This window comes from Xenorhabdus sp. PB30.3 (assembly GCF_963895965.1).
GTDB classification, from domain to species: domain Bacteria; phylum Pseudomonadota; class Gammaproteobacteria; order Enterobacterales; family Enterobacteriaceae; genus Xenorhabdus; species Xenorhabdus stockiae.
Genome location: NZ_CAWQMW010000122.1, coordinates 1 through 115343, shown reverse-complemented (window position 1 = coordinate 115343; position 115343 = coordinate 1). Strand labels below are relative to the sequence as shown.

Annotated in this window: 111 protein-coding genes, 1 other RNA gene and 2 pseudogenes (1 of these 114 running past the window's edge); 65 read left to right on the top strand and 49 right to left on the bottom strand. The window is 44.8% G+C overall.

From position 1 onward, the window contains the following. On the bottom strand, window positions 1–1033 hold the start of the coding sequence (uca, locus tag AACX38_RS09670; protein ID WP_228862947.1) for an urea carboxylase. Its footprint begins 2615 nt before the window's first position; 1033 of the gene's 3648 nt are visible here — the first part of the coding sequence; it begins with the start codon at window positions 1031–1033; its stop codon lies beyond the left edge, outside the window. Further along, complete coding sequence (gene atzF, locus AACX38_RS09665; protein ID WP_228862946.1) at window positions 1026–2828, bottom strand: allophanate hydrolase; 1803 nt, start codon at window positions 2826–2828, stop codon at window positions 1026–1028. The genes uca and atzF overlap by 8 nt, the downstream gene beginning before the upstream one ends. A 579-nt stretch (window positions 2829–3407) precedes the next feature. Here atzF and AACX38_RS09660 point away from each other — a divergent pair. The 21 genes from AACX38_RS09660 to AACX38_RS09560 all read left to right on the top strand — a co-directional run bounded on the left by AACX38_RS09660 (window position 3408) and on the right by AACX38_RS09560 (window position 22333). Continuing rightward, a complete protein-coding gene (locus AACX38_RS09660; protein ID WP_339385670.1) occupies window positions 3408–3800 on the top strand; it encodes a hypothetical protein in 393 nt (130 codons plus the stop codon). Between the two features lie 100 nt (window positions 3801–3900). Next, window positions 3901–4974, top strand: coding sequence for a methyltransferase (locus AACX38_RS09655; RefSeq protein WP_228862944.1), 1074 nt, complete (start codon window positions 3901–3903; stop codon window positions 4972–4974). 13 nt (window positions 4975–4987) lie between these two features. Further along, window positions 4988–5716, top strand: a complete 729-nt coding sequence (locus AACX38_RS09650; RefSeq protein WP_228862943.1) for a beta-ketoacyl synthase chain length factor — start codon at window positions 4988–4990, stop codon at window positions 5714–5716. 16 nt (window positions 5717–5732) lie between these two features. After that, on the top strand, window positions 5733–6512 hold the full coding sequence (locus AACX38_RS09645) for a lysophospholipid acyltransferase family protein (protein ID WP_369800385.1): 780 nt from the start codon (window positions 5733–5735) through the stop codon (window positions 6510–6512). 30 nt (window positions 6513–6542) lie between these two features. Continuing rightward, entirely contained in the window at window positions 6543–6812 is a 270-nt protein-coding gene (locus AACX38_RS09640) for a phosphopantetheine-binding protein (protein WP_228862942.1), read from the top strand. A gap of 14 nt (window positions 6813–6826) precedes the next feature. Beyond that, window positions 6827–7075 (top strand): acyl carrier protein, encoded by a 249-nt coding sequence (locus AACX38_RS09635; RefSeq protein ID WP_099122344.1) that lies wholly within the window; start codon window positions 6827–6829, stop codon window positions 7073–7075. Between the two features lie 71 nt (window positions 7076–7146). After that, entirely contained in the window at window positions 7147–7755 is a 609-nt protein-coding gene (locus AACX38_RS09630) for a COG4648 family protein (RefSeq protein ID WP_228862941.1), read from the top strand. After that, window positions 7752–9119, top strand: coding sequence for an AMP-binding protein (locus tag AACX38_RS09625; RefSeq protein WP_228862940.1), 1368 nt, complete (start codon window positions 7752–7754; stop codon window positions 9117–9119). Before AACX38_RS09630 ends, AACX38_RS09625 begins: the two co-directional genes overlap by 4 nt. Next, entirely contained in the window at window positions 9106–9465 is a 360-nt protein-coding gene (locus tag AACX38_RS09620; RefSeq protein WP_228862939.1) for an ApeI family dehydratase, read from the top strand. The genes AACX38_RS09625 and AACX38_RS09620 overlap by 14 nt, the downstream gene beginning before the upstream one ends. Then, a complete protein-coding gene (locus tag AACX38_RS09615) occupies window positions 9456–11183 on the top strand; it encodes a glycosyltransferase family 2 protein (protein WP_228862938.1) in 1728 nt (575 codons plus the stop codon). Before AACX38_RS09620 ends, AACX38_RS09615 begins: the two co-directional genes overlap by 10 nt. Window positions 11184–11186: 3 nt before the next feature. Next, window positions 11187–11609 carry an acyl-CoA thioesterase gene (locus AACX38_RS09610; protein ID WP_228862937.1) on the top strand — a complete coding sequence of 141 codons (423 nt, stop codon included), beginning with the start codon at window positions 11187–11189 and terminating at the stop codon, window positions 11607–11609. Then, on the top strand, window positions 11606–12229 hold the full coding sequence (locus tag AACX38_RS09605; protein ID WP_228862936.1) for a LolA family protein: 624 nt from the start codon (window positions 11606–11608) through the stop codon (window positions 12227–12229). Before AACX38_RS09610 ends, AACX38_RS09605 begins: the two co-directional genes overlap by 4 nt. Then, complete coding sequence (locus AACX38_RS09600; protein ID WP_228862935.1) at window positions 12201–14525, top strand: MMPL family transporter; 2325 nt, start codon at window positions 12201–12203, stop codon at window positions 14523–14525. Before AACX38_RS09605 ends, AACX38_RS09600 begins: the two co-directional genes overlap by 29 nt. After that, window positions 14522–15085 carry a DUF3261 domain-containing protein gene (locus AACX38_RS09595; RefSeq protein WP_228862934.1) on the top strand — a complete coding sequence of 188 codons (564 nt, stop codon included), beginning with the start codon at window positions 14522–14524 and terminating at the stop codon, window positions 15083–15085. The genes AACX38_RS09600 and AACX38_RS09595 overlap by 4 nt, the downstream gene beginning before the upstream one ends. A 3-nt stretch (window positions 15086–15088) precedes the next feature. Then, window positions 15089–16255: a beta-ketoacyl-[acyl-carrier-protein] synthase family protein gene (locus AACX38_RS09590; protein ID WP_228862933.1), complete on the top strand. Its 1167-nt coding sequence runs from the start codon at window positions 15089–15091 to the stop codon at window positions 16253–16255. After that, a complete protein-coding gene (locus AACX38_RS09585; RefSeq protein WP_228862932.1) occupies window positions 16255–16749 on the top strand; it encodes a hotdog family protein in 495 nt (164 codons plus the stop codon). The genes AACX38_RS09590 and AACX38_RS09585 overlap by 1 nt, the downstream gene beginning before the upstream one ends. Beyond that, complete coding sequence (locus AACX38_RS09580; RefSeq protein ID WP_228862954.1) at window positions 16746–17477, top strand: 3-ketoacyl-ACP reductase FabG2; 732 nt, start codon at window positions 16746–16748, stop codon at window positions 17475–17477. Before AACX38_RS09585 ends, AACX38_RS09580 begins: the two co-directional genes overlap by 4 nt. After that, a complete protein-coding gene (locus AACX38_RS09575; protein ID WP_228862931.1) occupies window positions 17474–18703 on the top strand; it encodes a beta-ketoacyl-ACP synthase in 1230 nt (409 codons plus the stop codon). Before AACX38_RS09580 ends, AACX38_RS09575 begins: the two co-directional genes overlap by 4 nt. Before the next feature lie 604 nt (window positions 18704–19307). Beyond that, complete coding sequence (locus tag AACX38_RS09570; RefSeq protein WP_099122333.1) at window positions 19308–20492, top strand: MFS transporter; 1185 nt, start codon at window positions 19308–19310, stop codon at window positions 20490–20492. Between the two features lie 18 nt (window positions 20493–20510). Further along, complete coding sequence (locus tag AACX38_RS09565; RefSeq protein WP_099122332.1) at window positions 20511–20942, top strand: acetyltransferase; 432 nt, start codon at window positions 20511–20513, stop codon at window positions 20940–20942. Window positions 20943–21388: 446 nt separating this feature from the next. Continuing rightward, a complete protein-coding gene (locus AACX38_RS09560; RefSeq protein ID WP_228862930.1) occupies window positions 21389–22333 on the top strand; it encodes a VirK/YbjX family protein in 945 nt (314 codons plus the stop codon). Window positions 22334–22369: 36 nt separating this feature from the next. On the opposite strand, the gene AACX38_RS09555 is transcribed toward AACX38_RS09560, so the two are convergent. After that, entirely contained in the window at window positions 22370–22966 is a 597-nt protein-coding gene (locus AACX38_RS09555; RefSeq protein WP_228862929.1) for a GNAT family N-acetyltransferase, read from the bottom strand. A 382-nt stretch (window positions 22967–23348) separates the two neighbouring features. Between AACX38_RS09555 and AACX38_RS09550 the strand changes: the two genes are divergently transcribed. Continuing rightward, complete coding sequence (locus AACX38_RS09550) at window positions 23349–25370, top strand: NADPH-dependent 2,4-dienoyl-CoA reductase (protein ID WP_228862928.1); 2022 nt, start codon at window positions 23349–23351, stop codon at window positions 25368–25370. 90 nt (window positions 25371–25460) lie between these two features. On the opposite strand, the gene sstT is transcribed toward AACX38_RS09550, so the two are convergent. Continuing rightward, a complete protein-coding gene (gene sstT / locus AACX38_RS09545; RefSeq protein ID WP_228862927.1) occupies window positions 25461–26705 on the bottom strand; it encodes a serine/threonine transporter SstT in 1245 nt (414 codons plus the stop codon). A 683-nt stretch (window positions 26706–27388) separates the two neighbouring features. On the opposite strand from sstT, the gene AACX38_RS09540 reads away from it, so the two are divergent. The 5 genes from AACX38_RS09540 to AACX38_RS09520 all read left to right on the top strand — a co-directional run bounded on the left by AACX38_RS09540 (window position 27389) and on the right by AACX38_RS09520 (window position 29831). Next, window positions 27389–28057 carry a DedA family protein gene (locus tag AACX38_RS09540; RefSeq protein WP_228862926.1) on the top strand — a complete coding sequence of 223 codons (669 nt, stop codon included), beginning with the start codon at window positions 27389–27391 and terminating at the stop codon, window positions 28055–28057. Between the two features lie 190 nt (window positions 28058–28247). Further along, window positions 28248–28553: a DUF883 family protein gene (locus AACX38_RS09535; RefSeq protein ID WP_099122326.1), complete on the top strand. Its 306-nt coding sequence runs from the start codon at window positions 28248–28250 to the stop codon at window positions 28551–28553. Between the two features lies 1 nt (window position 28554). Beyond that, on the top strand, window positions 28555–28953 hold the full coding sequence (locus AACX38_RS09530) for a phage holin family protein (protein ID WP_099122325.1): 399 nt from the start codon (window positions 28555–28557) through the stop codon (window positions 28951–28953). Further along, entirely contained in the window at window positions 28946–29239 is a 294-nt protein-coding gene (locus AACX38_RS09525) for a YqjK-like family protein (protein ID WP_228862925.1), read from the top strand. Before AACX38_RS09530 ends, AACX38_RS09525 begins: the two co-directional genes overlap by 8 nt. Before the next feature lie 196 nt (window positions 29240–29435). Further along, window positions 29436–29831 (top strand): DoxX family protein, encoded by a 396-nt coding sequence (locus AACX38_RS09520; RefSeq protein ID WP_099109674.1) that lies wholly within the window; start codon window positions 29436–29438, stop codon window positions 29829–29831. 68 nt (window positions 29832–29899) lie between these two features. On the opposite strand, the gene AACX38_RS09515 is transcribed toward AACX38_RS09520, so the two are convergent. After that, window positions 29900–30790, bottom strand: coding sequence for a LysR family transcriptional regulator (locus AACX38_RS09515; protein WP_099122323.1), 891 nt, complete (start codon window positions 30788–30790; stop codon window positions 29900–29902). Window positions 30791–30917: 127 nt separating this feature from the next. Between AACX38_RS09515 and AACX38_RS09510 the strand changes: the two genes are divergently transcribed. Next, entirely contained in the window at window positions 30918–31640 is a 723-nt protein-coding gene (locus AACX38_RS09510; protein ID WP_228862924.1) for a pirin family protein, read from the top strand. Window positions 31641–31867: 227 nt separating this feature from the next. Continuing rightward, window positions 31868–32791, top strand: a complete 924-nt coding sequence (gene lpxP, locus AACX38_RS09505) for a kdo(2)-lipid IV(A) palmitoleoyltransferase (RefSeq protein WP_228862923.1) — start codon at window positions 31868–31870, stop codon at window positions 32789–32791. A gap of 401 nt (window positions 32792–33192) precedes the next feature. Here the strand turns inward: lpxP and rnpB are convergent. After that, window positions 33193–33578, bottom strand: an RNA gene (rnpB, locus tag AACX38_RS09500) — RNase P RNA component class A. A gap of 71 nt (window positions 33579–33649) precedes the next feature. Continuing rightward, window positions 33650–34522 carry a 16S rRNA (cytidine(1402)-2'-O)-methyltransferase gene (gene rsmI / locus AACX38_RS09495; RefSeq protein WP_099122320.1) on the bottom strand — a complete coding sequence of 291 codons (873 nt, stop codon included), beginning with the start codon at window positions 34520–34522 and terminating at the stop codon, window positions 33650–33652. 147 nt (window positions 34523–34669) lie between these two features. Between rsmI and AACX38_RS09490 the strand changes: the two genes are divergently transcribed. Genes AACX38_RS09490 through dolP form a run of 4 tightly spaced genes read left to right on the top strand, consistent with a single transcriptional unit; the run spans window position 34670 to window position 38123 of the window. Continuing rightward, on the top strand, window positions 34670–36457 hold the full coding sequence (locus tag AACX38_RS09490) for a penicillin-binding protein activator (RefSeq protein ID WP_370630588.1): 1788 nt from the start codon (window positions 34670–34672) through the stop codon (window positions 36455–36457). Window positions 36458–36517: 60 nt separating this feature from the next. Beyond that, entirely contained in the window at window positions 36518–36907 is a 390-nt protein-coding gene (locus tag AACX38_RS09485) for a YraN family protein (RefSeq protein WP_099122318.1), read from the top strand. 38 nt (window positions 36908–36945) lie between these two features. Beyond that, window positions 36946–37536 (top strand): DnaA initiator-associating protein DiaA, encoded by a 591-nt coding sequence (diaA, locus tag AACX38_RS09480; RefSeq protein ID WP_099122317.1) that lies wholly within the window; start codon window positions 36946–36948, stop codon window positions 37534–37536. A gap of 11 nt (window positions 37537–37547) precedes the next feature. Further along, window positions 37548–38123: a division/outer membrane stress-associated lipid-binding lipoprotein gene (gene dolP / locus AACX38_RS09475; protein ID WP_228862921.1), complete on the top strand. Its 576-nt coding sequence runs from the start codon at window positions 37548–37550 to the stop codon at window positions 38121–38123. 208 nt (window positions 38124–38331) lie between these two features. Here dolP and mtgA read toward each other — a convergent pair whose 3' ends face one another. The 3 genes and pseudogenes from mtgA to arcB form a co-directional block, all read right to left on the bottom strand. Continuing rightward, on the bottom strand, window positions 38332–39042 hold the full coding sequence (gene mtgA, locus AACX38_RS09470; protein WP_099122315.1) for a monofunctional biosynthetic peptidoglycan transglycosylase: 711 nt from the start codon (window positions 39040–39042) through the stop codon (window positions 38332–38334). 4 nt (window positions 39043–39046) lie between these two features. Beyond that, a complete protein-coding gene (gene elbB, locus AACX38_RS09465; RefSeq protein WP_228862920.1) occupies window positions 39047–39700 on the bottom strand; it encodes an isoprenoid biosynthesis glyoxalase ElbB in 654 nt (217 codons plus the stop codon). A 172-nt stretch (window positions 39701–39872) separates the two neighbouring features. Then, a pseudogene (arcB, locus tag AACX38_RS09460) lies at window positions 39873–42276 on the bottom strand (aerobic respiration two-component sensor histidine kinase ArcB). 666 nt (window positions 42277–42942) lie between these two features. On the opposite strand from arcB, the gene gltB reads away from it, so the two are divergent. The 4 genes from gltB (at window position 42943) to AACX38_RS09440 (ending at window position 50605) form a co-directional block, all read left to right on the top strand. Next, window positions 42943–47400 carry a glutamate synthase large subunit gene (gene gltB / locus AACX38_RS09455; protein ID WP_228862918.1) on the top strand — a complete coding sequence of 1486 codons (4458 nt, stop codon included), beginning with the start codon at window positions 42943–42945 and terminating at the stop codon, window positions 47398–47400. 9 nt (window positions 47401–47409) lie between these two features. Next, entirely contained in the window at window positions 47410–48828 is a 1419-nt protein-coding gene (locus AACX38_RS09450; RefSeq protein WP_228862917.1) for a glutamate synthase small subunit, read from the top strand. Between the two features lie 369 nt (window positions 48829–49197). Then, entirely contained in the window at window positions 49198–49707 is a 510-nt protein-coding gene (locus AACX38_RS09445; protein WP_228862916.1) for a hypothetical protein, read from the top strand. A gap of 388 nt (window positions 49708–50095) precedes the next feature. After that, window positions 50096–50605, top strand: a complete 510-nt coding sequence (locus tag AACX38_RS09440; RefSeq protein ID WP_228862915.1) for a hypothetical protein — start codon at window positions 50096–50098, stop codon at window positions 50603–50605. A 53-nt stretch (window positions 50606–50658) separates the two neighbouring features. Here the strand turns inward: AACX38_RS09440 and sspB are convergent, their stop codons facing one another. The 5 genes from sspB to zapE form a co-directional block, all read right to left on the bottom strand. After that, complete coding sequence (gene sspB, locus AACX38_RS09435) at window positions 50659–51141, bottom strand: ClpXP protease specificity-enhancing factor (RefSeq protein WP_099122309.1); 483 nt, start codon at window positions 51139–51141, stop codon at window positions 50659–50661. 3 nt (window positions 51142–51144) lie between these two features. Continuing rightward, window positions 51145–51786: a stringent starvation protein SspA gene (gene sspA / locus AACX38_RS09430; RefSeq protein WP_086954480.1), complete on the bottom strand. Its 642-nt coding sequence runs from the start codon at window positions 51784–51786 to the stop codon at window positions 51145–51147. A gap of 360 nt (window positions 51787–52146) precedes the next feature. Continuing rightward, entirely contained in the window at window positions 52147–52539 is a 393-nt protein-coding gene (gene rpsI, locus AACX38_RS09425) for a 30S ribosomal protein S9 (RefSeq protein WP_012990148.1), read from the bottom strand. Window positions 52540–52554: 15 nt separating this feature from the next. Beyond that, a complete protein-coding gene (gene rplM, locus AACX38_RS09420; RefSeq protein WP_086954482.1) occupies window positions 52555–52983 on the bottom strand; it encodes a 50S ribosomal protein L13 in 429 nt (142 codons plus the stop codon). A gap of 417 nt (window positions 52984–53400) precedes the next feature. Beyond that, window positions 53401–54537 (bottom strand): cell division protein ZapE, encoded by a 1137-nt coding sequence (gene zapE, locus AACX38_RS09415; RefSeq protein ID WP_228862914.1) that lies wholly within the window; start codon window positions 54535–54537, stop codon window positions 53401–53403. A 217-nt stretch (window positions 54538–54754) separates the two neighbouring features. On the opposite strand from zapE, the gene zapG reads away from it, so the two are divergent. The 3 genes from zapG (at window position 54755) to degS (ending at window position 57990) form a co-directional block, all read left to right on the top strand. Then, a complete protein-coding gene (gene zapG, locus AACX38_RS09410) occupies window positions 54755–55159 on the top strand; it encodes a Z-ring associated protein ZapG (RefSeq protein WP_099109658.1) in 405 nt (134 codons plus the stop codon). Between the two features lie 278 nt (window positions 55160–55437). Continuing rightward, entirely contained in the window at window positions 55438–56820 is a 1383-nt protein-coding gene (gene degQ / locus AACX38_RS09405; RefSeq protein WP_099122306.1) for a serine endoprotease DegQ, read from the top strand. 111 nt (window positions 56821–56931) lie between these two features. Then, a complete protein-coding gene (degS, locus tag AACX38_RS09400; protein WP_099109656.1) occupies window positions 56932–57990 on the top strand; it encodes an outer membrane-stress sensor serine endopeptidase DegS in 1059 nt (352 codons plus the stop codon). 156 nt (window positions 57991–58146) lie between these two features. Here the strand turns inward: degS and murA are convergent, their stop codons facing one another. The 7 genes from murA to mlaF form a co-directional block, all read right to left on the bottom strand. After that, window positions 58147–59403: a UDP-N-acetylglucosamine 1-carboxyvinyltransferase gene (murA, locus tag AACX38_RS09395; protein ID WP_099122305.1), complete on the bottom strand. Its 1257-nt coding sequence runs from the start codon at window positions 59401–59403 to the stop codon at window positions 58147–58149. 57 nt (window positions 59404–59460) lie between these two features. Continuing rightward, window positions 59461–59715 (bottom strand): BolA family iron metabolism protein IbaG, encoded by a 255-nt coding sequence (ibaG, locus tag AACX38_RS09390; protein ID WP_099109652.1) that lies wholly within the window; start codon window positions 59713–59715, stop codon window positions 59461–59463. A 192-nt stretch (window positions 59716–59907) separates the two neighbouring features. Then, window positions 59908–60273 carry a lipid asymmetry maintenance protein MlaB gene (gene mlaB / locus AACX38_RS09385; RefSeq protein ID WP_228862913.1) on the bottom strand — a complete coding sequence of 122 codons (366 nt, stop codon included), beginning with the start codon at window positions 60271–60273 and terminating at the stop codon, window positions 59908–59910. Between the two features lies 1 nt (window position 60274). Next, a complete protein-coding gene (mlaC, locus tag AACX38_RS09380; RefSeq protein WP_099122304.1) occupies window positions 60275–60904 on the bottom strand; it encodes a phospholipid-binding protein MlaC in 630 nt (209 codons plus the stop codon). Window positions 60905–60937: 33 nt separating this feature from the next. After that, a complete protein-coding gene (gene mlaD, locus AACX38_RS09375; RefSeq protein ID WP_228862912.1) occupies window positions 60938–61450 on the bottom strand; it encodes an outer membrane lipid asymmetry maintenance protein MlaD in 513 nt (170 codons plus the stop codon). Between the two features lie 4 nt (window positions 61451–61454). Then, a complete protein-coding gene (gene mlaE / locus AACX38_RS09370) occupies window positions 61455–62237 on the bottom strand; it encodes a lipid asymmetry maintenance ABC transporter permease subunit MlaE (protein WP_228862953.1) in 783 nt (260 codons plus the stop codon). 15 nt (window positions 62238–62252) lie between these two features. Then, window positions 62253–63071: a phospholipid ABC transporter ATP-binding protein MlaF gene (mlaF, locus tag AACX38_RS09365; protein ID WP_099109649.1), complete on the bottom strand. Its 819-nt coding sequence runs from the start codon at window positions 63069–63071 to the stop codon at window positions 62253–62255. Window positions 63072–63298: 227 nt separating this feature from the next. Between mlaF and AACX38_RS09360 the strand changes: the two genes are divergently transcribed. From AACX38_RS09360 to rnk, 13 genes are all read left to right on the top strand, one after another. Continuing rightward, window positions 63299–64267 carry a calcium/sodium antiporter gene (locus tag AACX38_RS09360; RefSeq protein WP_228862911.1) on the top strand — a complete coding sequence of 323 codons (969 nt, stop codon included), beginning with the start codon at window positions 63299–63301 and terminating at the stop codon, window positions 64265–64267. 116 nt (window positions 64268–64383) lie between these two features. Next, entirely contained in the window at window positions 64384–65352 is a 969-nt protein-coding gene (gene kdsD, locus AACX38_RS09355) for an arabinose-5-phosphate isomerase KdsD (RefSeq protein ID WP_228862910.1), read from the top strand. Between the two features lie 143 nt (window positions 65353–65495). Beyond that, window positions 65496–66059, top strand: a complete 564-nt coding sequence (kdsC, locus tag AACX38_RS09350) for a 3-deoxy-manno-octulosonate-8-phosphatase KdsC (protein ID WP_099109646.1) — start codon at window positions 65496–65498, stop codon at window positions 66057–66059. A gap of 19 nt (window positions 66060–66078) precedes the next feature. Beyond that, on the top strand, window positions 66079–66672 hold the full coding sequence (gene lptC / locus AACX38_RS09345) for an LPS export ABC transporter periplasmic protein LptC (protein ID WP_099122300.1): 594 nt from the start codon (window positions 66079–66081) through the stop codon (window positions 66670–66672). Next, window positions 66653–67216, top strand: a complete 564-nt coding sequence (gene lptA / locus AACX38_RS09340) for a lipopolysaccharide ABC transporter substrate-binding protein LptA (RefSeq protein WP_099109644.1) — start codon at window positions 66653–66655, stop codon at window positions 67214–67216. The genes lptC and lptA overlap by 20 nt, the downstream gene beginning before the upstream one ends. 6 nt (window positions 67217–67222) lie before the next feature. Next, on the top strand, window positions 67223–67948 hold the full coding sequence (gene lptB, locus AACX38_RS09335) for an LPS export ABC transporter ATP-binding protein (RefSeq protein ID WP_099109643.1): 726 nt from the start codon (window positions 67223–67225) through the stop codon (window positions 67946–67948). Window positions 67949–68250: 302 nt separating this feature from the next. Further along, the gene (gene rpoN / locus AACX38_RS09330; protein WP_228862909.1) at window positions 68251–69690 is read left to right on the top strand and encodes an RNA polymerase factor sigma-54; all 1440 of its coding nucleotides are present in this window, start codon (window positions 68251–68253) and stop codon (window positions 69688–69690) included. Between the two features lie 96 nt (window positions 69691–69786). After that, window positions 69787–70074, top strand: coding sequence for a ribosome hibernation promoting factor (gene hpf / locus AACX38_RS09325; protein ID WP_099109641.1), 288 nt, complete (start codon window positions 69787–69789; stop codon window positions 70072–70074). A 169-nt stretch (window positions 70075–70243) separates the two neighbouring features. Beyond that, window positions 70244–70711, top strand: a complete 468-nt coding sequence (gene ptsN / locus AACX38_RS09320) for a PTS IIA-like nitrogen regulatory protein PtsN (RefSeq protein WP_099122297.1) — start codon at window positions 70244–70246, stop codon at window positions 70709–70711. 106 nt (window positions 70712–70817) lie between these two features. Continuing rightward, entirely contained in the window at window positions 70818–71669 is an 852-nt protein-coding gene (gene rapZ, locus AACX38_RS09315) for an RNase adapter RapZ (RefSeq protein WP_038259562.1), read from the top strand. 18 nt (window positions 71670–71687) lie between these two features. Further along, window positions 71688–71960 (top strand): PTS phosphocarrier protein NPr, encoded by a 273-nt coding sequence (gene npr / locus AACX38_RS09310; RefSeq protein ID WP_099122296.1) that lies wholly within the window; start codon window positions 71688–71690, stop codon window positions 71958–71960. A 404-nt stretch (window positions 71961–72364) separates the two neighbouring features. Next, window positions 72365–73597 (top strand): alanine racemase, encoded by a 1233-nt coding sequence (alr, locus tag AACX38_RS09305; RefSeq protein WP_228862908.1) that lies wholly within the window; start codon window positions 72365–72367, stop codon window positions 73595–73597. Between the two features lie 184 nt (window positions 73598–73781). After that, complete coding sequence (gene rnk, locus AACX38_RS09300; protein WP_228862907.1) at window positions 73782–74192, top strand: nucleoside diphosphate kinase regulator; 411 nt, start codon at window positions 73782–73784, stop codon at window positions 74190–74192. A gap of 50 nt (window positions 74193–74242) precedes the next feature. Here the strand turns inward: rnk and pmbA are convergent, their stop codons facing one another. Beyond that, window positions 74243–75586: a metalloprotease PmbA gene (gene pmbA / locus AACX38_RS09295; RefSeq protein WP_228862906.1), complete on the bottom strand. Its 1344-nt coding sequence runs from the start codon at window positions 75584–75586 to the stop codon at window positions 74243–74245. Window positions 75587–75785: 199 nt separating this feature from the next. On the opposite strand from pmbA, the gene yjgA reads away from it, so the two are divergent. Then, a complete protein-coding gene (yjgA, locus tag AACX38_RS09290) occupies window positions 75786–76322 on the top strand; it encodes a ribosome biogenesis factor YjgA (RefSeq protein WP_099122292.1) in 537 nt (178 codons plus the stop codon). Window positions 76323–76392: 70 nt separating this feature from the next. Here the strand turns inward: yjgA and AACX38_RS09285 are convergent, their stop codons facing one another. Beyond that, window positions 76393–78099, bottom strand: a complete 1707-nt coding sequence (locus AACX38_RS09285) for a BBE domain-containing protein (protein WP_228862905.1) — start codon at window positions 78097–78099, stop codon at window positions 76393–76395. Between the two features lie 286 nt (window positions 78100–78385). Between AACX38_RS09285 and AACX38_RS09280 the strand changes: the two genes are divergently transcribed. Continuing rightward, window positions 78386–79339, top strand: coding sequence for a D-2-hydroxyacid dehydrogenase family protein (locus AACX38_RS09280; RefSeq protein WP_228862904.1), 954 nt, complete (start codon window positions 78386–78388; stop codon window positions 79337–79339). A gap of 67 nt (window positions 79340–79406) precedes the next feature. Here the strand turns inward: AACX38_RS09280 and AACX38_RS09275 are convergent, their stop codons facing one another. From AACX38_RS09275 to AACX38_RS09225, 11 genes are all read right to left on the bottom strand, one after another. Next, complete coding sequence (locus AACX38_RS09275) at window positions 79407–79676, bottom strand: barstar family protein (protein WP_099122289.1); 270 nt, start codon at window positions 79674–79676, stop codon at window positions 79407–79409. Between the two features lie 4 nt (window positions 79677–79680). Beyond that, window positions 79681–80151 carry a ribonuclease domain-containing protein gene (locus AACX38_RS09270; RefSeq protein WP_228862903.1) on the bottom strand — a complete coding sequence of 157 codons (471 nt, stop codon included), beginning with the start codon at window positions 80149–80151 and terminating at the stop codon, window positions 79681–79683. Between the two features lie 43 nt (window positions 80152–80194). After that, entirely contained in the window at window positions 80195–81640 is a 1446-nt protein-coding gene (gene tldD, locus AACX38_RS09265; RefSeq protein ID WP_099122287.1) for a metalloprotease TldD, read from the bottom strand. 5 nt (window positions 81641–81645) lie between these two features. Continuing rightward, entirely contained in the window at window positions 81646–82506 is an 861-nt protein-coding gene (gene nit1 / locus AACX38_RS09260; protein ID WP_228862902.1) for a deaminated glutathione amidase, read from the bottom strand. Beyond that, window positions 82503–86336 (bottom strand): AsmA2 domain-containing protein YhdP, encoded by a 3834-nt coding sequence (gene yhdP, locus AACX38_RS09255; protein WP_228862901.1) that lies wholly within the window; start codon window positions 86334–86336, stop codon window positions 82503–82505. The genes nit1 and yhdP overlap by 4 nt, the downstream gene beginning before the upstream one ends. A 244-nt stretch (window positions 86337–86580) precedes the next feature. Then, window positions 86581–88050 carry a ribonuclease G gene (gene rng, locus AACX38_RS09250; RefSeq protein WP_099122285.1) on the bottom strand — a complete coding sequence of 490 codons (1470 nt, stop codon included), beginning with the start codon at window positions 88048–88050 and terminating at the stop codon, window positions 86581–86583. After that, the gene (locus AACX38_RS09245) at window positions 88047–88634 is read right to left on the bottom strand and encodes a Maf family protein (protein ID WP_099122284.1); all 588 of its coding nucleotides are present in this window, start codon (window positions 88632–88634) and stop codon (window positions 88047–88049) included. The genes rng and AACX38_RS09245 overlap by 4 nt, the downstream gene beginning before the upstream one ends. An 80-nt stretch (window positions 88635–88714) precedes the next feature. Then, a complete protein-coding gene (mreD, locus tag AACX38_RS09240; protein WP_099122283.1) occupies window positions 88715–89203 on the bottom strand; it encodes a rod shape-determining protein MreD in 489 nt (162 codons plus the stop codon). Beyond that, on the bottom strand, window positions 89200–90258 hold the full coding sequence (mreC, locus tag AACX38_RS09235) for a rod shape-determining protein MreC (RefSeq protein WP_228862900.1): 1059 nt from the start codon (window positions 90256–90258) through the stop codon (window positions 89200–89202). The genes mreD and mreC overlap by 4 nt, the downstream gene beginning before the upstream one ends. A gap of 120 nt (window positions 90259–90378) precedes the next feature. After that, the gene (mreB, locus tag AACX38_RS09230) at window positions 90379–91422 is read right to left on the bottom strand and encodes a rod shape-determining protein MreB (RefSeq protein WP_086113213.1); all 1044 of its coding nucleotides are present in this window, start codon (window positions 91420–91422) and stop codon (window positions 90379–90381) included. A gap of 43 nt (window positions 91423–91465) precedes the next feature. Then, entirely contained in the window at window positions 91466–91606 is a 141-nt protein-coding gene (locus AACX38_RS09225) for a hypothetical protein (protein ID WP_169926627.1), read from the bottom strand. A 587-nt stretch (window positions 91607–92193) separates the two neighbouring features. Between AACX38_RS09225 and acuI the strand changes: the two genes are divergently transcribed. The 9 genes from acuI (at window position 92194) to fis (ending at window position 100162) form a co-directional block, all read left to right on the top strand. After that, window positions 92194–93168, top strand: coding sequence for an acrylyl-CoA reductase (NADPH) (acuI, locus tag AACX38_RS09220; protein ID WP_099122282.1), 975 nt, complete (start codon window positions 92194–92196; stop codon window positions 93166–93168). 204 nt (window positions 93169–93372) lie between these two features. Next, window positions 93373–93831 carry a type II 3-dehydroquinate dehydratase gene (aroQ, locus tag AACX38_RS09215; protein WP_099122281.1) on the top strand — a complete coding sequence of 153 codons (459 nt, stop codon included), beginning with the start codon at window positions 93373–93375 and terminating at the stop codon, window positions 93829–93831. A gap of 150 nt (window positions 93832–93981) precedes the next feature. Beyond that, window positions 93982–94440, top strand: a complete 459-nt coding sequence (gene accB, locus AACX38_RS09210; RefSeq protein ID WP_099122280.1) for an acetyl-CoA carboxylase biotin carboxyl carrier protein — start codon at window positions 93982–93984, stop codon at window positions 94438–94440. A 22-nt stretch (window positions 94441–94462) separates the two neighbouring features. Next, window positions 94463–95812: an acetyl-CoA carboxylase biotin carboxylase subunit gene (accC, locus tag AACX38_RS09205; protein ID WP_099122279.1), complete on the top strand. Its 1350-nt coding sequence runs from the start codon at window positions 94463–94465 to the stop codon at window positions 95810–95812. A 153-nt stretch (window positions 95813–95965) separates the two neighbouring features. Beyond that, window positions 95966–96208 (top strand): YhdT family protein, encoded by a 243-nt coding sequence (locus AACX38_RS09200; RefSeq protein WP_228862899.1) that lies wholly within the window; start codon window positions 95966–95968, stop codon window positions 96206–96208. Then, window positions 96198–97643 (top strand): sodium/pantothenate symporter, encoded by a 1446-nt coding sequence (gene panF / locus AACX38_RS09195; RefSeq protein WP_228862898.1) that lies wholly within the window; start codon window positions 96198–96200, stop codon window positions 97641–97643. Before AACX38_RS09200 ends, panF begins: the two co-directional genes overlap by 11 nt. 66 nt (window positions 97644–97709) lie before the next feature. After that, window positions 97710–98591, top strand: a complete 882-nt coding sequence (gene prmA, locus AACX38_RS09190) for a 50S ribosomal protein L11 methyltransferase (RefSeq protein WP_228862897.1) — start codon at window positions 97710–97712, stop codon at window positions 98589–98591. 283 nt (window positions 98592–98874) lie between these two features. Continuing rightward, on the top strand, window positions 98875–99858 hold the full coding sequence (gene dusB, locus AACX38_RS09185; RefSeq protein ID WP_099109617.1) for a tRNA dihydrouridine synthase DusB: 984 nt from the start codon (window positions 98875–98877) through the stop codon (window positions 99856–99858). A gap of 7 nt (window positions 99859–99865) precedes the next feature. After that, on the top strand, window positions 99866–100162 hold the full coding sequence (gene fis / locus AACX38_RS09180; protein ID WP_010847912.1) for a DNA-binding transcriptional regulator Fis: 297 nt from the start codon (window positions 99866–99868) through the stop codon (window positions 100160–100162). 314 nt (window positions 100163–100476) lie between these two features. Here fis and AACX38_RS09175 read toward each other — a convergent pair whose 3' ends face one another. Then, a complete protein-coding gene (locus tag AACX38_RS09175; protein WP_038223181.1) occupies window positions 100477–100734 on the bottom strand; it encodes a helix-turn-helix domain-containing protein in 258 nt (85 codons plus the stop codon). A gap of 446 nt (window positions 100735–101180) precedes the next feature. Between AACX38_RS09175 and AACX38_RS09170 the strand changes: the two genes are divergently transcribed. Then, the gene (locus AACX38_RS09170) at window positions 101181–102485 is read left to right on the top strand and encodes an SIR2 family protein (RefSeq protein WP_228862952.1); all 1305 of its coding nucleotides are present in this window, start codon (window positions 101181–101183) and stop codon (window positions 102483–102485) included. A gap of 466 nt (window positions 102486–102951) precedes the next feature. On the opposite strand, the gene AACX38_RS09165 is transcribed toward AACX38_RS09170, so the two are convergent. The 13 genes and pseudogenes from AACX38_RS09165 to AACX38_RS09105 all read right to left on the bottom strand — a co-directional run bounded on the left by AACX38_RS09165 (window position 102952) and on the right by AACX38_RS09105 (window position 115220). Continuing rightward, on the bottom strand, window positions 102952–103977 hold the full coding sequence (locus AACX38_RS09165; protein ID WP_228862896.1) for an IS110 family transposase: 1026 nt from the start codon (window positions 103975–103977) through the stop codon (window positions 102952–102954). Window positions 103978–104177: 200 nt separating this feature from the next. Then, window positions 104178–105809, bottom strand: a complete 1632-nt coding sequence (locus tag AACX38_RS09160) for a terminase large subunit (protein ID WP_228862951.1) — start codon at window positions 105807–105809, stop codon at window positions 104178–104180. 26 nt (window positions 105810–105835) lie between these two features. After that, complete coding sequence (locus AACX38_RS09155; protein WP_228862895.1) at window positions 105836–106189, bottom strand: phage terminase small subunit P27 family; 354 nt, start codon at window positions 106187–106189, stop codon at window positions 105836–105838. 119 nt (window positions 106190–106308) lie between these two features. Then, window positions 106309–106734, bottom strand: a pseudogene (locus AACX38_RS09150) (HNH endonuclease). Beyond that, complete coding sequence (locus tag AACX38_RS09145) at window positions 106734–107036, bottom strand: head-tail connector protein (protein WP_228862894.1); 303 nt, start codon at window positions 107034–107036, stop codon at window positions 106734–106736. The pseudogene AACX38_RS09150 and the gene AACX38_RS09145 overlap by 1 nt, the downstream one beginning before the upstream one ends. Then, window positions 107033–107368 carry a phage head closure protein gene (locus AACX38_RS09140; RefSeq protein ID WP_099115757.1) on the bottom strand — a complete coding sequence of 112 codons (336 nt, stop codon included), beginning with the start codon at window positions 107366–107368 and terminating at the stop codon, window positions 107033–107035. Before AACX38_RS09140 ends, AACX38_RS09145 begins: the two co-directional genes overlap by 4 nt. Beyond that, window positions 107365–108582: a phage portal protein gene (locus AACX38_RS09135; protein WP_228862893.1), complete on the bottom strand. Its 1218-nt coding sequence runs from the start codon at window positions 108580–108582 to the stop codon at window positions 107365–107367. The genes AACX38_RS09140 and AACX38_RS09135 overlap by 4 nt, the downstream gene beginning before the upstream one ends. 2 nt (window positions 108583–108584) lie before the next feature. Next, on the bottom strand, window positions 108585–109133 hold the full coding sequence (locus AACX38_RS09130) for an HK97 family phage prohead protease (protein ID WP_228862892.1): 549 nt from the start codon (window positions 109131–109133) through the stop codon (window positions 108585–108587). Between the two features lie 18 nt (window positions 109134–109151). After that, window positions 109152–110297, bottom strand: coding sequence for a phage major capsid protein (locus tag AACX38_RS09125; protein ID WP_228862891.1), 1146 nt, complete (start codon window positions 110295–110297; stop codon window positions 109152–109154). A 166-nt stretch (window positions 110298–110463) separates the two neighbouring features. Continuing rightward, entirely contained in the window at window positions 110464–110847 is a 384-nt protein-coding gene (locus tag AACX38_RS09120; RefSeq protein WP_228862890.1) for a hypothetical protein, read from the bottom strand. Between the two features lie 2 nt (window positions 110848–110849). Further along, complete coding sequence (locus tag AACX38_RS09115) at window positions 110850–112058, bottom strand: hypothetical protein (RefSeq protein ID WP_228862889.1); 1209 nt, start codon at window positions 112056–112058, stop codon at window positions 110850–110852. Between the two features lie 4 nt (window positions 112059–112062). Next, window positions 112063–112806, bottom strand: coding sequence for an Hcp family type VI secretion system effector (gene tssD, locus AACX38_RS09110; RefSeq protein WP_228862888.1), 744 nt, complete (start codon window positions 112804–112806; stop codon window positions 112063–112065). A gap of 485 nt (window positions 112807–113291) precedes the next feature. Further along, window positions 113292–115220, bottom strand: coding sequence for a primase-like DNA-binding domain-containing protein (locus tag AACX38_RS09105; RefSeq protein ID WP_228862887.1), 1929 nt, complete (start codon window positions 115218–115220; stop codon window positions 113292–113294). Window positions 115221–115343: the final 123 nt, after the last annotated feature.

The following is a 115343-nucleotide window of genomic DNA, read 5'->3' as shown; positions in this document are numbered from 1 at the left end:
GTGGGTTTTCTGCATACAGGCGCACTTCAATTGCTGCTCCGACCGGTGTCCGCTTTAAATCCGCCCAGTCAATGGGTAGCCCAGCCGCAACCCGCAGCATATATTCCACTAAATCAAGCCCGGTCACGCATTCCGTCACGGGGTGTTCGACTTGCAGACGGGTATTAACTTCAAGAAAGTAAAACTCATCCTGCTCGACATCGTAAATGTACTCTACCGTACCTGCGCTGCGATAATTCACCAACCGACCCAATTGTACTGCGGAATCCAGCAACGCCGATCGGGTCTGTTCCGGCAAATTAGGCGCCGGAGCTTCTTCTACGACTTTTTGATTCCGGCGCTGCAAAGAGCAATCACGCTCTCCCAGCGCCACAACATTCCCTTTACCGTCACCGAAAATCTGCACTTCAAGATGGCGGGCCTGCCTGATACATCGCTCCAGAAAAACACCGGTATCACTGAAAAACTGTTCACCAAGATGGCGCACACTCTCCCATGCCTCACTCAGTGCATTTGCGTCATAACAACAGCTAAGGCCGATCCCACCACCACCGGCAGTACTTTTCAGCATAACCGGATAACCGATAGTTTCAGCGGCACTGAGTGCTTCATCCAGTGAATTGAGCAACCCTGTTCCCGGTGTCATCGGTACACCTGCTTCTGCGGCCAGTTCTCTCGCTCGGTGTTTCAAGCCAAATTCACCAATCTGGTGTGATGTCGGGCCAACAAAGACAATACCCGCTTTTTCACACGCTTGTGCAAACGGTAGGCATTCAGACAAAAATCCATATCCCGGCCAGATGGCCTCTGCATGGCTCTGTTGTGCTGCGTTTATGATTTTATCGATACACAGGTAACTCTCACTGGCTTTTTCCCCGTTTATCGGTAATGCGATATCAGCATCTTTAACATGTTGTGAATTTTTATCTGCGTCTGAATACACAGCCACACTGACAATTCCGAGCCGTTTCAGAGTACGGATAGCACGGCAGGCAATTTCTCCGCGGTTAGCAATCAATACAGTTTTAAACATTGTCTTTCTCCTGATTGATAACCCAATTACGCCAGCCACCGAACTCTGTAATATCCGTTGCACCTTTCAGTGCAACCGGTTCGCAGATAAAACCTTTCACCCAGCGACCATCGGCTAACTCCAGTGAACCGATGCCTAATGGTGGCGGAATTTCAGCAACGAATGCACCAAAATAGGTCAGTGGAATATCCCAAAGCTCAATACTGATGGATGCACCTGTGTCATCCCTCACTAATCCGGGCTTGGGGGGCTGAGTGTTGGCTAGTTCGTAAAGTCGGTAACAGCTCGCGGTCTGTGTCGTCTCAACAAATACGGCGTTACGTTCGGTTAATTGGTCGTTCAGAGGCATGCCCCGAAGATGAGCTCCGACAACCGCTAAACGAATATGCTGCCCGGATGGTGGTAACACCATCGCTTCCCCATCAAGTAATTGGCCGGTAGCACCAAGTGGTAATGCGAGGTGCTGCTGCCAGCGTAGACCAAATGATGCGAGTGCACGGTCGTGCCAGGCTGGTGCAAGTAAGGTAATACCTGCGGGTAATCCGTCAGTTCGGAACGGTGCAGGCAAAGCAAGTGCGGAAAGATTGGCAAGGTTGGTGAAATTGGTATAAATGCCAAGTTCAGAATTATAGTGAATCGGCGTCCTTTTAATTTCTTCAATCGTTCTGATTGTCGGTGTAGTGGGAACAATAAGAGCATCAAAGCCGGCTAATATGTGCTGGATCTTCCTCGCCAGTTCTGCCCGCAGATATTCGGAATTAAACGCATCGACGGCACTATAATTTTTACCACCGTCAATAATCTGGCGCACTTCTGGATCCATCATTGCAGGAAAACTGAGCATGCCATTCACAACAGTGGTGCGCTCAGCAACCCATGCTCCCTGATAAAGTTGTTCACCCAGTTGGTTGAATACCAAGAAATCAATTGGCTGAAGAGTTGCCCCCATATTTTGCAACTCGAGCAGAGCCTCCTGCCATGCGGATTCGGCAATCGTGTCATGACAAAATACAGGATTGGCAGGAATAGCAAATAGAGGGTGATCCGGCAATGTTGCAGGTGTAGACGCCGGATTTATGCTGGAATAAGCATAATTTTCGTCGAATCCTCCGACAATATCCGCAACACTAAAAGCATCTTCAACCGTCAGGGCAAAAACAGATAAGGTATCGTTGAGTCGACAGGCAGGAACAACACCTTTGGCGGAAAACCAGCCTTTTGTTGGTTTCAAACCCACAATATTATTGAAGCCAGCAGGCACCCGTCCGGAACCTGCGGTATCCGTCCCAAGTGCAAATGGCACTAATCCTCTGGCAACGACAGAAGCAGAGCCAGAGCTGGAGCCGCCGCTAATATAGCGATCATTAAAACTGTTTTTAACGACGCCATAAGGTGAACGAGTGCCGACTAATCCGGTAGCAAACTGATCCATATTCGTTTTTCCAACGACGATAGCTCCCGCCGCTTTTAGTCTGGCAACCGCTGTCGCATCTTCATCTGCGATATATTCAAATGCTGGGCAGGCCGCGGTTGTCGGCCAGTCAGCAACATCGATATTATCCTTAACTGCAAAAGGAATACCGAACAAAGGAAATGCGTCGGGATTACGCTGATAAGCCGGTAAAAGTAAACCAATCTGAGCCTGTAACTGTTCCGGCGTTGCAAGATAAATCCAGGCATTATCATCAGGTAAAAAGGAATCTAGATGCTGTTGCAGTAAAGCAAAAACGGACTCCACATCGTGTCGTATCCGCTCATGCCAGTATTTTAAGGTATAGCCAGTCATTGTTGTCATGCTGTGATACTCCAGTGGATATAATGGGGTTTACACAGCAATACGCATGCCAAGATAGTAATATGCTTTTTTTCAATTGATTAAGGTTGGGGAAAATATCAGGGATAATGGTTTGCACCATTATGGTTCATAAGTTGAACAATAATGGTGCTTGTTTTTAACTTAGTCGATTAACGATAAGAAAATGAGTGGCAATAATAAGAGTAAATATGGTGATTATTATTCATCTGGTGAATAAATTACCTGAATAAAAATAGAGAATTAATATGAATGATCATTATTAGAAATAGAATAAATTGCGTCCAATTTTTTATTAAAATATCAGTATATTTTTTATATTTTACTTAACCTGTCAAACTACAAACTTATAGACAGATATAAACAATTTTATTTTTCAAACAAACTTTTATAACGAACTATCTATAAATGATAGCAATAACGACGAGTCAATTAATGTTCAATAAATAGGTGCTCCGTTAAGGGTAGACAGTAAGTGTGGCGATATCATCATTATTTATTTAATATAGCGCCGAAAATAGACATATTGCTTGTGATCCATCCCGACCCAAAAAGAGAAAAATGATGAAAACAACATCCAAGATATTAATTAGTCTGGCCTGTGTCGTTATGCTTGCCGGCTGTGCCCGCACAACCCCAATAAATGCTCAACAAACAACAATCGTAACAAAAAATTCACTGCCTACAGTGAAAAAAGCGATCCTTGAGGCAGGGCAAAAACGTAAATGGATAATGAATGAAGTTTCTCCGGGCATTATCGATGGTTCACTGAATACTCGCAAACACGAAGTTAAGATACGTATTACCTATACGAACAAAAACTATGCTATTCACTATGTCAGCAGCAAAGGATTAAAGGCTAGAAACGGAAAGATCCACCGTAAATATAATATGTGGACCAATATATTGAATAATGATATTCAAATGCGTTTAGCCTCTATGGCCAACCAATAATATCTTAATGTTACAGGCGTATTTCACGCGAACGTAACCCTATCACTCTATTAACCCTAATTTTATTAGGGTTTAACTATTCCATTGGATATACGGATATATGACCACTCCCCATAATTACGACAAAGATGATTTAAGTGCGTTTGAAGCAATTACTGAAGCTCAGCGCATTGCTTTTGCACCAATGCTATTTCAGACGGCAATTTGCCTGCGTGATTTTGGTATCTTATCTTTTCTGGATAAACACCATAAAGAGGGAGCAACAAAAGATGAAATCTGTAGTGGTTCAAAATCAGACAGCTATGGAGTAGGTGTTTTATTGGATATGGGGTTAAGTGGCAGGATTATTCTTAAGCGCGATGATCGGTATTTCCTCAGTAAAATTGGTCATTATTTGTTGCATGACAAAATGACTCGCGTCAATATGGATTTTACTCAGGACGTATGTTATCAGGGCTTATTTCATCTGAAAGAATCGCTGCAAGAAAATAAGCCTGCTGGTTTAAAAGTATTTGGTGAATGGCCAACAATTTACCCAGCTCTCAGCCAACTACCAGAACCAGCCAAAACAAGCTGGTTTTCATTTGACCATTTTTACTCTGATTCTGCTTTCAATGCAGCATTAAAAGCCATTTTTTCTCTGAGCCCCAAATTGATTTATGACGTTGGTGGAAATACAGGAAAATGGGCATTGCGCTGCTGCCAATATGACAGTAAAGTCAGCGTCACTATTCTGGATTTACCCCAGCAAATTGAACTGGCTGAAAAAAACATCCTCAGTCAGGGAATGGCTGAACGTATTTCAGGCCACCCTGTTGATATGTTGTCGGATTGTGAATTACCTAAAGATGCCGATATTTGGTGGATGAGTCAGTTCCTCGACTGTTTTTCCGAAACACAGATTGTTGATATTTTGCGTAAGATCTCTGCATCAATGAAACCAGATGCCAGAGTATGCATCATGGAATTATTTTGGGACTGTCAACCATTTGAAGCGGCTGCTTATAGCCTCAATGCAACTTCGCTTTATTTTACCTGCATGGCAAATGGCAATAGCCGTTTTTATAGTATGGACAACTTTAATCAATTCCTCGATAAAGCCGGATTTGTAGTAGAAAACAAAATTGATCAGTTAGGGCTTGGGCATACGCTGCTGGTTTGCAAGAAAAAATAATTGACGGTATTTCATGAAATTGACATTGGATATTACAGATTGGCAAGCCGTAGCTCCGGGCCTTTCTGTTCCTGAAGAATGGGAAAAATGGTCTGCCATTTCACCTGCTGCCATAGATGGCTCACACCCTCTGGCAAAATGCTCTCAGCTCCCGATGATGACAGCCCGTCGTCTCAATTCGGGCAGCCGCTTAGCTGTAGATTGTGGTTTAAGCATTTTACGCCGGAATAAAGTGGATGCCATTGTCTATACCAGCCGTCATGGTGAACTGGAGCGCAATTATCAGATACTGATGAATCTGGCACAAACAGAACCTGTTTCCCCGACTAACTTCGCCATGTCAGTTCATAATTCGTCTGTGGGGAATCTCACTATTGTTGCCAAGGCACCGCTGGTTTCTTCTTCAGTTTCTGCCGGAATTGACAGTTTTCAGCAGGGGTTATTTGAAGTTGCGACTCTGCATCATGCTGGTTACAACAAAGTGTTACTTGTCGATTTTGACGGCAAGATCCCTGATTTCTACCACAATGAGATAGATGAAAATACACCCACCTTTCCATTCGCAGTTGCGTTGCTTTTTGAGCAAGGAAAGAACTTACATTGTGAAAAGCACCCATCACCGGAGACAGAGCCTTCCCTTCCCCAGAGCCTTCAGTTTCTACACGGCTGGTTAAACGGAAAACAGCTCTTTACCGTAGCTGGAGATCATTGTGCATGGCACTGGAGCAACGGGAGCAAATAGCATGGAAGAAAAGATAATAGGCCGCATCACTGAACGGGCTAACTGGCTCTGGCGTCTGCTGATGACAGGGTTCTGTTTTGCTCTGTTTGGTATTGGTGGGTTATTACTTTCTTTGATCTGGTTTAATTTACTATTGATTTTTCAGCGAAATGCTGAGAAACGGCTCCGTATCGCACGGCGTAGTATCTCAACCTGTTTTCGCCTGTTCCTATTTTTGACCAGAAAACTGGGAGTATTGGATTATCACTTTAATGGTGCAGATAAACTGCGTACAGATAAAGGCTGTCTGATCGTCGCCAATCACCCTACTTTGTTGGATTACGTCATCTTGGCATCGAATCTGCCGGATGTGGATTGCATCGTCAAATCGGCACTGCTACGTAACCCTTTTCTCAGTGGTGTGGTTCGCTCTGCTCGCTATCTCATCAACAGTGATGCCGAAACCTTGCTGCCTGCCTGCCGCGAAAGGCTGACTACCGGTGGCAATATCTTGATTTTTCCGGAAGGAACGCGTACAACGCCCGGTCATCCTATTTCACTCCAGCGCGGTGCTGCCAATATTGCGGTCCGCTGTGAATGTGATGTCCGGATTGTACACATTACATGCAGCCAAAAGATGCTGGATAAAAAAAGTAAGTGGTATCAAATCCCGCCCAAAAAACCGATTTATACCATTACCGTTGGTGAGCAACTCGCCAATGAGGATTTTTCTGCCGATACAGAGAGCGGATACGCTATTGCTGCCCGCCAGCTCAATCGCCAACTTACACAGTTATTAACACCATCAAATTACTAGATGTTGGATACAATAATGCAAGAATCAAACATGCAAGAACTAAACCAAAACTTACAGATCGAAATAAAACAACTAATTATAGATACCCTGAATCTGGAAGATATCACTCCTGCTGATATTGAAACCGAAGCACCTCTGTTCGGTGATGGGCTGGGGTTAGATTCCATTGATGCGCTGGAGTTAGGTCTGGCGATTAAAACCCGCTATGGCATTGTGCTATCCGCCGAAAGTGAAGATATGCGTCAGCACTTTTCTTCTGTTGCCACATTGGCATCTTATATCCAGTCACAACAGGGATAACAGCAGAGGAACTCATGGAAAAACAACAAATTTATCAGGAAGTTTCACAACTTTTGGTCAAACTGTTTGAGCTTTCTCCCGAAGATATCACGCCTGATTCACGCCTCTATGAAGATCTGGAACTCGACAGCATTGATGCAGTTGATATGGTTGTTCATTTGCAGAAAAAGACAGGGCGTAAAATTAAACCCGAAGCATTCAAATCTGTCCGCACCGTTCAGGATGTGGTGGATGCAGTCGAGCAGCTGTTGCAGGAAGAGTAATTCCTCTCAGCCATAACACTTTGAAGTATTAATGCTTTGAAACATATAGCAGGAACACGCTGGGTAGCTAATTGAAGTCGTTGATTTTATTGTTTCGTATTGCCAATACCGTAATGTTAATCGCTTGGCCATTTTTGGCATGGGCGATGGTCAGCTATGGGCAATTTAATGTCGTATTGCCCGTTATCATCCTGTTTTTTGTTTTGCGCTTATTGCTAAGCCGTACAAAAATAAGTCGTAAAACAATCGGCAGAAAAAAAACGGATAAGCCGCAAAACATAAATTGGGATACGGGGTGGATACTGTCAATTGCCGGAATTTTACTGGGTTTGGCAAGTTTTATCCTGCGTGACCACCAACTTTTGATGTACTACCCAGTCGTCGTTAATATCGTTTTATTTACCCTTTTTGGCTGTTCGCTGTACTACGGGCCTCCTATTGTAGAAAGGCTGGCCCGACTCAAAGAGCCGGATTTACCGCCTGAGGGGATTGCCTATACACGCAGAGTGACTTACATCTGGTGCCTATTTTTTATTTTAAATGGCACAGTTGCTCTCGGTACTTGCCTATATAACGATATGACACTGTGGACACTATGGAATGGAATGATCAGTTACCTGTTAATCGGGCTGCTTATCGTTATTGAATGGCTGGTACGCCAACGTGTGAAAAAGAGATGAAAACCTCCCCTGTATCCCAATGGTTATCAGCGGGTAATGCCTCTGACAGGGTCATTACCTGGGGCAATCACTGTATCAGACTGAGTACACTCCGGCAGGATGTCACGGTACTCTGTCATCGCCTGAGAAACCATACCGCCTCTCACTGGGCATTATGCTTTGATGATAGTTATCATTTCTGTGTTGCCTTGTTAGCTACTCTGCATGCCGGAAAAACGCCGGTCATTCCGGGACACTGCCGTGAAGCACAGTTACAGGAACAACAATCCAGCTTTGATGGGGTTCTGACCGATCTGCCCCTAAAATTATCTTGTCCATGCTGGCAGATCTTTTCATCTCAACAAGACAACATTACCTCTGAAACAACACTGCCAGACATATCCCCTGATGCTGTTCTGGTTCTGTTCACCTCTGGCTCCAGCGGTGTACCTAAACAGGTCATCAAACCTGTCGCGGTGATGGATCTCGAAACCCAGTGGCTGGCTTCTTTATGGCAGGATAGACTGCAATCTTGTGTTATCCGTGCATCAGTCAGCCACCAGCATTTGTATGGCTTAACTTTTCGAATCTGGCTGCCGATGTCTCTTGCTTTGCCATTTGAGCGTAAAATGGTGGAGTTTCCGGAACAATTAACTCAGTGTCCACAGGCCTCTTTGACACGTTACGCACTGATCAGCAGCCCGGCATTTCTCCAACGATTAGATGATTCTCTTCCTGCCCCAAACTGCTCTTTCGTGGTTTCAGCCGGAGGGCCATTAAATTTTGCAGATGCCAAACGCGCTACAGAATGGCTCAAGACCATCCCAAATGAAATTTATGGCAGTACCGAAACAGGCATTATAGCCTGGCGAGCTCGCCGGGAAGACCATTCAGTCTGGAAGACATTCGCTGACGTCTCTTTCCGGCAGGATAAGGAAAATAACTTACGCGTTTACTCCCCCCTGCTTTCTACTACAGATGGAATGGTTCTGGATGATCGACTGCTATTTGATGAAAAGGGGAACTTCTCACTTCAGGGGCGTCGTGATCGCTTAGTTAAGATCGAAGAAAAACGTATTTCTCTGTCTGAAATTGAACGTCGTTTATGTGCAATTGATGGGGTTATCGATGCCGCAGCACTGATCATCAATCGAGGAAAACGCAACTATATCGGGGCTGTCCTTGTTTTAGATGATGACGCATTTCAGCACTACCTCCAACAAGGTAGCGGGAAATGCTCTCAGAATTGGCGCCGTCAGCTCATTTCCTGGCTGGAACCTGTTGCACTACCTCGCTACTGGCGAGTAACCACCGCTATTCCACTGAATGCCCAAAGTAAACGCTCATGGCCTGAGTTACAGGAGCTATTTAATGAAACCCATTGAAACCCATCTTGAGCAACCTGCTCCAAACGAGGCCATTATTCGCCTGTATTTAGATCCTGACCTGAGTTGGTTTCACGGGCACTTTTCCGTTCAGCCACTTTTGCCCGGTGTCGCTCAGATCGATTGGGTTATGCATTATGCTCAAGCTCTGTTTGCTCCGGGCTGGCATTGTTCTTCTGTTGAGATGGTAAAATTTCAGTTACCTTTACAGCCCGAGGATAACCTACGCCTAAAAATTCATTGGGAAGAAACTAAGCATCAGCTGACTTTTCAGTATGATGTGGAATCCCCCGATAGTGGCGAGTGCAAAACGGCAAGTCAGGGGAAAATCAAATTATGTCGCTGAGCGTAAACACGATTACGCCATGCGTGGTCATCCCCTGCTATAACCACGGGGCAACGATGTCCGCTGTCTTGGAACGGTTATCGCACTATCAGCTTCACTGCTTTATCGTTGATGATGGCAGCGACATAGCGACACAGCATTGCCTCGAAAATCTGGCCACAGTAACCCCCGATGTTTCCCTGATCCGCCTTGAACAAAATCAGGGAAAAGGTGGGGCAGTAATGGCTGGAATGCGAGCAGCAGTAAACGCTGGCTATAGTCACGCTTTACAGGTTGATGCAGATGGTCAGCACTGCCTTGAAGATATTCCGCTTTTTTTATCCAAAGCTCAGCAATATCCGGAACGTCTGATTTCCGGCCTGCCGCAGTATGACGCCTCTGTGCCCAAATCCCGGCTTTACGGGCGTTATATAACGCATTTCTGGGTCTGGGTAGAAACGCTTTCTCTTTCCATTAAAGACAGCATGTGCGGCTTTCGGGTTTATCCACTGGCTCCCACTCTCAATTTACTGACAAAAAAGAGTATCGGCCGCAGGATGGACTTTGATATTGAAATCATGGTCCGTCTGTACTGGCAGGGTACGGAAAGTGAATTTGTCCCGACAAAAGTAACTTATCCCGAAAATGGGCTATCCCATTTTCACGCTTTACACGACAATCTCAGCATTTCGTGGATGCACACTCGCCTGTTTTTTGCCATGTTGCCACGCCTTCCTGCTTTATTATGGCGTAAGCGCTCTTTACTTAGCCGCTGGTGGGATAAGCGACGTCATTGGTCTGATATTAAAGAGCGTAATGGTTTGTATGGCATGAAGTTTATGCTGGCAGTTTACCGCCGTCTCGGACGCAAGCCATTTGAATGGTTACTTTATCCGGTTGTAGGTTATTTCTGGGCAACCGGTGGAGTACAGCGTCAGGCATCACAGCAATACCTTAATCGCCTGAAACAGACCATGCAGCGCAAAAATATTGCTATTCCTTCCGGACTTAATAGTTACCGTCATTATTTGCGCTTTGGTGGTGCCATGCTGGATAAAATAGCAAGCTGGCGCGGTGATCTGAAATGGGGCAAAGATATCGAATTTGCCGACGGTGCGGAGGCCATTCTTTTAGGTGGTGACTCACACGGAAAACTGTTATTGGTTTCTCATCTGGGTGATATTGAAGTTTGCCGGGCACTGGCTCAACATGCAGGACAGCGAACAATTAATGCTCTGGTGTTTACTGAACATGCCCAGCGTTTTAAGCAAATTATTGAAGAAGTCTCGCCACAAGCGGGCATTAATTTATTGCCAGTGACGGATGTAGGCGCAGATACCGCTATCCTGCTGAAAGAAAAAATTGATGCCGGGGAATGGGTAGCCATTGTCGGTGATCGCATCGCCGTTAATCCATCCCGTATCAGCACGCATAGAGTCATCTGGAGTCAGTTTCTTGGTGATTCAGCACCTTTTCCCCAAGGGCCGTTTATTCTGGCATCCGTATTACACTGCCCGGTTTTGCTGATGTTTGCTCTTAAGCAAAATCATCGGTTCAGAATTTATTGTGAACCTTTCGCCGATCCATTGGAACTTCCCCGTAAACAGAGAGAGCAGGCATTACAGCAGGCGGTTGATCACTATGCTTCTCGCCTCGAGCATTATGCTCTGTTATCTCCGCTTGATTGGTTTAACTTTTTCGATTTTTGGCAATTACCTACAAATAAAGCCAAGGAGTAAGGAATGCTGACAGCGCCCCGTTTTAGCAGCGAGGTTAAATTAACCGTCCCCTTCCATGACACCGACCCGATGGGCGTAGTCTGGCACGGTAATTATTTTCGTTATTTTGAAATTGCCCGTGAAGCACTGATGGAACAGCTCAATTATGGCTACCGAGAAATGATCGCATCAGGCTATGTCTGGCCGGTTGTTGATGCAAAAATTAAATATCGTCGCCCAATAGAATTCGGTCAGAAAATACGAGTACAAGCCACCATCAAAGAGTTTGAAAACCGTCTGAAACTGGTTTATCAAATTTTTGATGCTGAGAGCGGCAACAAAACAACGACGGGTTACACCATTCAGGTGGCTGTTGCAGAGAAAACTCAGGAAATGTCCTTTGTCAGCCCGGATATTCTGTTTGAGCGTATGGGAGTCAAACCATGAGAAAGTTCTGGTTGGCAGTACTTCTATTATCTATTAATAGCCTAGCTATCAATAACTGTGCTCATGCCGTCACGCTTGAAGAACTGCAACAACGCTTCTCTACACAACCGGTAGTGCGGGCTGAGTTCACCCAAGAGCGCCATATTCAGGGAATGCCGCAGCCACTGAATTCCAGCGGTGAAATGCTGGTTGCTCAACATAAAGGACTTTGGTGGCATCAGCAAAAACCTTTTCCTCTCACTTTAGTGCTGGATGACAACCGGATGGTTCAGGCTATCGCGGGGCAAGCACCTCAGGTTATTACTGCGGATTCAAATCCTCAGATGTTTCAGTTCAATCACCTGATGCGTGCGCTATTTCAGGCTGATCGGGCTGTACTGGAAGAAAATTTTAAAATTGAGTTCAAAGAACTAGAACAGGAAACATGGCAACTGGAACTCACGCCAAAAACCTCCCCTTTGGACAAACTGTTCACCATCATTACCCTAAAAGGCAAAGACAATCTCAATTCGATTCTGTTGCTCGATAAACAAGGTGATCGCACTGAACTCTTTTTTACCAAACACCGATTAACACCAGAGATGCTAAGTAATGAAGAAGAACAACACTTCAAATTTTAATCCGCGTCTGCTGGCACTGTTTTGGCTGTTGATATGCACTATTCTCGTAGTTTCATCAGCGATCCTGCTACCACAATCGCGCCTTTCCACCAGCGTGCTGGCACTCTTACCTGCGCAAAGCGCCGGAGATATGCCGCCAGCATTAAAAGATGAATTTATGCAGCGGCTTGATCGCCAGCTGGTATGGATGGTCAGCCCCGGAACGGAAGAGAGTGTAGCACCGGCTGAGTATTGGCAGGAGCAGCTGGAAAAAACACCATTTCTGTCTCATGTCAAAGGGCCGATAAATGCAGAACAACAACAGGCATGGGGTACTTTTTACTATAAGCACCGTAATGCCATGCTTGATCCTGCGACCCGTGACCGGCTGAAATCAGAGGGGACTCAACAGGCAAACTGGATTTTGTCTCAGGTCTATTCGGCTTTCTCAGGCGTCAGCGGGCAAGAGCTCAGCAATGATCCACTTATGTTGGTCAGGGGGTCACAGCTAGCTCTCCAGCAGGCATCCAGTCGGTTACGGCTACAACATGGCTGGCTGACAGCCAAAGATGACACAGGAAGGATCTGGTATCTGCTTCATGCTGAACTGAACGGCTCTTCGTTTGATATGCAACAGGCACATCAGGCTGTCACCGAACTGAGTAAGCTGGAGCAATCGCTGAAAACTCGTTTCCCTGATGCAAAAGTGATCTCAAGGGGAACTCTGTTTTATAGTGATTATGCCAGCCAACAAGCAAAACACGATATTTCCACACTAGGCAGTGCAACCGTACTGGGAGTGCTACTGCTGATTTACGGTGTGTTTCGTTCACTGAAGCCGCTGCTGTTGTGTGTTCTCTCCATCAGTATGGGTGCATTGGCAGGCACGGTTGTGACATTGGGTATATTCGGTGAACTTCACTTTATGACGCTGGTTATGAGCATCAGTATCATCGGTATTTCTGCCGACTATGCGATTTATTATCTGACTGAACGCATGGTTCACGGGCAGGAAGTTACACCGTGGCAAAGTATGCGCAAGGTATTGGCTGCTCTGCTGATGGCACTGGCAACCACCGTCATTGCTTATTTGATCATGATGTTTGCTCCCTTCCCCGGTTTACGTCAGCTTGCTGTATTCGCTGCTGCGGGCTTAACCGCTTCTTGCCTGACAGTGATCTGCTGGTATCCCATATTGGCTAAGAATCTGCCTGTTCGCCCAATCCCGGCGATGATTATGCTAATGCGCTGGCTGGCATTGTGGCGACGTAACAAAGTGTTTTACCTCGGGCTACCTGTCACTCTGACGCTATTTGCTCTAATCGGCATTTCCCGTTTACACATCAATGATGATATCGCTCAGCTACAAGCGCTACCTCAGGATATTCACCAACAGGAAAAACGTATCGCCGAACTAACCGGACAAAGGAGTGATCAGAAATGGTTTGTTGTTTATGGCGATAATGCAGAACAGACTCTACAACGTCTGGAAAATTTTATCCCCCGACTGGCGCTGGAAAAACAGCGAGGTACGTTCGAAAACTATCAGCGGCTGCCATTATCTTCTCTTGCTCAACAGCAGAAAGATCTGAAGCTACTCAAAGCCTCTGTTCCGAATATCATGGCACGTCTGACAGAAACAGGGCTGCCGGTAAAACAGCCGGATTTAAACCCAATGACTGTTATGCCTGATGACTGGCTCAATAGTGTAGTCAGCGAAGGCTGGCGCCTAATGTGGATCACGTTGCCAAACGGCCAGAGTGGGGTTCTACTTCCGGTAACAGGTGTGAAAGACAGTGTTCTTATGCGTCAGTTAGCCGAGAAACAAACCGGCATCAGTTGGGTCGATCGCAAACTGGCATTTGATGAAATGTTCCAGTTTTATCGCACCATACTTGGCTGGTTGCTGGCAGGCTCCATTGTCTTAATCGGGATCAGTTATGTGATCAGGCTTGGTCTGCGTCGTGGTGCAGTCAGTATCCTGCCATCGCTGCTATCACTCGGCTGTGCACTGGCTGTTCTCGGCTTCAGCGGCTACAGTCTCAATCTATTCTCAATACTGGCACTGGTGCTGGTTCTGGGGATCGGTATTAACTATACCCTGTTTTTTAGCAATCCTCGTGGCACACCACTGACTTCGCTACTGGCAATCACCGTTGCCATGTGCACGTCCCTGCTCACTCTGGGCATGCTGGTATTCAGCAGTACTCAAGCAATCAGTAGTTTTGGCATTGTATTATGTAGCGGAATTTTCACGGCATTTCTGCTCTCACCACTGGCAATGCCTGAACGTCCCAAAAGGAACAAAAAAGCATGATGCGATTATTTATCCTGCCACTGGTATGTCTGCTGGCAGCCTGTACTAATTTGCCGGAAAATGGCTCTCCCAAAGCATGGCTGAAACCGGGAGTACGTGTCTCACTGCCTGCACCGGGTATCACGCCAGCCATCAATGAACAGCAATTATTGACCGCAACAGTGAAAGGCAAACAGCAGTCATTAATTGTTCTGCTAAACGCAAGTGAAGACCAGCTATCACTGGCTGGCTTATCATCACTGGGTATTCGTCTGTTCAAACTGACTTACGACCATAATGGCATCCATTCGGAACAATCTCTGGTACTACCGGAAATTCCGCCTGCCAGCCAGGTTCTGGCCGATATCATGCTCAGTTACTGGCCGGTTTCTTCATGGCTTCCACTCCTGCCTGAAGGATGGACGCTACAGGACACGGATAACATCAGACAATTACATGATAATAAAGGTCATTTAATTACTGAAATTCAATATGACACCCAAAATGGCAGACGGTATCCGATACACGTCCGGCAGTTTATTTTTGGTTATGACATCGCCATTCAGAATTTAGAAGAGTAAAACATGATTTATATTTCTGCCGTAGGCATGCTTAATGCCTTGGGTAATAATGTAGATGACATTGCACAGAATCTGGTTTCCGGGCACGCTCCCGGCATGTATGCGCGCTCAGGCTGGTTACAGCCTGATAAAACCTGCTGTCTGGGAGGCGTTGATGCTGAATTGCCTGCTATTCCCCCGCATTTGCACCAGCATAATAGCCGCAACAACCAGCTATTACTGGCTGCCTTAATGCAGATAAAACCCCAATTGGATAAAGCCATAGCACAATATGGACGGGAGCGGATCGCCGTCATTATGGGAACCAGTACTTCCGGCCTTAACGAAGGTGATACCCATGTCAACCGGACAGTTAACCAACAACCCGATGAATCCTATCACTATTATCAGCAGGAGCTGGGCGATCCTTCCCGATTTATTGCTAATTACCTTGAATTGACAGGACCGGCTTTCACCATTTCCACCGCCTGCTCATCCAGTTCACGGGCGATTATCAGTGGTCAGCGTCTGATCGAGATGGGAATGGTTGATGTGGCCATTGTGGGAGGGGCGGATACCCTTAGCCGTATGCCGATCAACGGCTTCAATAGCCTTGAGGCTCTCTCGGAAACATTGTGTGAACCATTTTGCCAGGATCGTCAGGGCATCACTATCGGTGAAGCCTCTACCCTGTTATTGCTGACACGGGAACCCCACTCCGTAGCACTGCTTGGGGCAGGTGAATCTAGTGATGCCTGGCATATGTCAGCCCCTCATCCTGAAGGAAAGGGTGCCACTGAAGCTATCAATATGGCATTAAGTAATGCAGGACTCTCCACACAAGAGATTGGCTATATCAACCTGCACGGAACGGGAACAAAACTCAATGACCAGATGGAATCACTGATCATCAATCAGCTCTTTGGCGAGAGTACCCCATGCAGTTCAACCAAGCATTTGACAGGCCATACTCTCGGTGCCGCTGGAGCCTGTGAAGCTGGTTTGTGCTGGCTGTTGCTGAGCCGGAAATTACCCTTACCAGCACAGGATTTCTCCCGTTCGGGAATAGATACTTCGTTGGCAAGCTGTGGCCTTCTGGCACAATCTGTGCTGTTAGAAAAACCGGTTGTCATGTCCAACTCCTTTGCTTTTGGCGGAAATAACACCAGTCTGATTCTGGGAGCTGTATAATGTCTGACTACTCACCCGCTCACTCTTATTTACCCGTCCATCACTATATCCCCCACGAAGCCCCGATGGTGCTGCTGGAAAAGGTTATAAGTGTCTCCAGTGAAAGCGTGCATTGTCAGGTAACAGTTAACCATGAAGGCGTACTGGCACCTTTCCTTAACGCAGAACAGAATCTGCCAAACTGGTTTGCCATTGAAATGATGGCACAAACTGTCGGAGTTTGGTCTGGCTGGCATCGCAAAGAACGGCAGGAAGAAGATTCATCTCTGGGTATGCTACTTGGCGGCAGGGCAGTGCGCAATCAGGTTCCTGCGTTCACATACGGCAGTATTTTGGATATTCGAATGAATCTGTTATTGCAGGATGAAAAATTCGGTAGTTTTGAAGGTGAAGTCAGCTGTAACGGTACCGTACTGGTAACAGGCCGACTGAATACCTACCAACCAGAAAAAGAAGAACTTAAACAACTATTTAAACGGGATGGAGCAGTATAATGCGTTCAGTTTTAGTCACTGGTGCCAGCAAAGGGATCGGCAGGGCAATCGCCTGCCAATTAGCAGCAGATGGGTTCACCACTATTGTTCACTATCACCGCGATGCGAAAGGTGCAGAAGCAACGCTGGAACAGATCCAGGCTAACGGTGGCAACGGACGGATATTAAGTTTTGATATCTCAGATCGCGATGCCTGCCGTACAACATTAGAAAAAGATATCGAAGTACACGGTGCTTACTACGGCATTGTTTGTAATGCTGGTATCGCTAAAGATGGAGCATTTCCAGCACTTGACGGAAGTGACTGGGATAGTGTCATTCATACTAATCTGGATGGTTTTTACAATGTGATACATCCCTGCATGATGCCAATGATTGGACTACGTCAGGGTGGTCGCATTATCACGTTGTCATCTGTCTCCGGTTTGATGGGTAACCGTGGACAAGTCAACTATAGTGCGGCTAAGGCAGGCATTATCGGCGCAACTAAAGCGCTTGCAATTGAACTGGCAAAACGAAAAATCACCGTGAACTGTATTGCACCTGGATTAATCGATACCGATATGATCCAAATTGAAGAAATCGCTTTAAAAGAAGCTATGAATATGATTCCTATGAAACGCATGGGACAGGCAGATGAAGTTGCCGGACTTGCCAGTTATTTAATGTCTGATATTGCAGGCTACGTCACCCGTCAGGTAATTTCCGTCAATGGAGGAATGCTATGACACGCAGAGTCGTCATCACAGGAATGGGTGGGGTCACCGCTTTGGGGCACGACTGGCAATCGGTCTCCTCTGGGTTAAAATCCGGCGTGAATGCAGTGCAGCAAATGCCTGAATGGGCACAATATGATGGGCTTAATACTCATCTTGGGGCTCCCGTTACTGATTTTACTTTGCCTGATCACTATACCCGCAAGCGTATCCGTTCTATGGGACGTGTTTCACTGATGTCCACTCGGGCAACTGAGCTGGCGCTTGAAATGGCGGGGCTGATTGGCGATCCTATCCTGACAAATGGTGAAACTGGTATTGCTTATGGTTCCTCAACAGGCAGCACTAAACCCGTCAGTGAATTCGCCACCATGCTAACCGAAAAGCATACCAATAATATTACCGGCACAACTTATGTGCAGATGATGCCTCATACCACTGCGGTCAACACAGGTCTGTTTTTCGGGCTGCGTGGCAGAGTCATTCCAACCTCAAGCGCTTGTACCTCTGGCAGTCAGGCCATCGGTTATGCATGGGAAGCCATTCGTAATGGTTATCAGACTGTGATGGTTGCTGGTGGTGCTGAAGAATTGTGCCCATCGGAAGCCGCTGTATTTGATACCCTATTCGCCACCAGCCAGAAAAACAGCGAACCAAAAACAACGCCTTCCCCATTTGATGCTAATCGTGACGGCTTAGTGATTGGCGAAGGCGCAGGCACCCTTATTCTCGAAGAGCTGGAACATGCCAGAGCACGTGGTGCAAAAATTTACGGTGAAATTATCGGATTTGCCACTAATTGTGATGCCTCTCATATCACCCAGCCAAAATCAGAAACGATGCAAATCTGTATGGAAATGGCGCTGAAATCAGCCGGGCTTCAACCTGCGGATATTGGTTATATCAGCGCTCACGGTACAGCAACTGAGCGTGGAGATGTCGCGGAAAGTCAGGCGACTTTCAACATCTTTGGTAACAGAACGCCGATCTCCTCACTGAAAAGCTATTTCGGTCACACACTGGGTGCCTGCGGTGCTCTGGAAGCATGGCTTAGTATTGAAATGATGAATGAAGGCTGGTTCGCACCGACCATCAACTTGAATGAAGTTGATCCGGCTTGCGGTGAACTGGATTACATTATGCATCAACCACGTACAATCCAGACTGAGTTTATCCAGAGCAATAACTTTGCTTTTGGCGGGATTAATACTTCGCTGGTGATCAAGCGTTGGTATTGATTTAAATGGAAAAAAACAAGAAGTCGAATTGAAGTCAAAATGATACTTCTTGTTTTTATCCTACACAGACTAAACACAAAATATAGCGCACAATACTACAGCTCAATAACTCTTTGACGCAGGAATTCCTTATCTTTATCTCATAACATTTTCAACCGAATTTAAGAGCTATAAAATCGGGATAGCATATGCCACATAGTAATTTTAATGATCTCTTATAATAATTAGACTATTAACTTTAATACTAAATTCATGGTTATCCAAACCCAATTAATTCATTATAAAACAATAAATTGACTTTATTTTCATTTAAAAGCTGGTATGAACTATTAGATTTCAACTACAATAAATGCTAATAATTGCCCTTTCATTATCTTCCCTGTCTTCATAAATCTTTTCATTCATCAGTATCAGTTTTTCTCATTGTATCTATCTGATAGAAACGGCTATAGTCCGCACAACTCAAGACTCTTGAGCAAAATATCACTGCTTGAATCACTACGACATATCCCTGTCCTTGGTATATGTCGTTATTGCCATTCGGCAAGATCCTGATGAGAAGCAGCGCATACCTGACTGATTTTTTTATGTGGAGACGACAGTAGTGAAACTGCTGCGCAAGAATGACAGTGCATTTGTACCTGTTGCGGGCTTGACTGTGTTTGCGATTGCTTCTGGTTACCTGATGAGCTTAATTCCGTTATCAATGGCGGGGTTCAGCATCGATACAGGCTACGCAAGCTGGTTAGCCAGTTCTTATTACGTTGGTTTATTAATAGGCTCACTCATGATTGAACCTGTTATTGCCAAAATAGGGCACCGTTTTTCATTTGTAAGTTTTTTGCTGCTTTTAGCAGCAACAGTTATGGTATTGCCTTTCTTTCCCAATAAAGAAATGTGGTTGCTTATTCGCTGCATAGCCGGAGTAGCTGTTGCCGGTGTTTTTGTGGTGGTTGAATCGTGGTTATTGATTGGCGACAGCCCTAAAGAACGTGCAAAACGTCTGGGTCTTTACATGACGTCGCTATATGGTGGTACAACACTCGGTCAACTGGGCATTGGCTTTATCGGCACTCAGGGAGTGATTCCTTTTGCAGTTATTTTAGCGTTATTACTGATTGCCACTCTGCCGCCATTATTTTTACGTCAGGGTCAGCCTCCGGCATTACAGCACCAGCGTCTGTCACTGAAAAAAATCACTCGTTTCAGTAAACCGGCAATTGTCGGCTGTCTGACTTCAGGGATTGTGATGGGGACTATCTATGGCCTGATGCCTTTATCATTGAGTCAAAGTAAGTTCAATACCGAACAGGTCGGTGTATTAATGGCCGCGATTATTCTGGGTGGAATGGCCATTCAGCCTATTATCAGCAAGCTGTCCATTATAGTCAGTAAAACCCTGTTACTGGCAATGGCTTCACTGTTAGGTGTATTTGCTGTCGGTATGACCTACCTTTCTGAAAGTTATATCGTCATGATCGTGGCGCTGGCGCTGTTAGGCATGTCATCTTTTGCCCTCTATCCACTCGCCATCACACTTGCCTGTGACAAACTGGATTCATCCTATATTGTCGCCGCAACTCAGGTTATGCTGTTAAGTTATAGTATCGGTTCTGCTATGGGGCCATTAGGGGCTGGGAACTTCATGTTTCAACATCATGCGGTTCAGCATACCGGAGCGATGCAGAATAATGGATTAATGGACTTCTTCTTCCTTGTCTTACTGACTACTGCGGTTTATATGCTATTAGCAGCTATTTGTCGCAAAGATCGTGTACTGGCAAATTAAAAACACGGAGATATTTTAATGCAGATACAGCAAGCTACCGAACATGATTTCCCGACACTAATCCAAATTTGGGAAGCCTCAGTGCGCGCCACTCATGATTTTTTACCTCTGGGAATGATCGATGAGTTGCGTCCATTAGTAAATGAGTACTTACCCAATCTGAACGTTTATAAGATAGTGAACGAGCAGAATAACGTGGCAGGTTTTTTAAGTGTCGAGCAAAATCGGGTGGAAATGCTATTTGTATCACCAGAGATGCGTGGAAAAGGCGTTGGCAAAATGTTATTAGAGTTTGCAATCCGTGAATTAAAAATTAATGAGCTGGATGTGAACGAGCAAAATCAACAAGGTGTCGGTTTCTACCAGTATATGGGGTTTAAAACTTTTTCCCGTTCAGAAACTGACGGGCAAGGGAATCCATTCCCGTTACTTCATATGAAGCTTGCATAATATTTGCTTGCCTGCAAAAAATATATTTATCACCCGGAATAAAAATTAATATTCCGGGTTAATGTTTTATCAACAGTTGTATAATTACTTATAAATAATTCTTCGTTCACTCGTTAAATAAGAAATAAATTAAATTATTCAACATCCATTAAAAAATAGTCTGTATCGAAAATGCTGTAAAATGAAAATTTATGTAAAAATAATTTAGATAAAGTTAAAGAATTCTTTAAAGTCAATATGATATATTTGGCAGACTCATAGCTACATTATAAAGCTCAGATAGCCAGCTTTCTAGGGATCATAGATAACCATCTACTCATTAAAGTAGTAACTTTAGCGAGTAACTATAGATCACCAAAGAGAAAATCTGAAAGATGATGAGTATATATCCAATAAAAAAGTGGTAGAATAGCGCCACTGCTTTTTTTATTTTGGATTTATAACTAATGAAGTATCTACAACAATCTGAAACTAAAACGTATTCAGGCATAAAACTGTTTACCGACCTTGTCGGGAAACGTATTACACCAGGGCTACACTGGCATTCCTCGAGCAATCGGGCGAAATTTGCTTTACGCAGTTTTTTTACACCTGTTTCTACATTTAAACTATTGGACAGAATTGCCAGCACACCTATTTATCAAGATATTTTAAAAAAACAACCGAGTTTGCCCTGTAAACCACATCGTCCATATTTGAGTATTAATTTCAAACGAAACCAGATTGTTCATGCAATTAGTGAGCATTATAAAATTTTATTTCAACAGCTTGCTCCGACTGTTATTGACAAGATATTTAATACTGATGCTTATTTACTGGCAACTATTCAGGGGAAAAACGAGTCGTTTAATATATATATAGACTCTTTGGATAACCTGAATAAAGAAGGTGAGCTATCTTTATATATGACTACAGAAAATAATGTCATTCTGGCAAAATGTGCATTCACTTTATTAAAAGTTAATGGCAAGCAAACATTATTTATTGGTGTATTACAAGGCCCAGCTAAAGGGGATAATTCTCTGGATATTATCCGTAATGCAACAAAAGAGTGTCATGGTTTATTCCCTAAACGTTTATTGATCGAATCTATTTGCCGTTTTGCTGAACATACCAACTGTGAGCAGATCTTAGCCGTCAGCAACGAAACTCATATCTATCGCAGTATCCGTTATTGGCATAAGAAAAAACACCTGATGGTGGCTGACTATAATGCGTTCTGGGAATCTCTGAGTGGTTCCAGAAAAGATAATAACGATTTTCATCTGCCATCAATCATTGAAAGAAAACCACTGGATGAGATCCCCAGCAAAAAACGCTCAGAATATCGTCGCCGTTATCAGTTACTGGATGATTTGGAGAGCCATATTAAAAGCGCTCTCACCCATTAATAATCATCACAAAAAACGAGTTTTCTGATACGACATTCAGCGAGGCTTCGCCATTAACCATGTAAGATGCGTTTTTATGGCAGGCCATTCGCTGAGTACTATACTGTATATGCAAGTATCCCTAATTGTGCCATTTTTTGTCCGTAAATGATTACGCAAAATGCCATCCAGCTTTGCCCCCAAGCGTTCAATTGCTCTGCGACTCTGCTGATTCAGAAAATGAGTGCGTATCTCCACAGCAACACAACCGAGTTTTTCAAACGCGTACTCCATTAACAGGTATTTTGTTTCTGTATTAATAGGCGTGCGTTGCGCTGATTTAGCATACCAGGTCGAACCAATCTCCAGCCTCGGGAGCGTATCATCAATATTCATATAGGATGTCATACCTACTGCCACATTCCTTTGATTATCAATAACAGCAAAAGGTAGCATTTTTCCCTGTGCATGTAGGCCCAGACGGCGGTCAATTTCAGCTTTCAAACCATCCGGAGCAGGTACATTGGCGCACCACAACTGATGTAATTGACCATCTTCAATAGCGTTGACGAACTCATCATGCCTTTCCTGCGTCAAAGGTACTAAAGTGACATGTTTTCCTGTTAAAGTGACTTGTTCAGTTATGTTTTGCATAATATTGTTATCCTTGGATATTTTTACTTTTTACTGCTATGCACTATTTTTAAAGACAACCTATAAACAAGGCTGATTTTTACCGGCGGCAGGGTAACTGAAAAAATCCTCATTATCTTAAATGAAAGTTAAATAAATATTACATTCATGTGAAGTGTTTTTGTGGGATTTATTCAAAATGAAATTTTATTTAACTAAATCTTCAAACCCATTGAGTAAGATGATTTCATGATATCTGTCACAATCAATTAACAAAGTGATTCCAATCAGACTGGAACCGTCTAAATTTGTACCAATCTCATCCGACCACTTAGCGAACCGCTAAGCCATATTGAAAACAATAATAATGTGTGAGTCGTCAAATTATTCGATGGAGACTGTAATGAGCAATTACCCTCACTTATTTACCCCTCTGGATTTAGGCTTTACTACCTTAAAGAACCGCGTCCTGATGGGTTCGATGCATACAGGGCTTGAAGAACACCCTGACGGAACCCGAAGGCTGGCTCAATTCTATGCCGAACGGGCTGCTGGAGGGGTTGCCCTTATTGTCACAGGGGGTATTTCTCCCAATCCACAAGGCGTAGTTTCGGCAGGTGCAAGTGTGCTGAACAGTGAAGATGAGTTACCTCACCATAAGTTCATTACAGATGCAGTACATCAGGCCGGTGGCAAAATTGCTCTCCAGATCCTGCATACCGGGCGTTATAGCTATCAAAAAAAACTGGTTGCTCCTTCTGCTCTTCAGGCTCCGATTAACCCATTTATCCCTAAAGAAATGACTGAAGAGGATATACAACAAACCATCAGTGACTTTGCGCGCTGTGCTCAACTGGCGCAGCAAGCCGGGTATGATGGTGTTGAAATCATGGGGTCAGAAGGCTATCTCATTAATCAGTTTCTGGTTGCCCGCACTAACCATCGGCAGGATCAATGGGGAGGCAGTTTCGAAAACCGCATGCGTTTTGCCATAGAAATTGTCAAAGCGGTGCGCGCTATCGTCGGGAAGCAGTTCATCATTATTTATCGCCTTTCCATGCTGGATTTAGTGGAAGAAGGATCTGACTGGCAGGAAATCGAGCAACTGGCTCTGGCCATTGAACAGGCTGGAGCTTCCATCATCAATACCGGTATTGGCTGGCATGAAGCCCGTATCCCGACAATCGCCACAATGGTGCCCAGAGCCGGGTTTAGCTGGGTGACCAAAAAACTGATGGGGAAAGTAAAAATCCCTTTGATTACGACTAACCGTATCAATGACCCCCATGTTGCAGAGCAGATACTCAGCGAGGGCTGTGCCGATATGGTTTCTATGGCGCGTCCTTTTCTCGCCGATGCGGAATTTATGCTAAAAGCAGAACAAAACCGGGCGGATGAAATCAACACCTGTATTGGCTGTAATCAGGCGTGTCTGGACAGAATATTTGTCGGTAAACTGACTTCATGTCTGGTCAATCCACGCGCCTGCCATGAAACAGAATTTATTGCTGAACCCGTGACTTCTCCCAAAACTATTGCCGTAGTCGGAGCCGGGCCGGCTGGTTTATCCTTCGCTACCACAGCCGCCAGCCGCGGGCACCATGTCACATTATTTGAGCGTGAAAATAAAATTGGCGGGCAATTTAATATTGCTAAGCAGATCCCGGGTAAAGAAGAGTTCCATGAAACACTGCGCTATTTTGAACGCCAGCTGGCGCTAAATGGCGTTGACGTCAGACTTAATCACACTGCAACAGTAGAACAACTTGCTTCATTTGATGAAGTCGTCATTGCCAGCGGCATTACACCACGGACACCCGCTATTGATGGCATTCACCATGAAAAAGTCCTGACTTATCTGGATGTGTTAAAGCATAAACGTCCTGTCGGGCCGCGCGTTGCTATTATCGGTGCCGGTGGGATTGGTTTTGATACTGCGGAGTATCTGAGCCAGAGTGGGCAAAGCAGCAGCCTGAGCAGCCACGCATTCTCTCAGGAATGGGGGATCGACCAGACGCTTTCTCACCGGGGCGGATTACAGCCAGAAGGCGCACGAGTGGAACTCTCGCCCCGGAAAATTTATCTGTTACAACGCAAAGAGACTAAAGTCGGGGAAGGTCTGGGTAAAACCACTGGCTGGATCCACCGGGCTAGTCTCTCAATGCGTGGCATCACGATGCTGAATAATGTCCAGTACCTGAAAATTGATGATCAAGGATTACATATCAGCCGTGAGGGTGAGCAGCAATGTCTTGAAGTCGATAATGTGGTGATCTGCGCAGGACAGGAGCCGCTGAAAGCGCTGTATCAGCCACTACAGGATATGGATAAAAGTGTACATTTAATTGGTGGAGCCGATGTCGCAGCCGAGCTGGATGCCCGCAGAGCGATTGATCAGGGAACCCGGCTGGCAGTAAAGATTTAGTGCAGAAATGAAAAGTTAATACAAATAAAGAGCGGATAAAAGAAGAGTGACAATAAACCTACCGCTTATTGTCACTCTTGCTGTTTATCATTAGCGCCGTGCTAACTCTTCAGGTACCTGTTTGGCATCTTCAGCCTGACAGACTGCGGCAGTAAACAATACATCTGTTGAGGAATTCAGGGCGGTTTCAGCCGAATCCTGCAATACACCAATAATTAAACCTACGGCAACAACCTGCATGGAAATCTCATTGGAGATACCGAACATACTGCATGCCAGAGGGATTAATAATAATGACCCGCCTGCTATCCCCGATGCTCCACATGCTGCAATTGCTGAAACCACACTCAGCAATATTGCTGTTGGAATATCAACAGATATACCCAGTGTATTTACCGCCGCCAGCGTCAATACCGTGATGGTCACCGCGGCACCCGTCATATTGATTGTTGCTCCCAATGGGATTGAGACTGAATAGGTATCCTCATCCAGATTCATACGGCGGCACATTGCCATGTTAACCGGGATATTGGCGGCAGAACTGCGGGTAAAGAAAGCGGTCACACCACTTTCGCGCAGGCAGTCAAAAACCAGTGGGTAAGGGTTGCGACGTATCTTCCAATATACAATTAATGGGTTAACAACCAGTACAACAACAATCATACAGCTCAGCAGTACAACCAATAGATGTCCATAACCGAGCAATGTATCGAAACCTGTTGTGGCAATAGTGGAAGCAACCAGACCAAAAATCCCGAGAGGAGCCAGACGAATAACAACACGAACAACCTGAGTCACCGCTTCAGCCAAATCCTGCACCACTGATTTGGTCGATTCCTTCGCGTGGCGTAATGCGATACCCAACCCGATTGACCATGCTAGAATACCAACATAATTCCCTTTCAATATCGCATCAATCGGGTTAGCAACCACATTGAGCAATACTCCCTTCAATACTTCAACGATATTATCCGGTGGTGACATTTGAGCTTCATTCGTCACCAGTATTAATGTTGACGGGAATAAAATACTGCCGATCACAGCGACAACAGCAGCAAGGAAGGTTCCCATAATATAGAGAACGACAATCGGTCGGATATTAGTTTTCTGGCCTTTCTTATGATTCGCAATAGAAGACATAACCAGAACCCAAACCAGAACCGGTGCAACCGCTTTCAAAGCACCGACAAAAAGCTCACCTAATAAGCTGGTTGATTGAGCAGCAGAAGGCATTACCCATGCCAGTAATACCCCTGCAATTAATCCGATGATAATTTGTGTGACTAGGCTTCCCTGTACAATATATTGCACAAAGCCTTTTTGTTGTTTTTCCATAGCCTATCCATTTGATATTTTGGCTTAATCAGCCTGTTGGTTTTGTGTTTGCTTTTCCAGTAGTAGGAAAGTTCAGAAAACTGAAAATAATAATTAATAAAAATATACAACCAACTCAACAAGTGATAACAAAATAGTCACATTTGTGTGATCCATTCTACACATTTCCTATTTCATCAGGCATCCCTGAAATCCCAAAAGGAATGAGGATTAAAATTTATATTTTATAATCAAATAATTATACGGATAACCCGCTTTGGCGATAGTCACCATCATCGGCATTATCTCCAATATTATTTATGGATTATTTTTACTATGTGATGATAAAACGAAGTTATTCTGGCTGGAAAAAGCAGAAATACAGCTATACAACAGGGAAAATCAGAAAACAGAGTTATTTTATGCAAACTTCGTAACTGAATTAATTAATTGATATCTCTGGGCGATGTTACTTTTATATTCATACAAATGTTCAATTGCTCACCAAAATTTTCTGTTTCACTACTGATGATTTTGTTAGAGTGTCCCTGTCATTTATTCATGCCATTTGAAAGGAGTTTGAAGGCTCATAATTGTCAATCCGTATATAACTTTTTGTATATTATGATTATTTAATAGTAAAAAATCATAAATACACCATAAAAGTAAGATGTAATCCTTAACCCGCGTTTTAGGAACATTTGATGGAAATTGTAACAGACCTTATTTATGCACTTTGGCACCAAGATTACGCAACACTAGCTAACCCCTCATTAGTTTGGGTCATTTACCTTCTGCTATTCACAATCCTGTTTCTGGAAAATGGGGTGTTACCTGCGGCATTTTTGCCCGGCGATAGTTTACTGATATTAGTTGGCGTTCTGGTTGCTCAGGATACAATGGATTTTTCCATTACATTAATTGTTCTTACCGCGGGTGCAAGTCTCGGTTGCTGGGTTGGCTATCTTCAGGGACGCTGGCTGGGGAACACAAAATTAGTGCAGGGATGGCTGTCCCATCTTCCTCCCCATTATCATCAACGTGCCCATAATCTCTTCCATCGTCATGGCTTGTCAGCACTGCTAATCGGCCGTTTCATCGCTTTTGTCAGAACATTACTGCCTACACTGGCAGGTCTTGCCGGACTGAATAATACACGTTTTCAGATATTCAATTGGCTCAGTGGTTTCCTATGGGTCATTATCCTGATGACTCTGGGCTATGCTCTCGGTAAAAGCCCCCTATTCCGCGAGTATGAACACTATCTGATGAACTTTCTGGTGCTGCTGCCTGTAGGTCTGTTACTGATCGGTTTAATTGGTAGCCTGACGTTTATCTGGCGCAAAAAACGCACAAATAATTCTACCCAATAATTCTCCCGCTTTATTTCCCCTGTAGCATTGCGGATAACCATGTTGCAGGGGTTTGAACACTAATTCCTGCTATATATTTAGGATTAATCTGTCGCATCATGTAATAATTTTTCACCATCTTGCCTTTAAACTCCTTACAAAAACGTCTATGGTAGAAATTCATTCACCGTATATATACGAGGAGAATTCCATGCCACAGAAAAAAAACTCTGACGAATTACGTGCTGAATTACAGTCCCTTGCGGATACTCTGGAAGAAGTTCTCAACAGCTCTGGTGAACAATCCAAAGCAGAACTGGAGAAAATTCGCAATAAAGCAGAGAAAATGTTGAAAGATGCCCGCACTGTTATCAGTGATGCCGGCGATAAACTTACAGGCCAGACCAAAGAAATAGCCGGTCGTGCAGATAATTATGTCCGCGATAATCCCTGGACCGGTGTAGGTATCGGTGCAGCAGTAGGTATCGTACTAGGTGTATTACTGGCAAGACGCTAATATGACGCAATTACCCCATTCACAAGGCCCGGGGAGAGGAGTATTTAATACCTTACGGCGAGTAGCAACTCTGATTGTCGGCATGGTTGAAACCCGAGTTCAGCTTGCAGCGGTTGAGCTGGAAGAGGGAGCCGCCACGCTGGTGAAATTACTGTTGCTGGTAGGGTTCACGCTGTTATTCGCAGCCCTTGGCATAACATGTTTGTTAATACTGGTCTTTCTGGCCGTTGATCCGGTCTACCAGATGACCATTATCGCTATTGCCGCAGGAACCTTGCTGCTTCTCGCCGTGCTTGGCACGATTTGGACTATCAGAAAATCCCGCCATCTGGCTTTTTTCAATGCTACCCGAGAGCAACTCAGAATCGATCGCAATATGTTGGAAAATGACCATGAATAAGCCGCGACGCCTGCAACGGGAAGAGCGCAAGCAGGCATTACTACAACAAATCCAGCTACAGCGTCAGTCTCTTTCAGAGCACGGTCAACAATGGCTCGCCCTTACCCGCACTTACGATCATAGCTGGCAGACACTGCTCTCTTTCAAACCTTACTTTGCTGTCGGCAGTGGCCTATTACTGCTCTATGGCATCCGCCACCCTAAAAAGCTTTATCGTTGGTCGCTCCGTATACTTGGCGTCTGGAAACTCATTGATACTGCCCGTAATATCTTTAACAAACGTTAATATTTTCTACCGGATTATTCTTTTTCAAATCTCTTTACGTATATTGTGGTATTCCTTCAAAAAAATTGCATTAAATTGTTAATATTCCTTACTATCAACCAATGACACCTCTCCTTAGAATACTCTCCATCAACAAATACCATCAATAAATGATGAGCTTAATTGTGCTTTTTAGAACACACGCCTGGAGACGTTCATGAAAAAATTTGAAGATAGTGGTTTATTAGTCGCACGTATTTTAATTTCAGTCCTGTTCATTATTGCAGGCTATGGGAAGTTAGGGAGTGCTTATGCAGGCACACAGGAATTCATGGAAGCAATGCACGTGCCCGGCATTTTACTGCCACTCACTATCTTGCTTGAACTCGGCGGTGGCCTCGCTGTACTGTTCGGATTGTTGACCCGTACGACAGCCGTATTCACTTTTATTTTCTGTATCCTGACCGCACTGCTGTTCCACTATGATTTTTCAGATGATATGAACCAGACGATGTTCCTGAAAAACTTCTCCATCGGTGCAGGTTATCTGTTGCTGGCAATGATGGGACCGGGCAAATTCAGTATTGACCGCTTGCTGAAAAAGAACTGGTAATTACCTGCCATAATACAAAATACCCTCACACAGCAAAGCCCCTATCACTCAGGGGCTTTTTGATAATACTACTTGAATAATTTAGGAATTTCCCGCAGGCACCATGCCTTGGCTTCTCCCATCCGATCACGCCGCCATGCCATAATAATGTTAGTTTCATGGATATATTCCGAACCAACAACCCGCAGACGACCTTCTGCAATATCTTTCTCCACCATCGGATAGGGCATTGTTGCGACCCCCAGACCGGCCAACAGCGCCCGCCGTTTATTTTCCAGCGAACTGACCGTTAACCGGGGTTGCTTATCCAGTAGCTGGACTGTCAGCACCGGGCGTTCTCTTGCCGTATCAGCTACCGCTATTCCTCGGTATTTAACCCGCGTAGCATCGGATAAAGGTTCCGGTTCATTGTGGATAGGATGATCCATACTGGCAACGTAAACATTCTTGATGGAGTAAAGAGGGCGTGAGTTGATTTCTGCTGATGCCCTGAAATGAAGATCTGGCGCAATCACAATATCTGCATAGCCAGTTTCCAGACGTTCCCAGGCACCTGCCAGCACTTCTGTGACTAATGAAAGCTGAGTATTCGATTTATTCGCCAGCTTGTCCACAAGGGGAAAGAGTGACTCAACAGGAAACAAGGCTTCACAGACGATAAATAAATGGGTTTCCCAGCCACGGGCAAGTGCCTGTGCATCGGTAGTGAGCTTGTCTGCGGCTTCAAGCAGTACCCTGCCCCGATCAAGCAACATTCGGCCAACATTGGTAAATTTTGTGCGATGTCCGGAGCGGTCAAACAGCACAACATCCAGCTCTTCTTCCAGTTTCTGCATGGTATAACTTAATGCAGAAGGCACTCTTCCCAACTCATCCGCTGCGGCCGCAAAACTTCCCCGACGTTCTATTGCATCCATAACCCGCAGGGATTCCAGTGTTAACGCTCGTTCTTTACCCATATATGTCCGTTACCCACAATTTCTCAGTCAGTAAATTTGAATATAGGGAGCAGATTAACTGGCTAACATTTCAACGTCCAGATAATTAAGATTGAGGCTAACAGTGTGTGGCAAGGAGAACATGCTCATGATAATAACCAGAACAGCAAATCAGTGTGGAAAAGCCGACTATGGTTGGTTAAAAGCGCAGTATACTTTTTCATTCGGTCACTATTTTGACCCAAATTTTTTGAACTATGGGGCACTACGAGTACTTAATCAGGAAATACTTGCCCCACAAACAGAACTCAAGCCAAAGGCTTATCCTCATGTCGATATCCTGAATATTATTCTACAGGGTGAAGCGGAATACCGTGATAGTGCAGGAAACTACATTCAGGCTCATCAGGGAGACTGTCTGCTATTTTCCACTCGTCAGGATCTACGCTACAGCGAGCATAATCTCAGTAAGAAAAAATCGCTGCATCGCCTGCAAATCTGGCTTGATGCCAAGCCACATCAGGCTCCGCAACCGGTACAGCGCAGGAGGCTATCAGCTCAGCCACTAACATTACTGGCTTCACCTGCCTCCGGAAAAAACAGCATGCACCTGCGCCAATCAGCGTGGATAAGCTACCTTATGCTACAAGCTGGTGAGGCTCATAACGTACCGTTACAGGGGAAACGCGCCTACCTGCAATCTGTCAGCGGTAATGCTGAAATCTATGCTGACAACAAGTCTGGAACAGCAACTCATGCCAATATCAGGTGTGGGGATGGGGTATTTATTCAGGATGAAACACAACTGAACCTGCGGGCAACTTCTGCATTTCAGGGGCTGCTGATCGATTTGGGAAATCAGTTACCCTGATCCGCTTTCCTGGACTAGGTGATGCGCTTTTTTATGGTAGACAAGCCGGTTTTGTAGCATGAATACAAATAGCTTAGCTTCTGCCACACGGGATCTGATAACATGGGTCGTGGCATGATAGTTCGGGTAACGAGTTTTTTGGCGAAAATAAGATACCAAATTATTATGCCGCTCAATTCCCTTTGAGTAAGCGTCAACACGCCCCAATACCACTTAAGAAAGTTATAATGAAAAAAGAAGTTCGGTTCCGTCCTTTATTTTTGCACCCACGCTATTGGTTTACATGGTTTGGTCTCACTATTCTATGGTTGCTAGTTCAGCTTCCTTACCCTGTTCTGATGCGACTGGGAGCTAGCGCAGGTAAACTATCCCGTCACTTCCTTAAACGCCGCGAACGTATTACCTGCCGTAACATCGAACTCTGCTTTCCTCACATTAGTGAAGAAGAAAAAGAGAATATGATTGCGGCTAATTTTGCATCGCTGGGGATGGCTCTGGCTGAAACCGGTATCGCTTGGTTCTGGTCTGACCGTGCAGTAAAACGCTTGTTTAATGTTTCAGGTCTGGAGAATTTACATTCCGCACAGAGTGAAAAAAATGGCGTGATGTTAATCGGTATACATTTTATGTCACTGGAGCTGGGTGGCCGTATCAGTGGGTTGTGCCAGCCGATGATGGCAATGTACCGGCCGCATAACAACTTAGTCATGGAATATGTTCAGACTAAAGGCCGTATGCGTTCAAATAAGGCAATGATTGATCGCCGAGATCTGAAAAAGATGGTTCGGTTTTTGAAACAAGGCGAATCAGTTTGGTTTGCTCCAGACTTGGATTACGGCCCTAAAGGCAGTACCTTTGCGCCATTTTTCGCGGTAGAAAAAGCAGCGACAACCAATGGCACTTTTGTTTTATTCCGTCTGGCTAAACCTGCGATGGTACCAATCATATTGATCCGTAATAAAAATAACGATGGATATAAACTGATTATCGAACCCGCACTTAACAATTATCCTCATACTGATGAATCATCCGCAGCGGCTTATATGAACAAAGTCATTGAAAGGCAAATAATGCATGCTCCCGAACAATACCTTTGGTTACATCGCCGCTTTAAAACCCGCCCAGCAGGTGAAGAATCACTATATGACTAAGTACAAAGTAGGTTATCAGTCTATTTGGCTGTTTCCTGACACACATACGACTAGGGCGTGTTGATATTTTGTCTTCATCATTGACTCGCCCCACATAAGTACCCAGAGAATGGTAAATGCCAGTGCCAATGTGCTGGCGTAATTTCGAGCCAATTCACTCAATTCCCTTCGAGAAAACGTCTACACACCCTAATATCCTGACTTAACTACCACCTACTGAAGTAGGTGGGTTAGCGCACTTCGGTGCCGACGACTGAAAGTCGTCGAACCACGCACCTCGTAAACGCGCATAGGTCAAAACATTAAAGTCAAAGTCACCGTCTAAAGACGGTGGTTTTAACCTGTCATATGGAAAAATAAAAGAAGAAGCCCCATAAAGCTGACGCTTTATGGGGCTGAATCTGTGGAGTTGGCCGATAAGCCGGGTTCTGTCGTGGACAATCATTCATCTAGGCCAGAACTTACGCGCTGGCTCAAGCAACCTACCCGGGTTCGATACGGGCCGTACCATGTGAACCTCTATTTGGTCTTGCTCCGGGTGGAGTTTACCGTGCCACGGACTGTTACCAGCCGCGCGGTGCGCTCTTACCGCACCCTTTCACCCTTACCTGATCTCAGCTTCTCACGAAGAAAAGCTGAGCCATCGGCGGTTTGCTCTCTGTTGCACTGGTCGTAGGCTTTCACCTCCCAGACGTTATCTGGCACCCTGCCCTGTGGAGCCCGGACTTTCCTCCCCTTTACTCTTCCCCGAAGAGAGCAGTAAAGCAGCGACTGTCTAGCCAACTCCGGCGCGGATTATAAGGGGTTTATTTCCTGATGTATAGGAGTTTTCACACATCCCTTTATACACAATGGATTTCACATTTCAGTTTCATTTTGCTCAATAGCATGACGATACAGAGCATTTTTCTTCACGCCATGAATCTCAGCGGCCAAAGCCGCTGCTTTCTTCAACGGCAGCTCTTTTTGTAATAATGCCAGTGTCCGTAATGCTTCCGGCGGGAGACTGTCATCTGCGGGTTTATGATACCCCTCAACAATCAACACCATTTCTCCCCGACGGCGAGTTTCATCCTCCCTGATCCACGCCAGTAATTCCCCCACAGGCATACCCTGAATAGATTCCCATGTTTTCGTCAGCTCTCGTGCCAACACCACGTATCTCTCTGCTCCCCAGACTTCAACAATATCTTCTAAGCTGTCCAGCAAACGATGAGTGGATTCATAGAAAATCATTGTCCTTGATTCCTGAGCCAAATCACGCAGCGCATCCTGACGCCCTTTGCTTTTGGCTGGCAGAAAACCTTCATAGCAAAACCGATCGGAAGGCAGACCGGCCGCAGATAATGCCGCAATTGCCGCACAAGGCCCCGGCAACGGAACAACACTAATTCCGGCTTCACGACAGCGGCGGACAAGGTGATAGCCCGGATCATTAATTAATGGCGTTCCGGCATCAGAGACGAGCGCGATACTTAAACCCTGTTGTAATTTCGCAATTAATTGATCTGCTTTCTGCTGTTCATTATGATCATGAAGTGCGAACATGCGCGCATTAATGGCAAAATGTTGAAGTAACAGGCCGGTATGTCGCGTATCTTCGGCAGCAATCAAATCGACATGTTTAAGAACTTCAAGTGCGCGCTGAGTGATATCCCCCAGATTTCCGATAGGAGTTGGCACAACATACAGCGTAGATGTCGTAACCACTGCTCGATTGGTTTGATTCATTGTTTCATCCGAATGACCGATTTAAAATTGAGCATCTTTGAAAAAAACATCACTGGATACAGTATGCTTCCCTCAATTTTTGTGCGTTTCAAAACTGGTTTAGTCTGCACAGCATTGCTGACAACTATGATTATTGCAGGGTGTACCATGCCTACACCACAAGGGCAACCACCTTCTGAGCCACAAGACAAGATCAGCGCAGAGATTAACCGCTATCAGGCCATTATTGATAATGCAGGCAACCAGCCTTCTCTGGAAGTCATCCGTGCTTATATTGCACTGGAACCCAATATAGAAAATGAAGCCGCACATCAGCAAAATATTGATGATACTTGGCAAGCCCTGACTCATCTCACTGCCCAGCAGCTCAGCGAACTGGTCATTAATGCCAATGAATACACTCTTCAGGGTTGGCTCGACCTGCTCAACGCTTATCAGGCCAATAAGCAGGACGCGGACAAACTTCGTTCGGCCATTCGGGACTGGCAAATTCGTTATCCGGAAAACCCTGCTGTTCAGAACTTGCCTTCCTCTCTGAAACAAATGTTGCATGTCACTCAGGTCCAACAGGCCAGTATCGGGCTTTTCCTGCCTTTGAGCGGACAGGCTAAAGCATTTGGTGATGCGATTCGTCAGGGGTTTCTGGATGCACAAAAAGGACTGCCAAAGCCTGAGTTACCTGTAAATACATCAGCTGTAGCGCCTAGTAGTGCCGTCGACAATACTTCTGTTGATACCGATTCTGTTGACACGAATTCTGTTGATAGCATCATTACCAACGCGGTGGAAACCGATCAGGCGAACACTGCGGATACAACGGAAACGGGTATGACAGGGCAATTCACCATTAATTCAGTTCCTGTCAATCATCAAGTAGTGAAAATCTATGATACCGACAGCCAGCCTTTGGCTAGTCTGCTGGCACAGGCGGAGCAGGACGGAGTAACACTCGTCGTTGGCCCTCTGCTGAAACCTCAGGTAGAACAGCTGGTACAGATAAATACTCCGTTAAATATTCTGGCATTGAATAAACCGGATACCACACAACTTCATCCTAATTTCTGTTATTTCTCTCTGTCACCTGAGGACGAAGCTAAAAGCGCAGCGCAGCATATCTGGCAGCAACAGAAACATAATCCACTGGTGTTAGTACCACGCTCTGTATTGGGTAGCAGAGTAGCAAATGCCTTTGCAACTGAATGGCAGCAATTAGGGGGTTCCGAAGTATTACAACAATCCTTCGGCACAGTGGCGGAAATGAGACAATCCATGAACCGTGGAGTCGGCATCCGTATGTCCGGAACCGCAATTCCGGTCAGCAATTCTGTTCCTGACGCCAATGAAACGCAATTTTCTGATACAACACAATCAGATAAGCACTTACCCATTGTCACCAGCACATCTCGTGGCCCGGTTGATGCGGTCTATATTGTGGCAACAACCGATGAGCTGACACTCATCAAACCAATGATTGATATGGCAATCAGCTCCCGCAAAAAACCGGCTCTTTATGCCAGTTCACGCAGTAATAAAGCCGATGCAGGCCCGGATTTTCGTCTGGAAATGGATGGTATGCAGTTCAGCGATGTCCCATTATTAACGGGAGCGAATGTTCCACTGATGAGGCAGGCTGCCAGTAAGTTCGGGAATGATTACTCTCTGATGCGCCTCTACGCAATGGGAATTGACGCCTGGTCACTGGCTAATCATTTTGCACAACTACAACAAGCCAGCGGTTTCAATATGAATGGCGAATCTGGTGAACTCTCTGCCATAAATGATTGTACAATATATCGCCAGTTGCCGTGGATGCAATTCAGCAATGGGCGCATTATGCTGGAGAGCCGCATGACAGAAAATAGCGTAACCGGAAATACTGACGGTACGCTGAACAATGCTACAGAGAACTCAGCTACTGACAATCATGCTGGGTAGAGCCTGAAGGCAGTAAGTCAGCCCGATAAATAACATCTTCTTTTGAGTGGTAATTTCAGGATGAAAAAGCCCCAAATTAATCGTTACGCGCAGGGATGCCATTACGAACAACAGGTTAAACAGTTTCTGCAAAAACAGGGTCTTGTGTTTATTGCAGAGAATGTGAAAATTCGTGGTGGAGAGATCGATCTGATCATGCGTGACAAGCAGGTCTGGGTTTTCGTTGAAGTTCGTTTCCGCCAGAATGCACAATATGGTGATGCCATTGCTACAATTACCCAGAGCAAACGCAGAAAGTTATTGCATACGGCTTCGGTCTGGCTTTACCAGCGTAACGAATCTCTTGATACTGCGGCCTGCCGTTTTGATGTTTGCGCAATTACCGGTCAGAAATTTGAATGGCTGAAAGATGCTTTCAATTTAAATGAAAACCTATCTGATAGGTTCTGAATTTCAATAAATATATTATCAATAATATAGGTCATAACGTGCTGGATAGAATTAAAGTCTGCTTTACAGAAAGTATTCAAACGCAAATCGCAGCAGCAGAGGCATTACCGGACGCCATTTCACGCGCCGCAATGATGATGGTTCAATCACTGCTGAATGGCAACAAGATCCTGTGCTGTGGCAATGGCGGATCCGCCGCAACAGCACAGCGTTTTGCCGCCAGTATGATAAATAGATTTGAAACAGAGCGGCCAAGTCTGCCAGCATTGTCACTGAATGCTGATAATGTTGTCATCACTGCCATCGCCGGCAGCAGGCAGCCGGAAGAAATCTACGCTAAGCAGGTTCGGGCTCTGGGGCAGGCCGGAGATGTTCTGCTGGCTATTTCTACGCATGGTAACAGCCGGGCTATCATTAAAGCCGTAGAAGCAGCCGTTACCCGCGATATGACCATTGTTGCACTGACAGGTTTCGATGGCGGTGAGTTAGCAGGGTTACTGGGACCACAGGATGTGGAAATCCGTATTCCTTCCCACCACAGTGTCAGGATTCAGGAAGTCCATATGCTGACAATTAACTGTCTGTGTGACTTAATCGACAATACTTTATTTCCTCATCAGGATGACTAAGGAGCCAAATAATGCGGTTACTCTCTTTATTACTGGTATTTTGCAGCACAATGTTACTACAGGGATGTATTGGTGCAGCCCTTGTAGGTTCTGCTGCAATTGCTACCAAAGCAGGTACGGATCCACGGACGGTTGGGCAACAGGTGGATGATACAACTCTGGAAGCCCGTGTCAGTAATGCCATAAGCAAGGATCCACAAATTAAGTCTCAGACCCGTATCGTCACGACGGTTTATCAGGGAAAGGTTCTGTTAACCGGACAAAGCCCGGATATGCAGCTGGCAGAGCGGGCAAAACAGATAGCGTCGAAAACTGAAGGTGTCAGTGTGGTCTATAACGAAATCAGACAAGGGAAGCCCGTTTCTCTTGGTACTGCCTCAGTGGATGCCTGGCTGACAACGAAAGTACGTTCAAAAATTCTGGCCAGCGATGCGGTGAAATCATCAAATATCAAAGTGGTGACTGAAAATGGCGAAGTCTTTTTATTCGGGATTGTGACCAGACAAGAAGGCGCTGATGCAGCGAAAATTGCCAGTGAAACTGATGGCATTAAACGTGTAACCACCGCATTTACTTATCTCGATTAACTGCCGGGAGAGCAGCATAAAACAGAGCTGTTTTGCTTGTACTTCTATACCCTATGGATTTCGAGTTGCATCGCGGCGGCAAGAGAATTCATCCCCAGAAGCATAGATAACTATGTGACTGGGGTGAGTGAGCGCAGCCAACAAAGAGGCAACTTGAAAGACGACGGGTATATATCCGCCATCTTTCCGGCAGTACCACATTATATCTTCAGTTTATTCGAGTCAGAAAATGCTTCCCTCCCAATAACTGCATTTGACGTAATATCCATTGCTGGCGTTGCAGCACATAGGCAGAAGGTGCATCAACCCGGTAGCGTATCGGATTAGGTAATACTGCCGCCAGAAGAGCCGCTTCAGAAGCGGTCAGCCGGCTGGCTGGTTTACCGAAATAGTGCCGGGAAGCGGCTTCCACACCAAAAATTCCCCTGCCAAATTCAGCAATATTCAGATAGACAGTGAGAATACGTTTCTTTGACCACACCAGTTCCAGAGCCATTGCCATTCCCGCCTCCAGACCTTTCCTTACCCAACTGCGCCCTTCCCACAGGAATAAATTCTTGGCGGTTTGCTGAGTAATGGTGGAAGCCCCACGTATCCGTTTCTGATCTTTTTTATTATGTTCCACCGCCATTTTTATCGCAGAAAAATCAAATCCCCAGTGTTCCGGAAACCGTTGATCCTCGGCAGCAATCACGGCTAATGCTATATAAGGTGAGATTTGATCTTGGTCCACCCAACTAGAGCGAGAAACATAAGATAAATTAATTGAGATTAACGCATCTACCTGTCTTTCCAGCATCACCATAGAAAACGGCACTGGCAGAAATGAAAATGTGATTACAGCAACAAACCATAAAAGAGTGATCGTAAGCACAATTTTCTTCAACCAGCGCCATAATATTGAAAAAGGATTTCTCATCCTATTACTCAATCATTTCCAATATTTTTCTGACTAATTTATCGATCCCTATTTCAGCCTCAGACAAGGATTGAGCCAGCATATATGCTGGGGTTGTTACAATTTTGTTTTCAAAATCAATAACAATGTCGTCAACCGGGCATTCAATATGAATCCCGCCCATTTTCTCTATCTGTGATACCGTTTCAGGATCATTACCTATAGTGACTTTTATCGATTCGCCTAATATTTTAGGCACCATCACAGGAGCAATACACATAAACCCCATCGGCTTGCCTTTTTTGTGCATATCCTGAACAATACTGAAAAATTCTTTATTTATTTCACAATCAAATCCTTTAAATGCGAAATTACTTAAATTTTTAGCTGCGCCAAAACCTCCGGGAACGATAAGTGCATCCAATGTATAGGCATTAATTTCAGATAATGGCTGAATATTACCTCTTGTTATACGGGATGATTCTTCCATTATGTGACGTATTTCTTGTTTTTCCTCTCCATTAAGGTGATTAATTACATGATGTTGTGACTCATCTGGAGAAAAAAAAGACACTTCAGCGCCTAAACGGCTCAAAGAGAGCATAGTTAGGACTGATTCATGGATTTCACTCCCGTCATAGACCCCACATCCACTTAATATCACTGCAACAGATTTCATATTTATCTCCATTTGTAGTAGATTAATGCTTAACCCCTTAGAGGGTTAAACACCAATCTTCATCACAGATTTTAATGAATCTTGTAACAAAAAATCTTATCTTTGCTATGTTGGTACTTGTGTTCTGTGTGAAAGAATTCTCAAATTACTCGCGCCTAAAAAAAATCTTAGATTAGCGGGTAAACAAGTTTCCCTGGTGTTGGCGCAGTATTCGCGCACCCCAACTTCGGTTGGGGTTATTTTTTTGTAGCGCCCGTTAACCAGTTTCTTAATGTTTCCGTATCATTTTTCCATTCCAGATTTAACTCATCGACCCACTCTTGTACGTTATCCCACCACGCGGGTAAATCCGGTGACTGGATCTGCTGTGCCAACTGTTGCAGATGACGTAATCCGACAGAACCAGCAGCGCCTTTAATTTTATGGGCCTCTTCTGCAATCCCTTTTTGGTCTCTCGCCGTCATATTTGAGTCCAATAGAGCAAGGTAGCCCGGCATCATATCCTCAAAAATAGTCAGGTTATCGATGACCATTTTCGGCCCGACCAGATCGATATACTGGTTAAGCATCTCAGTATCGAGTAACTCTTCCTCTTTCTTCGGCTCAATGAATTCCGGTAATACAGTTTCAGCCTCCGTTGACTTACCCCAGAATTTTTCCATTACCGCAGTCAGTTCCTTAACAGAAAGCGGCTTACTGAGTACTTCATCCATGCCAGCATCAAGATATTCTTTTTTGTCTTTCAATACATTGGCAGTCAGAGCGATCAGAGGAGGGAGCGTGTGATTCGGATAACGTTGATGTAATTCGCGGGCAACATCCAGACCCGTCATATCCGGTAACTGAATATCAAGCAGCACCAGATCATATTCATCAGGATCAAACATATCCAGAGCATCACCGCCAGTCATGGCAACATCGACACTATTACCCAGTTTCTCCAGAACAGAACGGGCAACAATCACATTCAGCTCAATATCCTCAACCAATAGAATATTCAGGGCAGGTAATGGCAATGCGTCTTCTTCTTCCGCCCCTTCCGGGTTTTCATCAATCGCAGACGCGATGATAGATAAAGTAAAACAGGAGCCTTTTCCGACTGTACTATTAACTGTGATATCGCCACCCATAGCCTGTGCAAGCCGTTTCGACACTGCCAGCCCGATCCCTGTCCCTGTTGCCGGGCGACCACCAGCACTGTCTCTGACCTGATAATACATAGCGAAGATTTTTTCTAATTCATCAGCTGGGATGCCAATACCAGAATCAGTCACTTCAAACAGCAGACGATCCCCTTTTTCACGCCAGATACGAACCCTTATCTCCCCTTTCTGGGAAAACTTCACCGCATTACCAATTAAATTCCATAGGATCTGACGTAAACGGGTTCCATCAGCCAGTATTCTGGCCGGTAGTGGCAGCTCAGGTTCCAATACAAAACGGATCCCTTTTGGCTGCGCCAGTAATCCGGATATGTTCTCCAAGTCCACTATGAAACTGGTAAAATCAATGAACTGGCTGTCTAGCTGGACTTTTCGTCGTTCAATCTTATCCAACTCAATGATGTCATTGAAAATATTACCCAGCGTGATTGCGCTGACATGGATCGTTTTCAGATAGTTGCCCTGTTCTGGTGTCAGGTTAGTATCCATCAGGATACGGCTTAAACCGACAATGCCATTTAAAGGCGTACGAAGCTCATGGCTAATCGTAGAGATAAAAGTAGTTTTGTCCCTGCTGGCATTCTCCAGCGCATCCTGATAGCGCTTACGCTCGGTTATATCGCGCCCGAATCCCATCAGGCCATGCCTCTTGCCGATACGATCATAAAAAGGCACTTTTCTCAGCTCAAAACAGGCCTTGCGCCCATCAGGATAAACCAGCCACTGCTCATAGGTCAGTGAGACATTGTGCCGAAAGACTTTTTCATCCGTCTCCATTACCTTGTTGGCAATTTCTTTATCGTAGACTTCTGTCGGTGTCAGGCCAATCAGTTGCTTTTCACTTTTACCGGTCAGCAACTCCATTGCGCGGTTACAACCGGAAAATTCATTGTCTTCGTTGCGGTAATAAACCAGATCAGGCGAAGCATCAAGAAACGAACGTAACAAAACGGATTGTTGTTCAAGTTCAATCTGTGTTTTTTCGCGGTGCTCCATTTCTAATTTCAATTTATCCAGCAGGACCAGATGCGCCTGTTCCGCTTTTTCTCTTTCACTGATTTCCTGATTCAGTTGGGTAATATTGTCTTTTAGCTGTTGATTCAGTTTGGCATCACGCTGGCGCATTTCCTCCAGCTTTGCCACCAGACTGGATAAACGCTGGCGTGACTCTTCCAGCTGTTCCACAACAATAGAGAGAAAATAGACAGCCCACGGTGTAATTAATAAACCAAAGAAAATAGAACGGATTAAATCAATACGCTGCACTTCCCCATGCAAGACGAAAGTTACGGCCATTTGCATCGTCATTGCCAGAATTACCAGAACAGACGCCAGTAGTAATGAAAAACGCACAAGCCCGAGTTTCATCATTAAATCAACGTAATATTGGGCAAGCCCCCTGATAAACTTCATAACAGCTCCAAGTAAAATCACCAGATTGCATCATAGCCTAAAAAAAGCCTGACTTCGTTAGGGGATATTATTTCCCATTCTCAAAAAGAATAAAAAAGCATAAAAACAGAATAATAAATCATCCATAAATTTAATCCCCCACAAGCGACTAAAAAACAAACAATAATTTATACTTAACAAACTTAAAATACATAACTACATTCTTACAAAAGCAATAAAAAAAGATTAATAAACCAATTAAAGGCGATTTTAAAGCATATTTAAAATGCACATTAGGTGTAAAATGGTGATATAAATCACATCATATCCAAGTCATGACACAGGTCACAAAACGGATAATTAACGAATATATTACATATATTCAATTAATTAACCTCATTCTCATGGCTGAAAACACCTTTAGACACAATTTGACCTACTTTATTTTTCTCGCTAAGTTGGGAATTCACTGAAAATCACCTGCTAGTTTTTTATCTAGCTCATATTTATGCAGTGCCCTTATACAGAAACACAACATCATTTTGCTGTCTGTTATTAGCGGTAAATGGTACTGCCGATAAGACAAGCAATATTTGACTGAGGGCGCAATTCAGACGCCTGTAGAAATAATGATTTATATCATCACGTAATTGATGTGAGAGTCGGACAGAACTTGAGGGATTTACCATGTTGTATGACAAATTACAGGAAAAAGATAACTGTGGCTTTGGGCTAATCGCACATATTGAAGGGGAACCAAGCCATAAAGTGGTGCGTACAGCGATACACGCATTAGCCAGAATGCAACATCGGGGAGCAATTCTGGCAGACGGGAAAACCGGCGACGGCTGTGGTTTATTAATGCAAAAACCCGACCGTTTTTTCCAGATGCTCGCGAATGAACAATCGTGGCGACTGGCAAAAAACTACGCCGTCGGTATGCTGTTTTTAAGTCAGGATAGCCAAATCGCTCAGGCATGCCGCAATATTATTGAGCAGGAGTTAGAACATGAAACCCTGTCTATCGCTGGATGGCGGGAAGTCCCCATCAATCAGGATATTTTGGGTAGTATCGCCCTGTCGAGCCTTCCCCGTATTGAACAGATCTTTGTCAACGCTCCAGCCGGGTGGCGATCGCAGGATTTAGAGCGCAGGCTGTTCATTGTCCGGCGGCGCGTGGAAAAACGTATTACTGATAAAGATTTTTATGTTTGTAGCCTTTCCAATGTAGTCACTATTTATAAAGGGCTATGTATGGCGGCTGATTTACCACGCTTCTATCCGGACTTAGCCGATTTGCGGATGGAATCTGCGATCTGCCTGTTCCACCAGCGGTTTTCAACCAACACCGTTCCCCGCTGGCCACTGGCTCAGCCGTTCCGTTATCTGGCTCACAATGGAGAAATCAATACGATCACCGGAAACCGTGAATGGGCAAGAGCAAGAGCTTACAAGTTTCGCACTCCTTTGATCCCGGATTTACAAACGGCGGCTCCTTTTGTCAATGAAACCGGCTCCGATTCCAGCTCACTGGATAACATGCTGGAGCTGTTTCTCAACGGAGGGATGGATTTAATCCGTGCAATGCGTTTACTTGTCCCGCCAGCATGGCAGAACAACCCAGATATGGATGATGATCTGCGCGCCTTTTTTGATTTTAATTCCATGCATATGGAACCGTGGGACGGCCCTGCCGGTATTGTTATTTCTGACGGGCGTTATGCAGCTTGTAACCTTGACCGCAACGGTTTACGTCCGGCCCGTTATGTGATTACTAAGGATAAACTGATTACCTGTGCTTCAGAAGTGGGAATATGGGATTATCAGCCCGATGAAGTCGTCGAGAAAGGGCGGGTCGGACCAGGCGAATTAATGGTGATCGACACCCGAAAAGGCCGGATTCTGCACTCTGCGGAAACAGATAACGATTTAAAAAACCGCCATCCTTATAAAGAGTGGCTGGAGAAAAATGTCAGGCATCTGACACCATTCGAAAAATTACCGGAAGCGCAGGTTGGCAAACGAGATTTGGATGATCGTATGCTGGCAACCTATCACAAACAGTTTGCTTACAGTAATGAAGAGCTGGATCAGATTATCCGCGTACTCGGTGAGAATGGTCAGGAGGCAACCGGATCAATGGGCGATGACACGCCATTTGCCGTCCTTTCCAGCCGCCCGCGTATTATCTATGACTATTTCCGCCAGCAGTTTGCTCAGGTAACCAACCCTCCTATTGATCCGCTGCGTGAAGCCCATGTCATGTCGCTCTCCACCCGTATCGGCAGGGAAATGAATGTCTTTTGTGAGGCAGAAGGTCAGGCTCACCGCCTGAGTTTCGAGTCGCCGGTACTGCTTTACCCTGATTTCGTGCAACTGACAAAGCAACAGGAATCTTATTACCGGGCAGAAACACTGGATTTAACCTTTAATCCACAGGAGAGCAATCTCAAAAATGCCGTCTCAGCCCTGTGCGAACAGGCCGAAAAACTTGTCCGTGATGGTGCCGTCTTGCTGGTGTTGTCTGACCGCCATATTTCTCCTGAAAAATTACCGATCCCTGCCCCCATGGCTGTTGGGGCCATCCAGCATTGTCTGGTGGAAAAAAGCCTGCGTTGCGATGCCAACCTGATAGTCGAAACGGCCAGTGCCCGCGATCCTCACCACTTTGCCGTACTGCTTGGATTTGGGGCTACCGCTGTTTACCCTTATCTGGCCTACGAATCCTTAGGCAAAATGATCGATGACGGCACGCTCACGACCCCATACGCCCGCGTAATGCTGAATTATCGTAATGGCATCAATAAAGGGCTATATAAAATCATGTCCAAAATGGGGATTTCCACAATATCCTCTTATCGTTGCTCTAAATTGTTTGAAGCCGTCGGTTTGCATTCCGAAGTCACAGATATTTGCTTCAATGGTGTTGTCAGTCGTATTGAAGGGGCTGATTTCAGTGATTTTGAGCAGGATCTGCATAATCTCTCCAAACGGGCTTGGTTGCACCGCCATACTATCGAGCAGGGAGGGTTGCTGAAATATGTCCACGACGGAGAATATCACGCGTATAACCCTGATGTTGTCAGCACGTTGCAGGCAGCCGTTCACAGCGGTAATTACAGCGATTACCAAAAATACTCACAACTAGTCAATGGTCGTCCGGTAACGACACTGCGCGATTTACTGGCTATCTCACCAAAAGGTGAACCCGTTCCTATTGAAGACGTCGAGCCTGCAGAAGAGCTGTTTAAGCGTTTTGATACCGCCGCGATGTCGATTGGCGCTCTGAGTCCCGAGGCTCATGAGGCGCTGGCTGAAGCAATGAATACACTGGGTGGTTACTCCAATTCAGGGGAAGGCGGAGAAGATCCTGCCCGTTATGGCACGAAAAAAGTCTCCCGCATTAAGCAAGTTGCCTCCGGACGCTTTGGTGTTACACCGGCTTACCTAAGTAGTGCCGATGTGATTCAGATTAAAATTGCTCAGGGAGCAAAACCCGGAGAAGGCGGGCAATTACCGGGAGATAAGGTCACGCCTTATATAGCCAGACTACGTTACTCAATCCCCGGTGTGACACTTATTTCACCACCGCCGCATCATGATATTTATTCTATCGAAGATTTAGCTCAGTTAATTTTTGACCTGAAACAAATCAACCCCAACGCACTGATTTCCGTCAAGCTGGTTTCTGAACCGGGAGTGGGAACGATTGCTACCGGAGTCGCAAAAGCCTATGCGGATCTTATCACTATCGCCGGTTACGACGGCGGAACAGGTGCAAGTCCTCTCTCCTCAGTTAAATATGCCGGCTGTCCCTGGGAACTTGGTCTGGTAGAAACCCAGCAGGCTCTGGTTGCAAATGGCTTGCGCCATAAAATCCGTCTTCAGGTTGATGGCGGGTTAAAAACCGGAGTCGATATTATTAAGGCGGCTATTTTAGGTGCGGAAAGTTTTGGCTTTGGCACAGGGCCGATGGTCGCCCTCGGCTGTAAATATCTGAGGATCTGCCACCTCAATAATTGTGCTACCGGAGTGGCAACACAGGATGAGAAACTGCGCCAGTCCCATTATCACGGGCTACCGGAACGAGTGATTAATTACTTCCACTTTATTGCGCAGGAAACGCGTGAAATTCTGGCGCAACTGGGAGTCCGGAAGCTAACAGATCTAATTGGCCGCACAGACTTACTTGAAATACTGGAAGGTATCTCTGCCAAACAAAGTAAACTCAATCTTAAACCTCTGCTGGAAACAGTGCAGCCCCACGAAGGCAAGGAGCAACACTGTACAGAAGATAACCCGTCTTTTGATCCGGGAATTCTGAATAAAGCGATTGTCAAACAAGCTCTGCCTTACGTAGAAAAATCGCAGAGTAAGTCATTCTATTTCGATATCCAGAATACGGACCGTTCTGTCGGTGCAGCATTATCCGGCATCATAGCAACCATGCACGGTGATCAGGGGCTGGCGGGCAATCCCATAAAACTGCATTTTTCAGGAACAGCCGGGCAAAGTTTTGGCGTCTGGAATGCTGGTGGGGTTGAACTGACACTCACCGGCGATGCCAATGATTACGTCGGCAAGGGTATGGCTGGTGGAAGAATTGTTATCCTGCCTCCGGTTGGTTCAGCATTCAAAAGTAATGAAGCGACTATTATTGGCAATACCTGCCTTTATGGGGCAACCGGCGGAAAACTCTTTGCAGCGGGTCGGGCCGGTGAGCGCTTTGCCGTAAGAAATTCAGGCTCCATCACTGTGGTTGAAGGTATCGGCGATAATGGCTGTGAATATATGACCGGCGGGATAGTCTGCGTGCTGGGTGATACTGGCGTCAACTTCGGCGCAGGCATGACCGGAGGATTCGCTTATGTTCTCGATGAATCTGATGACTTCCGCAAACGGGTTAATCCAGAATTAGTCGAAGTGCTCTCAATCGATACCCTTGCCATTCATAAAGAACATCTGCGCGGATTAATCACTGAACACGTTCGCCTGACCAGCTCCCCACATGGTGAAAACATTCTGGAAAACTGGTCACAGTGGGTCAATAAATTCGCACTGGTTAAGCCTAAATCCAGTGATGTCAGCGCGCTGCTGGGGCATCGTAGCCGTTCCAGCGCAGAATTACGGGTTCAGGCACAGTAGGAGTCAGGAATGAGTCAGAATGTTTATCAGTTTATCGATCTACAGCGTGTCGATCCTCCGAAAAAAGCGCTGAAAGTCCGCAAAATAGAATTTGTGGAGATTTATGAACCTTTCTCTGAAATTCAGGTAGAAGCTCAGGCAGATCGATGCCTTGACTGCGGCAATCCTTACTGTGAGTGGAAATGCCCGGTACATAACTATATTCCGAACTGGCTGAAATTAGCCAATGAAGGACGCATTATTGAAGCCGCGGAGCTATCTCATCAGACCAACAGCCTGCCGGAAGTCTGTGGGCGGGTTTGTCCGCAGGATCGTCTGTGTGAAGGTGCCTGTACGCTGAATGACGATTTTGGCGCTGTGACCATCGGCAATATTGAGCGCTATATCAATGACACCGCCATTGCAATGGGCTGGACACCTGATATGTCACAGGTGATCCCGACAGGTAAGCGCGTTGCTATCATTGGAGCAGGCCCGGCCGGACTGGCCTGTGCTGATGTTCTGGCCCGCAATGGGGTACAGGCTGTCGTTTATGATCGTCATCCTGAAATTGGCGGTTTACTAACGTTTGGGATCCCGGCATTCAAACTGGAAAAAGAAGTGATGAGCCGTCGCCGTGAAATTTTCGCCGGAATGGGTATCGAGTTTCGCTTAAACACGGAGATAGGTAAAGATGTTGCTCTTGCTGATCTCACAAAACAATTTGATGCCGTTTTTTTGGGAGTCGGGACTTATCAGTCTATTCATGCCGGTCTGGAAAATGAAAATGCCAGCGGAGTATACGATGCCCTGCCCTTTCTCATTGCCAACACTCGCCAGTTAATGGGCTATGAAGCATCACCAGAACAGCCCTATATTGATATGAAAGGTAAGCGGGTTCTGGTTTTAGGTGGTGGTGATACTGCGATGGATTGCGTACGTACTGCGGTTCGTCAGGGAGCAAGTCATGTGATTTGCGCCTACCGACGGGATGAAGAGAATATGCCGGGCTCCCGCCGGGAAGTGAAGAACGCCCGGGAAGAAGGCGTCAATTTCCAGTTCAACCTTCAGCCTATCAGCGTTGAAATCAATCATAACGGACATGTTTGCGGGGTCAGAATGGCTCAGACGCAATTAGGCGAAATGGATGAAAAAGGACGTCGTCAGGCGGAACTTATCCCCGATTCTGAGTTTGTCATTAACGCCGATACTGTAATTATGGCATTTGGTTTCAAACCACATTCCATGACATGGCTGGATGACCATCAGATCAATCTTGACAGACAAGGGCGTATTATCGCTCCCGAATCCAGTATCTTACCCTTCCAGACCAGTAACCCTAAAATCTTCGCGGGCGGGGATGCTGTTCGAGGCTCAGATTTAGTTGTTACTGCCATTGCTGAAGGCAGAAAAGCTGCCTCTGGTATTCTCGACTACCTTGAAGTCTAATTTCATTTTCTCCCGAACTTTTCTCCGGTCTTTTGGCCGGAGAAACTCCTGCCAAATAATCGATACTCGCATCATTATCTTTTTACTACCATAATGATTATGTTTTTTTACATTATGCGATTATTCCTATATCCCAAAAACAAATATTTAAATTTAATATCCTGAAAATTACCAAATAAATATTCTTCCTAAAAAAACATCAGGAATACAGCGTACCCATGAAATAAAATTCCGCTAATTACAAAAACAACAGATTTAACATCTGCCATCTCAAACCGATTACATAATAATTAATTGAACGGGATTTCTGGGTGCAGAAGGTAAGGCGCTCGATTGAAATCCGGAAGATATAATAACAGAGAGAAATAAATGCGTTTATTAACTAAAACATCCCTGTTTTCTTTCGTACTCTTGATTAGTTTTCCTTCTATCGCCGGTTTATCCACGCCAAAGGAGATTATTCAGCAAATTACCGAAAGGGGAGTGAATTCCACTGTTGCTGAAATAGGTGAAAGAAATAAAAGAAATGAAATTGCTAGACTTATTGCTACCGGAGATCCTGAATGGTTAGAAGTTGCTTTTCGGTTGACTCCCAATACCCATCGGGAATTCTCCAATCAGATCTTTGACTCCTTGGCACTTGCTCTGCTCAACAATCCAGCTGGAGTCTTAGCTCAGGCCAACAAACACAGACCTAACTTAACAAATAGCATCTGTGATCTTTCATTGGCAGTTATAGCAGAGAAAAACAAGCATAAACTTATCAAAGGCATAGTTGCAAGTTTAAAGAACGCTGAAAAATCCGCAAAAAGAGAAGATAAAGAAAATATAGAAAGGTGTATTTTGAAGTTGAACCAAGTATATCCAAGATATTTTTAATATACTTCTAACTGGTTAGTCCATTTTTCTATCCCCGCCGCATAAGAGTGATTGAAGCTGAGTTTAGTTTCAATCCTGATCATTCTTACTGTTTTAGAAAAAGAAATCACTTCAAATAATTTCTCACTTCTTTAAAAGCTAATTTCCAATTCAACATATAAAAATTTTTCTTAAAGAGATATTTCAGAAAATAGGGTATGAGTGAATTAAGATAATATTTCATACGTAAATTACAGATTTGACCCTCCCACTTTTAAGTAAAATGCATATAACAACATTAAATAATAACCAATTAAAAATTCATTACATGATATACCCTGTGGATTTCAACGTGCAGCAAGCAAAGCCGTAAATTGAAAAATATGGATATAATAATTGGGAGAGATAAATGCGTTTACTAACTAAAATATCCCTGCTCTCTTTCATATTCTTGATTAGTTCACCTTCTGTCGCCGGTTTATCTACACCAAAAGAAATTATTCAACAGGTGAAGGAGAGGGGTGTAAATTCTGTTGTTGCTGAGATAGGTGAGAGAAGAAAAAGAGAAGAAATAGCTGACTTTATTACTACCGGAGAGACTGAGTGGTTAGAAGTCGCTTTTCAATTAGTTCCTAACATCCACCACGATTTTTCCAACCAGATCTTTAATTCATTATCCTTTGCTCTAATTAATAATCCGATTGAAGTTTTAGCGATGGCAGATAAATACCAGCCATCGTCAATCAATAACATCTGCAATATCCCATCAACACTAATAGGAACACAAAGCAAAGAAAAATTTGTTCGGGATGTAACTGTAAGTTTAAAGAAAGCCAAAACATCAGCAAGCAGAAAAGATGAAGAAAATATAGAATTGTGTCAGTTCGCGTTAAATAAGTCTTATGTTGCATTTTTATAAAAAATAGAGGAGATAATTTCTCCTCTATTTTTTCGTATTACGTTTATAACGCTTTATTTTACAACACGTAACGTCGGACGACCTTTTGGAGGCTGAGGTGGCTCATCATCCGGCGGGTTATCATCATGAGATGTTTTCATATCACGAATCAATACCAGATTATCGGCTACCGGAGACTCTGAAATCTCCAACTCGGAGTCTGTTTCATAGGCGATTTCTGGCTCAAACATCATCCCTGCACCGTTTTCACGGGCATAAACCGCAATGACAGCAGACATAGGAACAGATACCTGACGCGCGACACCACCAAAACGGGCATTAAAACGAACTTCGTCATCAGCCAATTCCAGATTACCAACCGCCCGTGGAGCAATATTCAGGATTATCTGCCCATTCTGCGCATATTCCATCGGGACGTTGACACCATATTGAGTCACATCCACAACGATATGCGGAGTCAAATCATTATCCAGCAGCCACTCATAGTGTGCCCGCAGTAAATAAGGGCGGCGGGGAGACATTTGAGTCATATCCATACATTAACCCCGTGACTGTAAACGTATTTCACGCTCTGCTTCTGTCAATGAAGCCAGAAATGCGTCACGCTCAAATACACGCTGCATATAAACCTGAAGATCTTTGGCTCCCGGGCCAGACAGCTCAACGCCCAGCACAGGCAAACGCCATAACAACGGAGAAAGATAGCAGTCAACCAGACTGAACTCATCACTCATAAAGAAAGGCATTTCTCTGAAAATCGGTGCGATTGCCAGCAATTCTTCAGCAAGGCGTTTCCGCGCAGCATTGGCTTCCTGAGCACTTCCTTCCTGAATTTTATACATCAGGGAATACCAGTCTTTTTCAATTCGGTGCATCATCAGACGACTGGAGCCACGTGCAACAGGGTATACAGGCATGAGCGGTGGATGCGGGAAACGCTCATCCAGATATTCCATTATGATGCGAGAATCATAAAGAGTCAGCTCACGATCTACGAGGGTAGGAACCGTTTGATAAGGGTTCAGATCAATCAGATCCTGAGGCAAATTGCCTGCTTCAACGTGTTCTATCTCAACGCTGACCCCTTTTTCCGCCAGTACAATTCGCACTTGATGGCTAAAAATGTCGGTCGGGCCGGAAAACAGAGTCATTACCGAACGTTTGTTGGCAGCGACAGCCATGAAAACCTCCAAGTTTATCTAAAAAAAGGAACGAACAGCCCTTCAATGAACAATGGCTATTCTCGCTCATATTCTCATCCGGTTTCGCACTTATTATCCGAGGATTATTAAGACAAGTCAGGCAAACGCATGGATAAGGCAAAAAATTGTCACTAGTCTACCAGATTTTGAACATTTTGTGGGGAAGTAGATTGAGAATTAATGATGATATATCGGAGTTCAGGGAATTATCTCTGCAATATGCTCTTTTTTTCTGCAAAAAAAGCGTATTCACTAAGGAAATAAAACTCCGCAATAAAAAACCCGCCATAAACATGGCGGGTTTCAACATTAATCCAATGCCACCGTAGTGACAAAAAATTAACGCTTGGAGAACTGTGGACGACGACGTGCTTTGCGCAGACCCACTTTTTTACGTTCAACTTCACGAGCATCGCGAGTAACGAAGCCAGCTTTGCGAAGATCAGAACGCAGAGTCTCGTCATAAGCCATCAGTGCACGGGTGATACCGTGACGGATTGCGCCTGCCTGACCAGAGATACCACCACCTTTAACAGTGATGTACAGATCCAGTTTGCCCAGCATGTCAACCAGCTCAAGTGGCTGACGAACAACCATGCGCGCAGTTTCACGACCGAAGTAAACTTCGAGGCTGCGTTGGTTGATTACGATGTTACCGCTACCTGGCTTAATGAAGACACGAGCGGATGAGCTTTTGCGGCGACCAGTGCCGTAGTATTGATTTTCAGCCATTGCCTATAATCCCGATTAAATGTCCAGAACTTGTGGTTGCTGTGCCGCGTGGTTGTGCTCGCTGCCCGCGTAAACTTTCATTTTACGGTACATTGCACGACCCAGAGGCCCTTTTGGCAGCATGCCTTTAACCGCGATTTCAATGACACGCTCAGGACGGCGGGCAATCATCTCTTCAAAGGTCGCTTGCTTGATACCACCGATGTGGCCAGTGTGGTGATAATAAATTTTGTCAGCACGTTTGTTGCCAGTTACAGCAACTTTCTCTGCGTTAACAATAATGATGTAATCACCAGTATCAACGTGCGGAGTATATTCCGCCTTGTGCTTGCCGCGCAGGCGGCGAGCTATTTCAGTTGCAAGACGGCCAAGAGTTTTGCCATCTGCGTCAACAACATACCAGTCGCGTTTTACGGTTTCTGGTTTAGCTGTAAAAGTTTTCATTAAAGCTTACCCAATTATAAGTTACACGTTGGTGAACACTCGAGGTTCAGAAACTTTGTTGAGGTTCACACGACTCATGTCCAGCAAACCTACCCCTTCGAATAGCCTATGCCGGCACTAATGCAAGTTTTTTGGGAAATAAAAAATCTTGCTGTAACGTGGGGTCGCAAGATTATAGAGAAGTCGTTATAAAAAATCGACCCCAAATTCAATAATTATCTAATCTGTTGACTCTATGCTGTCTACCTGACAACCAACAAAGAGGCAGATCGAAAGACGAAGGGTATGTATCCAATGGATTTCGAGTTGCATCGCGGCGGCAAGGGAGTTCATCCCCGGGAGCATAGATAACTATGTGACTGGGGTGAGCGAGCGCAGCCAACAAAGAGGCAACTTGAAAGACGAAGGATATCGATATCAGGGTAAATGCGGGCGCTGTAAATATTCTTCACTCTGCATCTCCTGTAAACGGGACAAGCAACGCTGATACTCAAAACGGAGCAATTCTCCCTGATAAATCCCTTCCATCGGGGCTTCGGCATTGATGATGAATTTCACATGACGCTCATAGAATTCATCAACCAGTGCAATAAACCGTCGTCCAGCGCTTTCATCCAGTTTGGTCATGATCGGCACATCATGCAGCAAAACGGTATGATAAATCTTAGACAACGCAATATAGTCCCGCTGGCTACGGGGATCTTCACACAACGTTTTAAAGTCAATTGCCAGCACACCATCAACACTGTTTATCGCCGGCATATCACGATGATTAATTTCCAGTACCGGAGTAGGCTCCCCTTCACGACCGGCCAGACGCAGGAAAACCTGATGCATCTCCTGTCGGCTCTCTGCCGATAACGGTGTCAGATAAATATGAGCCTGAGTCAGCGTTCTTAGCCTGTAATCGATACCCGCATCCACATTCATGACATCACAATATTTTTTGATCTGTTCAATAGCAGGCAGGAAGCGGGCTCGCTGCAAGCCATTACGGTAGAGTTGATCCGGTGGAATATTTGATGTCGCCACTAAAGCGATTCCGCGCCTGAACAGTGCCTCCAGTAACGTGCCGAGGATCATGGCATCCGTAATATCAGAAACAAAAAATTCATCAAAGCAGAGGATATCAGTCTGTGCCTTGAAACCATCAGCCACAATCTCCAGTGGATTTTCATGCCCCTGCAATTCAGTTAATTCTTCGTGTACCCGCAGCATAAAACGGTGGAAATGCAGGCGTAGCTTCCTTTCAGTCGGTAAACTCTGGAAAAACATATCCATAAGCCATGTTTTTCCCCGCCCTACACCACCCCACATATACAGTCCCTGCACGGGACGGATATTGTCCTTTAATGAACGCCCTAATAGTTTATTCCACAGACTTTTTAATCCGCCTGAGCCATCTGAATGCGCCGCATTTTTGGCTAAGTTCTGTACAAGCTCATGGTAAATCATATCCAGACGGGCGACAGTATTACGCTGCACTTCATCAGGTTGATACTGCCCTTCAGACAGTGCAGTCTGGTAAAGAGACGAAGGTGTAATCGGTGACATTAATATAGTAATCCTTAAAAATTTTTATCCCCACCATATATACTTAATAGATTTCAATTGAGTATATACATTGGGTCTAACTCACAGCCTATCATGACAAATTTGTATAAAATTAACACCTCGGGTGATATATAAATTAATTAAATAATAATCAATATTCCACTCTGACTGAATTAGCGGTTATAGTGGTAGCTATGATGTTAAGAAAGGAGTTGCCATGACTTGGGAATACGCACTGATAGGATTAATTGTTGGTTTTATCATCGGAGCATTGGCTGTCCGCTTTGGCAGCCGAAAACTGCGCCAGCAAAATGCGGCACAGGCTGAGCTGGAGAAAAACCGGGCAGAGCTTGAAGAATATCGCAAAGAGCTGGTCAGCCATTTTGCCCGCAGCGCTGAGTTGCTGGATAATATGGCCCGGGATTATCGCCAGCTGTATCAACATATGGCTAAAAGTTCCAATGAATTAATGCCAGATATGCCAATGCAGGAAAATCCCTTTAATTATCGTCTTAACGAATCTAAGAACGATACCAACCAGATTGTCACAGATGTACCTCCACGGGACTATTCTGAAGGTTCATCCGGGCTATTGCGTCCCGTTCAGGAACAAAAACAGTAATTATTCTCGCCGTGGCCATAATTTATGCCCACGGCAATATTGTTTATCCCACTGTATTTAAATGTTTTTTCAGGTAAATCCCTGTAAAAACATTCGACAAAACGACATTATTAGTGAACTTTGCTGAATACTTGGTAGTCATAACTGCAACGAAACAATTATGCTTGAAACCTGTTCCGATGAGTGTAGTTTCTCAGAAAAACGAAATTCCTTTGTGGGTTCAGGGCTTTAAGTACTATTTTCCTTTTCTGGCTTAGGTAAGTAAGAGAACGCATTCAATGAAAAGTAAAAACACATTGCTCAGCGCATTAGCGATCAGTATTGGTTTATCTTTAGCTTCGGTACCAATGGTAAGTAATGCGGCTTTACCCGCTGCTATGGCCTCTCAGGAATTACCGAGCCTTGCTCCAATGTTAGAAAAAGTCCTTCCTTCCGTTGTCACCGTTCATGTTGCCGGCACTGAAGTTCAAACCCAACAACTCCAGCTGCCAGAAGATTTCCAGTTCTTCTTTGGGCCGGGTTTTCCACCAGTGGAACAACAAAGAAGCCGCCCATTTCAGGGGTTAGGTTCTGGTGTCATTATTAATGCCGATAAAGGATATGTACTGACTAACAATCACGTCATCAATAACGCGGATAAAATTAAAGTCCAGCTCAATGACGGGCGTGAATACTCCGCTAAACTCATCGGGCGTGATCCGCAGACTGATATCGCACTTTTGCAGCTTAAAGATGCCAAGAACCTGACAGCAATTAAATTTGCTAATTCCGATCAGCTTCGCGTCGGTGATTATGCTGTTGCTATCGGTAACCCATTCGGGCTGGGGCAAACAGTGACTTCAGGGATCATTTCGGCCCTTGGCCGTAGCGGCCTGAATCTGGAAGGTCTGGAAAACTTTATCCAGACAGATGCCTCAATTAACCGGGGTAACTCTGGTGGTGCCCTGATCAACCTCAAAGGGGAGTTGATCGGTATTAATACCGCGATTGTTGCACCTAGTGGCGGCAACGTGGGTATTGGTTTTGCGATCCCAAGTAACATGGCCAGAAATCTGGCAGACCAGTTAATAGCTCACGGCGAAGTAAAACGCGGCCTGCTTGGTATCAAGGGTACTGAAATGTCAGCGGATATCGCCAAAGCACTGAATGTTGATGCTCAACAGGGTGCTTTTGTCAGTGAAGTAGTTCCTAAATCTGCTGCGGCAAAGGCTGGTATTAAACCCGGAGATGTACTGACCTCCATTGATGGTAAGAAAATTAATAGCTTTGCTGAGTTAAGAGCAAAAATTGGTACGACTGCACCGGGCAAAGAAATCAAAGTAGGTCTGTTGCGTAAAGGCAAGCCTATGGAGGTGTCTGTTGTTCTGGAAAATAGCGAATCTCCATCTACCAAAGCTGAAAAATTAAGCATTGCGCTACAGGGTGCGAATCTCAGTACTGGCATTGTGAACAATACTCCCGGCGTGAAAGTTGACGGCGTCGCCAAAAATTCTCCAGCCGCAATGGTCGGTTTGCAGAAGAATGATTTGATCATCGGGGCGAATAATGTTCGGGTTAAGAATATCAATGAGCTACAAAAGGTACTTGAAGGAAAACCATCCGTTATTGCGCTGAATATCCTGCGTGGTGGTGACAATATTTACCTGTTATTGAACAATTAATCGGTATGCCATTATTTTTCTGATTGCAGTACATTAAGCAGACACAGCACAGGCTGTGTCTGCTTGCTTCTGTGCTATGCTTTTTTAACTTATTGATTACTGAACAATGTTATGTTGATTAAATTACTGCGCTCCATATTGGCGGGATTACTTATTGCAGCAATTTTACTGGTTGCCATACCCTCACTACGTCCCAATAAGTTAAATAATCTCCTGTACAGCGATAACACAGAAAAACCATCCAGTTACAGTCAGGGTGTTCGTCGGGCAGCACCTGCGGTTGTGAATATATATAGCACCAGTATAGGAAGTTTCTCCCATGAACCACGGGAACTGCTTCCATTGGGTTCCGGCGTCATAATGAGTGAACAGGGCTATATACTCACCAATAAGCATGTTATCAACAAAGTAGGCTCTATTATTGTTGCGTTGCAGGACGGGCGTTTCTACGAAGCTTTACTGGTCGGTTCTGATGGCCCGACAGATTTGGCAGTACTCAAAATAAAGGCTGAAAATCTGCCGGTTATCCCTATTAATCTCAAAAGGGCGCCTCATGTCGGGGATATCGTGCTGGCAATCGGCAATCCTTATAACTTAGGGCAAACAATTACTCAAGGTATTATCAGTGCGACCGGACGTGTCGGGCTGAGTCCGACACGACGCCAGAATTTCCTGCAAACAGATGCTTCAATCAATCAGGGCAGCTCCGGCGGAGCACTGGTTAATACATTAGGCGAACTGGTCGGCATTAATACACTGTCGTTTGATAAATCTGAATTTGGCTCTACGCCTGAAGGACTGGGATTTGCCATTCCCACAGCGCTGGCAACAAAAATTATGCAGAAACTGATCCGTGATGGTCGGGTTATCAGAGGATATATCGGCATTTCAACAAAAGAGCTACCGAATATCCGCTCGTCAGATACCCAAATCCATCAGATTCAGGGAGTGCGGGTTTTTCAGCTTTTACCGGGAAGCCCAGCCAAAAAAGCCGGAATACAAGTGGGCGATATTATCATCAGCCTTAATCACAAACCGGCACTCTCACCTGCCGAAATAATGGATCAGGTTGCAGAAATCCGGCCCGGAAAAGTCGTTCCTGTTACAGTCTTACGTGATGGTCAAACGCTTACCTTCAACGTTATGATTGAAGAATTTGATGAATACTGAAATCAATTAGGAAATGGAAGTCAAAGAAGGAATGGATTTTTAAAAGGAGCGCTACAGCGCACGAAGATAAATCCCCGGAAACATAGATAACACTATATTTATAGCTATGTGACCGGGGGGAATGAGTACCGCTAAATTGTAAGACGAAAGATATATTTACTTAATACGTTCGATATTGGCTCCCAGACCACGCAGCTTATCTTCGATATGCTCATAGCCCCGATCAATATGATAAATGCGATCGACGGTTGTTGTTCCTTCGGCAATGCAGCCAGCAATTACCAGACTCGCGGAAGCACGCAGATCTGTTGCCATGACCTGAGCACCTGATAATTTCTCAACGCCGTGGCAGAGTACAGAGTTACTTTCAATCTCTGCGTGTGCCCCCATTCGAATCAATTCAGGAATATGCATAAAACGGTTTTCAAAAATAGTTTCGGTGATCATGCCCGCACCTTCAGCAACAATATTCAGTAAGCTGAACTGTGCCTGCATATCTGTAGGAAAACCCGGATGCGGTGCTGTACGGAATGTTACCGCTTTTGGCCGCTTGCCATGCATATCAAGGCTAATCCAGTCATCGCCTACCTGAATATCTGCACCCGCTTCACGTAATTTAGCCAGCACGGCATCCAGTGTATCAGGCTTGGCCTGACGGCAGACAATCTTCCCGCGTGAAACAGCCGCTGCAATAAGGAAAGTGCCGGTTTCAATACGGTCAGGCAAGACACGATAAACACCACCGCCCAAACGCTCTACACCTTCAATCACGATGCGATCTGTTCCTGCACCCGTAATTTTTGCACCCAACGTATTCAGGAAGTTAGCTGTATCTTCGATTTCAGGCTCGCGGGCTGCATTCTCAATAATGGTTTTGCCTTCCGCCAGTGTTGCAGCCGCCATGATAGTGACCGTTGCACCGACACTGACTTTATCCATGACGATACTGGCACCTTTTAAACGACCATCTACGGATGCCTTAACATAGCCCTCATCCAACACTATTTTTGCACCAAGTTGTTCCAGCCCGGTAATATGGAGATCAACTGGACGGGCACCAATGGCACAGCCGCCGGGTAAAGAAACCTGTCCCTGACCAAAACGGGCGACTAATGGCCCCAGTGCCCAGATAGAAGCACGCATGGTTTTGACCAGTTCATAAGGAGCACAGTATTCATTAACAGCGCTGGCATCAACAAAGACGGAACCATTCTTGCGTTCCACTTTCGTTCCCAGACGATTCAATAGCTTGATTGTGGTATCAATGTCTTTTAATTCAGGAACATTTTGTAATTCAACTGGCTCTTCCGCCAGCAACGCTGCGAACAGGATTGGTAATGCGGCATTTTTTGCCCCGGAAATAGTGACCTCGCCTGACAAGCAGGTCGGCCCTTTCACTTGAAATTTATCCATCTGTCATAATTCTCTTATTTAATTCAAAGTGCGCTGTTCGCGGCGAAGCAAACAACCTCAGAAACCCTGGAGCTTGCGGTCACGTTGCCATTGCGCTGGTGTGTAGGTCTTAATTGACAGGGCGTGGATACGATTATCAGCAATATATTCCATCAGAGGTGCATAAACTGTTTGTTGTTGTTTTACCCGGCTCAGCTCACCAAAAATTTCACCTACAGCAATTACCTGAAAATGGCTGCCGTCGCCGCTAACAATAACTTCATCAAGTACCAATTTTTCCATCAGTACCTGTTTAATCTCATTAGTATCCATATCTTGCTCACATTCGTCGTTAAAAAATAATAGTAGATGCCTATCGTAATGGAATCCAGACGACTCTTAAACCAAGAAAAACGCCCTTATAAGACAATGACTCATAAGGGCGATAATTATATCCACCTTTCAGGTAACAGAGTTATCAACAACACCCTGAAATCTGTTAGGTCTAGAATGAAGGCATTATATTTATTCTGGCGAATTTCCTTTCTCAAGCGAATTATCAGCAAAGAGACTTTGTAGACTATAGAGCGCAATCAGTGTGTTCAATCGCTCCCCTATGCCAGAAAATGTCAGCACCTTACCACGCTGCTGCCAGTCGCCTTTTATGCGGACAAATAAGGCCATTCCCGTCGAGTCCACATGCTCAAGCCCTGAAACATCAATGTTTTCAATGTGAGCCAATAAGCTGTCCTTTTGCTGCCAAAAAGGCAGCAGGCTATCGCGATCCAGCGTACCTTTCAGAAACAGGGTGCTTCCTGTCTGTTGCCAGCTAAGCGGTGTTTTGTCAGAGGCTTTATCCATCCCCCGGTTTTTCATTTCACCGTTTTCCATATCACTTTTTCTTTTCTAAAGTGATTGGAGCCTGTGCACTGATTTTCAGCTGCTCTGTCAAACCATCAATACCTTTCTGGCGCAGGATTTCCGACCACTCATTCTGCTTGGTCGTAATCATGCTCACACCTTCAGCTATCATGTCGTAAGCCTGCCAATATCCGGTTTTACTGTTTTTACGCCACTGAAAATCCAGACGGACAGGAGGCTGACCATTCGGATCGGTAATGGTGACACGAATAGCGACGATATTCTTATCTCCCAATGGCTGCTCCGGGGCAATCTGATAATTCTGCCCGTGATACATTGCCAGAGCCTGACCATAAGCCTGCGCCAGATAATCCTCAAATGCTTTAAAATAAGCATCACGCTGCTCTGGCGTCGCCTGTTTGTAATAAGGCCCCAGAACCAGCGCACCTGCATATTTTACCTGAACATAAGGCAATAGCTCCTGACGCACGATCTGAGGCAACATTTCCGGATTAGCACGAATCTGCGATTGTTCACCCTTCAGACGTGAGAAAGTTTTTTCTGCCGCGACTTTCATCAAAGCATACGGATTAGTCTGATCAACCGCGTTGGCAAGTGGTGCAACTACCAATAAGGCAGCCATAAGTAATCGCTTAAACATAATTGCTATTTCTCCTAAGCAGTGGATTGCTGGTTAATGTACCTGTGCTGGAGCCTCAGATGATTTTTGCTGATCACCACTTCCGCTTTTGTACAGGAACTGACCAATTAAATCTTCAAGAACCATTGCAGGTTTGGTGTCCTCAATGCGATCTCCATCTTTCAGCATGGTGATCCCCAAATCAGCATCATCAAACCCAACATTCAACGCAACATATTGTTCACCCAACAGACCTGAAGTCCGGATAGACAGCGAACTGGAACTTGGAATATTGTCGTACTGCGAGAAAATATCCAGTTCAACCTGCGGAGTATACGTTTTCTTATCGAGCCAGATTTTCCCTACCCGACCAATGACCACCCCTCCTACTTTGACAGGAGAACGCTCTTTTAACCCACCTATATTGTCAAATGCTGCGATGACATGATAAGTGGTCTGACTGCCAAAAGATCGGACATTAGCGACCTTCAGGCATAAGAAAATGACTGCGGCCAGTGCAATTAAGATAAAACTTCCAACCCAAATTTCATTTTTCTTGCTTTGCATCGAATTAGTTCCCAAACATCAGTGCTGTCAGCACAAAATCCAAACCCAATACTGCCAACGATGCATGAACCACTGTACGCGTCGTTGCCCTGCTGATCCCTTCTGATGTCGGGATAGCATCATACCCATTAAACAGCGCGATCCATGTCACCGCGATGGCAAAAACTAAGCTCTTAATAAAACAGTTAAGTATGTCTTTCTGCAATTCCACCGCTGATTGCATGGAAGACCAGAAAAAACCACCATCAATCCCTTTCCAGTCGACTCCGACCATCGCACCGCCCAGAATACCTACAGCTACAAAGATCAATGACAGTAAAGGCATACTGATAAAACCAGCCCAAAAACGCGGGGCAACTACCCTACGCAACGGGTCTACTGCCATCATCTCCAGACTGGAAATTTGCTCTGTCGCTTTCATCAGGCCGATCTCTGCCGTCAGGGCTGAACCCGCACGACCGGCGAATAACAGTGCGGTCACGACCGGCCCCAGTTCCCGCAGCAACGATAACGCCACCATCATGCCAAGACTACCTTCAGCACTGAAAGTCCTCAGCACCAGATAGCCCTGCAAAGCCAGAACCATACCGATAAACAAACCGGAAACTACAATAATCAGTAGTGACTGAACGCCTACACTGTAAAGCTGCTGGCGCAATAACAGCCACTGCTTTGCAGGCTCAGGCTTACCAATAATCGCGCTGAATAACATAAAACCGGCCCGACCGAAAGAAGCCACAACTTCAATCGCACGCCTGCCAAATGTTGCCAGCGCCCGTGTTAACATCAACATTCAAGTATCCTAATAACGATTTCTGTTAGTTAATAACTCGGTTTTATAATCCCCCGCAGGGAAACGAAAAGGTACCGGCCCGTCAGCAATACCATCAAGGAACTGACGTACCCGCTGATCCTGATTCATTTTCAATTGTTCAGGCGTCCCTTCTGCAATCACTTTCTGCTCAGCCACAATATAGGCATAATCAGCAATACTCAGTACTTCAGGAACATCGTGGGAAACCACAACACAGGTAACACCGAGCGCATGGTTAAGTTCATCGATCAATTTAACCAACACTCCCATAGTAATAGGATCCTGACCGACAAATGGCTCATCAAACATGATTAAATCAGGATCAAGTGCAATCGCCCGCGCCAGTGCAGCCCGCCTTGCCATTCCTCCCGATAGCTCAGATGGCATCAGTTTTGCCGCACCACGTAATCCTACCGCTTCCAGCTTCATCATCACTGTAGTGTAAATTAATTCTTCGGGGAGTTTAGTATGCTCACGTAAGGGAAAAGCGACATTGTCGAACACATTCAAATCCGTAAATAATGCGCCCGATTGAAATAACATACTCATCTTCTTACGAACTTCATAAAGGCGCTGGCGGGACAATGCCGGAATATTATCGCCATCAAACCAAATCTCACCGCGCTCAGGGCGGATTTGCCCGCCCATAAGACGCAGCAGAGTCGTTTTTCCAATACCGGAAGGCCCCATAATGGCTGTTATTTTCCCTTTTGGAACCGTTAGATTGATATCGGAAAAGATCGGGCGCTGACCACGGGTAAAAGACATGCCGCAGATCTCAATAAGATTTGCTGTTAGTTGACTCATTATTGATAGCCCTTAATCGTTAATAAACGAATTTCTTGCTGTTTCTAAATAATTAGTAATGCATACTACAAAAAAATTTTCCAATTTGCGTTAGCAAAGTGATAGCAAATTTTACTTTTTAACTTTCGGCCTTCAGAATATATAAATCTGGCTAAATAAATATTTTTGTCCAGAAATCAACCAACACTGGCATTGTGCTCACATGAATTTTCTCTAAGGAACACAACATGTTTCTGACTATTTTACTGCTCATTACCGGGTTGATTTTACTGGTGTATGGTTCTGATAGATTAGTATATGGTGCTGCGGTATTTGCCCGCACATTAAAAGTCCCTCCTTTTATTATTGGTCTGGTGATTATGGGCATCGGCACTTCTTTGCCTGAGCTGATGGTTTCTGTAAACGCGAGTCTGAACGGGTTACCCAACATGGCCGTAGGTAATGTACTCGGCTCCAATATTACCAATCTGCTACTGATTACCGGCGCAGTGGCACTGATACGCCCAATAAAAGTGCAATCAGAGATCCTGCGGCGGGAATTACCACTAATGTTGCTGATTATGGCCTTTGTAGGTTATCTGCTGTCTGATAACTACCTGAGCCGTCTGGATGGGATTTTTTTATTACTGACTGCCCTGTTTTTTATATCAATAATGATAAAAATGACAGTCAGTACCCAATCTGATGATATTGACAGCTATACACAGGAGAGAGATGCAGAATTACCCGACGAAGGTAATAACGGTATCGCGCTGCTTTGGGTTGTATTAGGGCTGCTACTCCTGCCGATATCCACCCGAATGGTCATTGATAATGCCACCGTCATTGCACGGATTTACGGTATCAGCGACTTGGTGATTGGGTTAACTATTCTGGCGGTGGGAACAAGCCTGCCAGAGCTCGCCACCTCTATTGCCGCAGCCATTAAAGGTGAAAATGATATGGCCATGGGAAATATTATTGGTTCTAATGTTTTCAACATGACCCTTGTGTTAGGTGTTTCCGGCCTATTTTCACCCAGCGTTATTTCATCCTACGCCTTTTCCCGGGATTTTTGGATCATGATGGCGGCGAGTGTACTATTCACGATATTCTGTGTGAGAAGAAAACATCGGTTTAACCGGCTGAGTGGTGCACTATTACTTAGCTGCTTTATTGCATATTTTGTTGCACTTTTTGTGATGCCTGGTGATTAATATCCGGTGACTAATGTATGGTAACTGATGTTTGATAATCACGATTTGATGATCAATGTCTGGTGATCAATGTTCTGAGTAATTACCGGTTGTAATGGGAATAAGTGGGAGTAGAAATGCCTAAGATCGATTTTCAGCAAGCAGGTAAAAGAGTATTACATATCGAACTCGAAGGATTGGCGGAATTAGAGCAATACATCAATGACGATTTCAGCAAAGCCTGCGAGCTTATGTTTGGATGTGAAGGTAAAGTCATTGTTATGGGAATGGGGAAATCCGGCCATATCGGGCGGAAAATCGCAGCCACATTTGCCAGTACCGGAACGCCTTCATTCTTTGTCCATCCCGGCGAAGCCAGTCATGGTGATCTTGGTATGGTAACGCCAAAAGATATCGTACTGGCTATCTCCAACTCCGGCGAATCGAACGAAATCCTCGCACTTATTCCGGTACTTAAGCGGCAGAAAGTCGCTCTCATTTGTATGACAAATAACTGTCACAGTAACATGGGCAAAGCCGCGGATGTCCACCTGTGCATTAAAACACCACAGGAAGCCTGTCCTCTTGGGTTAGCTCCCACCACCAGCACAACAGCGACGCTTGTTATGGGAGATGCACTGGCTCTTGCCCTGCTGGAAGCCCGTGGCTTTACCACCGAAGATTTCGCTCTTTCTCACCCCGGCGGGGCACTTGGGCGTAAACTGTTGCTGCTGACCAGCGAATTAATGACAACAGGCGATGATATTCCGCGCGTTCCCCGCACAGCCACCCTTCGTGAAGGCCTGATAGAAATTACCCGAAAAAAACTGGGCATGACGGTTATCTGTGGTGATGATATGCAGATCGACGGTATTTTCACTGACGGGGATCTACGCCGCGTGTTTGATATGGGGATTGATTTGAATAATGCCAAAATTTCTGACGTTATGACCACCGGCGGGATCCGTATCAAACCGAATACTCTGGCAGTTGATGCCCTGAATCTGATGCAATCACGCCATATCACTTCCCTGCTGGTCACTGAAGGTGACACATTGCTCGGCGTATTACATATGCACGATCTATTACAGGCAGGAGTGGTATAAAAAGCCGCCATGTAAATCTGATAGGATGGTGATGCGAATAGGGTTGTACCCGTAAGCAATACTGATAAACAGTATCAGCAAAGATGTAGTAAACAGGCCTGCAACCGAGGCCTGTTGCAAATTATGAATAGAGAAATTCCTGAATGAATCAAAATACCTATCTGGATACCTGTTATGGCCCAGTTAATGTAAACATTATCGAAAAAGCCCGTAAAATTCGTCTGTTAATCTGTGATGTTGATGGTGTGATGTCAGATGGCCTGATATATATGGGCAATCAGGGTGAAGAACTGAAAGCCTTTAATGTGCGTGATGGTTACGGCATCCGTTGTTTAATCACTTCTGGCCTTGAAGTTGCCATTATTACCGGTCGTCAGGCCAAATTGCTGGAAGATCGTGCAAAAACTCTTGGTATTACACATCTTTACCAAGGTCAGAACGATAAGGTTTTGGCGTATCAGGAACTGTTGGATAAACTAGCGCTACAGCCTGAACAGGTTGCCTATATCGGCGATGACCTTATCGATTGGCCTGTAATGGCAAAAGTCGGCTTATCTGTTGCCGTAGCAGATGCCCACCCGCTACTGCTGCCCAAAGCAGATTATGTCACTCGGATTGCCGGTGGTCGCGGTGCAGTCAGAGAACTTTGTGATTTGGTGCTTTTTGCTCAGAACAAGCTGGAAGATGCCAAAGGTTTATCCATATAACACATGAACTGAAAAAAGAATGAGCAGAACTCAATCCTGGCTGATCGCAATACTGACTTTAATTGTGCTTGCATTGATTGGCTGGAATTTATCCAATTCAAATGAAGACGCCTCCTCACCCGTTTTGGATGAGGGTTACCCGACTTATCAAACAAAAGAAGCCACTACATTTGTTTATGATCCAGAAGGTAAACTGGTTTACAAACTAGAGGCCGATGATGTTAAGAATTATACGGAAACAAAGCTGACTTGGTTTACCAAGCCAGTATTAACAACGTTTGATGCTAACAGTAAATCCACACCACCACCGGCAACATGGACAGTACGTGCCAATAAAGCGAAACTTACCCATGATAATATGCTCTACTTATATGGGGATGTTCAGGTAGATAGCCTGAATGACGCATCACAACTGAAACGTATTACAACAGAAAACGCGACCGTCAATCTTGTGACGCAGGATGTGGCATCCGACGATAAAATTACATTAGAAGGTGTCGGTCTGAGATCTGTTGGGATGAAAATGCGCGGCAACCTGCGAGATAAAACTGCTGAACTGATTGAAAAGGTGACCACTCAATATGAGATTCCACATGAAGAACCTAATCCGTAATACCTTTATTGCCAGTACACTGGTTGCAGTCAGTTTGCCTGCACTGGCACTGAAAGATGATACCCAAAAACCCATTACCATTGATTCAGCCAGACAATCACTGGATTTAACGGGGAACATTGCCACATTTACGGATAATGTTATTGTAAAGCAGGGTTCGATTGATATCCATGCAGATAAGGTTGTTGTCACCCGCCCTGACGGGGATTCCAAAAAAACGGTTATTGAAGCTTATGGTAACCCGGCAACATTTTATCAATTGCAGGATGATGGTAAACCTATCAAAGGCCATGCTTCGAAGATGCGCTATGAGATGAATAATGAGCTGATCACACTGACAGGTAATGCTTATCTTGAACAGCTCGACAGCAATATCAAAGGCGATAAAATCACCTATTTAGTGCCAACACAGCAAATGGAAGCCTTTAGTGATAAAGGTAAGCATGTTACCACCGTCCTGTTGCCTTCTCAGTTACAGGAAAAAGGCCCGGGTGTTAACAATACCGGTACTAACAGCACTGAAGTTCATAAAAAGAGTAAATAACGACGTATGGCAATATTAAACGCAGACAATCTGGCAAAGTCTTATAAAGGGCGTAAGGTTGTTGAGGATGTCAGCCTGAAAGTCAAATCAGGTGAAATTGTGGGCCTGCTAGGGCCAAATGGTGCAGGTAAAACCACAACTTTCTATATGGTCGTTGGTATCGTGCCCCGCGATGCGGGTACTATTACCATTGACCATGAAGATATCAGCCTGCTGCCTCTGCATGAACGTGCCCGCCGGGGCATCGGCTACTTACCTCAGGAAGCTTCTATCTTCCGTCGGCTGAGCGTATACGATAACTTAATGGCTGTCCTTGAAATCCGCAAAGATATCAATCAGGAACAGCGTAAAGAACGCGCTGAAGAGCTGATGGAAGAATTTCATATCTCCCATTTGCGTAATAGCCTCGGTCAGTCATTGTCCGGTGGTGAGCGCCGCCGTGTGGAAATCGCCCGGGCACTGGCAGCAAACCCTAAATTTATTCTGTTGGATGAGCCTTTTGCGGGTGTTGACCCAATCTCAGTCCTTGATATTAAAAAGATCATTCAACATCTGCGGGATTATGGTCTGGGCGTCCTGATTACTGACCATAATGTCCGTGAAACGCTGGATGTTTGTGAGCGCGCTTATATTGTCAGCCAGGGGCATCTGATTGCTCATGGCACACCAGAGGACATCCTTAACAATGAACAGGTTAAGCGTGTTTATCTGGGTGAAGGCTTCCGTCTTTAAGGCTCATTGTCAGGCAGAGTTCAGGGAAACTACACAATGAATTTCAAGATGCGTCGCGGCGGCAAGGGAATGACAAATTCGTCGGGAACGAATTTGCCCAGCCAAAGGCTGGCCTCCGGTGAGAGGCAGGAGCCTCTCAGTAATTCCCGGGAGCATAGATAACCGTATGTTGATAAAAACGGTGACCGGGATGAGCGAGCGCAGCCAACAAAGAGGCGACTTGAAAGACGAAGTGTATATCAGTTCGAGGGCAATCCATTCAGGAGTACTAAAGGATCAGTTCAGGAGGAAGTGAAAACGTTATGAAGCAAAGTTTGCAACTCAAACTCAGTCAACAATTGACGATGACGCCACAACTTCAGCAGGCAATCCGTTTGTTGCAACTTTCTACGCTCGAACTTCAGCAGGAGATTCAACTGGCTTTGGAAACGAATCCCCTGCTTGAACAGGAAGACACACTTCAGGAAATTGATGCTCAGGATTATTCAGATACCGAAACAACGGTTATGGATACCCTCGAAGCGCTTGAACAAAAGAATATGCCTGAAGAATTACCCCTCGATACCAGCTGGGATGAAATTTACAGCGCCGGTACATCTTCAGGAACGCGAAGTGATTACAGTGCGGATGATTTCCCCGTCTATCAGGGGGAAACCACCCAGACACTACAAGACTATCTGACGTGGCAAGCTGCGCTGACCCCTTTTACTGAAACAGATTCAGCCATAGCTACATCAATCATTGATGCTATTGACGAAACAGGCTACCTGACCGTCTCTGTCGAGGATATCCTTATCAGCATCGGCAATGATGAACTGACACCGGAAGAAATCGAAGCCGTACTCAAACGGGTACAACATTTTGATCCCATCGGAGTTGCAGCACGTGACTTACGTGAATGCCTACTCATCCAACTTTCACTGTTGCCGATAGAAACTCCCTACCTGAACGAAGCCAGACTGGTTACCAGCAAGTATCTTGAACTGCTGGGCAACCGGGATTTCCGAAATTTATTGCGCCAGAGCAAATTAAAAGAGAGTGCTCTGAAAGAAGCTATTGCTATCATACAGTCACTGGAGCCACGGCCCGGGTTAATGGTCAATACCGGTGAATCCGAATACGTGATCCCCGATGTACTCGTCCAGAAAGAAAATGAACGCTGGCAGGTCAGGCTGAATACAGATAGCATTCCCCGCTTGTGCATTAATCAGCACTATGCTGCACTGGGGCAACAATCTCAGAATGAGAGTGACAGCCTGTTTATCCGCAATAACCTACAGGAAGCCAAGTGGCTGATAAAAAGTCTTGAGAGCCGCAATGAAACGTTATTAAAGGTCAGTAACTGCATTGTGGAATGGCAGCAGGATTTCTTTGAGCATGGCGCAGAGTACATGAAACCACTGGTACTGGCAGATATTGCCTATCAGGTTGATATGCATGAATCCACCATTTCCCGTGTGACAACCCAGAAATATTTGCATAGTCCACGGGGAATTTTTGAATTGAAATATTTTTTCTCCAGTCACGTGAATACTGACAGCGGAGGTGAAGCTTCTTCTACAGCAATACGGGCACTGGTGAAAAAATTGGTCACGGCAGAAAACCCGGCCAAACCACTGAGTGACAGTAAGCTGACCAGCCTACTTGCCGAACAGGGTATTCAGGTAGCTCGTCGAACTGTCGCAAAATATAGAGAGTCGTTATCCATCCCGCCTTCAAACCAGCGTAAAAAGTTGGTTTGAATAACATAGACCCTATGAATTTCAGGTTTGTATCGAGGCGGCTAACCACCAACAAAGAGACAGCCTGAAAGACAACGGAGAGAGAAGGAAAACACTATGCAACTCAATATCACAGGCCACAATATTGAAATCACTGATGCACTACGCAACATTGTGAATACGAAATGCGGCAAACTGGATCAATATTTCGATAAGATTAACCTTATTCAGGTCATCCTCCGGGTGGAAAAAGTGCAGAAAATCGCTGAAGCCACGGTGCATGTCAATGGAGGTGAGTTGCATGCGAGTTCAGAGCATGAAGACATGTATGCGGCAATTGATGCACTTGTTGATAAACTGACTCGTCAATTGACCAAACACAAAAGTAAATTGAGACAACATTAATAGCTTTCAGACAACAGGGCTGTCATAAGATTCTCACTGTTCTATTTGTAACCAACTAACGGCCTTCAGGCTGCTATATGCACCTGAAGGCTTAATGGTAATAACAGTGCCTCAGTACCGGATGTCTGAACTCAGGCATCCGGTATTAAAGCCCTAAGCGAATAAAGAAATGAACAACGAAACAGATTTACCACTAAGCTCAGTGCTTTCACCCGAATGTACGCGTAATAACATATCCTGTTCGAGTAAGAAGCGCGCCTTAGAGATTATCAGCGAGCTGGCATCAAAGCAGCTGAATTTACCAGAGAGTGCCGTATTTGAAGCCATCCTTTCCCGTGAGAAAGTAGGAACAACCGGTATTGGCAACGGGATTGCCATTCCTCACGGCAAACTGGAGACCGAGAGTTCAGATAATGCTGTGGGTGTATTCTTACATCTGGAACAACCAATTACGTTTGATGCTATTGATAATCAGCCTGTTGACTTGCTGTTTGCTTTATTGGTTCCATCTAATCAGTGTCAGGTACATTTACATTCACTATCCTTGATCGCAAAGCGTCTTTCAGATAAAAATTTCTGTCGTCGCCTGCGTTCGGCACAAAGTGATGAAGAGCTATACAAAATTATTACTGAATAAATAACAATTACAATTACAGTTACAATTGATTGTTGAAAAGCAATATACCCAGAGGGTATAAACGACGGCGGTTCTGATGAACCGCAAAATAAAGGGGAGTCATTTCATGGTGCTGATGATAGTCAGCGGTCGTTCTGGTTCTGGTAAGTCCGTAGCCCTGCGTGCGCTGGAAGATATGGGGTTCTACTGTGTGGATAACCTGCCGGTAGTACTACTTCCAGAGCTGGCTAATACACTGGCTGAACGTGATATTTCAGCGGCAGTCAGTATTGATGTACGCAATATGCCGGAATCCCCAGAAATTTTCGAAGAAGCACTGACAAAATTACCGGACAGCTTTTCACCACAACTTCTGTTTCTTGACGCAGATCGTAACACTCTGATCCGTCGCTACAGTGATACCCGTCGCCTGCATCCACTCTCAAGCAAAAACCTGTCACTGGAAAGTGCCATCGACAAAGAGAGCGATTTACTGGAACCTCTGCGTTCCCGGGCAGATCTGATCATTGATACCTCTGAAATGTCAGTTCATGAGCTGGCTGAAATGCTCAGAACACGTTTACTGGGCAAACGTGAACGTGAACTGACAATGGTGTTTGAATCTTTTGGCTTCAAACACGGTATTCCGATTGATGCAGATTATGTTTTCGATGTACGTTTCCTGCCAAACCCACACTGGGATCCAAAACTTCGCCCTATGACTGGGTTGGATCGTCCGGTTGCTGCGTTTTTGGATCGTCATACCGAAGTACATAACTTTATTTACCAGACCCGCAGCTATCTTGAGCTATGGTTACCCATGCTGGAAACCAATAATCGCAGCTACCTGACAGTTGCCATTGGCTGTACCGGTGGTAAACATCGTTCGGTTTACGTAGCAGAACAATTAGCTGATTACTTCCGTTCCCGTGGTAAGAACGTTCAGTCACGCCACCGTACACTGGAAAAACGTAAGTAACCTTATATAGAGCAGGCCATGACAGTCAAACAGAGACTTGAGATTAAAAACCGACTCGGTATGCATGCGCGGCCTGCCATGAAGCTGCACGATCTCGTGCAGCAGTTTCAGTCTCAGGTCATTCTGCGCAACAGCAACAATGTTCAGGCCGAAGCCCACAGCGTCATAGCCATGTTGATGCTCGATTCTGAACAAGGTAGCTACATTGAAGTTGAAGCAACCGGAGTTGATGAACAACAGGCTTTGTCAGCGATTGTGGCGTTATTCAATTCCGGCTTTGACGAAGAATAAACTTACACGATTTTGCCTGTTTGTAGCACAGACCTTCTATCACACTTTTCTCTATTTTCTCCTTCCTTTCTCATTCAGTTAATAACACCTGACTCTCTTTATTTTTCTCTTAATACTGCTTGCTAGTCTGTAATAACAGAAACAAAAGCCATATTTAAAACCAACAAAAGATAAAATAACCTTCATATATTCTGATTATAAATTTATAAGCAAAGAGATATTGAGAAGTTTTGTTAATTAAATAAGCTGAACATTCCGACTATTTATAAATAGTCATCAGGTAACAATAAATGTTATTCATCAATAATTTAACCCTATGAAATAGGTTTGGAAAAAACTTATCATTAACGGGATTTTATACACAAAGAATTATACGTACAGTTCATAAACTGGAGATTTACTTCATGCGTTTTAATAAGACCACATTAGCTATCTTTCTTGGATTGACTTTATGTCAGGGCGCAGCTCAGGCGGCACCTGTGCTTTCTTTAGATAATACGCAGGCAGAACGTGTTGCGGTTAACAACAATGCCTGGGTGGAAATCAACACCACCACTTTCGAAAACAATATCCAAACACTGAAAGAAACCCTGAACAAAGACACCAAAATATGTGCAATTCTGAAAGGTGATGCTTATGGTTATGGTCTCGGTCTGCTGATGCCGTCAATCATTAAAACCGGAGTACCTTGTGTTGGGATCACCAGTAATGAAGAAGCCCGTATCGTACGTGATAGTGGTTTTACCGGCCAGCTGGTACGCGTCCGTGCAGCAATGGCAGATGAAATTGAAAGCACGCTGAGCTATGACATGGAAGAGATGGTTGGCGATCTGGAAAGCGCTAAAGCTATTGATGCCGTGGCTAAGAAACATGGAAAAGAGATCCGTGTTCATTTAGCGCTGAACACCGGTTTGATGAGCCGTAATGGGCTGGAAATGAAAACCGAACAGGGCAAACAGGAAGCACTGCAAATTGCTAAGTTGCCTAACCTGAAATTGGTTGGCATCATGAGCCACCATGCTCTCACTGACCTGAATGTGATCCGCGAAAGTATCAAAAACTTCAACGAACAAACTGCCTGGTTGATTAAAGAAGCAAACCTGAAAAGAGACGAAATCACTCTGCACGCATCCAGCTCTTTTGCATCACTGAGCTTACCTGAAGCCCAGTTTGATATGGCTCGCGTTGGCAGCGCATTGTACGGCATCTTGCAAGACAGCCATCCGGAGTTCAAACCTCTGATTCAGGTAAAAACCCGCGTTGCTTCTGTTAAACCATACCCTAAAGGCAATGGTGTCAGCTACGACAACACTCACATCCTGAAGCGTGATTCTATCCTTGCTAACCTGCCGGTCGGTTTCTCTGATGGTTTCAGCACTGCTCTGTCAAACAAAGCCTATGTTCTGATTAACGGTCATCGTGCACCGGTTGTCGGCCGCGTTTCCATGAATACCGTTATGATTGATGTGACTGATCTGCCTGAAGTTAAGAGTGGTGATGAAGTTGTGATTTTGGGTAAACAAGGTAACGAAGAAATTACTCAGGCTGACATTCAAAAATGGAGCGGCATGCACATTGTTGAACTGACTTCAATCTTTGGCGAAACCAACCCGAAGATCACCGTCACAGGCCTATAATTTGTCACCTGTCATAATATCTGGCTGAACCTTGTTTCATTAGCAGCACCAAACAGTTCGTGATCATGATCTCTTTATTTTCATGACAGAACAGCCTAATATCACTTTAATCACATTGAAAATAACACCCCCCTCCTTGCGTTGCGGGGTGTTATTTTGTATTGAGCCTAATTTGGAGCGTGGTATGAAAAAACCAAATATCATTATTAATGAACTAGATGCAGAACGTTTAGATTCTCTGTTGGAACAAGCCGCATTTGCCAATACCAGCATCGCAGATGCACTGAACGATGAACTGGACAGAGCGGAAATCTTATCGCCAGCAGAAATCCCAGCAGATATTGTTACTATGAACAGTGAAATTAAATTCATTGATTTTAGCAATAATGAAGAGCGTATCCGTACTCTCGTTTACCCTGCATCGCTACAGGACAGCACAAAACAGCTATCCGTCATGGCACCTTTAGGTGCTGCACTTTTAGGGTTGCGGGTTAATGACGAGATCACGTGGGAATTGCCGAATGGTGAAAAAACACGGATAAAAGTATTAGAGATACTTTATCAACCAGAAGCAGCGGGTGAATATCACCGTTAACTCACAGCCAGCCCAGTAGACCAGACTGGCTGTTGTTGATTGAGTATCCCTTATTGACCGGCGATACTCATTTCCGGCAACAGAACCGAACCACACTGAATGTTACTGCGTGTTTCGATATCATTACCGACTGTTACCATATTTGCCCACATATCTTTCAGATTGCCTGCAATGGTTATCTCACTGACGGGATACTGAATTTCGCCATTTTCGACCCAAAAACCGGCAGCGCCACGAGAGTAATCTCCTGTTATTGCGCTGACTCCCTGTCCCATCAGTTCCGTCACTACCAGACCAGTGCCCATTTCCCGCAACAGCCCAGCAAAACCCAGCCCCTGCCCTTCGATACGCCAGTTATGAATTCCACCTGCATGACCGGTACTTGTCAGACCCAGTTTACGGGCAGAATATGACGTCATCAGCCATGACTGTAATACACCGTCTTTAATAATTTCACGGGGCAGTGTACGTACGCCTTCACTGTCAAAAGGTGTTGAAGCCAGAGCTCTCAATAAATGAGGCTGCTCCTCAATTGTCAGCCACGAAGGCAGGATTTGTTTACCCAGACTGTCCAGCAGAAAGGAGGATTTACGATAGATGCTGCTGCCACTAATTGCACCGACCAAATGACCAAACAGACCGGTAGCTACTTCTGCGGAAAAGATCACTGGTGCTTTCATCGTCGAAAGCTTACGTGCTCCTAAACGAGACAATGTACGTTGAGCACTCTCCTGACCAACCCACTCTGGTGACTGCAATTCATCAAAACGACGGTTCACGGTGTAGGCATAATCGCGTTCCATATTGCCGTCTTGCTCTGCAATCACACAGCTAGATGTGGAATAGCGGCTTGAGCAGTAACTCTGCAACATACCATGACTATTACCAAAGACGCGGATGCCATAGTGGGCATTAAAGCTGCCGCCTTCGGTATTAGTGATACGCTGATCGGCCTCTAGTGCAGCCTGTTCTGCACGGGCTGCCAGCTCAATTGCCTTATCAGCATCCAAATCAGCAGTGTGGAACAAATCCAGATCAGGCGCTTCAAACGCCAGTAACTCTTTGTCTGCCGGGCCAGCACAAGGATCAGGCGAAGTATAACGGGCAATATCAATAGCCGCCTGAACAGTACGAGCAATAGCCTCCGGGCTTAAATCAGTAGATGATGCGCTGCCTTTACGCTGCTGATTATAAACAGTAATGCCTAATGCCCCATCACTGTTAAATTCTACATTCTCGACTTCACTGAAACGGGTACTGACGCTGATCCCCGTTGTTTTATTGACCGCGACTTCCGCAGCATCGCAACCTGCTTTCGCTAATTCCAGAGCGTGGGAAACAGCCTCTTCCAGTTGCTTACGTTGCTCCGCAATTTGTTGATTGGTAACTATCATTAATTAACCATAACCATTTAAATTAAAAGGGAATTTATCAGGAAAAGTGCTATATTCCGGCTTTCAGTATTAATGCCGTGTGGTAATCAGGCAATTTTCCCAGTTACAATAGACAATATTAGAAGATGTTAACACCCACCGGGAAATTGGTCATGTTCCAAAGTGCACCTTATCCGGCCTTTTTAGAAGGAAAACAATTATGGCAAAGCAGCCTGAAGATTGGCTCGACAATTATCCTGCTGAAGAGGAAGAAGAAGAGATAATCTGGGTCAGTAAAAGTGAAATCAAGCGGGATGCGGAAGAGCTTAAAAAGCTGGGAGCAGAACTGGTTGAACTGAGCAAAAGCGAACTGGAACGCATCCCGTTGGATGAAGATTTGCTGGCCGCTATTGAGCTGGCACAGAGAATCAAACGTGAAGGTCGCCGTCGCCAGTTACAATTGATAGGCAAACTATTGCGTGCCCGCGATCCAGAGCCAATTACTATCGCATTGGATAAACTGAAAAACCGGCATAACCAGCAGGTTGTGATCCTGCACAAACTGGAAGAACTGCGGGATAAATTACTGGAAAATGACAATGCGCTTGAAGAAGTTGTGACACTCTATCCGCATACCGATCGCCAGCAACTACGGACGCTGGTGCGTAATGCCAAAAAAGAGAAAGCAGCAAACAAACCACCAAAATCCTACCGACAGATTTTTCAGTATCTGAAAGAATTATCTGGAACAGCATGATACTCAGACCGCCATTTCTTCAAGAAATGGCGGTTAATTAAAAACAGAAATTTCGTAAAGTATAAAAATATTATTTCAGGGGAATCGACATTTCATGACGGAAAATATTATCCCGGTCAAATATGTTTTTTACTTCAATAAGTTCTTTTGATATTTTTTCGCCATAATAAAGTGCCAGCCAGTCTGGATCTATAGTTTTATGAGTGAAATCAGTATATTTCATATCAATATCTGGATAATTTATATAGCATCCCTGATAGGGTGTATCTTTACCATCATATTTTTCATAGGGTTTTCCATTATATTCGTTAAAATATCCGTGAAAAGTAACCTGCATCCAACTAACACAATCATCGCTCAGTGCAGGATCTTTCCAATAATTCTGGAACTGTAACTTTAGCAGAGATTCCCTCTGATAAACCGAAGTCTCTTGATTTTTATCTGCCTGGTTAATACAACCACCATATGAATCTATCTGTATTAATTCTTGTTTAACACATAATTTACCTTTATTTTCTGTTAATAATTGATGCATCATAAGTAATGAATAATCTGAGAATTTTCCTTTTTGATAGGCTGATTTATATTTTCCATATTGATTTTCGCCAGAACCATTAATAGATTGAGTCAAGTATAACCAATCCATAATCCGCACAGGTAAACCTGATAAATTATTATTATCATCATAAAACTGACTCAGAGAAACTTGATCTATCCGTGGTACTAACGGGCCATGTATTGTGGATAAATTTACTGATTGATAAGTAAAAAGATTATGATTTGCAGCAAGATCCATAGTCTTAATAAAATTGAGTAAAGGTGCATCATTAACACCTGTCTTATAAGAACCATCTTTGCCGGTATATTGTATAATAAGCTCTATATTCCCTGTGGAGATATGTTGTAGTTTTAATAAGGAAAATAACCCACCATTACATTTCGTTTCATCATTATTATTCCAATATTGATCATTATCCTTAAACCATGAATAATATGCCTGAACAAATTTACTGAATGCATTTTTATCGGCGATTTTATCCCAAGGGTAAGTTAGCCGGATGATCCCTGCAGTACTTGGTGCATCAGGCAAATCTTTAAAATAGTAATTCAATATAATGCCAAAATTACCTCCTCCAGCCCCACAACATGCTCTGAATAATCTCTGATACCGGTCATCACTACTCTCTTTGCAGACATGGATAATCTTAAAAGTATCTTTCTCATCAGGTATAAGGATGTCGATGCCAGAAAGCCAGTCAACTATTAAGCCATGTTTACGGGACAGCAACCCATATCCACCACCTGTAATATGGCCACCTAAACCAACAGAATAACAGGAGCCACCAGGTATTGTTTTCCCTGATATTTTATAGAGATTAACATAACTATCCCAATTTTGATTTCCTGCTGATATTTTGAAAGTGTATTGTGTTTTTTCATTATGACTTTCACTCTCATACTCAGAAGTGATTCCTCTATCCTCTTTATATTTAATTCCTGATATACCACCTATATCAATAATAACGGTATCCTGTTCTTTTTCATTACCATTAAAGGTATTATTACTCACAAATCCTTCATAACAGTGCCCACCACTTCGGACTGTAATTCTTTTATTTTCCTCATGTATATTTATTGCCGCAGCTAAAACATCCTGCTCATTATTACAAATATAAATCTCTGAAACATCATTATTATGATCCGGCCAGCGAAGATTAAACGCTTTTTTTAAAGTATTATATCGAGCATCTCTCTTAGATATATAACTAGTTGACATAATTAGCTCCTAGCGAAATAGCTCATAATTAAAAGATAATTTAAAAATTAAAATATTATCTTTGTTAATAAATACAAAATAAACTATAACAATAATTATTGAATATAGCCTAAATTTAGCCTCGTGATCTTAATGGATCTTAAACCAATGAGTTGGTTTTAATGTTATTATAAAGTAATATCCGAACATAAATAATCTATACTTATTTTTAAGCACATTGAAAGTAAAACATTAAATATCGATTAAGCTCTTTTTGTTCCCGAATTCGTGAAAAGGATATTTTCAAATGCCATTAATTGTTATTCCAGATGATTATCAATCTGCAACAAAAAAGATTCAGTCTTTATATCAAAACCGTGATTTTGACATTGTCAGCCTCGGTGCAATTGATCGCGATCCTAAAGCCAGTGAGTTACTCTCTAAGGCTGACGCACTGATATTGATCCGTGAAAGAACAATTATTGATGAGAAGTTCTTATCCAAAACGCCCAACTTAAAACTGATCAGCCAGACAGGAAAGGTGGCTTACAATATCGATCTGGATTTATGTAAACAAAGGGGCATTGCTGTCGTAGAAGGTGCCGGTTCTCCTGTTGCCGCAGCAGAGTTAACCTGGCTGTTAATTCAAAGTTCCATCCGCAAATTCGTCGTTTTAGTGGAGTCGATGAAAAAAGGTCAGTGGCAAACTGAACTGGGCGATACCGTGGCTGAAAAAACCCTTGGGATCCTCGGGTATGGAAATATTGGTCAACGGGTTGCCAGATATGCTCGTGCATTTGATATGAAGGTTCAGGTTTGGGGTTCAGAACGTTCACAGGAAAAAGCCCGTCGGGATGGTCTGATTGTCCCTCAGTCACGTGAAGATTTCTTTAAAACATCGGATGTTATTACCCTGCATCAGCGTCTGGTTAAAGAGACGACAGGTAATGTCACACTGACTGATCTGACTCATATGAAAAACAGTGCGGTATTAGTCAATACAGCAAGATCAGCGCTTATAGAAGCCGGTGCTCTTGAAAAAGCACTTGATCTGGGTACGCCGGGTTTTGCTGCATTGGATGTTTTTGATGTTGAACCAATTTGGGATGCCAGCCACACTTTATTAAAACGAGATAATGTCCTGTGCAGTCCACATATAGGTTATGTCACAAAAAGCTGCTATGACATCTATTTTGACAGCGCATTTAAGAATGTTGAGCGTTATTTCTCTGGCGATGAAAGCCACGTTGTGAATAAATAACCGCTGGCTCTATAGAGAAACACCGCCACATTTCAGCCAATGTAGCGGTGTAATAAGAAGGGAAAAGTTAATTCATCACATCAAACTTGAGTTCCCCTTCCAGCTCTTCTTCAGCTTCCTCAAACAAAAGCACCAGCGCTGCAAAATGTGGTTTTTTCTGCACATCCAGATGGATAAAGGTAATATCAACAGGCAACTCAATTTCACTTGTTACCACATCCCAGAGCGCATCCAAATTAGCACCAAAATGGTCGCTAAGATCGAAACGCTCCCTGAACTGATTATAGAAAGTTGTTAAATCAGGGATATGGTTAAAATCGAATTCCACTTTTTTCATATTCTCATTCCAGCCTTGTGAAATGGTTATAATGATCAAGCGTCAGGTAGATTAGCCCATCGTTAGAATAGAGTAACCGGTCACTACCCCGACGCCCACAGTTATAATTCACATCTGCTTCAAACCACTGGCGTCCGGCTTCATCTGGCAGTTTATGTTCACGGTTGGTGAACCTGTCCCCACCAATTGCTTTTCCCGGTACGACTTCACATAAATTACCTTTACGGGGTTCCCAGCCCAAACGACGGGCTTGTTTCTTCGTAATGTAATAATCAGGCAATTTGTGATGTTGTTTCAGATAGCTCGCAACCCGCTGCTGTTCAGTCAGAACATCAATGTGCAGAGTGGTTGTCTCTTCTGCTACCACCGTATTTTTCGGTGTTTTCCCGCCACCAGATAACCCCGTGTCTTTAAAAAAAACAACAGAGATAACAGCCAGAAGCAGCAATACACCTGCCAGTACGCTCTTTTTCATAATGACCTCTTGCACTTAATGGATCAAATCACGCCAAAAAGTGTCAAGCTGTTCCGCCTACGGTCAGGTTATCCAGTTTCAATGTAGGCTGCCCAACTCCCACGGGAACACTTTGACCCTCTTTACCACAGACACCAACACCTTTATCAAGGGCTAAATCATTACCAACCATGGAAATCTGCTGCATCGCCTCAATACCGGAGCCAATCAGCGTTGCGCCTTTTACCGGTTTGGTGATCCTACCGTTTTCAATCAAATACGCTTCTGATGTCGAGAAGACAAACTTACCTGAAGTAATATCCACCTGACCGCCGCCAAAATTCGGTGCATACAGACCACGATCAACACTGGCAATAATTTCTTCTGGTGTAGAGTTACCCGCCAGCATGTAGGTGTTAGTCATACGTGGCATAGGCAAATGGGCATAAGATTCACGACGACCGTTCCCCGTCGGAGCAACACCCATCAAACGTGCATTAAGTTTGTCCTGCATGTAACCTTTTAAAATGCCGTTCTCAATCAGGACATTGTATTGTCCCGGAACCCCTTCATCATCAATAGATAATGAACCCCGACGCCCTTCAATCGTGCCATCATCAACCACAGTACATAGCTCGGAAGCAACTTTCTGCCCAATCTGACCAGAGAAAACAGATGTGCCACGGCGATTAAAATCACCTTCCAGACCATGACCAACGGCTTCATGCAGTAAAACGCCCGGCCAGCCTGCACCCAGTACAACCGGCATCGCTCCCGCCGGAGCCGCAACTGCTGAAAGATTGACTAATGCCATGCGAACAGCTTCACGGGCAAATTGCTCTGCCAGCGTCTGCCCATCAGTGTCTTGCAGGAAATATTCATAACCATAGCGGGCACCACCGCCACTGGAACCACGCTCGCGTTTGCCGTCTTCTTCGACCAATACACTGACAGAAAGACGTACCAGCGGACGGATATCAGCGGCTAATGTGCCATCCGTCGCAGCAACCAGTACCTGCTCATAAACCCCACTCAGGCTGGCATTAACTTCCTGTACTCTTTGGTCTTCCGCACGGGCAATTTTATCAACATGGTGCAGCAAGGCGATTTTCTCTTCCCTGCTCATACTTTGCAGCGGATCTACTGCTGGATACAAAGCGTTATGTGTTACTGCTCCCAGGGTATGGGCAGTACCATTTCCTATTTCTCTTACAATGCTGCGCGCTGCCTGTGCACTTTGCTGCAAGGCATTCAGAGTGATCTGATCAGCATAGGCAAAACCGGTTTTCTCGCCGCTAACAGCCCGGACACCTACTCCCTGATCAATATTATAGGATCCATCTTTGATGATACGATCTTCCAATACCCACGTTTCGTGGTAGCTGGACTGGAAATAGAGATCAGCATAATCAAGGCGGCGTTCTGCCAACTGCCCTAATACAGAAAACAAGTCGTTATGATTCAGGCCATTGTCAGTCAGTAAATGTTCACTGACATAAGTTAAACTCATAGTGTTTACTCTTTATCTAAATTTGTATTCTTTTTTATCAAAGAAGTCAGTTGCGGACGGAAGCGATTATGTTTCACCACTCTGATTTGTTCACGCATGTGAGTCAGGCTGTCTCGCCGGATATTGAGCTGGAGTGCACAGACACTCAGAGGATTTTTCTTAATGATTTCCCCCCAGCCACTCACTGCCATTGAATGCCCCCACGTTCTGCGGGTGCCGTGCACACCGACCTGTGCAGGAGCCAGTATAATACATTGATTCTCAATTGCGCGGGCACGCAAAAGTGGCTCCCAGTGTGCTTTACCTGTCAGTCTGGTGAAAGCAGCCGGTACAGAAATCAGTTCGGCGCCCTGTTCCCTCAGTGCCTGAAACAGGCCGGGAAAACGCAGATCATAACAGATAGTCATTCCCAGACGACCGACAGGTGTATCAACAACCGTAATGTGTTCACCACGCTGATAAATAGAAGATTCGTTATAAGAGCCGTGTTCATCCTTGATATTGACATCAAACATGTGGATCTTGTCATAGCGGGCGCGAATTTCACCCTGATCATCAAATAATAAGCTACTGCTGGTAATACGGTTCGGATCTTCCCGACTGATCATCGGCATTGAACCAATCAGTAACCAGATACCATAATGCTGTGCAAGTTCACGCACGGCCTGCTGTAACGGGCCTGTTCCCTGTTCTTCTGCATGTTCGCGATAAGCATCAGCGTCTGCAAACAGTAAGGCATTCTCCGGGGTCAGAACCAGCTTTACAGTTTTAGGCAATTGCTTAATCTGCTGTTCAATTTGCGCTAAATTATGTTTGATGTTTGTACCGCTGCATAATTGTAAGAGTGCAACATTGACGTTTCTCATGACCCTTTATTCTCCTTAAGCTGACGTAAGACTTCATCAATTTTAGGTTGTTCCAGACTGCCGGTTATTCGATAGCGAATGACTGAGATCTTGCTCCATAACGGGCCTAACACTTTCGCCGCTGCAAAAACAGCAGCACCTGCCATAGGGTTAATCGCAAAAGCGGTTGCCACACCGACTGTGGCTGATATTTCCGGGGTGATCACCAACTCCATATTGAGCTGACGCTGGATAAAGTTTATCTGACCTTTTGCATCGATATCAGCTTCCAGCCCATCAATATGGAAGTTATCCGTATACATAACCCCATTTTTTAGTTGTGCATCGCCGCGCATAGAATCAAAGTTAAAATCATCACTGAATGTGTCACTGAAATCCAACTGTAATTTACGCAATAAAGCATCAAAACTGACCAGCCTCAACAGTTGTCCGGCTCTGCCTGCGCCCAGTTTAGCTATTGTGCCTTTGCCCAGTGTCCCTGTCAGACGGCCATTAAGCGTTTTAATATCAGGCTGCCACGGCGTATCCTTCCAGTTAAGATCAAAATCAAACTTAAATGGAGCACCGGTAATGGGAATAATGAACCCGAGATAAGCAGCCATATCATCTAAACTTCCCCCTGATATTTGCCCCTTAGCCCGAGTATAGTTTCCCTCATTACTTTCACTCCAATGACCGGATAATGTCAATTTACCAGCACTATTTTCTACCCGGCCATCAGTCAGAACCAATGAGTTGCCTTCCGGTTTGACCGTTCCTGAAATTTTTCCGATTTTCGATCCGGCCAGCCAGCATTCATTACATCTCACATTAAATGTTGGCCAGTGACTCAAATTATATTTTGGTGTATCTGCTACGCTTGAAGCCAGCGAGTTGCCATCATTGGCAGCGCTGCCCGGGAACACCGGATTATAATAGAGATAATTAAATGCTCCCTGCCATATCCTATCCGAATAAACCCACAAATCGCCGTCAATTTCTTCTCCGATCGCATTAATATGCAAACTATCAGATTGTTTGCTGGCACTCAGTATAAGATTATGCCAACGCTGCCCGCCGATATTCAAAGAAGGTATTGTAATTTCAAATAACTCAGGCCACCTGAAAGCACCACCCGTTCCGGATTTGGTTTCCAATGTTCCAAGCAGTGCCAGCCATTTATCACCTTCAATATCAGGTAAATTCAGTTCGAGCATTGATTTTTCAGGTAACGCAGGAATGCCGTTTTTATCTGTGTTCAGAATACCCCGCTGTAAACGGGTATAGCCTTTCTCCAGTAACCATTGGCTATTGAATTTATATCTGTTCCCTAATGAACCGGTAAGCCTAAGCTGATTATCATCCCCTTCGGCCTGAATATTGAGATCATTCAATTCCTGCAAAGAGGCGGTTTCCAGCCCGTCTAACGTGCTGTTGATACGTGACAAATCAGCATTGATTGCAACCTGATATTTTGCGCCCTGTTGTGGTAATTCATGTTGCAAAACCTCACCTTTTGAGGGAATGGTAATATTGACTTTTCCCTGCCAGTCAAGCCGCCCTGATAACTGGCGGCGTATTTCTGCCGGCAATTCCGGTAGTGTTGCCACGGGCCAGCCAGCATTCAGGTCAACATTAACCTGATAATGTTGCGCTAAATCCTGCGTCGTAAATCGTAATGACAGAGGGTTACCAAGCCAGTTAGTGGAAAGGCTATCACTTTGCAATTTGCCATTATCAAAGCGGAACTTGCCACTGAGGTGCTTCATTCTACTGTTCAGTGGCTGAATAAAGAGTTCAGTATCTTTCAGCACCACTTCACCACGGGCATCAGTTTTTCCATCTTCCAGATGTATATCCAGATGAAGATTGCCATCAACCTTGCCGCTGAGCTGTAAATTATCCAGCGCACTTCCGACAGTATCGGATAATGAACTATGGTGAAAATAGTCGTGAATATCTTCGCCATCTCCGGAAATGTCAGCATCAATTAAGAGTTTTTCTTTATCATAATCAGCGATAACAGCAGAAACCCGGGAAGCATCGACTTTACCCAGTTTCGCTTTATCTGCCTGTATCCATAATCCGTTATTGCGGAAATTCAAATTAGCATTCAGGTCAAACAGAGCTGGCCAGTCTGGCTGGTACTTAAATGTTGCATTGCGCAGGGGAACCCACACCTGAAATTGGCCATTGTTATGCCTGAATGGAAAGTCATGAGGGTTACCCTGAAAAATCAGCGTGGCATTATCGATTTTCCCTTTAATTAACGCTGTCGTCAGATAATCCGTCAGTGATTTTCCCATCAGGGTTTGGGGAAAATAGCGCCATGCTTCGCCTGCATCCTCGACTCGGATCCCTGCCAGCATTTCCAGCTTTGGGGGCTTATTCCTGAGTTCTGTATAATTAAAATCGCCGTTTATCCATAATGATTTGGCCTGCAAATCCAGCCCCTGACTCCATATTTTCAAACCTTCCTGATCACTTTTCCATTCGATTTTCCCTGCACCGCTGGCAATATCAAACGGTGCCTGAAACATTTGCCGATAATCAATAAAGCTATTTTTCAACTCAAATATGAAGTTTCCTTGCTGTTTATTTCCCGCCAGCGTGCCACTAAAATCATTCACTGAAGGCAGCTCTTTCCAGCGAGACCAGCTGACATCCTGCCACTTAACAGCAATATCCATGCCATCGGCCAGTTCAGGCGTGACATCAAGGTCAAAACGGTGAATTAGTCCTTTTAGCTGCCGATGCTGCCAGTCATTGACGATCTCAGGAGTCACAGGTGACATCAGCGGCAACATGCCACTCAGCCGTTCAAGCTGAATATTTTCAGCCCGAATACGCCAATGATCTTTGTTCTGATATTTGTTTGCCTTCGTGATATATAAGGCGGCAAAACGACCGGCAAGCCACTGCTGACCATTAGTGTTCAGGCTTTCCAGATTTGGGATATCGAACAGCCAGCCTTCTCCCTGACGACGCATTTGCAAAAGCAGATCATGAACAGTGAGCTGATGTTTCTTCTCCCCCACATGCCAGCTGGCATACCCGTGCCTGAGTTGTAAATGCCCACTATCAATTCTCCCGTTTTTCAGGGTAATCCAGTTAGCCAGACTGAAACGGGCATTTTCCAGGCCGGTACTGTCTTTTAACCATCGGCTGAGCCACAACCGCATATCAATGTCATCAGCCTGTAAATAGATAGTGCCGCTATCTAAAACATGATTAATATCTTTCAGGTCAAATTTAATCTGTACAACACCTTCCTGCCCATTAATCGAAGACAGGTTAATATGCCCCTCTGCACGATGCCGGTTGTCTTTATTCAGCCATGCCAGCTGCGGTAATAATAATCTGACTTTTTCTCCCGATGGAGTAGGAAAAGTCAGGCTACTGTCATGCAATTCGAAATAATTAAAACGTTCGAGAAACAGGGAGGATAGCTTGTCCGGTTTAGGTAACTGGTGTTCACTTTCGCCATCAAACAGTGGCTTATCATAATCCACCTGAAGCTGATAAAAAGAAAGGTCACGGAAATGCCAGCGCCGCTGTAATAATGAGCGCCAGACATCCAGAGAAAGCGTCACTTTTTTGGCTTTAATATCCGTTTCTTCGTTTGTTGCATGAAGATCCCGGACTTCCAGCTGAGGGCCAAATGGCTCCCAGCGACCACTGATGTAACCTATATTGACGGAAACACCGGTCAAGGCTGAAATCTGGCGTGCCAATTGCTGGCGATAATCATTAATATGAGGCAGGAAAAAACGTAACCCGCTGACAAACAAAGCCACAATGATAATGATTATTGCGGCTGTCGCTAATAATATCCCGAGCAGTCGCCTCACTCATTTCTCCTTGTTTTTCAGCACGTTATACTCGTCGTCTTTCAAGCTGCCTCTTTGTTGGCTACGCTCGTTCACCCCAGTCGCATAGTTATCTATGCTCAGGGGATGACTGAGAGGCTCCTGCCTCTCACCGGAGGCTAGCCTTTGGCTGGGCAAATTCGTTCCCGACGAATTTGTCACTCCCTTGCCGCCGCGATGCAACTTGAAATCCATAGAGTATGTTATTTACTCAAAAAATTTAAGGTTACATCATAACAACATCAAATTGTTCCTGACTGTACAGCTGTTCAGCCTGTACTTTTACGGATTTACCAACAAAGATTTCTACCTCAGCCAGAGCGTGAGAGTGTTCTCCTTTAAGGGCTTCACTCACAGCATGGGAAGAATAGACCAGAAAACGATCTGCATTAATGGCGCGATGAACACGTACAATTTCCCGTAAAATTTCATAGCATACCGTTTCAACAGATTTTACGGTGCCGCGCCCCTGACAAGTCGGGCAATTATCACATAAAATGTGCTCAAGGCTTTCCCGCGTGCGTTTGCGTGTCATTTCCACCAGACCAAGCTGAGAAAAGCCATTGATGGTCGTTTTCACGCGGTCTTTACTTAGAGCCTGTTCCAAAGAAGCGAGAACCCGACGACGGTGTTCTCCGTCAGCCATATCGATAAAATCAATAATAATGATCCCGCCCAGATTGCGTAGCCTCAACTGCCGGGCAATCGCCTGAGTAGCTTCAATATTAGTATTAAAGATAGTCTCTTCCAGGTTCCTATGCCCAACAAAAGCACCGGTATTAATATCAATGGTCGTCATGGCTTCGGTTTGATCGATAATCAGATAGCCACCCGACTTTAATTCTACTTTGCGCTCCAGTGCGCGCTGAATTTCCGTTTCCACGCCACAGAGATCGAATATCGGCTGATTTCCCTGATAATGTTCCAGCTTGGCATTCATTTCAGGGATATACTCATCAATAAACTCCTGCACTTGCAGGTAGGTCTGGCGGGAGTCAACCCGGATGCGATCAAGAGAATCTTCGGCAAAATCACGTAAAATACGCTGCGCTAATGCCAGCTCACCATAAACTTTCGTTTTCGTGATATTCCGTTTTTTACGCTCAATGACCTTACTCCACAGGCGCTTCAAAAATGCAGCATCCTGCTCAATCTCCTCTTTTCTTACCCCTTCTGCGGCAGTGCGGATGATAAACCCGCCATGTTCATCGCAATAATCCATCACGATGGATTTCAGCCTATCGCGCTCTTCTCCGCTTTCAATTCGCTGGGAAACACCAACATGGGAGGCCCCCGGCATAAAAACCAGATAGCGTGAAGGCAGGGTGATATCGGTTGTCAGGCGTGCTCCTTTGGTGCCGAGGGGATCTTTGACAACCTGAACGAGCAGATCCTGCCCCTGACTGACCAGCTCAGCAATATCCCTGACATTAAAGTTTTTCCGCTCCTCGCCTGCGATACATTCTGTATGAGGCACAATATCTGAAGCATGCAAAAAGGCGGCTTTCTCCAGCCCGATATCAACAAAAGCCGCCTGCATACCGGGTAAAACCCGGCTGATACGGCCTTTATAAATATTACCGACTATTCCCCGTTTAGCTTCCCGTTCAATATGAACTTCCTGCAAAATACCGCCATCGATATAAGCAACCCGCGTTTCGGATGGTGTTACATTGACTAATAACTCTGCTGTCATAAGTGACCCTTCCCATCAGCTAACGCCAAAAATCGTGTGATTAATTCATACGTTTCAACCAGTGGCAAGCCGACAACAGCATGGTAACTGCCATTAATACTTCTGACAAAACAACCGCCTTTACCCTGAATGCCGTAAGCGCCGGCTTTATCCATTGGTTCTCCAGTTGCAATATATTCCTGTATTTCACGTTGGGATAAATGGCGAAATATCACATCTGTAACCACTAACTCACTTAAGGTATGCTGACTGTTCGATAAAGCAACAGCCGTCATGACCTGATGGTGTTGTCCTGACAGCGCCTGTAACATTTCCGCTGCATGTTGCTCATTATGGGGTTTTTCCAGAATACGATTATTCAGCACAACAATTGTATCAGCGCCCAGAACGGGGAGATCATCCGGCGCAATTGCCACACCCGCTTTTGATTTTTCTCTGGCTAATCGTTCGACATACTGCTGCGGAGACTCTTCTTCCTGCCATTTCTCTTCAACCTGTGGTGTCAGGATCTGAAAATTAAAATCCAGCAGTTCCACCAGCTCACGCCGCCGTGGTGAGCCAGAAGCCAAGTAAAGAGTTTTCATAGTGAGTCATCCTTTCTGTCAGTTCATTTAAAAGCGGTTCATTTATATAAAAGCTGTTCATTAAAAAGTAGAACCCGCCTTTAACGAACTGAAAATTGACGGCGGATTTTCCGCATTAATAAGAATAGCCAGGGCCAGAGAATACCATTGACTACGCCATTCCAGAATACTTCAGAATGGAAAATAGTCTGCAGGATCAGAGCGTGAGTCAGGAAAACACAGAGGTTTATCAATGTTGAGAGTATCATCACAATGAGTGATTGTTGCCAGAGTGCCATATTGCGAATGAGCTGAAATTTAAAAGCAACCAGAAAACTCACGAGACTAAAAGCCAGTGCATGCGCGCCAAGAATGCTGCCCTGCAATAAATCAATCAGGATACCCAGAATAAACCCGGTACCAACACTGATACGATGAGGAATAGCAAGCAGCCAGTAGATAAGGCATAACACTGGCAGCGTTGGCCGGAATACATCAACTTGTTCCGGCCACGGCATACTCTGTAAAACCATTGCTATCAAGAAAGACAACCAGACAACCCAGAGACCACGTCCGTGATACTGACTCATCGGTTATTCTCCGTAGCTAATGGTTTATTAACTGATGGGGCGACTGAAGATGGTTGCCCGGCCACGGGTTTCTTTCTGTTATCCTCTTTTTTACTACCCTCTCCACTTGAATCTTCTGGCAAAGAGTGAAGTTTTTCATCAGCCGGATTTGGCAATACGTATGGCAAAAACTGCTTCATGCGCTCATTTGCGGCTCGATATACCTCAGAAGGCGGCAACGGTTCAGATGGGTTATTATCCGGCCCCCATACCAACAGCAGATAACGCAGGCGACGTAATTCGGCCAAAGGACGGGCGTAAATAACGGTATGAGCCCGCTGATTGTCTATCCTGACAGAAGAAACCACTGCCACAGGATAACCTTCAGGGAATCTTCCCCCCAGACCAGAAGTCACCAGTTCATCACCGACCCGGATATCCGTGTCACTCGGTAATGGTTCAAGGTGCAGATCATCGGCACAGCCTGTACCACCAGCGATCACCCGGATATCATTACGTAATACCTGAACCGGCAGGGCGTGAATCGGATCGCAAATCAGTAACACCCGGCTACTTAGCTGACTTACTGAAACAACCTGCCCGACAACACCGCGATCACTAACAACCGGCTGCCCTTCATAAACACCATCTTTTGCGCCTTTATCAATAACAATTTGATCGCGATAAGGATCCAGACCACGGGCAATTACCTGAGTAGCCATCATGTGTTCATCATGACGCAAAGGTGAACCCAGTAAGGAACGTAACCGGATATTCTCCTGTTTTAATTGGCCCAGAAGTAATAATTTGCTGTCCTTCAACCGCAATTCATTGCGCAAGGAGTAATTTTCCAACTCAAGTTGTTTGCGGGCAGTTAGAGAATCAGAAATACCATCTAAAAACTGGCGGGGACCATTGGCAAGAAAATAAAAAGGACTCACTGCCGTATCCATATAGCTACGGACTTTATGGAAAAAATCAAACCTGCTGTCTACCACAACCAGAATAATGGCAATAGCAACAGCAAAAAAGAGTCGTAATTGTAGGGAGGGCCCTCTGCTGAAAATTGGCTTCATAAGTTGCGCATTATTGAGCGGTTTCGTGTCATAAACAATAAAAGAGTCATAAACGATACACTTTTGGATAAACAGCAAGGAGGCACCGATAAACACGCCTCCCAGCTCGCAGAGTTACTTTCAGTCTTCGCTGAATAAATCGCCACCGTGCATGTCGATCATTTCCAGCGCTTTACCGCCACCTCTGGCAACACAGGTCAGTGGATCTTCAGCCACAATCACAGGAATACCTGTTTCTTCCATCAGCAAGCGATCAAGATTGCGTAACAATGCGCCACCACCGGTCAGCACCATGCCTCGTTCTGAAATATCAGAAGCCAGCTCTGGCGGGCACTGTTCCAGTGCTACCATAACGGCACTGACAATACCGGTCAGCGGCTCTTGCAGGGCTTCCAGAATTTCATTGGAATTCAGTGTGAAACTACGTGGTACACCTTCAGCAAGGTTACGGCCACGTACTTCGATTTCGCGGACTTCATCCGTTGGGTACGCAGAACCAATTTCATGTTTAATACGTTCTGCTGTCGCTTCACCAATCAGTGAACCATAGTTGCGGCGGACATAATTGATAACCGCTTCATCAAAGCGATCCCCGCCGATACGGACAGAAGAAGAATAGACAACGCCATTGAGGGAGATAACTGCAACTTCTGTTGTACCACCACCGATATCAACAACCATTGAACCCGTTGCTTCTGAAACGGGCAAACCTGCACCGATTGCCGCCGCCATTGGCTCTTCAATCAGAAAGACTTCGCGTGCTCCTGCACTTTGGGCTGATTCACGAATAGCCCGACGCTCAACCTGCGTCGCCCCGACTGGTACACAAACCAGTACGCGCGGGCTAGGACGCATAAAACTGTTGTTATGAACCTGTTTAATAAAATGCTGCAACATTTTTTCCGTGACATAAAAATCAGCAATCACACCATCCTTCATTGGCCGGATAGCTGCGATATTCCCCGGAGTACGTCCCAACATCTGTTTTGCTTCCAGCCCCACGGCTGCAACGCTTTTTGGTGAACCGGCCCTGTCTTGTCGGATAGCAACAACAGAGGGTTGATCCAAGACAATTCCCTGACCTTTAACATAAATAAGGGTATTGGCAGTACCCAAGTCAATGGACAAATCATTGGAAAACATGCCACGAAATTTCTTTAACATAACGAAAGGATAATCCTGCAAGCTGGGGACGGATGTTGTCCGTCTACTCTACCAACCACATGAAGCAGCGACAAGGCGCATCATTAACTACTTTTACTACTTCAATGAAAGTGGCTACGTTATTCACATCAGAAACACGATATTCTACGTTACTTTTTTCTGACAGAGCAGAAAAAAACTGCATAAAAATGGGTTAATTCCACCAATAACCCCGTCACTGAACCCTAAAATGTCCAAATGCCCTAAAAACCAACATTATAGTGTATATAGTGCATCCCGCGATGTTACTGATTCACTTTTTCTATGTTGACCTATAATGATTTCAGCAAGTTCAACAAAAATTAATTTTTTCTCAAATATTTTGATTTATTTTGCCATCTCTAGCCAATATCACGCCCCAATAAGCCCGGTAAAAATGATTCATTAATTTCCCGCTTTATCTTCAGCACTTAAAAGAAAAATTGTTCTTCATCGACACTTATGCACCTGTAATCGGCGGATAAATCTGTTGATTACTGAACCAATAAGATATAAAAACAAAGTCATTATTAATAAGTGAATTATCAATATTGAAATCATTATCAGGCATATTTAACTTTCAGCATGTACCCGAATAAAAATCAGCAATCACTGTTTTGCGACTATTCATCACAATATTGCAGACTGCCCGTTTCTGCATTTTTAATTTTATCTATATTGAGAATGTCACAAAAAATGAAATCATGAGAATCGTGATGGTGTTATACCCAAAATCCATCAGAGGGAGAACCTATGAAAGCATTACTGCTGGAACAGCATGATACATTATCAGCTTCTATTCAGGATATTGACACAACCCAACTTCCACCCGGTGATGTCATCGTCGATATTCACTGGTCAACCCTCAATTATAAAGATGCACTTGCTATCACCGGCAAGGGGAAAATCATCCGCGAGTTTCCGATGATACCGGGGATCGACTTCTCCGGCGTTGTTCGTCACTCAGAAGATCCCCGCTTTCATATCGGGCAGCAGGTTTTATTAACCGGCTGGGGTGTGGGTGAAAATCGTTGGGGTGGTCTGGCAGAACAGGCCAGAGTCTCAGGTGAATGGCTGACTCCATTGCCAGCAGGTTTAAGTACCAGACAGGCTATGATTATCGGCACAGCCGGTTTCACCGCTATGTTATGTATTATGGCGCTGGAACAGGGAGGTATAACCCCTGAAAGCGGCGAAATCGCAGTCACAGGTGCCACTGGCGGAGTCGGAAGCACAGCAATTACCCTGCTCTCTCTGTTAGGGTACTCTGTTGTCGCCATCAGCAGTAAACCCGAAAGTCAGGAATATTTACGTTCTCTGGGAGCAAAAGAAATTCTGCCGGTTTCAGACTTCAGCCAACCCGCTCGCCCGCTGGAAAAACAGCGATGGTCAGGTGTTATTGATACTGTCGGTGGTACAATTCTGGCCAAATTGCTGGCTCAGGTATCCCACAACGGCACCGTAGCTGCCTGCGGGATGGCAAGCGACATTAATCTGCCTACCACTGTCATGCCATTTATCCTGCGTAATGTCCGCTTACAGGGTGTTGAGTCAGCAATAGTCTCGGCCGCCGATAGACCAAAGATCTGGGAGCGGTTACAAAAGCTGTTGCCGGAATCTTTTTATCAACAGACCGCAAACGAAATTTCATTAGATCAGGTGATCGAACACGCTAATCAGTTGGTAAACAATCAGTCAACAGGTAGAACAGTGGTAAAGATCCGCTGAAACTATGCCGATAAGCGTAAGTCTAATAAAATCAAGCCCGAAAAGCTGATAAGACCAGTATTTTGCTGCTAAATGTTACGATATGTTTATAATGTCGGGCTTTATCGTCAAATTTACAAATATTGATAATAGAAAAAGATGACAAACTGCTGTCATCGAGTTATCTTGAACGATTGTTGACAGATTGCCGGAGATACCCGCACAATGGCAGACAAGTTTCGCATTTTACTCTTGAACGGTCCCAACCTGAATCTATTGGGAACGCGAGAGCCAGAGACCTACGGCAAGTTAACGCTTGATGACATCGTCAGCAAACTGTCACAAGAAGCTCACCAGTCGGGTATTGAATTATTCCATCTGCAATCCAATGCAGAATCTGAACTGATTGAGAGAATTCATACTGCGCGGGGGAATACCGATTTTATTCTGATTAACCCTGCGGCATTCACGCACACCAGCGTAGCGTTACGCGATGCACTTCTGGCAGTGGATATTCCATTTATTGAGATCCACCTCTCTAATGTGCATGCCCGCGAGCCATTCCGCCATCATTCATATCTTTCTGATATTGCCGTTGGCGTGATCTGTGGTTTGGGTGCTGATGGCTATAGTTTTGCATTACAGGCAGCGGTCAACCGCTTGTCAAAATCCAATACCCAATGAATTTCGAGTTGCATCGCGGCGGCAAGGGAATGAATCCCCGGGAGCATAGCTAACTATGTGACCGGGGTGAGTGAGCGCAGCCAACAAAGAGGCAACTCGAAAGGCGAAGGGTATAACTAATTTACATAAATAGAGTACGGAATCACACTCATGGATATTCGTAAGATAAAAAAATTGATCGAGCTGGTTGAAGAATCTGGCATTTCTGAACTGGAAATTTCTGAAGGTGAAGAATCAGTTCGCATCAGCCGTACTACGGCCGTTCAGGGCATGCCGATCACTCAGCAGTATATCTCTGCGCCTGTTCAACAGCCTGCTCCCGTTGCAGCACCGGCACCTGCTGCTCCGGCAGCACCAGCCGCAGCAGAGATCAGCGGTCACACCGTTCGTTCCCCAATGGTTGGTACGTTCTACCGTTCTCCAAGCCCGGATGCGAAACCTTTTATCGAAATCGGTCAGCATGTTAATCAGGGCGATACCCTGTGCATCGTTGAAGCCATGAAAATGATGAACCAGATCGAAGCTGACAAAACCGGCGTCGTGAAGGCCATTCTGGCACAAGACGGTCAGCCTGTTGAATTTGACGAGCCACTGGTCATCATCGAATAAGCGCATCACGCGGGAAAAACCCATGCTTGAGAAAATAGTCATAGCTAACCGCGGTGAAATCGCACTGCGTATCCTGAGAGCCTGTAAGGAACTCGGGATCAAAACTGTTGCTGTGCACTCTGCGGCAGACCGTGATCTGAAACACGTCCTGCTGGCAGATGAAACGGTCTGTATCGGCCCTGCCGCATCAGCAAAAAGTTACCTGAATATTCCGGCTATCATTTCTGCGGCTGAAATCACCTGTGCACAGGCAATCCATCCGGGTTATGGATTCCTGTCTGAAAACGCTGATTTTGCTGAGCAGGTGGAGCGCTCCGGTTTCACCTTTATCGGCCCGAGAGCAGAAACTATCCGCCTGATGGGTGATAAAGTTTCTGCCATCAGCGCCATGAAAAAAGCCGGTGTACCTTGCGTTCCTGGTTCTGACGGCCCTTTGGGTGATGATACTGAGAAGAACAAATCGATCGCACAGCGCATCGGTTATCCGGTGATCATCAAGGCCTCCGGAGGCGGCGGCGGGCGTGGTATGCGCGTTGTCCGCAGTGATAAAGAGCTGGAACAGTCTATTGCCATGACTCGTGCTGAAGCTAAAGCTGCTTTCAATAATGACATGGTTTACATGGAAAAATTCCTTGAAAACCCTCGTCACGTTGAAATTCAGGTACTGGCTGATGGTCAGGGCAATGCTCTTTATCTTGCTGAACGTGACTGCTCCATGCAGCGTCGTCACCAGAAAGTTGTGGAAGAGGCTCCTGCACCGGGTATCTCGGCTGAACTACGCCGCAGCATCGGTGAACGCTGTGCCAACGCTTGTATGGAAATCGGCTATCGCGGAGCGGGTACGTTTGAATTCCTGTATGAGAACGGTGAGTTCTATTTCATTGAGATGAATACCCGTATTCAGGTTGAACACCCTGTTACCGAAATGATCACTGGCGTTGATCTGATCAAGGAACAGCTACGCATTGCTTCCGGTATGCCACTGTCCATCAGGCAGGAAGATATTGTCATCAAAGGCCATGCTATCGAATGCCGTATTAATGCCGAAGATGCAAAAACATTCTTGCCAAGCCCGGGCAAAATTACCCATTTCCACTCTCCGGGTGGGTTCGGCGTGCGCTGGGAATCCCACATTTATGCAGGATATACCGTACCGCCATATTATGACTCCATGATCGGCAAACTGATCACTTATGGAGAAACCCGTGAAGTGGCAATTGCACGTATGAAGAACGCGCTGGCAGAACTGATCATCGATGGCATCAAAACCAATATCGATTTGCAGATGTCCATCATGAATGATGAAAACTTCCAGAAAGGCGGAACCAATATTCACTATCTGGAGAAGAAACTGGGCTTACATGATAAGTAAGGCTTTTTTCTAACATCGCCATTCTGCATAAAATCCCATCTTTTCAAGATGGGATTTTTTATGGCATGGTTTTTGTCGCACATTTTCTTCTGAATAAATCCGGCTGTTACCGTACAATTCCTTCCTTTATTTTTCTGCTTTCCCGGAGAATCAATGGACAAAAGATTTGTTCAATCTCATAAAGAAGCGCGTTGGGCCGTATTTCTGACGTTAGCTTATCTTGTGGGTTGGCTACTGAGCGCCTATCTACCCAGTGATACGACCGGATTAACCGGATTGCCACATTGGTTCGAACTGGCTTGTTTAGCATTACCTGCACTTTTCATCATCCTGTGCTGGATGATGGTGACATTTATCTTCAAAGAAGTTCCTCTGGAGGATGAAGATGCAAAATGAAGTTATTCTGCCTCTGGTAGGATATCTGGCACTGGTTTTTCTGCTCTCATTCTATGCCTATCGCCGCCGCCAGACGGGTGAATTCCTGAATGAATATTTTCTTGGCAGCCGCTCAATGGGTGGTTTTGTACTGGCGATGACCATTACAGCAACATACATCAGTGCCAGCTCGTTCATTGGTGGCCCCGGTGCAGCCTACAAATATGGTATCGGCTGGGTGCTGTTATCCCTGATCCAACTGCCGGCAATCTGGCTCTCCCTTGGCGTACTGGGGAAGAAATTTGCGATTCTCGCCCGCCGTTATAATGCCGTAACACTCAATGACATGCTATATGCGCGCTATCAGAGCCGTATTCTGGTCTGGTTTGCCAGCGTGAGCCTGTTGGTCGCCTTTGTCGGTGCCATGACGGTGCAGTTCATTGGTGGTGCCCGCCTGCTGGAAGCCGCAGCCGGTATTCCTTACGGTACCGGTCTGCTGATTTTTGGTCTCTCCATCGCTCTCTACACAGCATTTGGTGGCTTCAGAGCCAGTGTACTTAATGACGCCCTACAAGGGCTGGTCATGCTTCTAGGAACGATACTGCTGCTTGTTGGCACGATCTATAAAGCGGGCGGGCTATCAGAAGCGGTTTCGACACTGCGTACTATCGATCCTAACCTTGTCTCTCCTTACGGTGCTGACAATATTCTTAGCGGCCCTTTTATGGCCTCCTTCTGGGTACTGGTCTGCTTTGGCGTTATCGGGCTACCACATACCGCTGTGCGTTGTATTTCTTACCGCGATAGTAAAGCTGTCCATCGTGGTATTATCATCGGCACTATCGTCATGGCTATCCTGATGTTTGGGATGCACCTTGCCGGAGCACTGGGCCGTGCGATCATCCCTGATCTGACAATTCCCGATCAAGTGATCCCAACCCTGATGATCACCGTCCTGCCGCCTATCGCTGCCGGGATCTTTCTGGCCGCGCCGATGGCAGCCATTATGTCAACAATTAACGCCCAACTGCTGCAATCTTCAGCCACTATCGTTAAAGATCTCTATTTGAATTTGTTCCCGCAGCAGATCAAACAGGAGAAAAAACTCGCCCGTATCTCCAGTTTTTCTACCCTGTTTCTGGGAATACTGCTGCTACTGGCGGCATGGCAACCACCTGAAATGCTGATCTGGCTGAACCTGCTGGCCTTCGGCGGATTACAGGCGGTGTTCCTCTGGCCACTGGTATTGGGCCTGTACTGGGAGAAAGCCAATGCACATGGCGCGCTAGCCTCAATGCTGACAGGTGCAATAAGTTATACCCTATTAGCCAGCTTTAGCATTAACCTCCTTGGATTCCATCCCATTGTGCCATCATTGCTGCTGAGCTTACTGGCATTCGGAATAGGAAATCTGTTTGGGAGTAAACAGATACAACAAACCGCCGCATCACAGTAACGGCGATATTTTTTAGCCTGATTTTTAATCATTTTTCATACATATTGCGTTTAAAAGAGAATTTTTATGCCTTGGATACAACTGAGATTAAACACCACGGGACAACAAGCTGAATCACTCGGTGATGAACTAATGGAAAGCGGCGCAGTGTCCGTTACCTTTCAGGACAGCCACGATACGCCAATTTTTGAACCTCTGCCGGGAGAAACCCGCTTATGGGGAGATACCGATGTCATTGGTTTGTATGATGCCGAAACAGATATGAAAGCTGTTGTTAGCCAACTGGAGCAGGTTCCCCAGCTGGGTAAAGGTTTTCTCCACAAAATTGAACAGCTGGAAGATAAAGACTGGGAGCGCGAGTGGATGGACAACTTCCACCCAATGCGTTTTGGTAACCGCCTGTGGATCTGCCCAAGCTGGCGGGAAGTGCCTGAACCGGATGCTGTTAACGTTATGCTGGATCCGGGGCTGGCCTTCGGAACCGGAACACACCCAACCACTTCTCTTTGCCTGCAATGGCTGGATGGCCTTGACCTGCAAGGTAAAACCGTCATCGACTTCGGCTGTGGATCCGGCATTCTGGCTATCGCAGCCCTGAAACTAGGCGCCAAACATGCTATCGGTATTGATATCGATCCTCAGGCCATTCAGGCAAGCCGGGATAATGCAGAGCGTAATGGCGTTTCTGAGCTACTGACACTCTATTTGTCTAAAGATCAACCTGACAATTTAGAATGTGATGTTGCTATCGCCAACATTCTGGCTGGCCCACTGCGTGAACTGGCTCCTGTTATCGGTTCATTACCAAAATCTGGTGGATTATTAGGCTTGTCCGGTGTACTGGCAAGTCAGGCTGAAGGTGTCGCCGAAGCCTATAGCAATGAATTCATTATCGATCCAATCGCCGAACAAGAAGAATGGTGCCGCATTACCGGGGTTAAAAAATAATCAACAAACTACTATTGAAAAACAGGATTATCCACTAAAATGATCCTCTGGGGGACAAATTGGTGGTAATACATACTATTTGTCATGAGAAATATAGGTAACAATAAATTTCGTCAAAAATACGTAACTTAATGTTATTAAAGGATAAATAGAAAAGTTTGAAAAAATCAACTGGAAAAATTCCGTTAAAATACCGTTTCGCTCAAAGTTTGGCCTTTCATATCTTGTGAAAAATGCGTAATATACGCGCCCTTAGTCACAGTTGGCCACTCTTTCTTCGCCTATGCGTATCGGACAATACCAGTTGAAAAACTGTCTTATTGCAGCCCCTATGGCTGGCATAACGGATCGCCCGTTTCGATCACTATGCTACACCATGGGTGCAGGTATGACAGTCTCAGAGATGCTTTCTTCCAATCCTCAGGTCTGGAAGACAGATAAATCCCGGCTACGTATGGTTCATCGCGACGAACCCGGAGTGCGTTCTGTACAGATTGCCGGTAGTGATCCCGATGAAATGGCAGCGGCGGCGAAAATCAACGTCGACAATGGTGCTCAGATCATCGATATCAATATGGGGTGCCCAGCCAAAAAGGTTAATCGTAAATTGGCAGGCTCAGCATTACTGCGTTATCCAGAACTGGTTCAAAAAATCCTTTCTGCGGTAGTCAATGCGGTTGATGTACCTGTTACATTGAAGATCCGTACAGGATGGTCACCGGAAGAACGTAACTGTGTAGAAATTGCCCAATTGGCTGAACGTTGTGGTATTCAGGCGCTTACCATTCATGGCAGGACTCGTTCTTGTCTGTTTAATGGTGAAGCCGAGTATGACAACATTCGGACAGTTAAGCAGACTGTTGCCATTCCAATTATTGCTAATGGCGACATTACTGACCCGCTAAAAGCCAGAGCAGTGCTTGAATACACCGGGGCTGATGCCCTGATGATAGGCCGCGCTGCTCAGGGAAGACCCTGGATCTTTCGGGAAATCCAGCATTATCTGGAAACAGGAGAACTGCTGTCACCGATGCCCCTTGGCGAGGTACAGCGTTTAATGAACGAGCATGTACGAGAACTGCACGACTTTTACGGTCAAGGCAAAGGAGTTCGTATTGCACGTAAGCATGTATCTTGGTATCTCAAGGAACATGCTCCTGATGACCAGTTTCGGCGCTCATTCAACGCCATTGAGGATGCCAGCGAACAGCTGGAGGTGTTGGAAGCATACTTCGAAAATTTTTGCGTAAATAAAGAAAAGAGCTGACAGAACTATGTTCGAACAACGCGTAAATTCTGACGTACTAACCGTTGCTACTGTAAATTCACAAGATCAGGTAACTCAAAAACCTCTGCGTGACTCAGTTAAACAAGCACTGAAGAACTATTTTGCTCAACTGAATGGTCAAGACGTCAATGACCTGTATGAGCTGGTACTGGCTGAAGTAGAGCAACCACTGTTGGACATGGTGATGCAATACACCCGTGGTAACCAAACCCGCGCAGCGCTGATGATGGGAATCAACCGCGGTACTCTGCGTAAGAAACTGAAAAAATACGGCATGAACTAATCCTAGTCTAGTAACATGTTGTTAAATCGGCACTTTTTACTATGTAGAAAGTGCCTTTTTACTTAGAATTACCCCACCGATTACCCCACCGAAAAATCCTCAGCACAAAAACTCACAGAACAACATGAGTACCAAAGAAAAATAAGAATTAGATGTGTTATAGAGGTCAGTACACCAAACGTTCCAACCTTGTGAAAAGTTACGATGTATTTCGTCTGGAAACATTGAGATGAAAGTTACAGATGTTTCTACCAGTGAGAAGATACCCCGTTACGGATATCTTCCCGATGATTTTCAAATGGAACTAATTATTTTTATGATTTATCCCGAACCTTGCGTTCAATCAATTCACCATACGAATCAAAATAGCGACTCGGCCAGATTTCAGATGGGTGTATTTCGAGATAGTTAGCAATGATCCATTCACCTTTCGGCCACGGTCTGCTGAGAGTATTTGCCAGTGTAGATGAACTGAGTCCGGCTTCACGGGAAACAGCCGCTAAGGTAGTACCACGTTTACGCAGTGCAGCAATAATATCGGCTTGATGCCAATCATTTTTAACATTATTCATTCCTGCTACCCCTTCCATTAATTAACATTGATGGTGGCGATTCAGACAGGGTTTGCAGACCGGATGTATCCAACCGGTGAGGCCGAAACCTCCCCTGCCTGAACCACCATTGAAAAGGCGATAGCAGACACACTGGTAGAAATTTCCTACCAGTGGGATACATTCAAGGCTGCAAAACCTTGACCATTGGATTTTGCCAATGGCGGGGCTACTTTAACTGATTGGTTTATCGGACTCAATAAGCGAACCAGTATAAACGCTTAACTTTTTGCGTTATATGCTATTAAATAGCCCATGCTAACTGACATCCTTACTACTCTGGATTCAAGCAAATGTAACAGTCAGGCTTAGCGCCAAGAGCAGACGGTTAAATATTGAAATGACGGTGTGTCAGCAGTATTTTGGTATTCACAAAAATAATTTAAAAGGAGAGTGAAGTGAGTGAAATGTTTGAAATTGCATATGCAGCAGCCACAAATAGGCTTTGCTTATTTACTGGAACCGGTTTTTCAAAAGCGATTTCTGATGGTGATGCACCTACTTGGCAAGGTCTTCTTGAAAAACTGTGTGACTCTTTACCTAATGATGCAGAAAAATTAAAAGAGTCACTTTTCCCGAAAGATAAACCGCAACTTCTGAGCCTAGAGGAAGCAGCACAAATAATTTCTATAAAGCTTGCGGCTCGAGATAAAAGTATTCATGAAGAAACTGCAAAAATTATTTCTGAAATTAAGCTTGGTGATGATAATGAGGAAGTCGAGAAATTTTTTTCTAAACGTTCTTTTCGGATTGTAACAACAAACTACGATAAACTTGCTGAAAAATTAACGACTAGTAATAGCTTTCAATCAATTACACCTGGATTGCCTATTCCAAAATCTTCTGCGAATGTAAAAATTTACCATGTGCATGGTTCTGTGGATTCACCAATGAATATGGTTATTACATCAGAAGATTATTTTCGGTTTATAAATAGCGATTCATATTTTTCTCGTAAATTAAGTACCGTTCTACATGAAAATACTATAGTAATCCTAGGATATTCTCTTGGAGACACAAATCTAAAAGCAATTATTAGTGACTACAAAGGATTCTCAAAAAGCCATGTGGTAGGGTCTAATATATTTCTGGTTTCGAGATCCTCAATCGACCAAAGCATAAAAGACTACTATTTTTATTGTTATGGAATAAGAGTTTTAGACTCTCTTAATATTGAGGAATTTTTCAAGATCCTTAATGAAAAAATTCCGGAAGCAGAAAAGATTGCTGAAAGATCTTTGGAATCAATTCGAAAAGTAGTATATGAAAAATATTCGTTCAAGGAAGAATATTTAAAATTAGAGGATTCCTTCTATCAAATAATTTCTTCAATTTCCGCCGAAGGTTTGAGCTGGAATGACCATAGAGTAGTGAAAATGATCGGTAATGTTATTGAGTCAAAGACGATGTTAACGAATGAGCATAATGCCTGGGAACAATATGAGCATCTAGCTAGATGGCTTGTTTATCTCGGAGCTATTTTTGAGGTTAGTAGAACATCAATAGAAAAAAAGTATCTTGATGCGGTTCTGCGTTCGATGACTACTATGAAAAAAGAGTATTACATTGGCTATTCTTGGCATGCATATAGATCTTGGAAAAATCGCTGGTCATCAATAATTGCCTCAAATCGTATACTAATTAAGAAACACATCGAAGCAAATACCACATGGTCCGATGCATTAACCATTGTAAACGACATTGATTCGTAATGTTATATTTCATTAGTGTCCACATTCAGGTAATGGGTACTGCATCGTGATTTAGAAAAATTATCAAACGTTATATGACTGACTTGAAAATTTAAAAATTAAGATACTACTGTTCGGGTTAATTGTGTGTAGTAATTACCTCAGCAATGCTGAGGTTTTGACATTGTGCCACTCATTTTTTAATCGGCGATAACGTCCGCTTTCGTTCATAGCTGACTGTCATATATGGACGTCCCATAATATTCAACTTTTTTAGTGACTCAGTGTATTGCTAATTTCGGTTCACGGTCATATATCCGGCGTCTGGCAATCATTTAAATTTGCTGCGCCATGGTGAAGTCCGAACCTTGCCTCCTCATCAGATCAACGGATTAAAAATCCTCGACAGTCTCAGGTTTTTGCAAGGCCGGATAACCGTTTAGCTCATCAACTGTAGTCAACTCTATTGAAAATGAAACCGGTTTATTTAAGCAAAGGTTTTGCTCATCTGGAACGCATCTTTATTAACCATAATTGACCAGCATATCCTGGCACATTTATTGGCATAAGCGACACACGCCTTATTAAAGCCCCGTCGGTTAACCAAAGACTGCATCCAATCACCGAGTGCATCATGCCGTAACGCTCTACGTTGTATAGCGGCTCTGGCGCCATGAATTAAAATCCCGCGTAGGTACCGATTACCATTTTTAGTGATTTTGCCTAATTGTGTTTTCCCACCACTGCTGGCCTGTCGAGGAACGAGTCCTAACCAAGCGGCCATTTGCCTGCCGTTATTAAATTGTTTTCCATCACCAATATACGCGACCATTGCGGAGGCAATCAGGGGGCCAATACCGGGAATAGATTGGAGCTGCTGCCACTGAGCCGTTTGCGATGATAGCGACTTGAGGGTTTCTTCTATTTCCTCTGTCTGCTGGATCAGCTTCAGCCATTCTTCATAGAGTTGTTTCAGAACCCTGCGTGCAATCATCGTTAATCCATTATCGGCATCTTCAAGTGCCTCGTACAGTGACTCTCTAAGAGCCGCAGAGCGTTGCGGAAAAATAATGCCATATTCTGCTGCCAGTCCTCTGATTTGATTAGAGAGAGCAACACGTTTTTGAACTAATGACTGCCGGACATTATGGAGAACACAGAGGTCTTGTTGATACAGATTTTTGACCGGAACAAAATGCATACCCGGCCGATTCGCAGCTTCACAGATTGCCAACGCATCATTAGCATCATTTTTATGGTGTTTAACGAAAGCTTTCACATGCTGAGGGGGAATAAGGCAAACTTTAAAACCTAGATTTTCAATCGTTCGTGCCCAATAGTGGGCGGTACTACAAGCCTCCATAGCAATCAAAGTCCCGGATTCCATTTGTCTAACAGCATCCAGTAATCGACTTCGGGTCATTTTTTTATTAAATATAATGTGATTATCGTTAAGCAAACAAAGCTGAAAAACAGATTTAGCGAGATCAATACCGAGAATTTTATGATACATGATGGACGCTCCCATAAAATGAATATGCTTATTTCATTTTGGTACAATTGACGCCATACGGGACGTCCATCTCATCAGGTTGAGTCGCACTTTGCTAAAGAACATCGCCAGATAAAATAGCGACCAATCTAAAAAAGTGTAATATCTAACCTTCTGAGAATTCGATTTCAATCACAATAATTAAAAAATCAATTAGTTATCTATATTCCATCAAAGTTAACCAGCCTCTGTTGCTGCTCCTCACTGAGCGTAAACGCAAAATCTTCATGTTCTACTTGCCATGTTCCAAAACTCATCAGGAACGCAATCGAAGGGTCTATCTTATTCGCTGATTTCTTCTTGTTCGGTTTGATATTGGCGTTAGCATCCGTTTCCATCACCACATTAGACATTGCCCATGCCAGTACCGGATCGCCGTTGTGACGAATGATTTTGCGGTTAACAAACACCTCTGCCGATTTCGCCACGGGGCTAAAGCGCATATAGGTTTGCGGGAAGGGTTCAACATCCAGCCCTGCCCCCTGTAATTGCGTTCGTAGGTGCGTGGCGTTCCATGTATCAAAGCCCACCAGCTTGATATCAAAGTGCTGGCTGTCTTTGAGAATATCATCACGGATACGATCATAATCAATGCAATCGCCTACAGTGGTACGTATCCAGCCTGACTGTACCCATTGCCGATAAACAGCCCGGTTCTTATTGGCAGGGTTCTGTAGCTGGGCTTCGGGCAGGTAATGTCGGGTCAGTAATAACAGTTCGTTATCCACGGGGAACATGTAGCAAATACTGGTGATATCACCTGTTGAGGATAAATCTAATCCGGCGTAGCACTCCAAGCCTTTCAGATCGTTTTCGTCATAGTCTGACTGGCAGGCTTTCCATGCCCCGTTCCCCATCCACGGTGTTTCGCCCTGACACCAGATATTAAAGCGTTTGGTTAGCATCTCTGTCCATTGTGAGGGAATGCCCCGGGCTTTCTGGATAGTGTCATGCAAAGCGCCACTGTCCACGGAGATATTCAGATTGGGATTTGCCTTTATCCAGAGCGTTTCATTATCAATTTCGTTCTCGTCGTCCAGCTCGTAAATCAGGGCAAACAGCGATGCGTTCTGTTCTTCGCCATCCAATATCTGGCAGCAATAATCATAGTGCTGTTTACAGGCTGAGATTACATTACTGCCCGCCGTGGTGATGGCAAACAGGATACCTTCAGGACGTGCGCCCATGCCTAATTCAAGGGCAGAGTAGACGGCGTTATCAGGGTGCAAATGATATTCATCGACAATCGCCAGACTGGGGTTAGTACCTTCGATGGTAGCAGCTTTGGCTGCCAGCGGTTTTAACAGGCTGTTGCTTTTGGCATAAGTGACTTTGTGTTGTTGAATCGCTACCCGTTTCTTGAGCGATTTTGATAACAGACACATCTGGCGGGCATCATCAAACACAATACGTGCCTGATCGCGACTCACGGCGGCGGTGTAGATATCCTGCTGGCCTTGCTCCATCACCAGAAACCAGTTCGCCAGTATTGCGGCAACGGTAGATTTGGCATTTTTGCGCGGTACTTGAATATACGCACTGCGATATTTTCGCCGTCCGGTTGCCTTCACTTTGAAGCCGAACAGGTTGGCAAAGGCGAATTGCTGCCACGGCTCCAGCATAATCGGTTTACCGCGCAAGTGGCCTTTGACGTGCGGACAGTAGCGGGAAAAGGCAATAAATCGCGTCACCACCTCCGAATCAAACAGATAAAGCGGGTTATTCAGGTCGTTAAAGTAGCGTTTCACCGCCTGTTTTACCCGTTTACAAGCCGGAATTGTGCCGTTTTCGATATCAAAAGCGTACTGCTCCTATGCGTTCATAGTCGGTCTAGCTCGTCCTCTTCTTCCGTTTCTACCGGATTTTTACGCCGTGATACCGGATCAAAACCCAGTAATGAAGACATTTTTATCATGATTTTTTCAGCATCAGCCTTTGCACTTAGTGACGGATTGCGGCTTTCGCTGCCCTGACTATTCACGATGCTAAAGCCTCGGATATCAAGGTCTGCCACCGCTTTTCGGTAAATGGCGTAGTTGACGCAGTAGAGTTCTAAATTGTTCCAATCGGCGGCGTTCAGGTCTTCCCGCTCGTTTAAGATTTTACCTTTGGCTTTCCATTGACTGGCGGCAATCTCATTTAAATAAGTAGGTGGTTTGGGTGCTCTTGCCATAATGTTCGCTGTTCCTTGTGATTTTATTTTCAAAAAAATTGCCGCGCGTAAAAATTGAAGGAGGGAGCGGTTCTGCTCAGAGGGGAGTTTGTCATTTTTGATACCCCTACCCCGTTATTTCAGTTTGTTATTATTCCGAAGTTAACCAACCGTGTCGCTTCTGCTTCCTGTTCCTGATAGCTTCCCTGTTTGCGCTTAGCTTTAGTGATGGGGTCTATCTGGACGGTCTTACGGTTATGGCAGGCATGACATAGTGCTTGATGATTAGATGCAGGCCAGAACAACACATCACTATCACTATTAATTGGGATAATGTGATCCACAATGGTGGCAGGTGTGTAACTGTTTTGTTTGAGACAATGGACACATAAGGGATTCGCCCTGAGATACATCAGTCTGTACTTACCCCATCGGTTACTATAGCCACGTTCGGTACGTGTACCGCGCTGCCTGTTCTGTTCCCGCCGATGTTCTTCACAGCGACCGGACGTTACCCGTTACGTACAACTCGGATAACTACAACGCCTTAATGGTTGCCACGGCATCAGTAGATCCCCACATCACGATAGACAGACCACAGTGATTTGATGGTAAAAGGCACTTCTTTCAGCTCAACATCAGTTGCCATTTCCCGATTCTCATACAGCAAGCCGATATAGAGCAGGCAACCGACTTTAATCGCCGGGGTAAAAGCCAGATCATCACCAAACCGCTTACCAATATGTTGCTGGCAGACTTCCAGCGCTGCGGCGACATAACCCGTTAATAGGGCATCATCAAGGGTGTGATCTTCTTCCAGTCGGCAATGCTGTTTAATTTCATGCAGGGGAATTCCAATCCGGCTCATCGGAATATCCCTCCCTTGCAAAGTAACTCTAGACGGGTGTATTTCGCATCGGGAATAACCGCCATAATGCTAAAAGCTGTGCCCGTCGTGTTCGCTCCGTGAAAGGTAATGCTGTTCGCTGTGGTCACATCAGCACGATAACGCAGCCAGATACGCACGGTGGCTTCTGAGAACACGGCGCCGGATGCCACCAGTTCCCGCCCGCTAATCGCTTTGACTTCTGCCCAGACCGTGGCTAAATCTACCCAGTTGTTGAGTACTTCACCAAATTTACCCCGACTGGCTTCATTTTTTCGAATTGTCACCCGATGCCGTAATCTGCCAGCTCTCATTCGTTACTCTCCTTGTCTTGTTTGATTTCCACGGTTTGCTTCCATGCCTGACTGAATTCATCGCCACCGGCACGAGGCGATAATCCTTCCCGTTCACGGGCTTCATTCGGGCACATCACACCGGATTTAATCGCCGTCTCATAACTCTGGAAGCGTTCTTTCGGATTGGCGCGCAGTAAATCGGCGGTGTCGAATTCCACTTGGTAACGAATGCCTCGTTTTGGTGAGTTCATCAATAAGGCGGATTTGATTTGCTGCTCGAAATTGGCTAACCACGGGCGCATAGTGATAGTCAGAAAAGCACGGGATGCCTCGCTAAAGTTACTGTAGGTACTGTTCGAATATTCTTGCAGAAAGATAGGACTAACGTTGAACATACGGGCGATATCATCAATCGTGAAGCGGCGGGAGGCCAGCCACTCCGCATCCTGATTGCTCATCCCTAATTGCTGATATTCCATCCCGCCCTCAAGAATCGGCGTTTTCCCTGCATTGCGAGCGCCTTTATAACGTTCGAGGGCTTCCAGTGCCTTATTACCCTTGATGCCATCCAGCCAGTCAGCGGCTTTAATCACGCCAGCCGCCATCATGCCCTCTTTCATAATGCTTGCCCCGTGGCGCTGTTGTGCTAGCCCCAAACCCAGCGTTTCACGGCAAATCGTGACTGGTGAGCGACCAAGAAAGCCATCTTCGGTGGCATAACGCAAATGCAATACTTCTTCTTGCAGATAGGTTTTGACCTTGCCGCTATAAGGTTCGGTGATGGTGTAGGCAAATCGGTGATCGGATAATCGCTGTGGGACAACCGCTGACGGTGGGTAAGGATGTAATGATTGTGGCTGTCCGTCTTTTCCCCAGACGATGACCGCATATGCATTGCCATTTAACAGGCAATGACGCATCAGGGTTCGCTTAAACTGAAACGGGGTCTGGCAGTCGTTCGGGTATTCATTAAGCAAATAATCAACAGGATGATCACTTAACCACTCACGGGACTCTGTGCCGTGACTATTTTTCACTCGATACAGATAACAGGGCATTGTTGCTACCGCTTCACTAATGACAGTAATAGCATTCATCACAGCAGGCAGACCTTCGGCGGTTGAGGGGGAAACATGCTCGCCTGATTTAGTATTAGGTATGCCTGCCAGAGAAAACAATTCATCAATGGTCATACTGCGAGTTTCAGGAGCTTTTAGCTTAAAAGGCCACATAATCACACCTCGGACAGTTGCAGCCAGTAATGGCGCAAATCCGCATTACTGAGCTTAACCGCATTCAGTGAACGTCTGGCAATTTCTACGCCACTATCAGGATAAGCAGGCAAGCTGGTGATTGTGATTTCCCGCAATTCAGCTTCTAATACTGTTCGAATGTATGGCGTTTGCTCCGTGTCCCATTGGTCTTTCAGTGCCCTGAATCCGAAGCTCATTCCTTGAATATCACCACGCTCAACCAGTGCCAGCACATCGCGGCCTAATTGCGTATTTGGCGGGGTTAACTCAAAACGTAATCCGGTGGCATTCGCACTCAATTGCAATGTGCCGGATGTGGTACGGCCTAACAGATTCATGTGGTCATGTTCATACAGTGCCCTGATATCTGCCCCCGCTGTTAAGCTGGCGCTAAAGGCATTTGGGGCGAACTGCTCGACAAACTCATCCCACAAGATATGTGATCGGCTGTTCCACTTAATCACATAGCCTGTCAGTTTCTTATCATTGGCAAATAATGAAGCGGTACGGATTTCAAAATCATTCTTCATCGAGAAACTCCAAGATTATCAAGAGGCTTTGATTTCCAGCACCTTGATTGCGTTGGAGTCCACCAGCCCGCCGCCTAAATACTTATCGGTGTGAACCTTATAAAATCCCGGCTCGGTGATATTGTCGGGACGAGTACGAATACCCTTTTGATGGTCAACAATGAAGTAACCGCGCTTGAAGTCACCCAGCGCAATGATGTTATCGGGCATAAATTCGAGATAATGGACAGGCAAGCCCAGCAACATATCAGGATCACCCGCTTGCAGACGTTCGCGCCAGATATAATCTCCGTTGCCGTTTTTCAGCTTCTGCACTTTGGCTGCTGTTGTCGAATTCATCACCCACACGGCGTTCTTGCGGTATTTGTTTTTGAGTAAGAATTTCAGGTCAATCAAGCTATCGGCTTCAAGGTTGGCAACTTCCAGCTTTTGCAGCGTACCGAATGCACGTACCTTGTCAGTTTGGGTATCACGGGGATAAGACAGGAAGCCTTTTGCTTTTTTGCTGCCGTCACCGCTCACGAGATCGGTTTCTTCGGTATCAACGAAGGTGTCAGCAATTTCTGAGGTTAACCAGCCTAAAATATCGACATCGCTAAAATCGATGATTTCTTGGGTAGTCTTAGGATAGGCATAAATAGGAAACAGCTTGATGCTGACTTCTTCCATCTTCGGTGTAGCAGTCTCACTACGTGCCTTGCCTTCTTCCGTGTGGGCTACGGCTGCACCACCGACCGAAACAAGCTGTTTATACTTGTTGCTGCGTGTGGTCTTAATCGTACAAATCAGGCGCATGACCGATTCATCAGCCAGTTGCTGCATGATCTGCTTATTCAGCTCAGGGATAACAGTATAGCCGCCGTCTGCGGGAACGCTTGTAGGCAGGGAACGGGCTTCACCAGTCAGGATATAGTGGCGCAGCTCGTCATTGTTGAGTGTTTCACTGGTTGGCTGATTCTTTGCCTGATTGCGTTCTTCATCAGATAAAACCTCATAACGGGCAATTTCGGTATTCAAAGAATCAGACTGGCTGCGCAGCTCGTCGAACTGTTTGGCTTCATCAGTGGCTAGTGAACGTTTTTCGTTTTCGGCTTTGGTCAGCAGCGAGCGCATTTGCTGGGTTAAATCGGTTTTTTGTTGGCGTAATTCGAGTAGTTTTTTCATGGTGTTTTATGGAATAGTTATTTTCTTTAAAACACTATTTAACACCGTTAAAAATAATTAAAAAGCCTCTAAAATTTAGAGTCTAAACAAGAGAAAACATGAAGACAAAATATTTACAAAAAAATAATTTTAAATGGCGATTTCACTCGCCATTTTTCATTAATACCTATTTACTCACTTTTATAATGTATATCTTTTCAAAATCATTTGCTCCATTTAGCATTGTCCCGTAAATTGCTCCTGCTATCTTTATTCGTATTTCTCCAGCATGTGTAGGAGTGCCTTGTATTTTTATACGGCTGTAATCCTTTGCTGTTACTGGTTTTACAGGGACAGTATAATCACTAGGACTCCATGTTAAACCCGAGTTTTCAGGTGTTATTTCTGCGCCAAAACTCTTATCTATAACACCAGGTATTCTTATTAATTCATTATATGGTGTACCAATCTTAGCATCTGTTAGATAATTTCCATCAGGATAGATATGAACAGCTTGCTTTGAACAAGCGGAAATAAACAAAAAAGATATAATTAAAATAAATCTACTCATGCTTATTTTATTGGTTTGAAAACCAACCCTCCGAATGTATGTTTAAGGAAATAATTCAAATTATTACCCCCTTTAACTTGTTGATAGATTTTACCCCAAGAAAACATATTTAAATTAACCATATTGTCATTATTTATATCATTTGAGTTTATTGGTATCCCTTTTGAACTAACTTCGCCTTCCCATACAACCCAATGATTTTTCATTGAAGTGTCACCAGTGATACTATCTAGCATTCCGGCTGATATTAAACTTACAACTCGATATCCTTTTTTTATATATTGATTTAAATTTATTATATCGTTCACATTACTATGTGAGAATACACTTATGTTGTCAAAAACCTTTTCATATCCAGCTTTTTCAAACCACTCTGTTAATTTTTCCCACATGGTAATACCAGCCACTTGATCTGAAATTTCATCGTAGTTCATAATCGTATTTTCTGAATCTCTTAAACTGGCTAATGTCAGCCAATCTAATCCTGAGATTCTTTCACCATACTGATTATAAAAAGCTCCTTTAGGATGGCGACAACCATCACCCGGCTTAATCTCTAATTGACCAATTTTAGTTCTGCCATGTTCCCATAACTCACGAGCAGCTTGCTCATAGATATCTGGTCTGTCCATTTGTAAACAATAAAAAAATGCCGCAGGTCCACATAAACTTGCCCCATTTTGATCCGGGTAAGTTCTTTTCGATAACCTATCCTGAATTTGTGATTCGACTTTATTCTTCTCAAATGGATCATCAGGATGACCAATTGGATATTCTTCCGCAATAAATACTCTTTCAGGAACAGTAAGTTTTAATTCAACGGTATTATCACCTTCGCTGACAGGTTTTGTTTCAATCGTGCTTTCAAAGTAACAGGCATTTTCTCGTTTTTTATCCGAACAGGCTTTACCTACTACAAACTCACCCAGTGTATACATTTTCTTAAACGGGGCTTGCAATGCCTGAATTGTATTTGAACCATGTTTGCGGTAAAGCATGATTTGCATAATATACGTCACGGAAAGATCATCGTCTGTTTCTTCAGTGACATGCTGTTGAGTTTCATAATTGCTCTGTAATTGTGCCTGAAAAATATCAAGCAATATATGATGGTTTCCTTTTGCGTCCTTACGATAAATGATTAAATCATACAGTAGGTTTTCGGCAGGCACATTTGATTCTATTTTGGTGTAAACGGTATAAGTCGGCATGATATTAATCCTTTAAAATATGAAAACTCAGGTTCTTTTTGTCATCCGTGAGATGCCATTGGGTATAACCTTGTTTATCCGTCTTGCCTTCCTTTATCTGTCCATCCGGCAGGCAAACCCGATACTTGCGCTGAGTTAAAAGATTGCCGTCATCATCCACACAACGATAGCGGGCATGATGTTTAGCGGGTTTTACCGGAGTTTCTTCAACCAGTGGTTTCTTAAGTGGCTTCACATTCGAGAACCCGGATAAAAGCGGCTTGCCTTCTTCACGTCCGGCTAATTGTGTAATGCTGTAGCCCGAAGTCCCCGCAGCAATGTGGTTACACGCGATAGATTTGTAATCGAGCATCACCACTTCATGGGGGATTGCGCCGTTGTCATTGAGGGAATGGGGATAATTGTAGGCCAGATCGACAATCGTTGCGCCTGTCAGTTTAATTTCGTAAAAGAGTTCCAGTTGTCCCATCGGGCTTGTCCGGTAGTGCATAAAGCGCGCTTCCAGCAATTCGTTCCCGTCAATTGCCATTGCTAACAAAGGTGAGGATTTATCAATGGGTTTGGTAAAGCTGACTGGGTGATGATGTGCACTCTGATCGCGGCTTACTGAATGATTGACACTCAGTACCTGTATTTCGTCTTCTCGGCCTGTCTGATAGCGGTTTCCGATGGATTCTGGCGTTGAACAGCCCGCTGAAATTAATCCCTGCTTCTTGCCTTTTAGTGATAAGTAGATAACGTGTGACATCTTGTCTCCTGTGATCTGACTTCCGATAAAATCGAATGAATGAAACAGGATACAGCAGGAATATTTATCTATTCTAGCATGAAGAAAAATTCAGCAGTAAATTTGTGATTAATCTCTGTTCTTAAATAAAATCAGAATATTACATCGTTTAAATTTTTGGTAATACCAAATCAGGCTGATACCTTATTTTACTGTCTCTATTATCCGGCTTTTATTTACCTGCCAGAGATACCCCCTATAAATCTTTTTCACCCTCACAGTTATGCACCCTCTGCACATTCTTCTCAAAGCCTTGCTACATCTGGGTTTGCAGTAATTAATATGATATTCATTCACTGTACCCTCTGTTCACCCTTTTTTTATCCTCATGAAGAGAATGTATATTTGATGTATAGCTAAGAAATAACTATACATCTATTATTTTCTTTTAAATACAGATAGATATTTAAAATGATGTATGGAATGCAGACTTAAGCCCAAAAAGTTTATAGTGGGGATTTAAAGCCCCGGCATTCAGGCAATGACGGCAACCACTCTTCGGCTTCTTCCGACAACTCAACGTTATAAGAGTAACCTTTCTTGGTTCGCACTTTCCGATACTCCTTTTTATATTCCAGCATAATTTTAGGCAACGATTCGCCAAATTTGGTCAGTGTCAACGGGCGTTCAAAGCCGTGCGCTTCCATAAAAGAAAGATAAGCATGATACAGATACATTCTCGGTGCCCGTGGACTGATATTCTTAGTGCCCATCTTCATCCCAGTTGCATCATGGACAGAGACCAGATAACCGCAAAAGCGATACAACGGATCGGAATTGCTTTTCACCGTTAACGCCTCGTTAGAATCGCGTTGTGCCTGTAGTCGCTTTTTAGCTTTGTTCTGGTCGGCAAATTCGTTTAATAAATGGCGGATAATGACCGGCAATTCCCGACTGATTTTCTCCGGCAAATGTGGATCTTTCTCTGACTCTTTGACCGGAATATTAAACGGGAATATCACCCGCCGCCGTGCAATACCGCCGTTACGTTCTGTAAAGCTCATCGGCTCGTTATTAGTGGCTAATACTACAGCTTTAATAATCGTTGAAAACTGCTTCTCGTATTTTCCGTCAACTTCAATCAGGTCGCCGCCTGTAATCGCCTTAATGCCTGCACCTTCTCCGACATATTTAACCTGATCGGGCAGCGTAATCAGGCTTTTCCCAACAAACTGATAACGCCCTCGCGCTTCATCCAACGCTCGCATGTTGCCACTGGCGGTATTGTGTTCGCCCGCTAATAAAGTGGCGATATACGTAAAGATGCTTTTACCGCTGCCCCCTTCGCCTGTGACTTCAATAAATAGCTGCCAGTCATAACGGTTTGCCAAAATCATAAACAGGGCGGCTTTAATACGATTCATCTTGTTTTCATTGCTTCCCGCCGCATGGGATAACCAGCGATAAAAATCTGGGGCATGGTCTGGTAAATTTTCACCGACAGCAGGCGGAGTGAATTCGATGCTGTTATGGTTCATTAGCCAGTGTTCCGGCTGGTGTGGGGTAAACTGTTGAGTCGATAAATCATACACACCATTACGGAACCCGATTAAGTCCTGCCGTTGTTCGCCGATAACCGGCACTTGTAATTTCATGGCATAGATAGCGTTATTGATCCCATTCGGGCTGTAAGGGGTTTCGTGCTGGTCAAAAATTGCCACCATTGCGCGGCGCAGCTCATTATCCGACACGGTTTCCCATGTCGTACCGTTATAGTGGTAAACCATTTCGCTATCAGGATTAACCGCCACTTTACCGTAACGCTCAACCAACAGTGCCCCGCGCTGACTGGCTGCCATTTGAGCCAGATTGTTATTGGCCTTTTTGGGCTTAGTTTCGTGAATAACTACCGCTTCTGCTTCCATGAGTTTTTTCTCCCCAACCTGATATAACCCGTTGTTGAATGCCTGCTTTGCTGCCTCAATACCGTGATGCTGGCGATAATCGTCCCAGTCAGATTTTAATGCCGTAGGCGGTAGCGTGACCCAGCCATTAATCGCTATAGCGGCTTTTTCTGCCGCTATCTTGCCGACATTCTTTTTTAGCCTGCCGTTTTTGTCCCGTTCTTCCGGTTCGTGCCAATCGTTATCAGCGGCAAGGATGATTTTTGCGTTAGGCCACTGTGTTCTGACTTGTTCGGCAATAGTGGGTAAATTGCTTTCATCAATGGCTGCCAATACCACGCCCTCATGTAACTGACTAACAGTTAACGCCGTGGTGTAACCCTCGGCAATAATGAAGGTATCGGGCGTTCCGGTAATCGCTGAGACAGGGATAAAACTCCCTTTTTTCTGCGTCCCTGAGACAAGGCGTTTTTCACCGTTCGGCTTGATTGTCTGCGCCCCCGTGATTTTGCCGTCTAGAGTCTGAATCACCAGCAATAAAGAGCTATAGCAGAATCATATTAATATGACATAATAGCTGGATTCATATGACAAAGGATAAAGTGAGATGGGCTACAGTCTGGATTTTCGAAAGAGAGTATTGGCATATAAAGA

Bases quoted from the DNA above. Each gene is read 5' to 3' on its own strand.
- mlaB (WP_228862913.1), bottom strand. From the start codon at position 60,273: ATGGAAAACGGTGAAATGAAAAACCGGGGGATGGATAAAGCCTCTGAC.
- nit1 (WP_228862902.1), bottom strand. From the start codon at position 82,506: ATGAGAAACGTCAATGTTGCACTCTTACAATTATGCAGCGGTACAAAC.
- mreD (WP_099122283.1), bottom strand. From the start codon at position 89,203: ATGAGTCAGTATCACGGACGTGGTCTCTGGGTTGTCTGGTTGTCTTTC.
- AACX38_RS09615 (WP_228862938.1), top strand. From the start codon at position 9,456: ATGTCGCTGAGCGTAAACACGATTACGCCATGCGTGGTCATCCCCTGC.
- AACX38_RS09650 (WP_228862943.1), top strand. From the start codon at position 4,988: ATGAAATTGACATTGGATATTACAGATTGGCAAGCCGTAGCTCCGGGC.
- AACX38_RS09135 (WP_228862893.1), bottom strand. From the start codon at position 108,582: ATGTGGCCTTTTAAGCTAAAAGCTCCTGAAACTCGCAGTATGACCATT.
- prmA (WP_228862897.1), top strand. From the start codon at position 97,710: ATGCCTTGGATACAACTGAGATTAAACACCACGGGACAACAAGCTGAA.
- ibaG (WP_099109652.1), bottom strand. From the start codon at position 59,715: ATGGATACTAATGAGATTAAACAGGTACTGATGGAAAAATTGGTACTT.
- AACX38_RS09610 (WP_228862937.1), top strand. From the start codon at position 11,187: ATGCTGACAGCGCCCCGTTTTAGCAGCGAGGTTAAATTAACCGTCCCC.
- AACX38_RS09565 (WP_099122332.1), top strand. From the start codon at position 20,511: ATGCAGATACAGCAAGCTACCGAACATGATTTCCCGACACTAATCCAA.
- AACX38_RS09555 (WP_228862929.1), bottom strand. From the start codon at position 22,966: ATGCAAAACATAACTGAACAAGTCACTTTAACAGGAAAACATGTCACT.
- sspA (WP_086954480.1), bottom strand. From the start codon at position 51,786: ATGGCTGTCGCTGCCAACAAACGTTCGGTAATGACTCTGTTTTCCGGC.
- AACX38_RS09245 (WP_099122284.1), bottom strand. From the start codon at position 88,634: ATGAAAACTCTTTACTTGGCTTCTGGCTCACCACGGCGGCGTGAGCTG.
- rsmI (WP_099122320.1), bottom strand. From the start codon at position 34,522: ATGAATCAAACCAATCGAGCAGTGGTTACGACATCTACGCTGTATGTT.
- mlaD (WP_228862912.1), bottom strand. From the start codon at position 61,450: ATGCAAAGCAAGAAAAATGAAATTTGGGTTGGAAGTTTTATCTTAATT.
- AACX38_RS09605 (WP_228862936.1), top strand. From the start codon at position 11,606: ATGAGAAAGTTCTGGTTGGCAGTACTTCTATTATCTATTAATAGCCTA.
- AACX38_RS09660 (WP_339385670.1), top strand. From the start codon at position 3,408: ATGATGAAAACAACATCCAAGATATTAATTAGTCTGGCCTGTGTCGTT.
- sstT (WP_228862927.1), bottom strand. From the start codon at position 26,705: ATGGAAAAACAACAAAAAGGCTTTGTGCAATATATTGTACAGGGAAGC.
- AACX38_RS09525 (WP_228862925.1), top strand. From the start codon at position 28,946: ATGAATAAGCCGCGACGCCTGCAACGGGAAGAGCGCAAGCAGGCATTA.
- accC (WP_099122279.1), top strand. From the start codon at position 94,463: ATGCTTGAGAAAATAGTCATAGCTAACCGCGGTGAAATCGCACTGCGT.
- AACX38_RS09200 (WP_228862899.1), top strand. From the start codon at position 95,966: ATGGACAAAAGATTTGTTCAATCTCATAAAGAAGCGCGTTGGGCCGTA.
- mreB (WP_086113213.1), bottom strand. From the start codon at position 91,422: ATGTTAAAGAAATTTCGTGGCATGTTTTCCAATGATTTGTCCATTGAC.
- gltB (WP_228862918.1), top strand. From the start codon at position 42,943: ATGTTGTATGACAAATTACAGGAAAAAGATAACTGTGGCTTTGGGCTA.
- rng (WP_099122285.1), bottom strand. From the start codon at position 88,050: ATGACAGCAGAGTTATTAGTCAATGTAACACCATCCGAAACGCGGGTT.
- tssD (WP_228862888.1), bottom strand. From the start codon at position 112,806: ATGTCACACGTTATCTACTTATCACTAAAAGGCAAGAAGCAGGGATTA.
- fis (WP_010847912.1), top strand. From the start codon at position 99,866: ATGTTCGAACAACGCGTAAATTCTGACGTACTAACCGTTGCTACTGTA.
- aroQ (WP_099122281.1), top strand. From the start codon at position 93,373: ATGGCAGACAAGTTTCGCATTTTACTCTTGAACGGTCCCAACCTGAAT.
- ptsN (WP_099122297.1), top strand. From the start codon at position 70,244: ATGAACAACGAAACAGATTTACCACTAAGCTCAGTGCTTTCACCCGAA.
- AACX38_RS09120 (WP_228862890.1), bottom strand. From the start codon at position 110,847: ATGAGTAGATTTATTTTAATTATATCTTTTTTGTTTATTTCCGCTTGT.
- atzF (WP_228862946.1), bottom strand. From the start codon at position 2,828: ATGACAACAATGACTGGCTATACCTTAAAATACTGGCATGAGCGGATA.
- lptB (WP_099109643.1), top strand. From the start codon at position 67,223: ATGGCAATATTAAACGCAGACAATCTGGCAAAGTCTTATAAAGGGCGT.
- AACX38_RS09165 (WP_228862896.1), bottom strand. From the start codon at position 103,977: ATGTATCATAAAATTCTCGGTATTGATCTCGCTAAATCTGTTTTTCAG.
- AACX38_RS09485 (WP_099122318.1), top strand. From the start codon at position 36,518: ATGAAAAAGCCCCAAATTAATCGTTACGCGCAGGGATGCCATTACGAA.
- AACX38_RS09590 (WP_228862933.1), top strand. From the start codon at position 15,089: ATGATTTATATTTCTGCCGTAGGCATGCTTAATGCCTTGGGTAATAAT.
- AACX38_RS09530 (WP_099122325.1), top strand. From the start codon at position 28,555: ATGACGCAATTACCCCATTCACAAGGCCCGGGGAGAGGAGTATTTAAT.
- elbB (WP_228862920.1), bottom strand. From the start codon at position 39,700: ATGAAATCTGTTGCAGTGATATTAAGTGGATGTGGGGTCTATGACGGG.
- alr (WP_228862908.1), top strand. From the start codon at position 72,365: ATGCGTTTTAATAAGACCACATTAGCTATCTTTCTTGGATTGACTTTA.
- mreC (WP_228862900.1), bottom strand. From the start codon at position 90,258: ATGAAGCCAATTTTCAGCAGAGGGCCCTCCCTACAATTACGACTCTTT.
- npr (WP_099122296.1), top strand. From the start codon at position 71,688: ATGACAGTCAAACAGAGACTTGAGATTAAAAACCGACTCGGTATGCAT.
- yjgA (WP_099122292.1), top strand. From the start codon at position 75,786: ATGGCAAAGCAGCCTGAAGATTGGCTCGACAATTATCCTGCTGAAGAG.
- AACX38_RS09140 (WP_099115757.1), bottom strand. From the start codon at position 107,368: ATGAGAGCTGGCAGATTACGGCATCGGGTGACAATTCGAAAAAATGAA.
- mlaF (WP_099109649.1), bottom strand. From the start codon at position 63,071: ATGAGTCAACTAACAGCAAATCTTATTGAGATCTGCGGCATGTCTTTT.
- panF (WP_228862898.1), top strand. From the start codon at position 96,198: ATGCAAAATGAAGTTATTCTGCCTCTGGTAGGATATCTGGCACTGGTT.
- rpoN (WP_228862909.1), top strand. From the start codon at position 68,251: ATGAAGCAAAGTTTGCAACTCAAACTCAGTCAACAATTGACGATGACG.
- AACX38_RS09575 (WP_228862931.1), top strand. From the start codon at position 17,474: ATGACACGCAGAGTCGTCATCACAGGAATGGGTGGGGTCACCGCTTTG.
- mlaC (WP_099122304.1), bottom strand. From the start codon at position 60,904: ATGTTTAAGCGATTACTTATGGCTGCCTTATTGGTAGTTGCACCACTT.
- pmbA (WP_228862906.1), bottom strand. From the start codon at position 75,586: ATGATAGTTACCAATCAACAAATTGCGGAGCAACGTAAGCAACTGGAA.
- AACX38_RS09125 (WP_228862891.1), bottom strand. From the start codon at position 110,297: ATGAAAAAACTACTCGAATTACGCCAACAAAAAACCGATTTAACCCAG.
- dusB (WP_099109617.1), top strand. From the start codon at position 98,875: ATGCGTATCGGACAATACCAGTTGAAAAACTGTCTTATTGCAGCCCCT.
- accB (WP_099122280.1), top strand. From the start codon at position 93,982: ATGGATATTCGTAAGATAAAAAAATTGATCGAGCTGGTTGAAGAATCT.
- degS (WP_099109656.1), top strand. From the start codon at position 56,932: ATGTTGATTAAATTACTGCGCTCCATATTGGCGGGATTACTTATTGCA.
- lptA (WP_099109644.1), top strand. From the start codon at position 66,653: ATGAAGAACCTAATCCGTAATACCTTTATTGCCAGTACACTGGTTGCA.
- AACX38_RS09280 (WP_228862904.1), top strand. From the start codon at position 78,386: ATGCCATTAATTGTTATTCCAGATGATTATCAATCTGCAACAAAAAAG.
- AACX38_RS09175 (WP_038223181.1), bottom strand. From the start codon at position 100,734: ATGAATAATGTTAAAAATGATTGGCATCAAGCCGATATTATTGCTGCA.
- AACX38_RS09170 (WP_228862952.1), top strand. From the start codon at position 101,181: ATGTTTGAAATTGCATATGCAGCAGCCACAAATAGGCTTTGCTTATTT.
- AACX38_RS09560 (WP_228862930.1), top strand. From the start codon at position 21,389: ATGAAGTATCTACAACAATCTGAAACTAAAACGTATTCAGGCATAAAA.
- AACX38_RS09625 (WP_228862940.1), top strand. From the start codon at position 7,752: ATGAAAACCTCCCCTGTATCCCAATGGTTATCAGCGGGTAATGCCTCT.
- murA (WP_099122305.1), bottom strand. From the start codon at position 59,403: ATGGATAAATTTCAAGTGAAAGGGCCGACCTGCTTGTCAGGCGAGGTC.
- AACX38_RS09620 (WP_228862939.1), top strand. From the start codon at position 9,106: ATGAAACCCATTGAAACCCATCTTGAGCAACCTGCTCCAAACGAGGCC.
- AACX38_RS09595 (WP_228862934.1), top strand. From the start codon at position 14,522: ATGATGCGATTATTTATCCTGCCACTGGTATGTCTGCTGGCAGCCTGT.
- mlaE (WP_228862953.1), bottom strand. From the start codon at position 62,237: ATGTTAACACGGGCGCTGGCAACATTTGGCAGGCGTGCGATTGAAGTT.
- dolP (WP_228862921.1), top strand. From the start codon at position 37,548: ATGCGGTTACTCTCTTTATTACTGGTATTTTGCAGCACAATGTTACTA.
- AACX38_RS09655 (WP_228862944.1), top strand. From the start codon at position 3,901: ATGACCACTCCCCATAATTACGACAAAGATGATTTAAGTGCGTTTGAA.
- AACX38_RS09635 (WP_099122344.1), top strand. From the start codon at position 6,827: ATGGAAAAACAACAAATTTATCAGGAAGTTTCACAACTTTTGGTCAAA.
- AACX38_RS09540 (WP_228862926.1), top strand. From the start codon at position 27,389: ATGGAAATTGTAACAGACCTTATTTATGCACTTTGGCACCAAGATTAC.
- AACX38_RS09515 (WP_099122323.1), bottom strand. From the start codon at position 30,790: ATGGGTAAAGAACGAGCGTTAACACTGGAATCCCTGCGGGTTATGGAT.
- AACX38_RS09145 (WP_228862894.1), bottom strand. From the start codon at position 107,036: ATGAGCCGGATTGGAATTCCCCTGCATGAAATTAAACAGCATTGCCGA.
- rplM (WP_086954482.1), bottom strand. From the start codon at position 52,983: ATGAAAACTTTTACAGCTAAACCAGAAACCGTAAAACGCGACTGGTAT.
- degQ (WP_099122306.1), top strand. From the start codon at position 55,438: ATGAAAAGTAAAAACACATTGCTCAGCGCATTAGCGATCAGTATTGGT.
- AACX38_RS09550 (WP_228862928.1), top strand. From the start codon at position 23,349: ATGAGCAATTACCCTCACTTATTTACCCCTCTGGATTTAGGCTTTACT.
- tldD (WP_099122287.1), bottom strand. From the start codon at position 81,640: ATGAGTTTAACTTATGTCAGTGAACATTTACTGACTGACAATGGCCTG.
- AACX38_RS09640 (WP_228862942.1), top strand. From the start codon at position 6,543: ATGCAAGAACTAAACCAAAACTTACAGATCGAAATAAAACAACTAATT.
- AACX38_RS09115 (WP_228862889.1), bottom strand. From the start codon at position 112,058: ATGCCGACTTATACCGTTTACACCAAAATAGAATCAAATGTGCCTGCC.
- rnk (WP_228862907.1), top strand. From the start codon at position 73,782: ATGAAAAAACCAAATATCATTATTAATGAACTAGATGCAGAACGTTTA.
- AACX38_RS09360 (WP_228862911.1), top strand. From the start codon at position 63,299: ATGTTTCTGACTATTTTACTGCTCATTACCGGGTTGATTTTACTGGTG.
- AACX38_RS09520 (WP_099109674.1), top strand. From the start codon at position 29,436: ATGAAAAAATTTGAAGATAGTGGTTTATTAGTCGCACGTATTTTAATT.
- lpxP (WP_228862923.1), top strand. From the start codon at position 31,868: ATGAAAAAAGAAGTTCGGTTCCGTCCTTTATTTTTGCACCCACGCTAT.
- AACX38_RS09130 (WP_228862892.1), bottom strand. From the start codon at position 109,133: ATGAAGAATGATTTTGAAATCCGTACCGCTTCATTATTTGCCAATGAT.
- AACX38_RS09440 (WP_228862915.1), top strand. From the start codon at position 50,096: ATGCGTTTACTAACTAAAATATCCCTGCTCTCTTTCATATTCTTGATT.
- kdsD (WP_228862910.1), top strand. From the start codon at position 64,384: ATGCCTAAGATCGATTTTCAGCAAGCAGGTAAAAGAGTATTACATATC.
- zapG (WP_099109658.1), top strand. From the start codon at position 54,755: ATGACTTGGGAATACGCACTGATAGGATTAATTGTTGGTTTTATCATC.
- AACX38_RS09535 (WP_099122326.1), top strand. From the start codon at position 28,248: ATGCCACAGAAAAAAAACTCTGACGAATTACGTGCTGAATTACAGTCC.
- zapE (WP_228862914.1), bottom strand. From the start codon at position 54,537: ATGTCACCGATTACACCTTCGTCTCTTTACCAGACTGCACTGTCTGAA.
- kdsC (WP_099109646.1), top strand. From the start codon at position 65,496: ATGAATCAAAATACCTATCTGGATACCTGTTATGGCCCAGTTAATGTA.
- sspB (WP_099122309.1), bottom strand. From the start codon at position 51,141: ATGGATATGACTCAAATGTCTCCCCGCCGCCCTTATTTACTGCGGGCA.
- AACX38_RS09450 (WP_228862917.1), top strand. From the start codon at position 47,410: ATGAGTCAGAATGTTTATCAGTTTATCGATCTACAGCGTGTCGATCCT.
- rpsI (WP_012990148.1), bottom strand. From the start codon at position 52,539: ATGGCTGAAAATCAATACTACGGCACTGGTCGCCGCAAAAGCTCATCC.
- acuI (WP_099122282.1), top strand. From the start codon at position 92,194: ATGAAAGCATTACTGCTGGAACAGCATGATACATTATCAGCTTCTATT.
- AACX38_RS09445 (WP_228862916.1), top strand. From the start codon at position 49,198: ATGCGTTTATTAACTAAAACATCCCTGTTTTCTTTCGTACTCTTGATT.
- hpf (WP_099109641.1), top strand. From the start codon at position 69,787: ATGCAACTCAATATCACAGGCCACAATATTGAAATCACTGATGCACTA.
- AACX38_RS09225 (WP_169926627.1), bottom strand. From the start codon at position 91,606: ATGCAGTTTTTTTCTGCTCTGTCAGAAAAAAGTAACGTAGAATATCGT.
- AACX38_RS09275 (WP_099122289.1), bottom strand. From the start codon at position 79,676: ATGAAAAAAGTGGAATTCGATTTTAACCATATCCCTGATTTAACAACT.
- AACX38_RS09285 (WP_228862905.1), bottom strand. From the start codon at position 78,099: ATGTCAACTAGTTATATATCTAAGAGAGATGCTCGATATAATACTTTA.
- AACX38_RS09585 (WP_228862932.1), top strand. From the start codon at position 16,255: ATGTCTGACTACTCACCCGCTCACTCTTATTTACCCGTCCATCACTAT.
- lptC (WP_099122300.1), top strand. From the start codon at position 66,079: ATGAGCAGAACTCAATCCTGGCTGATCGCAATACTGACTTTAATTGTG.
- AACX38_RS09600 (WP_228862935.1), top strand. From the start codon at position 12,201: ATGAAGAAGAACAACACTTCAAATTTTAATCCGCGTCTGCTGGCACTG.
- AACX38_RS09155 (WP_228862895.1), bottom strand. From the start codon at position 106,189: ATGGCAAGAGCACCCAAACCACCTACTTATTTAAATGAGATTGCCGCC.
- AACX38_RS09510 (WP_228862924.1), top strand. From the start codon at position 30,918: ATGATAATAACCAGAACAGCAAATCAGTGTGGAAAAGCCGACTATGGT.
- mtgA (WP_099122315.1), bottom strand. From the start codon at position 39,042: ATGAGAAATCCTTTTTCAATATTATGGCGCTGGTTGAAGAAAATTGTG.
- AACX38_RS09270 (WP_228862903.1), bottom strand. From the start codon at position 80,151: ATGAAAAAGAGCGTACTGGCAGGTGTATTGCTGCTTCTGGCTGTTATC.
- AACX38_RS09490 (WP_370630588.1), top strand. From the start codon at position 34,670: ATGCCTACACCACAAGGGCAACCACCTTCTGAGCCACAAGACAAGATC.
- rapZ (WP_038259562.1), top strand. From the start codon at position 70,818: ATGGTGCTGATGATAGTCAGCGGTCGTTCTGGTTCTGGTAAGTCCGTA.